Raw genomic sequence first — 115,343 nt, 5'->3', positions numbered from 1 at the left:
CCTGGACGCCGGGGCGACCCGCATCGCCGTTGAAGTGGAGCAGGGTGGGATACGGTTGATCCGGGTGCGCGACGACGGCGACGGCATCGCTCCCGACCAACTGGCGCTGGCGCTGGCCCGCCACGCCACCAGCAAGATCGCCAGCTTCGAGGATCTCCAACAGGTTGCCAGTCTGGGTTTTCGCGGCGAGGCGTTGCCCAGCATCGCTTCGGTATCGCGGCTGACCTTGACCTCCCGCGTCGCCGGTCAGGACAGCGGTTGGCGCATCGGTGGTGACGGCGGCGATACCTTCGGCGAGCCGGTTCCGGCGCCGCATCCGATTGGCGCCACCGTCGAGGTACGCGAGCTGTTTTTCAACGTTCCCGCCCGGCGTAAATTCCTGCGAGGCGAGCGCACCGAGTTCGGGCATATTGAAGAAGGTGTTCGCCGGCTGGCCCTGAGTCGGTTCGCGGTGGGATTCCATCTGTGGCACAACCAGCGCACGATATTGCGCCTGGAACCGGTACCCGACCGGGAAGCCGGCGCCCAGCGGCTGGCGGAGTTGTGCGGCCGGGAATTCGGCGCGGCCAGCGTGTGGGTCGACCGTGCCGAGACCGGTTTGCGGTTAACGGGTTGGTTGGGCTTGCCAGCCGTGTCGCGCGCTCAAGCGGACTTGCAGTATTTTTTCGTCAACGGCCGACCGGTGCGCGACCGGATCATGGCGCACGCGGTCCGGCAGTCCTATCGGGATATCCTCTATCAGGATCGTCAACCGGCGGTCGTGCTCTATCTGGATATCGATCCTGATCGGGTCGATATCAACGCTCACCCCGCCAAGCATGAAGTGCGTTTTCGGGAAAGCGCGCTCGTCCACGAATTCATCCGCCGCGCCGTGCAGGCGGCGCTGGCCGAGATCAGGCCCGGCACGGCGCCGCAACCGGTTGTCCAAGCCGGCGAGCGCTGGCGACCCATGGATGGACCCGGCGGCGGACCCGTTCCGGCGGGTCGCTGGGAGGCCCGCCAGCCGGGGTTGCCGTTGCGAGTGGGCGAACAGATGGCGGTTTACGGTCGGATGCACTCATCTTCGGCGCCCGAACCGACTCCGACCGATCCCCCTCCCGCCGCCGATGCCGAACGACCACCGCTGGGCTACGCGCTCGGCCAATTGCACGGTTGCTATGTGCTGGCGGAAAACGCCGCTGGGCTGGTGGTGGTGGACATGCACGCCGCGCACGAACGCATCCTGTACGAACGATTGAAGCGTTTGCAGGCGGAAGGCATGGTCAAAACCCAGGCGTTGCTGGTGCCGGTGACGCTTGCGGTGGGTCCCAGGGAGCGTCAGTTGGTCGAGGAGCACGGCACGCTGTTCGCCCAGTTCGGTCTGGACGTGGCGGTATTGGGACCGGAGACCCTGGCGGTGCGACAGGTGCCGGCGCTGCTGGCGGGTACCGACATCGCCGGGATGGTGCGCGACATGCTGGCCGATCTGGCGGTGCACGAAACCAGTGACCGGCCGGAAAGCGCCAACCAGGCGTTGCTGGCCAGTCTGGCCTGTCACGGTGCCATACGCGCCAACCGGCCGCTCAACCTGCTGGAAATGAATGCCCTGCTGCGCGACATGGAGCGCACCGAACACGGTGGTCAGTGCAATCATGGTCGGCCCACCTGGGTGCAACTGACGCTGGACGAGCTGGATCGGCTGTTTCGGCGTGGGCGCTGAGCGTGGGGCGTTACAAGGGCGGTGATGATGGGTGAGACGAGCCTGAAGGCCGATCGTGAACGTACCGATCCGCGCCCGCCGGTGCTGTTTCTGATGGGGCCGACCGCTTCCGGCAAAACCGCGCTGGCGGTGGCCTTGACCCAACGCTTGCCGTTCGAGATCGTCAGCGTGGATTCGGCCATGGTCTACCGGGGAATGGACATCGGCACGGCCAAGCCCGATATGGATACCCTGCATCTCGCCCCGCACCGGCTGGTGGATATTCTCGACCCCGCCGATTCCTACTCCGCCGGCCGGTTCCGGGCCGACGCTCTGGCCGAGATTGCCGCCATTCAGGCCAGTGGTCGTTTCCCGCTGTTGGTTGGTGGCACCATGCTGTACTTTCGAGCCCTGGAGCGAGGTCTGGCGGAATTGCCGGTCGCCGATCCAACGATTCGTGCCCGGCTGGTCGAGGAGATGGCCGAGAGTGGTAGCGCGGCGGCGCATGTCCGGTTGGCGCGGTGCGATCCGGTGGCTGCCGCGCGGATCCATCCTCACGACGCCCAGCGAATTCAGCGGGCACTGGAAGTATACGAACTGACCGGGCGTCCGCTCACGGAACTTTGCGCCCGACCGTGCGACGAAACATTACCGTTTCGAGTCGTCAAGCTGATTTTGGCCCCGGCGGAGCGGCGGGTTATACATGACCGCATTCAACATCGATTTCAGCTCATGCTGGAGCAGGGTTTCATTGCCGAAGTGGAACATCTGCGCGCGCGCGGCGACCTGGATTTGGCCAAACCCTCAATGCGGTCGGTCGGATATCGGCAGGTTTGGGAATACCTGGACGGCTTGTTGGATCGCGTGGAGATGATCGAGCGCGCCGTGGTGGCCACGCGCCAGTTCGCCAAGCGGCAGTTGACCTGGTTGCGCGCGGACGCGGCGGCGGCATGGCTGGACAGCGGTCAGCAGCGGTTGCTGGAGCAGGTCGTTGTCGAATTGCGTGCACGCGGGTTTTTCCCCAAGGACGTGCGACGCTTATGCTAGTATTCAGGCGTTTTAGACCGGCGGCTGTTTCACCGTCTTATGCTAGTATGCGAGCGTTTTAGACCGGCAGCTGTTTCACCACCGGCGCGAGCGCGGTATCTTGGGAACTGGGTTATTCCCGCGAAAATACATGCTGGGAACGTGGCGAGCCGGTCCAATGAGTATTTCTGAGGGGGTAGGCACGCATCGTGCATGACGCCTGCGGTTTAGGATGATTTCAAGAATCCTTGAGATTTTTTGTATGTTTCGTGCCCATAACAACAAGGGAGAATCGTAATGGCGAAAGGTCATTCCCTTCAGGAACCGTTCTTGAATGCATTGCGCAAGGAACGAATTCCGGTTTCGGTCTATTTGGTCAATGGGATCAAGCTGCAGGGCCAGATCGAGTCTTTCGATCAGTTTGTGGTGCTGCTCAAGAACAGCGTCAGTCAAATGATCTACAAACATGCCATTTCCACGGTCGTGCCGGTGCGCAACGTGCGCTTGAATCTGGCAACGGACGACGGCATCGCCGGCGATCCGTCCTGATAGGTCCGAGCGGAATTACGGGGGGCGTTTTGTTCGAGCGTCCGCGCGGCGGCGAACGTGCTGTTCTGGTGCATCTGTCGCTGGATAAGCCCGAAAGCAGTCAGGACTTCACCGAGTTTCAGGAACTGGCCGCATCGGCGGGCGCCGAGTGCGTGGCGCTGATTACCGGGCGACGGCGCGCGCCGGATCCCCGCCTGTTCGTCGGCGGCGGCAAGGCCGAGGAAATCCGGGATGCGGCACGGAGCGGCGGGGCGGAGCTGGTTATTTTCGATCACGCCCTGTCGCCCAGCCAGGAACGCAACCTGGAGACACTGCTACAATGCCGAGTTCTGGGTCGTACCGGCCTGATCCTGGATATCTTTGCCCAGCGGGCGCGCAGTTTCGAAGGCAAGCTGCAGGTGGAACTGGCGCAGTTGCGCCATCTATCCACTCGGTTGGTGCGTGGCTGGACGCACTTGGAGCGACAGCGCGGCGGCATCGGGCTGCGCGGTCCTGGTGAAACCCAGCTTGAAACCGACCGCCGCCTGTTGGCCGACCGAATACGGCAGATACGCCTGCGTTTGGATCGGGTCGAACGGCAACGTGAGCAAGGGCGACGAGCCAGACGCAAGGCCGATCTGCCGACGGTCTCGCTGGTCGGCTACACCAACGCGGGTAAATCCACCCTGTTCAATGCCCTGACGCAGGCCGGTGTCTATGTGGCGGATCAGTTGTTCGCCACCCTGGATCCGACGCTGCGGCGACTGAATCTACCAGGCGCCGAACCGGTCGTGTTGGCCGATACCGTGGGTTTCGTGAGCCGCCTGCCGCACGAATTGGTGGCGGCCTTCCGCGCGACTTTGCGGGAGACCTGTGAAGCCAGCCTGCTGCTGCATGTGATCGATGTTGGCCATCCGGATCGAGACGACATCATTGCCCAGGTGGATGCCGTACTGACGGAGATCGGCGCGGCGGAAGTACCCCGCTTGCAGGTGTTCAACAAGATCGATCTGATGGGTGAGTCGCCCCGGCTGGAGCGGGATGCTGAAGGACAACCACGGGCCGTCTGGCTGTCGGCGGCGTCCGGCACGGGAACCGATCTGCTGGTCGCGGCGCTGGCCGAGCGGCTGCGGGGCGAAACCGTGCATGGCTGGTTGTGTCTACCTCCGGCGGCCGCCCGGTTGCGAGCCCGCCTGTTCAATCTGGACGCCGTGGTGGATGAACGGATCGGACCGGAGGGAGAATGGTTGATCGAGGTGCGTACATCACGCGGTAATATGGATCTGCTCCGTCGCCGGGACGGCTTGCAAGCGGAATGGGTGCGTTCGGGTCTGGCAATCCCGGCGGTATGAAGAATATCGGAGATAACGAATTTTGAGGTACGACATGGCCTGGAATGAACCGGGAGGCGGTAATCGCGATCCCTGGAGTGGAGGCGGCCGCGATCAGGGGCCACCCGATCTGGATGAGGTAATCCGCAAGCTGTCGGATAAGTTTGGCGCCCTGCTGGGTGGTCGGCGAGGCGGCGGCGGCGGCGGCGGCAGTGGCGGCGGTGGATCCGCGGGCTCCGGATTTGCTGGGGTCGGTCTGGTGGTCGGGCTGATTGCTCTGATCGGTTGGTTGATCGCCAGTATTTACATCGTCAACGAGGGCGAGCGCGGCGTGGTGCTACGCTTCGGCCGCTATCTGGAGACCACGCTGCCGGGTCCGCACTTGCGATTGTTCCCCATCGACCGGGTGGAGATCGTGAATGTCGAGCAACGGCGCTTCCGGGAAATCGGTTATCGCTCCGGCGGTAACGGTGGCCGGCAAGCGGCGATCCGCTCGGTGCCGAAGGAGGCGTTGATGCTGACTCAGGATGAGAACATCGTGGATGTACGGCTGGCGGTGCAATACCAGGTCAAGGATCCCCGGGCCTACCTGTTCCACCTGATCGATCCGGAAAGCGTTCTGGTTCAGGTGGTGGAAAGCGCCGCACGGGAAACCATCGGCAAAAGCACCATGGATTTCGTGCTGACCGAAGGCCGCAGCGATATCGTGGCCGATATCAAGACCCTGAGCCAGCGTATCCTGGACAGCTACGGCCCGGACCAGCCAGTCGAGGCGCCGCCGACGGGGGAGGAAGCGGTGCAGGCGGGATTGAATAAACAGCAGGGTGGCGCCGGTCTGCAAATCGTGACCGTGGTGCTGCAGGATGCCCAGCCGCCGGAAGAAGTGCAGGATGCGTTCGCCGACGCCATCAAGGCGCGCGAGGACGAACAGCGGCTCAAGAACGAAGCCGAAGCCTACGCCAATGAAATCATCCCGAAGGCGCGCGGTCAGGCGGCCCGGCGGCTGCAGGAAGCCTCGGCTTATAAAGAACAAGTCGTTGCCCAGGCACAGGGCGAGGCCAGTCGCTTCGAGCAGTTGTTGTCGGCCTATCAGAAGGCGCCGGAAGTCACTCGCGAGCGCTTGTATCTGGAGACCTTGGAGTCGGTGTTGTCGCAGACGAGCAAGGTGTTGGTGGATGTCAAAGGTACCAACAATTTGTTGTACCTGCCGCTGGATCGCCTGCTCAACCCCGCGGCGGGATCGAGTGCGGCTGGCGCGGCGGCGGGAAGCTCCTTGTCGGAGACCTTGCCCGCCACCTCGTCGACATCGATCGACGGCAGCGCGGCGGCCACGCGCTTGCGCGATCTTAACCGCGGTCGGGAGGTGCGCTAATGGCTCTATCTCAATTGCCGGTATCCCGGAACGTGTTGCTGGGCGCGGTCTCCGCCGTCGTGCTGCTACTGTCGCTGTCGCTGTTTACGGTGGATGAAACCCAGACCGCGCTTCGCTTTCAGTTGGGTGAAATGGTCGAGGCGGACTACCAGCCGGGCCTGCACTGGAAATGGCCGTTGATCAACAATGTCCGCAAATTCGATCGGCGCTTGCAAACCCTGGATACCGAACCGGAGCGGTTTCTGACCGCCGAAAAGAAGAACGTCATCGTCGACTCCTTCGCGATGTGGCGAATCCAGGATGTGCGCCGGTTCTACACGGCGGTGGCCGGCGAACCGATTCAGGCCAACGTGCGGCTGGATCAGATCGTCAAGGACGGCCTGCGCAGCGAATTCAGCAAGCGTACCATCCAGGAAGTGGTATCGGGTGATCGCGACCAGATCATGGAAACCTTAAGTCGCCTCCTCAAGGAGCAGGCCAGGCAGTTGGGGATCGCCGCCGTGGATGTGCGGATCAAGCGGATCGATTTGCCGGCGGATGTCAGCAGCTCGGTGTTCAGCCGCATGAAGGCCGAGCGATTGCGGGTGGCCAAGGATTTTCGCTCGCGTGGCGCCGAGGCCGCCGAACGCATTCGCGCCGACGCCGATCGGCAAAGCACCGTGACTCTGGCGGAAGCTTACCGCGATGCCGAACGGCAGCGTGGCGAGGGTGACGCCCAAGCCACCGACATCTACGCTCAAGCTTATGGCAAGGACCAGGATTTTTATGGTTTCTCACGCAGCCTGACCGCTTATCGGCAAAGTTTCGGCGACAAGGGCGACGTGCTGGTGCTACAACCGGAAGATTTTCAGTTCTTTCGATATTTCAATAAGCTGCGATGATCGAAAGCGATGGCTGGGTCGGCAACGGTATCGCATCTCCCGGCGGCCGCCATGTGGAATGAACTGCTGGCGGCTTTCGGCCTGATGCTGGTGCTGGAAGGTGTCCTGCCGTTCCTCAGCCCAGGTCGTTTGCGCCAGACGTTGTTGCAGATGGCAAAATTGGAAGATCGCGCGCTACGCCTGGTCGGATTGGCCAGTATGTTGCTGGGGTTGTTGGCGTTGTATGTATTTCGCTGAGTTCACCTAATCCATTCTCCACCGGTTTTTCCGAATCTCATGACTTTTTTTTACCATGACTGCTGAAGATCGCTGGCTTTTGCCCGAAGGTATCGAAGAAATCCTGCCACCCGCCGCCGGCCGGATGGAGCGGTTGCGCCGCAAGTTGCTCGATTTGTACGAGGGCTGGGGTTACGAACTGGTCACTCCTCCATTGATCGAGTTTCTGGAGTCGCTGCTAACCGGTACCGGCAACGATCTGGAACTGCAAACCTTCAAACTGACCGATCAGTTGAGCGGGCGAATGATGGGGGTGCGGGCCGATATGACGCCACAGGTGGCCCGGATCGATGCTCACCTGCTCAAGCGCGCCGGCCCGGTCCGGCTATGCTACATGGGGACGGTGCTGCGCACCCGAGCCGATGGCTTTGGCGGTTCGCGCAGTCCGTATCAGGCCGGAGTGGAGCTGTATGGTCACCGTGGCCACGAAAGCGATCTGGAAGTATTGATGCTGATGCTGGAAACCCTGCAAGCGGCGGGTATCGGCGTGGTGCATCTGGATTTGGGGCATGTGGCGGTGTTCCGCGCGCTGGTCCGTCAAGCCGGACTGGATCGGGAACGCGAGGGGCTGCTGTTCGAGGCGTTGCAACGCAAGGCCTTGCCGGAAATACGTCAGCAACTGGCCGCCTGGGCGTTGCCGGCGCCGTGCGAACAAGCACTGCTGGCGCTGGCCGAGCTGAATGGGGGGCCGGAGGTGCTGGATGAGGTGGACTTGCGTTTGGCGGCGGCCGGCGAGGACGTGCGCGACGCGCTGGCGATGCTGCGGCGGCTGGTGGCGGCGCTGCGGCGGCGCTGGCCGGAACTGCCGGTTCACATCGATCTGGCCGAGCTACGGGGATATCGCTATCACACCGGCGTGCTGTTCGCGGCCTATGTGCCGGGACAGGGGCAGGCGGTGGCGCAGGGTGGGCGTTACGACGAGATCGGCCAGGTGTTCGGCCGGGCCCGCCCGGCGACCGGCTTTAGCACCGATCTGGCGACGTTGTTGTCGCTGGCGCCGCCAGTGGAGGCCACCGCTACCGGTATTTACGCCCCCTCGGTCGAGGATGCGGCGCTGGAGCGGCGGGTGGCGGCGTTGCGGAGCCGGGGAGAACGGGTGATTTGCGCCTTGCCGGGCGCGGCGGCGGCGCCCGAAACTTTGGGTTGCGATCGGCTGCTGGTCCAGCGGGATGGGGAATGGGATGTGATTCCCCCACCGATGCCCTCCGCCGCGAACGAATAGCCTTTAATCAGGAAACATCGGGATGTTGACATGGGCAAGAATGTAGTCGTTATCGGCGCGCAGTGGGGCGACGAAGGCAAGGGTAAGATCGTCGATCTGCTCACCGAGAGCGTCGCGGCGGTGGTGCGGTTTCAGGGTGGGCACAACGCCGGGCACACGTTGGTCATCAACGGTCGTAAGACCGTACTGCATCTGATTCCCTCCGGCATCCTGCGCGAAGGCGTGCATTGTCTGATCGGCAACGGCGTGGTGTTGTCGCCGACGGCATTGCTGGCCGAGATCGATCGACTGGAAGCGCAGGGCATCGCGGTGGCGGACCGGCTGCGGATCAGCGAGGCCTGCCCGCTGATCCTGCCCTATCACATCGCGCTGGATCAGGCGCGGGAAAAGGCGCGCGGCGAACGGGCGATCGGTACCACCGGCCGCGGCATCGGGCCGGCCTACGAGGACAAGGTGTCGCGGCGCGCGGTGCGCTTGGGCGATCTGTTCCAGCGCGAGCGTTTCGCCGCCAAGCTCGGTGAGGTGCTGGATTTCCACAACTTCGTGCTGCGGCATTATTTCCAGGCCGAAACGGTCGACTTTCAGCAGGTGCTGGAAGAGACGCTGGCCATGGCCGAACGACTGCGACCGTTGGCGGCGGATGTGACCGATCTGCTGGACGTGCATCGCCGGCGCGGCGACAATATGCTGTTCGAGGGCGCGCAGGGTGCGCTGCTGGATATCGATCACGGGACTTATCCCTATGTGACCTCGTCCAATACCACCGCCGGCGGCGCGGCCACCGGGACCGGATTGGGGCCGCGCTATCTGGATTATGTGCTGGGGATCACCAAGGCCTATGCGACCCGGGTCGGCGGTGGGCCGTTTCCGACTGAACTGTTTGACGAAACCGGCGAGTATCTGGCCGACCGAGGGCACGAATTCGGTTCGACCACCGGCCGACGACGGCGCTGCGGCTGGTTCGACGCCGTGGCGCTGCGCCGCTCGATCCTCAACAACAGCGTAACGGGTCTGTGCGTGACCAAGCTGGACGTGCTGGACGGGCTGGACAGCATTCGGATGTGCGTGGATTATCGTTGCGGGGTGGAACGGCTGGACCATGCACCCTTGGGCGCCGAGGCGTTGGCGGCCTGCGAACCGATCTACGAGGAGATGCCGGGCTGGCGGGATTCGACCTTCGGGGTACGGCGGTATGAGGACTTGCCGGCCACCGCCCGGGCTTATCTGCGGCGCATCGAGGAATTGGCCGATGCCCCGATCGACATCATTTCCACTGGTCCGGATCGGGCGGATACCATCGTGCTGCGAAATCCGTTCGCGGAGTGAGGGAACGGGAACGCAAAAGGCCCGGTTATCGACCGGGCCTTTTGCAATCTGGTGCCGAAGAGAGGACTTGAACCTCCACTGGGTTACCCCAACTAAGACCTGAACCTAGCGCGTCTACCAGTTCCGCCACTTCGGCTTGATCGTCGCGCCGGTTACGGCGGCAACGGGAGCGCACTATACGGATTGCTTCCCGGCCTGTCAATCGTTTCCGATTCATATTCTTGTAACCATTTCGAAGTGTTCTCATGACTCAAAAAAAACGTAGTTCCTGGCGACAGATGGACCCTTTCCTGGCCCGGGAACAGGAGCAGTACGGCCGTCCCTCTCCCAGCCGCGAGTTCATTTTGCAGTATCTGGAAGAGCGGGGGAAGTTGCTGACCTTGGAAGCCTTATGCGCCGAATGGGGGATAGAGGATGACTGGGAAGTCGAAGCCCTGTCCCGTCGGTTGCGGGCGATGGAGCGGGACGGGCAACTGATCCGTAATCGCCGCGAAGGCTACGGACTGATCGCCAAGATGAATCTGGTGACCGGACGGGTGATCGGTCATGCCGAGGGGCACGGTTTCCTGATCCCCGACGAAGGTGGCGATAACCTGTTCCTCTCCCCCCGGCAGATGCGCAAGCTGCTACATGGCGACCGGGCGGTGGTCCGGGTGATCGGGCTGGATTATCGAGGCCGGCGCGAGGGCGCGGTGGTCGAGGTGCTGGAACGCAACACCGAGACCGTGGTGGGCCGGTTTAGCGAGGAGCGCGGCGCCTGCTTCGTCATTCCCGACAACAAGCGCATCAATCAGGACATCATCGTGCCGCCCGATGGCCGTGGCGCGGCCCAGGCCGGTCAGATCGTCATCGTTGAGCTGATCGAGCAACCCAGCGGGCGAACCCGGCCGCTGGGCCGGATCAAGGAGGTGTTGGGCGAACACATGGCGCCGGGGATGGAAATACGGATCGCCATCGCCAGTCACGGCATCCCGGTGGAATGGCCGGAGATGGCGCTGGCCGAAGCGCGCGATTTTGGCGAGGCGGTGCCGGAAGCGGCCAAGCAGGGTCGCTGGGATTTGCGAGCGACGCCGCTGGTGACCATCGATGGCGTCACCGCCCGCGATTTCGACGATGCGGTGTACTGCGAGCGGCGCGGCGCCAACTGGCGATTGCTGGTGGCCATCGCCGACGTGTCCTGGTATGTGCGGCCGGGCACGGTGCTGGATCAGGAAGCGCGCAAGCGCGGCAATTCGGTGTATTTTCCGGACCGGGCCATTCCGATGCTGCCCGAAGCGCTGTCCAATGGCTTGTGCTCGCTGAACCCCGAAGTGGACCGATTGTGCATGGTCTGCGAGATGACCTTCAACACCGAGGGCCGCATCGTCCGCTCGCGTTTCGCCGAGGCGGTGATGCGCTCTCACGCCCGGCTGACCTACGATACCGTGGCAACCATCGTCGTCGACCGCGATCCGCGAGTCCGCGCCGAATTCGCCAATCTGGTGCCGCACCTGGATCGATTGCACGAACTGTATCAAGTGTTGCGGACAGGCCGGGAACAGCGCGGCGCCATGGACTTCGATACGCAGGAAACCATGATCGAATACGGGGCGGATCGCAAGATCGAGCGGATTTTAGCGACCGAGCGCAATGACGCGCATCGCCTGATCGAGGAATGCATGATCTCCGCCAACGTGGCGGCGGCGCGTTTCCTGCAGCGCCACAAGATGTTGGGCTTGTACCGGATTCACGAGGGACCGAGCACCGATCGCCTGAACAAGCTGCGCGCCTTTTTGGGCGAGATGGGTCTGGGGCTGGGTGGCGGCGACAAGCCCTCGCCGCTGGACTATACCCGGCTGCTGACTCAGGTCCGCGACCGGGCCGACGCCCATCTGATCCAGACGGTGATGCTGCGTTCCTTGGCGCAGGCGGTCTATAACCCGGGCAATGCCGGTCATTTCGGGTTGGCGCTGGAGGCCTATGCCCATTTCACCTCGCCGATCCGTCGCTATCCCGACTTGCAGGTGCATCGCGCCATCCGCCACGTACTCAACGGCGGCAAGCCGGCTGATTTCCCTTTTACCCATGCCGATCTGATCGGCTTGGGCGAACATTGCTCGATGACCGAGCGACGGGCCGACGAGGCGGTGCGCGATGCAGTGGAGTGGTTGAAGTGCGAGTTCATGCTGGACAAGATCGGGCAAGTGTTCGACGGCAATATCACTGGGGTCACGGGTTTCGGCCTGTTCGTGGAATTGCGCGGGGTGTTCGTGGAAGGCTTGGTGCATGTGACTTCCCTGCGCAATGATTACTATCAGTTCGATCCAGTGGGCCATCGCCTGCACGGCGAGCGGTCCGGGCAGGTTTATCGTTTGGGCGATAGCCTGCGGGTGCGGGTGGCGCGGGTCGATCTGGACGAGCGCAAAATCGATTTCGAGCCGATCGAAAGCGAGCGCGGCGAGAAGACCGAGCGTCGGAGTCCTCGCGGTCGTCGCCGGCGCAAGGAATGAAGGTCGTGGCCGAGGAACTGATTCATGGATTGCACGCGGTGGCGGCGGCGCTGAAATACGAGTCGGGGCAGTTGCGTGGGTTGTGGGTGGAGAGTCAGCGGCGGGATACGCGGATACAGGCGCTGCTGGACGAGGCAGCCCGTCGGGGTGTGCCGATTCGACCAGTCAGTCGGGCGGAACTGGATCGACTCAGCGGCGGTGCGCGCCATCAGGGCGTCGTCGCGCGGTTGGCGATCCCGCGGCGGGCTTGCGACGAGGCGGATTTGCCGACCTTGCTGGCAGCGGCTGGACCGGCGCTGGTACTGGTGCTGGACGGGGTGCAGGACCCGCACAATCTCGGCGCGTGCCTGCGCGGCGCGGCGGCGGCGGGTGCTCATGCCGTGATTGCGCCCGCTGACCGCGCCGCCGGTTTGAACGCGACGGTGCGCAAGGTGGCCTGCGGCGCGGCGGAGATCGTGCCGTTCGTCGCGGTGACCAATTTGGCGCGGACCTTGCGCGAGTTGCGGCAACAGGGACTGTGGATCGTCGGCGCGGCCGGCGAGGCGGACGCCAGTCTGTATGAGGTGGATTTCACCCTGCCGACGGCTATCGTGTTGGGCGCGGAGGAAAAGGGGTTGCGGCGGCTGACCCGCGAAGTCTGTGACCGGTTGACGCGAATTCCACTGGCCAAGGGCGGGGTCGAAAGTTTGAACGTGTCGGTGGCGGCGGGGGTTTTTCTGTTTGAGGCAAGGCGGCAGCGCGGCGTGAACGGTTGATGGGGGTGAATGATGGATGCGGCGGCATTGGCGGAAAAATGGCGGGAAGTGATCGATAACCCGTATCTGCGGGATTTTCCCTTCAAGCTGGAGTTGAACGAAGACGGCAAGGTGGAGTTTGCGATGAGTCCGGCGACCAATCGGCATTCCTATTGGCAATTCAGAATCGGGGTGATGTTGGAGCGGGCGCTGGGTGGTGAGGCGCTGGTGGAATGCTCGATCCTGACCGACAAGGGTGTGAAGGTTGCGGACGTGGTTTGGTGTTCGCCCGCTTTCCTGGCGCGACATGGCTATGAGACGCCTTATACTCAGGCTCCGGAATTGTGTATCGAAGTGGCCTCGCCATCCAACACTACCGATGAACTGACGAAGAAAATCCGATTGTATCTGGAAGCGGGCGCGGTCGAGGCGTGGATCGTGTGCGGGGATGGGGTGGTGGAAGTGTACGGCCCCGAGGGACGGCGGACGCAATCGTCGTTTGGAATCGCGGTGGCGCCGCTTGAGGTGTAGCTGAAATCAGCGCGTTGAGGCAGTCGATTCGTAGCGAGTCATTTCCAAATATCCCTGCCCCGCAATCGCCTGATCTCCAGCGTACCCGCCAACGGCCACCGCGCCTTCCCAGTAACGCACCGTTAGCCGCATTTCCTGATCGGCGATTTTGGGGGTGACGGTCAGATCCAGTTTCTCGGTTGGTACTCGCAGCCGCCAGCCGGCGGGATAACGGTCGCCGGTGTGCGGGCTGGTCCATGTGCCGAGTGGCTGCAAGTCCACCTCGTTCCAGCGCAGCACGCGGGGCAATCCATCGGCCGCGACCAGCACGCCCTTGCTGAACGGCTCGACGCCGCCATCCTTGCGGCGTAGCCGGTAGAACATCACCTCCCGCCCGTCGTCCAGTTGTAGCGCGAACCAGTCCCAGCCGCTCTGCTCCGATCCCAGTGCGCTGGTGCTCCATTCCCGGTCCAGCCAGCTCGCGCCGCTGACGGTGAACGTCTGTTCGTTGAGAGTGATCGTGCCTCGGGTCGGTAAGCGGGTCAGTGAGTAGTAGTAGGATGCGTTGCCGGGTTCAGCGCTTTTCTGACTCAAGCCCTGTTCTCCTTGCAGGACCAGCGGCTTGGCGGTATCCAGCATCAGGTCAACGGCGATTTGGTCTTGATGTGCCCGAACCCTTAGTGGAAACGTCTCGGGTCCGATGCTCGCTAGTTCCCAATCTTCCAGCCAGACGCGCAGCGGCGCTGCTTGCGCGCCAGCCAACCTCATTGCGCCCCGGCTGAAGCGTTCGAAGGCCCGATGTGTGTCATCGGCTACGTCAGTCAGCGCGAAATGGCCCATGTAGACCTGATTGGTGCGCCAAGCCGAATCCATGACTGGGGCGGTCGGGGCCAGCGCGATGCGGAACAGCGTCAACTGGTAACCGAACTCCCGGCCGTTGGCATCGGCCAGATTGCCGGTCGCGTACCACCATTCGTTGCGAAATGCCGGGTGCGGGCCGTGATCGGCGGGGAAGACGAACGGCCGTGGTTGGTAGGCCCGTTGGTAGCCGGCGCTGTCATCGCCACCCAGGGCGGAGCCGACGCTGACATCGCTGCTCATGTTGCTCTGCGGCTGAGGGCGGAGCCAGAGGTAATAGCGAGTCGCCGCCAGGGCCAGAACGGCTGACAGAATCGCTAATCTGATCCGCCAAAATCGCTGATTCATAAACCCGAACATCCGTTACTCGGTACGCAACGCATCGGCGGGCCGGGCACGGGCCATCCGCCAGATCGGATACAATCCGGCCAGCAACGCGGCGCCGATCGCCAGCGCCAGCGTTTCCAGCAATAGCAATGGGTCCACCTGAAACGGCAGGCTCCAGCCGAAGGCCCGGCGGTTGATCACGAAGATCAGCACCGCCGCCAGCAGCAGGCCGGTCGGTAGCGCCAGCAAGCCGGCGGCGGCGCCCATGAACCCGGTTTGCAACGAGACCAGCCCGCCGATTTCTCCCGCCGTCATACCAGTGGCGCGCAGCACCGCGAACTCCCGCGCCCGTTCCAGTTGCAGAGCCAGCAGCGCGCTCAACACGCCGACCACCGCCACCAGGATTGCCAGCAGCCGCAGCACGTTGGTGATGGTGAAAGTGCGCTCGAAGATTTCCATCGTGATGCCTTGGATATCACGGTTGGAGCGGATCAGCAGCGGCTGAATCGGCCCCAACCGTTCCCGCAGACGTGTCCGCAGGGCCGTTAGCTCCATGCCCGTCATCGCGAATACCGCCGCCGAACCGATTGCCGGATCGTGCCAATAGCGTTCGTAGCCGGAGCGGTGCAGTAGAATCCGGCCGTGCTCCGAACCATAGTCCAGGAATACTCCGGCGATGGCGAATGGGTGCGGCCCCTGTTCGGTCGATAGCGTTATCCGGTCACCGGCCGAGAGCTGGCGACGGTAGGCCAGCGGTTCGGAAATCAACACCGCCTCGCCGGTTTGGAACAGTCGCCAGGCGATATCCGTGTCGCCGGCGATCAGGTGGTAGCCAGTTTGGGAGGCGGGGGCAAGTTCCGCCGCAATCAGGGTTACCGGGCGGCGCTCCAGTTCGATCTTGAGGGCGCGATAGGTGGAAACCGCCGTCACGCCCGGTGTATCCCGCAACACCGCCAGCGCTGCGGGATCAAGCGTCTCCGAGCGGTCGCTGTCGTCTTCGACGGAAAGTGGCGCGATGTAGAGATCGGCGTTCAGCAGATCATCGATCCAGATCGTCACCCCGCCGCGGAAGCTATCCACCATTACTCCGACCCCGACCGTGGTGGAAAAGGCGACCATCAGCGCCGCGACCGCGATGCCGGTGCGGCTTAAATGGCGGGCGACGTCGCGATTGGCCATCCGTGCCAGCAAACCCAGCCGGGCGGTCAGCGGCCGGTTCAGCCGGACCAGCCCCACGATGATGGGCGGGGTCAGCAGCGCGCCGCCCAGAATCAGCAGAAACAGCCCAGCGAAACCCGCTACGAGCGAGTGGGAAACCGCGAGTATCAGGCCGCCGCCAGCCAGCAGTCCCAAACCGGTTAGCGCCAGCCGGGGCAGGGCGGCGCGCCAGCGGGTTTCGAGATGGGCGCGGCTCAGTACCGCGCCTGGCGGGGCGTCGGCGGCTTCCCGCGCCGGCAGCCAGGCCGCCGCCAAGGTTGCCAGCAGGCCGAGTGCCGCGCCCTTGGCCAGCGACCATGGCTCGATCGCCAGTTCACGGACGCTGAGCGTGAAGTACAAGTCGTTGATGGTGCGGGTCACCAGATGCACCAATCCCGATCCCAGCCATATGCCCAGCACGCCGCCGAGCAGGGTACCGGCCAAGCCCAGCAACAACGCTTCGCCCAGCACGCCGGTAAACAGTTCCCGGCGGCTGACGCCCAAGGCCCGCAATAGGCCCAGCAAGGCGCGGCGTTGCACCACCGAGAAAGTCATGGCGTTATAGATCAGGAACATCCCGACCACCAGCGCCAGCAGGCTCATGGCGGTCAGGTTGAGCGAGAAGGCGGCGCTCAAGTCGGCCGTGGCCTGGTTGCGCTCGGCCGCTCGCTCCAGGCGTAAATCCGGCGGTAGCCAAGCGCGGAGTTCGGTCGCCAGGCGCTCGCCGGTGGGACCGGTTGGTAGAATCAGGTCGATGTGGCTCAATCGACCGAGACGGCCCAGCAAGGTTTGCGCCGTGGCGATGTCGGTGATGATCAGACTTTCGAAAGCCGCCCCTCGCAGCGTGCCAGCACGGTGCAGGCTCAGACGCTGCCCGCCGCGTTGCAGTGTGACCTCCGCGCCCAGTGCCTCCGGCAATAGCGCGGCGTCTGGATTCAGCAGCAGGGCGCTTAAATCGAAGCTGTCGCTGCTCAGGTCGGCGGCGAGATCGCGAAAGGGCGCTTCCGCGAACGGATCGACGCCAAGGATTTGCAGCAATTGTCCCGGATGGTCGGCGCGGGGCAGGTAGCCGGTTACCACCGGAGCGGCCGGCCGGAAGCCGTGTTCGACCCGCAAGCGGGTATAAACCGTTTCGGCCACGCCTTGCGGTCCGCCGAGGATGCGGTGGGTGGCGTGACCGGTGATGCGGTTCATGGCCAGCTCGAAACCGCGGCGGGCGCTGGTGTTGGCCAGATCCACCGCCAGCACCACCGCCACCCCCAGCGCGATGCCGAGCACCGTCAACCCCAGTTGCCAGGGATGCCGCAGTGGGTGCCGCAGCAGCGCCCGCCACAATAATGGCGTCATTGGGCTTCCCGGATGTGCCCGTCGTCCAGCGTCAGAATCCGGTCGGCGCGGGCGGCGACTTCCCGGCTGTGCGTGACCATGACGATGGTGGTCGCCGCTTGCTGATGCAGGGTCAGCAGCAGATCCAGGATTCGTTCGCCGGTGGCGGTATCAAGGTTGCCGGTGGGTTCGTCGGCCAACAATAATAACGGATCGTGAACCAGTGCCCGCACGATGGCCAGCCGTTGCTGTTCGCCGCCGGACAGCCGTTCCGGGAAACTGTGGCGACGGTTGCCCAGCCCGACCTGATCCAGCAGTTCCAATGCCCGGTCGCGCCGATCCGCGCTCGCCAGCCCGTTCAGCTCCAGCGGCAGAAGCAGGTTTTCCCCGGCGGTCAACGTCGGAATCAGGTTGAAAAATTGGAAGACGAACCCGATGTGGCGGCGACGAAACCGGGTGCGTTCGACCTCGCTTAAATCGGTCAGCGGCCGGCCGTCGATGCGAATTTGCCCGGCATCCGGCAGATCGATGCCACCAAGCAGGTTGAGCAGGGTGGACTTGCCAGAACCGGATTGACCCAACAGGGCGACAAACTGACCACGAGGGATGTTTAGGGTCAAGTCGGCGAAGATAGTGCGCCGCAGGTCGCCTTCCGTGTAGTGTTTGACCAGATTGCGAATTGCGATGAAGGCGTCTGCGGGGTCCATTGAATCTGTCGGAGTTGTTGTAACTATGGACTGAATAATGTATCAACCACTACTATGATTGTTGAGGGCACAAAAGAGACTGTGGCGTGGTGTTTGAAGTTCCTCACCGACTGGCATTACGGGTTTGAGATTGGAGGCGGTGGTGGTTCCAGGTGGCCCATCCAACCACACAGTCAGGGCGGCGTCGCTGGTATATATTTCATAATCAAATGGTTGCATTGAATATGCGAAAGCTTGGAAAATTCAAAATTGAGGCGTGCATGGGGGTAATGGCGGTGGTGCTCGTGCTCGGTGCCTGCGCCAAGCAACCGGGTCTGCCACCTTCGACGCAATATGGTTCACAGACAACTTCGCCGGAGACCTACAATTACTTGATCGGTCCTGGCGACCAGTTGCAGATTTTCGTCTGGCGGAATCCGGAAGTTTCGCAAACCGTGACCGTTCGTCCGGATGGCAAGATCAGTACACCGTTGGTGGAAGATTTACAGGCCAGCGGCAAAACATCTGCCCAATTGGCGAAGGATTTGGAAAAAGCACTGGAGACTTACATCCGCCAGCCGATCGTCACTGTGATCGTGGCGGGCGGGATCGGACCGTACAGCGAACAGATTCGAGTCATCGGCCAGGTGACCGGATCGCAAGGCGGGCAAGCGACCGGGTCGCAAGGCGGGCAATCCAGCGCGCAAGCCATCGCCTACCGACGGCAAATGACTTTGCTGGACGTGATGATTACGGTCGGTGGTTTGAGCGAGTTCGCCGCCGGCAATAAAACCAAGTTGGTTCGCATGGTGGATGGAGAGCAAAAGGAATATGAGGTTCACGTGGACGATCTGCTCAACGGCGACATTTCCGCCAACGTGGATATGTTGCCGGGTGATATCCTGATCGTCCCGGAGTCCTGGTTCTGAGCCGGCGGCGACGGATTCCAAGGACGCGCTCATGAACGATATCATCGAACAGTTGCTAGGCTATCTGCGGGGGATCTGGCGTAATCGTTGGTATGCCATGGTTTGCGCGTGGCTGGTTTGCGTGCTCGGTTGGACGGTGGTCTGCATCCTGCCCGATCAATACCAAGCATCGGCGCGGGTGTTCGTGGATACTCAGACTGTCCTACGCCCCGTATTGCAGGGATTAACAGTGGATCTCAATCCTGATGCCCAGGTTGAATTGATCACGCGAACTCTGTTCAGCCGTCCGAATCTGGAGAATATCGCTCAGTTAACCGGATTGGATACCAAAAATAAAGAGCCCGAGGCAAGGGAGCGGTTGCTTATACGATTGCAGAAGCAGATTGATTTAACAAGATCTGGCCCAGATTTGTATACCATTTTTTACGAGGACCCCGATCCGCAACTGGCCAAGAAAATGGTGCAGACTGTAGTAAACGTTTTCGAAAAAAATCTGGTTGGAAATACCCAGCAGAGTACCGATACCGCTCAGCGGTTTCTGGATGAGCAGATCAGTGGATACGAATTACGGTTGGCGGAAGCAGAAAATCGCCTTAAGGACTTCAAGATCAGAAATGCAGGCCAGATGCCTTCGGAAGGCCGAACTTATTACGCGCGCATGCAGCAGGTGGCCGCCGATCTGGAAGCGGCCCGACTGGAGTTGGCGCAGGCGGAAAACCGCCGCAATGTTTTGCAACAAGAGCTTGACAAGTCGCTGCGGCAGCAGCTTAAGGGCGAAGGCGAACAAACGATAGTCCTGCCTATCGACGGGCGCATTCAGGAATTGGAACGAAAGCTGGGCGATCTGCTGGTTCAATACACCGACAGGCATCCAGACGTCAGTATCTTGCGACAAACGATTGCCGATCTTAAGAAACAACGCGAACAGGAACGCGCCCAATACACGGCCAGCCTTGCGGAAGGCAATAGCGGCGGCGCGCGTGGTCCAAAGACTTATTCCTTTCTCGACGAATTGAAAGTCAAGCTGGCCGAGGAAGAAGCAGGTATCGCTTCGCTGCGGGTTCGGGTCGATGAATATAAAAGGCGACATAGGGATCTGCAGGATCAAGTGAATGTCTTGCCTCAGGTCGAGGCCGAACTGTCAGCGCTGAACCGTGACTACGATATCAACCGTAAGAAACACGATGATCTGGTGTCTCGTCGGGAGGCGCTCAGGTTGTCCGAGCAAGCCGAGCAGTCCAAACAGGAAGTTAATTACAGGGTCGTGGATCCCCCCCGTGTGCCGTTGCGACCGACCAGCCCCAAGCGGTTGTTGCTAGCGACCCTGGTGCTGGGGGCTGGTTTAGGCGCCGGAGTAGGGCTGGCATTTCTACTCTCGCAGCTTTGGCCGACCTTCGATAGTCGCCGCAGCCTTATGGAGGGGACGAATATCCCGGTGCTTGGTAGCGTCAGCATGGCACTGTCGCCACCAGCCTTGCGCCACGAACGGCGGTTGACGGTCGCATATGCTTCTTTGGGCGGTATGCTGCTGGTGGTATATGCCGGTTTGATCGTCGCGGGACAGATCGGTTTGCTATGACCGCACAGATCGAGAGCTGGAGAACATAACAGTATGGACAGCATTGAAAAAGCCATGCTTGGCCGGTTGGGGCCGGTTTCACCGCCGCTGCCGGCAACTCCTCCTGATCTTCCCGCCAAGGTCGATATCATCGAAAGAGCTACTGTTGGTCTGATGGTGGCTCCACCAGGCGGCGGGGTTGCCGGTAAACCGACCGTCACGGTCAAGCGGACCGAGCGCTCGGTCGTGCTGGATTTCCAACAGATTCAGACGATGGGTCTGCTGGTGCCAGAGACCCACCGTAGCCGCACTAAGGAAGAGTATCGTTATATCAAGCGTCCCTTGCTCATGAATGTCGATGGTAAGGGAGCCGCCGCCGTTGAGCACGCCAATTTGATTGTGGTGACCAGCGCTCGTCCCGGCGAGGGCAAAACCTTCACGGCCTGCAATCTGGCCTTGAGCATTGCCACCGAGCGGAATCGGACAGTTTTGCTGGTGGATGCCGATGTGATTAAGCCCTCCGTAGCGAAAACATTGGGGTTCGAGGCCGATCTGGGGCTAGTGGATTTTCTCATCGACGATCAATTGGATCTGGCCGACGTGCTGGTGGATACCAACGTGCCGTCGTTGACCGTCCTGCCTGCTGGTGGTCAGCACCATCTGTCCACCGAACTGCTGGCGGGCGAGAACATGCGGCGGTTGGCGATAGAAATGAGTCAGCGTTATCCCGATCGTGTGGTCATTTTCGATTCTCCGCCGTTGCTGGCGACCACCGAGGCCAGCGTGCTGGCGCGCTTGATGGGTCAGGTGGTCATGGTGGTCGAGGCCGGGCGTACCCAGCAGTCTCAGGTCAAGGAAGCCTTGGCTTTGCTCGACCCCAATCAGATCGTCGGTTTCGTGCTGAACAAGACCCGTGGTTTTTCAGGCCCGGATTATTATGGGGGCAGCTACGGTGCAGGGGGCGGCGGGGGTGGAGTGAGTGCCTAGCTACAGTGAAGCTGAAGCAGGGACAGGTGAATGCACGGGCATAGAAAAAAACCCCGCGTGCCGTGGCTCAGCCCGCCGGTACCCAGGACCAATAAAACCACCCAAATTGTTGGCGGCGGCATCATTGCTGGTGGGATTCAGCCTCGGCTGTGACGCGCAAGAAGCAGATGGTTATTCGGTAGGAGGGTGGCGGGTGACTCCGCGAATTAGCGTGGGGACTACCTACTCCGACAATATCCGACTGGCGCCGTCCGGTGAGGAGGAAGGGGATACAGTCCTGCAGGTCGATCCCGGCATTTCCGTGCGCAAGCAGGGTGGACGCCTGAATCTTCGCCTGGATTATACCGCCCAAGGCTTGTTTTACGCCGATTATCGCGATGCCGATCAAATCAACAATAATCTATTGGCGTTTGGAACTGCGGAACTTTATCAAGGTAACCTGTTTCTGGATGCCTATGGTTCAGTCTATCAAGTTCCTATCGTCTCCAGTGGACGAGTTGATGCTGGCAGCTTGGGATCGAATGGAGGTTTACCGTCCAGCCTCGAATTCTTTAACAACGCGTTGGATATTTTGCCTAGGGCTTCGGATATATTTAATCCAATTGGTATTTTCAGCAACATCGCCCTGACCGACAACCAGACAACTCAGTCCACTTTCGGTATCAGTCCCTATTGGCGCCAGAATATAGGTGGCTGGGCGGAAGCGTTGCTGCGTTACCGCTATGAGAATATCAGCTACAGTGGTTCCGACAGCTCAATCGATGGGCAAGAGGAATTGTTAGATAGTCAAATTAATTCAGTTGATTTTAATTTAAGTAGTGGTCGCAATTTTGATGCGTTTAAATGGAATCTCAATTATTTTTATCTAAAGCAGGATGGCCAGCAGAATAATAATGACATTCAGGATAACGGAAATGATCAGCAGGAGAAGATAGCTGGGCAGTTAGATTATCGGCTGAACAGTACTTGGGCGTTGGTGGCCGAAGCAGGGTACGTTAATAATCAATCCACTACTTTCAGTGACAATACCAATGGTCCTTACTGGGGATTGGGTGCGACTTGGAAGCCAAGCCGTTATTATTCACTTACCGGCTTGTATGGACTGAATTATAATAATATAGCCATAGAATGGAACCCTGCCCAGCGGACTAGTCTAATCATCAGTCGCGCTTATCAAGGTGTCGGTTATAGTCCCGGCGTGTACTGGAATGGGTCCTTCAGACACCGGACTCGTTTCACCGTTTGGTCGGCTGATTACACTCAGGAAGTCACCACTGCCCAACAACTGGCAGGCAGTAATTTGACCGGGGTTGGTCCTGATGGTCGGCCTATTGTTCTCGATGACCCAAGTCAAATTATCCCTGATAGTTCGTTGGGGCTGACTAACGAGCAGTTTTTACGCAAGTCTTTCAATTTGGGTATGACGTATCTGCGTAGCCGCACTGGATTGACTTTTGCCGCTTTCAGCGATAATCGTGAATTTCAGGAGCCCACTCAAAACGAAGATACTTATGGTGTCGGTGCACTTTGGACTTGGCGGTTCGCGCCGCGTACCGCTTCCTTTCTAGGAGCAGGTTGGGGACATGATGACTTGGGTCTCGATCAGCAGAATGAATACTGGTTATCGGTCATCGGGTTGGCGCGGGTATTTTCGCCGGATACGGGTGGTCTGATCAGCTACCGCTACTATCGGAACGACGCCGATCCCGCCGACCAAGGCTTTCGAGAAAATCGACTCAATATTCGCTTCAGCATGAAATTCTGAAATGGCTCCTAATGTATATTGATTATTATGGCTTCAGTGCCAAGCCTTTCCAGCTTAGTCCCGATCCACGCTTTTTCTTTGGCAGCAGCGTGCACAGCCGGGCACTCGCCTACCTGCGCTATGGCTTGAGCCAGGGTGAGGGCTTTATCGTCGTCACCGGCGGAATCGGAACGGGTAAGACGACCCTGGTTAAAAACCTGTTCGCCGAATTGGATACCAGCCAAGTGGTCGCCGCCCAATTGGTGACGACTCAATTAGAGGCTGACGAGTTGCTACGCAGTGTGGCGGCCGCATTCGGCTTGCCTTATGAAGAGGTAGGCAAGGCTGCATTGCTGAGGCATTTCGAGGATTTTCTGCGCGGTCACGCCCGACAGGGGCGGCGAGTACTGCTGGTGGTGGACGAAGCTCAGAATCTGCCGGTTCGCTCCCTGGAGGAACTGCGGATGCTGTCGAATTTTCAGGTGGCCGCCACGCCGTTGTTGCAAAGTTTTCTGCTAGGACAAGAGGAGTTTCGTCAAACCTTGCAGGACCCCGGCATGGAGCAATTGCGGCAACGAGTCATTGCTTCCTGTCATCTGAATCCGCTGAGCGAGTTGGAAACCCGCGAGTACGTCGAGCATCGTCTGCATGTGGTGGGCTGGGTTGAGGGGCGGCCGGGTTTTAGCGACCACGCGTATGCGGCTGTTTACCGGCATACCCAGGGCATTCCCCGTCGGGTCAATATTTTTTGCGACCGCTTGTTGCTGTATGGATTTCTTGAAGGGTTGATGGAGCTTTCCGAAGGAGCGGTCGAAGAGGTGGCGCAAGAACTGGTTCAGAACGAGCAGGGCGGCGGCGTGCAGGCGCAAGCAAGAAGCAGCGGTAGCAGTTCGCTGCTGCGGATGGGTCACGCGATGGAGCAACGTCTATCCGAGTTGGAACAGACGGTGGAAACCTTATTGCATCATCCGGAATGGCAAGATATCCAGTTTGATCGACTCGAACGACGCCTCCAGCAACTGGAACCGGTAGTACGAGTTCTCCGGCGGCAGTTCGCCGAGATCTCCCAAGGCATGGGGGAAGAAACGCTGTCCGAAAAGACCGCAACCGCGGAAAAGCCGCCATCCTGAGCGTGTTTGGGCTTATCGCCAAGTAGCCGGAGCGATGACCGTCCGGTTTCCGGCCATCCAAAACCCATGGTTTCCCATAGCATGCGGGTCATTTTGCCGATATTGGCGTCGGGATCGGAACTGCCGCTGCCAACGACCAGCAGCCTTGGTCCGCAACTACCCTTCTCTGGTTCGGGAGATCCGCTTTTTCGCTAGCGTCGACAAAGGGTTTCGCTTTCATCCCGATGGCCCGACAGTCTGGTGCTTGGGCGGTCATTCCGTTGTCGGCTGGAAACGAAAAAGGGCGCGTTGTGGCGCGCCCTCGGTTTCGTCTTCGTCGTTAAGAAGTTAGGCAGGGTGATCGTTGGCCATCCAGCGGTGGAAGAAGCCGGCCAGCGCCGCGCCGACGATGGGCGCGAGCCAGAACAACCACAACTGTTGCAAGGCCCAGCCGCCGACGAAAATTGCCTGGCTGGTGCTGCGCGCCGGGTTGACCGAGGTGTTGGTGACCGGGATGCTGATCAGATGGATCAGGGTCAGGCACAAACCGATGGCGATGGGCGCGAAGCCGGCCGGGGTATTCTTGTGGGTGGAGCCCAGAATGACGATCAGGAAAAAGAAGGTCATGACTACTTCTGAAATCAGCGCGGCGTTCATGCTGTAGCCACCCGGTGAATGTTCGCCGAAGCCGTTGGCCGCGAAGCCGCCGAGTGTGGAAAAGTCGCTCTTGCCGGTGAAAATCAGGTAGATGATGCCCGCGCCGGCAATGCCGCCCAGCACTTGAGCGATGATGTAGGGGATCAGGTCGGAGGCCGGAAATCGGCCGCCGGCCCACATTCCCACCGATACCGCCGGGTTTAGATGGCAACCGGAGATGTGGCCGATAGCGTAGGCCATGGTCAGCACGGTCAAACCGAAGGCCAGCGCCACGCCGACCAGGGCAATGCCCAAAGGATATTGATCGGGGCCATAGAAGACGGCGGCGAGTACGGCGCTACCGCAGCCACCCAGCACCAGCCAGAGGGTGCCGATGAACTCGGCGGCCAGACGATTTGCAATTGGCATGTATGGATTCCTCCGAAATCAGGATGAGGTTGTGATCGTTGTTGAACCTGGACCACGGATGTGGGGCCGGCCCGCCGACTGGGGATGAGTCGGGATATATGATGCGCGGGCGGCACTGTAAAGGTAATCGGCGCCCTGTTACAAAGTCAATCGAGCATTAGGCACTTTCGCCCCGGCCGAGCAGTACGCGCAACTTCTGTCCCAACTCGTTCTTGCGATAGGGTTTGGCCAATATTTCCACGTCCTCGGCAAGCTGGCTGCCAACGATCAATGGGTGCTCGGTGTAGCCCGAGGTGAACAGCACGCGCAGACCGGGATGCCGGCGTTGCGCCTCGGCCGCCAGTTTGACGCCGTCCATCTCGCCCGGCAGCACGATATCGGTGAACAATAGAGCGATCTGGGGCGTCGTTCCCAGTAGTTCGAGCGCCGCCGCGGCATCGCCGGCCTGTCGGGTGTCGTAACCCAGGGCACGCAGAGCGTTGACGGCGAACAGCCGGACATCGGTGTCGTCTTCGACCACCAGGATGGTTTCGCCGTGGCCCTTGAAAACGGTATCCGCCGCTTTCACGCCCGTCGGCGGGCTGGGGGGGGCCTGCATTTGCGGCAGATAAAGCCGCACTGTGGTGCCTTGCCCGGGTTTGCTGTGAATCGCGATGTGGCCGCCGGACTGTTTAACCAGGCCGTAAACCATGCTGAGCCCCAAACCGCTGCCTTTGCTGGTTTCCTTGGTGGTGAAAAAGGGTTCGAAGGCATGTTCCAGCACCTCGGGTACCATGCCGCCGCCGTTATCGCGAACCGCCAGCATGACGTACGGGCCGGGTCGCAGGTCTTGCTGGGCCGCGGCGTAGTTCTCGTCGAGTTGAACGTTATCGGTTTCCAGCGCGAGCTTGCCCCCTTGTGGCATGGCGTCGCGGGCATTGATGACCAGATTGAGCAGGGCGCCTTCGAGCTGATCCGGGTCGACTAGAGTCTGCCGCAGGTTGGTGGCCAGCATCGTATCGATCTGGATGTTGGCGCCCAGGGTGCGCCGCATGAGATCGAGCATGCCGAGTATCAGCTTGTTCAGGTCGGTCGGTTGCGCCAGTAGCGGCTGGCGGCGCGCGAACGCCAGCAGCCGCCGGGTCAGATTGGCGCCCCGGTCCACCGCCCGCAGCGCCTGCTGGGCCAACTCGTGCAGCCGGGGCTGAGCGGTCAACTGTTCATGCAGGAGTTCGAGATTACCCATGATGACGGCGAGCAGGTTGTTGAAGTCGTGGGCGATGCCACCGGTGAGCTGACCGATGGCGTGCATCTTCTGCGCCTGGCGGAGCTGCACCTCCGCTTGCTTGCGCTTGGTGATGTCACGGGCGACCACGATGGCGGCGGACTTGGCGACGATCTGCACCTCCGGCGGCGGAAACAGATATTGCTGGGCGGTGTTGGCGGGGATAGTGGAGCGGTCGGTGAACTGAACGTCCAGTGGCGCGGTGCGCGATTCGAACCAGCGTGGTCCCGAGGAAGTTTCCAGTTCGTATTCGGCGATTTGAATTTGCTGGGTGCGCAGCGCTCGCAGGATGATGTCGAGGAAAAACGCCGCCATCTCTGGCGAGTGGACTTCGCTGAGCAGTTTGCCGCGGATGGGTGCGGGAACTTTGCTCCGCACGGGCGTGGCGCCGATGTCCCGTCCCGCGGCCAGCACTTCCCGGTAGCGCCCGTCCTCGTCGACCACAAAGACCAGATCCGGCATGGCGCGGGTCATGGCCCGAAGTCGGGCCTCGCTTTCCCGCAGGGCGGCTTCTGTCTGATTACGAACCGCAATTTCCTTGATGAGGGAAAAATTGCTGGTTTCCAATTGGGCGGTGCGTTCCATAACTCGCTGCTCCAGCAGGGCATAGGCTTCGCGCAGTACCGTTTGGGACCGTTGCATCGAAGCGCGCATGGTATTGAACGAACGGGTGAGTTCGCTGAGTTCGTCGTTGTCGCCGCTGGTGGTAATGTTTTCGCTGAGACCGCCCGCCGCCAGTTTTTGGGTTGCCACGGCCAAAGCGGTAATTGGCAGGGACAGATCCCGGGCGTGTTTTCTCGACATGCCGTAGGCAACGACCAGCATCGCCAGAATCATCACCACCAGATTCCACACGGTGATGGCGCTGGCGGCCCGCGTGGCGTCGGCTTCCTGTTCGAGACGGGTTTTGGCATCCGCCGCGATTGCGGTGACCAACGCGATCACCCGGTCCGCCAGCGGGTCCGTTTCCGACGCCAACCGGTGCAGCGCGATATTCCAGTCCACCGCCTGGCGCTGCCGGACAACCTCCTGGGCGAAGGTCAGGAAAGCGTGCAGTTCACGCTGAAAGAGTTGCAGCAACCGGCTCTGTTCGGGCGTGAGCAGAGGGTTGGCCACCGCTTGCGCGACCAGGTTTCGGGTGGCGTCCAGTTGCCGCCGGAGCTGCAAAGTATAGTGCGGGCCGTTCGCACCCAGGGTTTCCCGCAGCAGCAGTTGGCTGGTGGACAGCGCGGCCTGAATTTCCATCAGGCGCGAGAGCAGAGCTTTCCGACCCTTGCCATCTTCCTGTGCTTTCTCCTCAAGCAATAGCGCCACCATCACCGAATCCAACTCCTGTGCACCGGGTTCGATATTGAACAGGTAGGTGATCCGCGCCGGTTCGTTGCCGGGAGCGCGCACGATTTCCTGCACCCACCACTGCGACTCCTGAAGGTCGGCAAGCAGGGCTTGCAGTTCCCGTAACCGCTCCGGGATGCAGGTTTTTCCGTCCATAAGATGAGGGCATTGCTTGATCTGGGCGACCGCCGGTTGGATTTCCCGCCGCCAGGCCGCCCGCCACTCATCCAGGAAAAGGGGGTTACGCAGGCTGACCCAGCCGCGCAGGCTGGCCAGCGAATGCCGCACGCCGGACAGCATCTGGGCAGAGGCTTGCGCCAGCGGCACCCCTTCGGTGGCCAGCAGGATGACTCTGGCCCGTAGTTCGTAGGTCGAGATCAGAGCGACCACCAGCATGCCCACGCCGATCAGCGCCACCGACAGGTGGGAATACAGCAGACGGCGGTGAAGCGGATGTGGTTGCGCGGCGTGCTCAGCGCTTCGGGGTGCCTGAGTCATGTTTGATCCTGCCCAGGGCTGTCTGATCGGCTGCGATGAAACGCTCGAGCTGTTGCAGTTGCGCTTGCAGGAGTCCGGCCCGCTGGTAGCTGTGCGCCGGGAATTTCCGGCCGGGATAGAAGGCTTGTGGTGGAGGTTTATCGCCACCCAGTTGTTTATACAGATGGTCGAGTTGTGAAACGATCAGGGAAGCCACTACAAAAACGTCGCCGGGGGTAAGTTGAGTCAGGTCGGTTTGGCGGGTGTCGATGTCAAGCACGGCAAGACCCAGGGTTTGGTCGATGCGGCTGATGCTCCGCAGGCACGAGATCAGGCGTTGATAGACGTCGCCGGGTTGTTTGTCCGGTTCGAAGGGCGGTTCTTCCGGAATTCGGCTTGCTTCCGGGTAGCGGGCCAGCAGGCGGGCGGCATAGCCGACGGCCAGCGTGATTTCCATATAGGTATCGCTGGGCGCGAAGTGCCGTTCCAGCAACAGGTCCGCCTGGCGGTTCAGGTCGAGCAGGGCGGCGAACAGATCGATCCGGGCCGGAGTTTGCCCGGAGCTTGCCTCGGGTTCGGTGGCAATCCGCAACTCGCGCAAAATCTGCTGGAGGATCTCATGGGCGTTCTGGAGGTTTGCCAAAATATCCGCGGTTCCCAGTTCCCTCTTGGGCGTCGGCGGTGGAGTTGCGCGCACTCGACTGATTTCGAACAGCAGCCGGTCGGTTTTCCGCCACAGTGTCAACGTCTGGAAATACAGATCACGCGCCAGGTCGCTGTGGATACCGATATTGAATGCTCCGATCCTGGGTGCGCCCATGAAGCGGCGCAACCGTTCCAGGTCCTGGCCGTAGGCCGCGATTTGCGTGGGGATTGCGCCAGCATCGGTTCCGGCTGCTTCAGACGGGAAGGCATCTGGCTGGGCATCCCCGGCGCGGCCATTGCTTCCGGCGGCGAGCAGCAGGAGGAGCGCGGATAGCCCGCAAGCGCGCAACGGACCCCACGCCATGGCCAGCCATCGCGAGTGGCGCGTGGTCCGGCCGACCGGACCGGTTCGGTTGGAATAGCGATTGAATTCCGGTTTCCCGTCGGCGGTTGGCAGCCGCTGTTGTGTCATGGACAGTCCAGTTGAAGGGAGTTGTGGAGGGTTCCAGGATTTGAGAATGGGCTCATCCCGCGACAGGTGTCAACCCTTGTGCGATGCGTCGCCTGTTGGATCAACGAAGCCCTCGTGGCCGGGTGGTTGTCGGCGGGCACGTTGCGGCTCGGGCCTTCCCGCGCTGTTTTGCCGTCAAGTGTCGCCGTGGGCGGAGGCGGAACGCCGTTCCAGGGCAGCCTGATACCGCGGCGCATACATCGCCGCCAGCCGGATGGCTTCGAATAGGCTTAAGGGATTGGCGGTGCCCTTGCCCGCCTGGTCGAAGGCCGTGCCATGATCCACCGAGGTGCGGATGAAGGGCAGGCCGATGGTGATCGCGATGGTGCGCTGAAAATCCACCATCTTGGTGGCGATATGCCCCTGGTCGTGATACAGCGACAGCACGGCGTCGAAAGCGCCGTTCAGGGCGAGATGGAACACGGAGTCGGCGGCGATGGGGCCGACGGCGTCGATTCCCAGAACCCGCGCGGCGGCGATGGCCGGTTCCAGCTCCCGAACTTCCTCGTCGCCGAACAGGCCGTGCTCGCCGCAGTGGGGATTGAGCCCCGCCACCGCCAGCCGCGGCTGGGGGATGCCCAGGGCTGTCAGCGCCTCGGCGCAGCGCTGGAGATAGTCCAGCACCCGTTGCCGGGTGATCAGTTGAATGGCGCCCGCCAGCGAGACGTGGCGGCTGAGAAAAAACACTTTCAGGGCGAAGACCTGGAACAGGGTCAGCGGATCGGTGGTTCCGGTCAGCCGGCCCAGCAGCTCGGTATGGCCGATATCCTGAATGCCGGCGGCCCGAAAGGCTTCCTTGTTGATCGGGGTGGTGGCCACCGCGTCGATCTGGCCGCTTTGGCACAGCTCGACAGTTTTTTGGATGAACTCGAAGGCGGCGCGGCCGGCTTCCGCCTGTACTTGGCCGAACGCGATCCGTTCGGCATCCACATTGGCCAGATCCACCAGGTCGATCGCACCGGGTCGGTATTGGCCCTGGGCGGGGTCGTCCACGATCCGGACAGTCAAGTCCAGTCCCGCGACCCACAGCGCCCGACGCAGGGCACTGGCTTCGCCGATGACCAAAGGTCTGGCGATGTCGTACAGAGCGGGTTGCGCCAGCGCCATGGCCACGATTTCCGGGCCGATCCCGGCGATGTCGCCCAGGGGAATGCCGATGATGCCGTGGCGGATTGTCTGTTTGTCGCCCATGCCGTCACCTCGTCGCCGGGGTTTGAAAGGTTTCGCGCCTCAAGGGTGAAAACGGGGTCGGACCGTGGTCTCAGGGTGTGCGGTCCCCCAACATGATGGTGTTATACTCCACCGCTTTGCTGGAACCGGCCAGTCCGGACAAGCCATCCGATGCGGCATATCCGCTTCACAATTGTAGACGAGTAGCAGCATGGCAGAGAATCGATATCTCCTGAACACGCAATTGGCGCAGATGCTCAAGGGCGGGGTCATCATGGATGTGGTTGACGTGGAACAGGCCCAGATCGCCCAGGAAGCGGGCGCGGTGTCGGTCATGGCCCTGGAGCGGGTACCGGCCGACATCCGCAAACAGGGCGGAGTGGCGCGCATGTCCGACCCCGGTCTGATCAAGGCCATCAAGGAAGCCGTCACCATTCCGGTCATGGCCAAGGCGCGCATCGGCCATTTTGTGGAAGCGCAGATCCTGCAAGCTCTCAAGATCGATTATATCGACGAGAGCGAGGTGCTGACCCCGGCCGACGAAGAGTGTCATATCGACAAGACCCACTTCGAGATTCCCTTCGTCTGCGGCGCCCGCAATCTGGGCGAGGCGTTGCGGCGGATCGCCGAGGGCGCGGCCATGATCCGCACCAAGGGCGAGGCCGGCACCGGCAACGTGGTGGAGGCGGTGCGCCACATGCGGGCCATGAACCGGGAAATCCGCCAGTTGGTCGGCATTCCGGCCGAGGAAATCATGGGTTTTGCCAAGGCTAACGGTCTGCCCTACGAACTGGCGCTGGAGGTTAGGGCGCTGGGCCGGCTGCCGGTGGTCAACTTTGCGGCCGGTGGCATCGCCACGCCCGCCGACGCCGCTCTAATGATGCAATTGGGTTGCGACGGCGTATTCGTCGGCTCCGGCATTTTCAAGTCGGGCGATCCGGTGCGCCGTGCCCGCGCCATCGTCAAGGCCACCGCCTATTTCAACGATCCCGAAAAACTGCTGGAGGTTTCGATGGATTTGGGCGAGCCGATGCCGGGGCTGGATGTGACCAACATGCCAGGCGAGGAACGCTTGGCGGGGCGGGGCTGGTAATGACCGCGACCGTCGGCGCCGGCCCGGTCGGCGTGCTCGACCTGCAGGGTGGGGTGCAGGAGCACCTCGATCACCTGCGGCGGCTCGGCATCCCCGGCCGGTCGGTCAAGCGCGCCGCTGAACTGGACGGTTTGGCGGGCTTGATCATCCCTGGCGGCGAAAGCACCTGCCTGTCGCGCCTGCTGACGATTTTCGATTTGAGGGAACCGATCGAACAGGCTTATCGGGGCGGTTTGAAGCTGTGGGGTACCTGCGCCGGGGCGATCCTGCTGGCCCGGGAGAATCTTGGCGAAACGCCGTATTTCGGCCTGATCGACATCGCGGTCAGTCGCAACGCCTTCGGCAGTCAGCTCGATAGCTTCAACCGCGCGGCGCTGGTGCCGGCGGTGGCCCGCGAGCCGGTGCCGCTGACCTTTATCCGCGCACCGAAAATCGTGCGGGCCGGGTCCGGCGTGCGGGTGCTGCTGCAACTGGACGACTACATTGCGGCGGCGGAGGACGAGCGGATTCTGGTCACCGTATTTCACCCGGAACTGACTCCAAGCCTGGCATTTCACCGCTACTTCGCTCGCAAGTGCGGTCTGAACCCGGTCGGGACGGACGATGCCGGTCTCGATCCCGATTGGACGCCGCTGAGCTGGACCCACTTCAGCTCCCACGCCTGAAGGTCGTTCGAGGTCCCGGCACCGATCGAGGCGGGGCAGGCGTTTTTTCCTCCGGGCGGTGAGGTCAAGCTCGGCCGGAGCGTTATGGTCGGATTTCAATCGGCGTGCCGTCCGGAATCGTCTGCCAGAGTTCCTCGATTTCTTGGTTGGTGACGGCGATGCAGCCCGCTGTCCAGTCCCGCAGTCGATGCATCGGTCCCATCGATCCCATGCCGTTGGGTAAACCGTGAATCATGATGCTTCCGCCGGCCGAGCGCTTTTGTTTGGCGGCGAAGGCGGCTTCCTGGGGACGAGGATAGGAGATATGCAAGGCGCGGTGGTACGAACTCTCCCGTTTGCGGAAATCAATGACGTAGCGGCCTTCGGGCGTTTTGTTGTCGCCCTCGAACTGCTTGGCGCCCACCGGTTGGCGGCCCAGGGCGATTTCATAACTCTTGAGCGGCCGGTCGTTGCGAAACAGTGTCAGTCGGCGGGCATTTTTCTCCACCAGTACCCGGTCGGCGATACGGTTTGAGAGACGCGGTGGCGGCGGTGGCGACAGCATCGCGTGCTGTTCCACCGGCGTGGTCTGATCGGGGGCTGGCGTCGGAGTGGAGGGTTGCGCGACCGGCGGGGCGGTTTTGTCCATTGGCACCCGGTCGATCGGTGAGCCGGGCGGCGGCGGGCGCAAAAAACGGTAGGCCACGATCGCGCCGTTGATCGCGGTGAGAACCAGAGTGATGGATAACAGAATCCGAAATTTCATGATGGAAGCCGTCGATCTGGACAAGAGCGGATATTGGACGCCCGATGGCGTGAACAATAGGGTAACCAGTCAGCCCGGCTACGGGCAACGGGGATTTGAAGTGCGATTTATATCATCTTCATCCCGCACAACAATCTATCGATGATTTCCGGTTGAAATAGTCAGAAACTGGCTACACTGGGAAGCCCGATCAAGAAAATGGCAATTTCCGGCGGCGGACACACGACATGGCGGCGCGATCGAAAGACTTAAAACGGTCTTCAGTGGGCGAGGTCTATCTGGTGGGTGCTGGCCCCGGCGACCCCGAATTGCTGACGCTCAAGGCGCTGCGTTTGATGAAGCGAGCCGATGTCGTGGTGTACGATCGGCTGGTCGCCCCCGCCGTTCTGGATCTGCTGGAGCCGCGCGTCGAGCGGATTTTCGTCGGCAAGGAACCGGACCACCACACTTTGCCGCAGGATAATATCAATCAGTTGCTGGTGGATCTGGCCTTGCGAGGCCGGCGGGTACTGCGGCTGAAGGGTGGCGATCCATTCATCTTCGGGCGTGGCGGCGAAGAAATTCAGACCCTAATGGCGTTCGGCATCCCGTTTCAGGTGGTGCCGGGCGTGACGGCCGCCGCCGGGTGTGCCGCCTACGCTGGCATTCCGCTGACCCATCGTGATTATGCCCAGGCTTGTGTGTTCGTGACCGGCCATCTCAAGGACGGTACGCTGGATCTGAACTGGCCGGTGCTGGCGCAGCCGCGGCAGACGGTAGTGTTCTATATGGGTCTGAAAAGCGTCGGCCACATCTGTGGCCAGTTGCGCGAACACGGCATGACCGACGACATGCCGGCGGCACTGGTGGAACAGGGGACCACGCCGGAACAGCGGGTATTTTGCGCCACCTTGGCCACGTTACCCGCCATGATCCAGCAGGCTGACATTCACGCGCCAGCGCTGTTGATCGTCGGCGAGGTGGTGAAACTGCATTCGCAACTGATGTGGTTTCGGCCTACCCCGGTGTAGTGCGACCGGCGCGGCAACGCTGTTCAGCGTCCCCTGAATACCCCTCGCGATTGCGGTGCAAGGCCCGCCGGGGCCGGATTGAAAGGCGGGTTGGGCTTGGCCAGCGGTGGACGCGGGCGCGGCGACGGTTCGGGGGGCGGCTGGCGGCAGGCTGGCCACGGTTCGCAAGGCCGGCGCGGCGGCGGGCCAGGCGGGTAGGGTCGGTAGGTCGGCGGATAGGGATAAGAGGGATAAGTGGGGTAGTAGGGCGGTGGATAACCAATGATGGTGCTGTTGTCGTCACTTTGCTGCTGCTGTTCCAGTTGCTGCTTAAGCAAGTTGTTCTGTAGTTGCTGGTTTTTTAGCTCCAGGTTGCGGAGTGCCTGTTCCTGACGTGCTTTTTCCACCGCTTCGCGGTCACTGGCCATTTGTTCGGACAGCGCATTGATGCGTGCGATCTCGGCGGTGGAGTCGGCGTTAGCCGGTCCGGACGGCGGCGACGGCGCGATATCCAGAGCCTGCACCTGTTCGGCGTTCTCCGGTTTTCTTTCGCCGTAGTGAACCCGTCCGCTGGCGTCGGTCCACTTGTAAACCGGCTGTTGGGCGAGCGCGATGGCGGGTGAAGCCAGCCAAACGATCGTATTGAGCAGAAGGGCAAGCGGTCTGTGGTTCATAAGGCGGCTTTGATGGAGCGAGGCACCCATGTATTTATAGGCTAAGGTGCAGGCTCGACGGGTCTGAGGAGGGGTGATCGGGGCAGCGAGTTGCCCGCCCGCCCGCCCGCCCGCCCGCATGGTCGCATGGTCGCATGGTCGCATGGTGGGGTTGCGCGGGAGTTGCTAGAATCCTCAGCCCCATTCCAACCACGAACTAAGGGCATTCTTTTGGACATTCTGTTGATTCTCAAGGCACTGGTTCTGGGCTTGGTGGAAGCCGCCTCGGAATTCCTGCCGATTTCCAGTACGGGCCATCTAATCATTGTAGGAGATTTTCTGGGGTTTACCGGGCCGCGGGCCGAGACCTTCGAGATCTTCATCCAGCTTGGGGCCATTCTGGCGGTGGTATGGATTTACCGGGAACGTCTGCTCAACGTCGCCACCAACGCGCATCGAGATTCAGGGGCGCGGCGGTTGGTGTTGAATCTGCTCATTGCGTTCATGCCGGCGGCGGTGTTGGGCCTGCTACTGCACAAGACCATTACTCACTATTTATTCAACCCCGTCACCGTGGCGGCGGCGCTGGTGGTGGGCGGCGTCGCCATCCTGCTGGTCGAGCGCTATGCTCCGGCCGGTCGGGTGCGGGCGGTCGATGACATGAGCTGGAAGGATGCGTTGGTGGTGGGGGTCGCGCAAAGTCTGGCCCTGTTTCCGGGGGTTTCCCGCTCGGGGGCAACCATTATGGGCGGGATGTTGGGTGGACTGTCACGTTTCGCGGCGACCGAATTTTCATTTTTTCTGGCCGTTCCGACCATGTTCGCCGCAACCTTTTACAGCTTATATAAGGAGTGGGGTCATCTGACGGTGGCGGATGTGCCGATGTTTGCGGTCGGATTCGTGGCGGCGTTTCTGGGAGGGCTGGCGGTGGTGCGTTTTCTGCTGGCTTATGTGGGCAAGCACAGTTTCATCCCCTTCGCCTGGTACCGGATCGTATTCGGCGGCCTGTTACTGGCGTATTTCCACTATCGCCCCTGGGTGGGAAGTTGATCGATGCCGCGGGTGGCGGGCGCGAGTCGATAGCGCTTCTATCTGACGGGTGGGATCACCGGTTCGAACCACCCCGGCGCTGGTGCGCCACCCCTCCTTGTCCAAGGAGCAACTGTGTTGAAACCCCAGGACCTGCATTCCTCGGGAGGTAAGGGGTCTTGGCCTTGAGCATCGCGTTCAGGATCGTCAACAGTTTGCGCATGCAGGCGGTCAGCGCGATCTTGGCGGGTTTGCCGGCCGCCCGCAACCGCGGGTAGAACGCTTTGATCACGGGATTGCACCGGCTGGCGGAGACCGTGGCCATTACAGCACCGCCCGGACCCCGCTCCGCCCGCCGAAGATCATCCGGCGCCCCCGGCACCGGCCCAGCGATTCTTCTCGGCGGTCAATATTTCGACCCACGGCACCACCGCACCCCCCCGGTCGCTTCCCCCCGGAAGATCGGATCGTCGAGAATGAACAGCGCCCCAGCATGGCCGCCAGCGCCGTCAAGATGATCGGCTTGGCCCGCACCGCGCTGGCGCGGATCGAGACGGACCGCGAGCCGCGGTCGCCGTGGTGGATCAAGGGCGGCCGGGTCGTGTCGAAGGTTGGAGCCTCCTCGAAATCCGGGGCGGTTCAGTTTGGCCCCTGGAGCGGATTTGAGTGGCCTCGCATCCGCCGGAACCGCGTGCGACTCGACTCTTCCCCATCGTCGATGGAACGCCCCGACGCTGCGTGGTCTATGCTGGAAACCTTAACGAGAGAACCCATCGTGATACGCCAATTGTTACTGTTGACGCTGAGCATACTGCTGATGTCGCCGGTTTGGGCGACGCCATCGCCGGTGCAGCACTATTTCCAGGATCTCCAATCGCTGCGGGCCGATTTCATCCAGCGGGTATTCGACGAGCGGTCGCGGGTCGTGCAAAGCTCCAGCGGTCGGATGCTGATGCAGAAGCCCGGTAAGTTCCGTTGGGATTATCGAACACCCTCCGAACAGATCATCGTCGCCGACGGCAATCGGCTGTGGGCCTACGATGTCGATCTGGCGCAAGTGACGGTCCGCAAACTGGACAAAGCCCTGGGTTCGACCCCGCTGGCTCTGTTGAGCGGCGCGGCGCCGATCGAAGAGACCTTCACCGTCGGCAGCGCGCGCGGCCAGGATGGGCTGACCTGGTACGAGCTGGCGCCCAAGCAAGCGCAGCCCGAATTCCGCCTGCTGCGAGTCGCTTTCAAAGGCGACCTGCTGGTCAGTCTGGAACTGGAAGACAGTTTCGGGCAGCGCACCCGGCTGGATTTCCAGAAACTGGAGCGCAACCCAACACTCGATCCCGCGCTACTGAAATTCACCCCGCCACCCGGTGTGGACGTGGTCGGTGATGCCGGCTGAAACGCCCGACGCCGACGCACTCCGGCCGCTGGCCGACCGTTTGCGTCCGCGCGGTTTGGATGAGTTTGTCGGGCAGTCCCATCTGTTGGCGCCGGGCAAGCCGTTGCGGGCGGCCATCGAACGAGGCCAGCCGCACTCCATGGTGCTGTGGGGACCGCCCGGCACCGGCAAGACCACCTTGGCGGAACTGCTGGCCGGCGCCTGTCGGGCGGAATTCATCCGGCTATCGGCGGTGATGGCCGGGGTGCGCGAGGTGCGGGCGGCGGTGGAACGAGCGCAGGTGTTGTGGCGCGAACAACGGCGCCGCACCGTGCTGTTCGTGGACGAGGTTCACCGTTTCAACAAGGCTCAGCAGGATGCCTTTCTGCCTTATGTCGAGGACGGTACCCTGACGTTTATCGGCGCCACCACCGAAAACCCCGGCTTCGCCCTCAACAACGCCCTGTTGTCGCGAGTGCGGGTCTACGTGCTGAACAGTCTCGATCCCGCCGCCATCCGCCAGGTGCTGGATCGCGCCCTGAGCGATGTCGGGCGCGGTCTGGGTGGCCGCTGGCCGCTGTCCGAGGCGGAGCGGGACCGCTTGGCCCAGTCCACCGACGGTGACGCGCGTCGTGCCCTGATCTGGCTGGAACTGGCGGCGGAACTGGCGGCGGCGCAAGACACGACCTTGGAAGCCGCGTTGCCGGAGGTGATGAGCGAGGGAGCGGGGCGGCGCTTCGATCGGGGTGGCGATCTGTTCTACGATCAGATTTCCGCCCTGCACAAGGCCGTGCGCGGTAGCAGCCCGGACGCGGCCTTGTACTGGCTGGCCCGGATGCTGGACGGCGGTTGCGATCCCCTGTACCTCGCCCGGCGGGTGGCGCGAATGGCCAGCGAGGATATCGGCAACGCCGACCCGCGCGCCCTGCGACTGGCGCTGAACGCCTGGGAAGCGCAAGAGCGGATGGGCAGTCCCGAAGGCGAACTGGCCATCGCCCAGGCCGTGGTCTATCTGGCGGTCGCGCCCAAGAGCAACGCGGTCTATACCGCGCTGGCGGCGGCGCGGCGCGATGTCGAACATCACGGCACGCTGGAGGTGCCGCCGCATCTGCGCAATGCGCCCACCACGCTGGCGCGGGATCTGGGACACGGCGAGGGTTACCGCTATGCGCACGACGAAGCGAATAACTACGCCGCCGGCGAATGCTACTTTCCCGAAGTGCTGCAAGCCGCCCGCTATTACCAGCCAACCGCCAACGGTCTGGAAGGGCGGATCGGCGAAAAGCTGGAGCGGTTGCGGGAGCTGGATCGGCACAGCAACCGGCGGCGATACTCGTAGAAGCCGTAGAAGCCGTAAGAAAGCTCTTCCCTCCCTCTGGGAAAAAGATCGGGGATGAGGAGGCGTTGCAAACGAACCACTGGGAGCGTGTTTATGAGTCGATTAACGGGTAAAGTCGTGATCGCCCAAGGTGGCGGTCCGACGGCGGTGATCAATCAGAGCTTGGTCGGCGCGGCGCTGGAGGCGCGCAAGTTTCCAGAGGTCACCCGAGTCTGGGGTGCGCGCCACGGGGTGCGCGGTATCGTCGCCGAAACCTTCGTCGATCTGTCCGAGGCGACCACTCACAATCTCGAACGGGTTGCCCACACTCCTTCTTCGGCGTTGGGTTCCACCCGCGACAAGCCGGACGCGGCGTACTGCCAGCGTATTTTTCAGGTATTCAGAAAGCACGATGTCCGCTATTTTTTCTACATCGGCGGCAACGATTCGTCCGACACCGTGCGGATCGTCAACGAATACGCCAGCCGGGAAGGTCATGAACTACGGGCCATCCACATTCCGAAGACCATCGACAACGATCTGCCGGTTAACGACCACTGCCCCGGTTATCCTTCCGCCGCCCGCTTCGTCGCTGGTGCCTTCAGCGGGATCAACGCCGATATGATGGCGTTGCCAGGGGTCTATATCGGTGTGGTCATGGGCCGTCATGCCGGCTGGCTGACGGCGGCCGCGGCGCTGGCCGGTCGGCACGACGACGACGGTCCACACCTGATTTACCTGCCGGAGCGGCCATTTTCGATCGAGCGCTATCTCGCCGACATCGACCGCGCGCACCAGCAACAGGGCCGCTGCGTCGTGGCGATTTCGGAAGGGGTGTGGGCGAGCCGGGACGGGCAGGGCAGGGAAGTTCCGCTCGCGGCCGAGCTGATGCGCAAGGCGGGCCGCGAACCGCGGGCCGATGCCCACGGCAACATCCAGCTTTCCGGCGGCGCGCTGGCCGACGAACTGGCCGATATCGTGCAGAAGCGACTGGGCATCAAGCGGGTGCGCGCGGATACCTTCGGTTATTTGCAGCGCTCGTTTCCGGGCGTGGTATCCAGCGTGGACGCTCGCGAGGCGCGCGAGGTGGGCGAGAAGGCGGTCCATTACGCCTGCGGGCACAACATAAGCGGTTCGGTGGTGATCAAGCGCGTTGGGGATTACGTGGCAAGGTACGAACTGGCCGAGCTGAACGCGATCGCCGCCCAGACCCGGCACCTGCCCGACACGTTCATCAACGCCGAGGGCAACGGGGTGACCGAGGCATTCCGCGGCTATCTGCGGCCGCTGCTCGGCGACGATCTGCCCCGCCTGGAGCGGTTGTGGGCGCCAATGGTCAAGCTGGGCGACTGATCGGGTTCTCGCCGCCTGTTGGCCTAGCGGCGCAGGTAGGCCAGTTCCTTGGGCAGGGCGATGTTGTTACCGAAACAATCTTCGCCGTAGCCGGATTGGGCCAACAACAGCAGGTCGCTCAAGACCCGTTTGTCGCCGGTGAACGCAATGGTCAGGTCGGTCCTGATATCGATCTGGCCGGTGGCCAGCAAATGGGCGATTTCGGCGGTGATGTTTTCCAGCAGGATCCCGGTTCGATCGAATTCGTGCGAGAGTTGCAGTGGCTGTTGGTAGAGAAAGAGCTTACCCTGTTCGGCCAGTTTGAATACGACATCCCGGATGATGGTTTGGATTTGCCGGTCGTTCAAGTTGCCGGCCGGTAACGGAAAGTAACCGATTTCCAGAATCAACCAACGCCTTTTTCTGGCGTTGATCTTCTCGTTGGCCCTGAAAATATCCATGGGCAAACTGGCATCGTAGGATTGGCCGTCCAACTCCATGTGTATGTCGCTGCCGTAATGGCGCACGATTTTCGCGATCAGAGTGGCTGGTCGGACGTGTAATCCTCTGTAGCAAGGAACAGGTACCGTAACCCTTCCCACTTCGGCATACCGTCTGAGCATGGTATACGACAGGGATCGTCCCTGATTGAGGTAAAGCCCCGCAAAAGCGATTGCATAATTCATGAGCATGGCCAGCAGAGTTTGGGGCGCGATGACTGGCTTGCGCCGCAATGAAGAGTCGCCTGTGTCTATATTGAGGTGACGCTCGTAATAGTGGACCAGCTGGGTAGCGATTTCCAATAGGTGATAAACCACGCTGACATGACCACGCAAGATCGGTAAGCCTGCATCCATGCCTTCGACTTCGGTCTCGGAGACGTGGGTGTCGTAAAGAGATTGAAGGCTGTGAAAGCGGAATTTCAAAAAGCGCAGATTGTCCTCGCTGACGGGATCCGGAAAGCAGGCGGAATATTCCGCTGGATCGGTCTTCTCGACGATGTTCAGAAGCTCGCTCTCGGCGGCCAGATTCAGATAGGCGGTGGCGAGTTGGGTGACGGTTTCCGCGGCACTCTTGACCTTGCGCGTGGCTCGGTCTCGCGCCAGACGACCGGAGGGGAGGTGTTCGGTGAATTGCTCTATCGCGGTGTCGTCGACCGGGACCGGCAGGTTCAGACGAGCAGCCTGCACGATAATCCCATGGGTTGCCGTGGCCAGGATTTCGCGGATGAGTTCCAGCGACCGGGCGGTGCTTACGGCGAAGTCCCGGTCGATGGGCAACAGCTGGTAGGATGGCAGAGAGTGCTTGATGTGGAGCAGTTTGTAACAGACGTCGGCAAATAGCTTGATGGTGGCGGTCAGCGATCGAAACCGGGACCAACGGTGGTTGTTGCGCGCGCCATAAGCATCAAGAAATTCTTCCAGTTGAATGGATTGAGATAATAAATCACCTATAAAAATGCGGCTTACATAGCCGGAATTTGAGTTTTTCGTCGAAAATAGCCGTGCCAGTTGCAACAAACGGCGGGCGCGTTTGCCGGTTAGATAAGTGAATTCATGGTCGTTGATGGTGCCCGTCGCCACAAACGGCTTCGGGTCTTTTTCAAGGGTCATGACGGTATCTCTTTGGCTCCGCCAATCTGGCCAAGGCGTTGAACCGATGAATCCAGTCGGAAGAGTAGCTTACTCGCTACCGGTTATCATGATGGCCACTAGATAAAATGACAACCCGATTAGTAAAGGGTATTTAGAGTGCATTGGCGATGGATTCTCCATGCTGGTCATGGATGCGTTGCGTCAAGACCGAGCATGACGGCTTAATAACCAGACCAACAACATGGTTATTATTTACGCTCATAATAAATATAGCTAAACCAGAACCTTCTGTGAGGCGCGTTTTATATCATCATATTTTTTACCAGACAACAGGAAAAATTGACATACGCCAAAGTTAAGCTTTACTTTCCAACGTCCGTTCACGCGCTACCGCAAGTACGCGTGGACACACAAGGTAGGAGACTTCGGCAACAAGGTCGGGGACAGGACCGAGCCAACGCGCAACTACCGTCACTACACAAAATCCGAGGAGTAACTAATGGCTCTTAAAGAAGTCGTGATTGTCAGCGCCGCTCGCACGGCGATCGGTAAATTCATGGGCAGCCTCAAGGACGTATCGGCTCGCGATCTGGCGATAACCGCGGCCAAGGGTGCGATCGAACGGTCTGGCGTTCCAGCCGACAAGATCGACGAAATCTGCATGGGCCAACTGTACACCGGGATGCAGGGCTCCCTGCCGGCCCGCCAGGTGAGCATGCGGGTTGGCTTGCCCGCCCACAGCAGCGCCGTATCGGTCAACCAGAATTGCACGTCCGGCATGCGCGCGCTGGAGATCGCTTGCCATAACATCATGTTGGGCCAGACCGAAATCGGCTTGGCGGTCGGCGTTGAGAGCATGACCAATGCGCCCTACCTGCTGCCCAAGGGCCGCATGGGCTACCGGATGGGGCAGGGCAACATCGAAGACAGCATGATTCATGACGGCCTGTTCGACGAACTGGTGCCCGGTCACATGGCCATGACGGCGGAAAACGTCGCGACCAAGTACGGCATTACCCGCCAGGAATGCGATGAACTGGCGTTGATCAGCCACACTCGTTGCACCACCGCCACCAAGGAAGGCGTTTTCAAGCGCGAGATCGTGCCGGTCGAACTCAAGTCCAGAAAGGGTTCAACTTTCTTCGATACCGACGAAAACTTTATCCCCAACGCCAGCATGGAAAGTGTTGGCAAGCTGAAGCCGGCCTTCAAGAAAGATGGCGTGGTCACCGCCGCCAACGCCTCCAGCATCAATGATGGCGCCAGCGCGGTGGTCGTCATGTCTCTGGACAAGGCCAAGGAATTGGGTATCAAGCCCTTGATGAAGCTGGTCGGCATCTGCAACGCCGGCATCGAGGCGGAAGTCATGGGGCTGGGTCCGGCGGTGGCGATTCCGAAGTGCCTCAAGCAGGCCGGTTTGAAGTTTGAAGACATCGATTACTGGGAAGTTAACGAAGCCTTCGCCGCGCAGTGGTTGGGCGTTGGGCGGATGCTGAAAGAGCAGGGGATGAGCCTGACTCCGGATAACTGCAACTTCAACGGATCCGGCATTGCCCTGGGCCATCCGGTCGGTTCGACTGGCCTGCGTATCGTGGTCAGTCTGTACTATGAGCTGGAACGGCAAGGCAAGAGCATGGGTGGCGCTTCCTTGTGTGTCGGCACGGGTCCGTCGATGGCCTCGCTGTGGACCCGCGACGTCTAAATTGACCTGAGTTTTTGCGCCATAAGGCGGCCTGAAAGGGCCGCCTTATCAAAATCCCGTATTTATATCATCATCTAAAATCCATGCCTTCAACTCCGATATAATCCCGCCCCAGCCAAATAACCAAACACAGGATCATCACACCTCTATGCTGGACCCCAAACTCCTCAGAAGCGAACCGGAACAAACCGCCACTAAACTAGCCCGGCGCGGTTACACGCTGGACGTAGAGTTCATCAGCACCCTGGAAACCCAGCGCAAGAATCTGCAAATTCGAACACAGGAACTACAGAACGAGCGCAACATCCGCTCCAAGACCATCGGTCGCGCCAAGGCCAGCGGACAGGATATCCAGCCGTTACTCAACGAAATCGCCTCCCTCGGCGACGAACTCAAACAAGCCGAAAGTGAGCTGGACGCCATGCAGCTCCAGTTACTCGCTCTCCAACTGGAAATTCCCAACACGCCTCACGACAGCACCCCGAGCGGTAGTCGCGATTCCGACAATGTCGAAATCCGTCGTTGGGGAGAGCCACGCCAACTTCCATTCGAACCGCGCGATCATGTGGACTTGGGCGCGGACGGTGGTCTGAACTTCGAGGCGGCGGCCAAACTAACCGGAGCCCGATTCGTGGTCATCCAAGGCCAGCTGGCTCGATTGCAGCGGGCGTTGACCCAGTTCATGCTCGACCTGCACACGCAGGAACACGGCTATCGAGAAGTCTATGTACCCTACCTGGTCAACGCTGATAGCCTGCGCGGCACCGGACAACTACCAAAATTCGAATCCGACCTGTTTAAACTCAGTGGCGATCTAAGCTACTACCTCATCCCCACCGCGGAAGTCCCCGTCACTAACCTGGCGCGCGGCGATATCCTCGAAGCCGACCGCCTCCCGCTGCGCTACGTCGCACACACCCCCTGCTTTCGCAGCGAGGCCGGTTCCTACGGCAAGGACGTGCGCGGCATGATCCGCCAGCACCAGTTCGAAAAGGTGGAACTGGTACAAATGGTCTGTCCCGAAGACTCCTACGCAGCGCTGGAAGCGCTGACCAGCCACGCCGAGACCGTGTTGCAGCGGCTGGAACTCCCTTACCGGGTCATGGCCCTTTGCACAGGTGACATCGGCTTCGCCTCGGCTAAAACCTACGATCTGGAAGTCTGGCTACCCGGGCAACAAAAATATCGGGAAATCTCCTCATGCAGCAATTTCGAGGATTTTCAGGCCCGACGACTACAAGCCCGCTGGCGCAATCCCGCCACGGGAAAACCGGAATTGGTTCACACGCTGAACGGCTCCGGCCTGGCGGTGGGCAGAACCTTGGTGGCGGTGATCGAGAACTACCAAGACGAGCGAGGCCACATTCAAGTTCCCGAGGTGCTCAAACCTTACCTGAAAGGGCTGGAAACCATCATCCCCGACGGGCGCTAAGCCGCCAGAACCGCAGGTTCAGCAGCACGGCGGCCACAGTCAGACCCACGATCAAACCCAGCCACGGACCGGCTGGTCCCAAACCCTCGCGAACTCCCAGACAAGCCAGCGGAAAGGCCAGCAGCCAATAAGCAACCAATACAATCACCAAGGGCAGCCGGGTGTCCTTAAGACCACGCAGCGCGCCTAGCGCCCCCACCTGCAAGCCATCGGAAATCTGGAATAGCGCGGCCAATTGCAACAAATCCGCCGCCACCGCCACCACCGCGGCATCATCGGTATAGAAACGCGCTATCGTTCGATGGCCGATGAAGATCAGTACCGCCATGGCCGCCATGAACAAACCGGATAGGACGATACCGATCAAGCCGCTGAATCGGGCCGCGCGTGAATCGCCAGCACCCATGGCATGTCCCACCCGCACAGTGGTGGCCATACTCAAGCCCAGTGGGATCATGAAGGTCATGGCCGCTACATTCAAAGCCACCTGATGCGCGGCCGCCGCCACCGCGCCGAGCCGGCCCAGCAACAGGGCGACGGTGGCGAAAATGGCGGTTTCCAAAAACAGCCCGATCCCAATAGGTAATCCCAAGGCCATCAACGGTCGCAATTCCCGCCAACATGGCCAAGTCCATTGTCGAAACAAGCCATAGCGGTGATAGTGGGTATCCAAGCACATCACGACGATCATACCCGCCAGCATCGTCCACATGCCAAGAGCGGTTGCAATCCCGCAGCCCAGCGCACCCATGGGCGGAAAACCCCAATGACCGAAAATCAGTATGTAGTTGGCTGAAACATCGACCGCCAACCCCAGCAGACTGACCAGCAGAACCGGACGGGTTCGAGCGACCCCTTCACTAAACAAGCGCAGACCCATATAGACGAAGATTGGCGGCATCCCCCAAGACAGCGCCCGCAAGTAATCGCCGGCAATGGGCACGATAACCGATTCGATGCCCAACAAGGTCAATCCAGCCTCCATCTGACGCAACGTCACCCAGCAAAACAAACCCAAGGCTGCCCCCAGCCACAACGCCTGCCGAACCAGCGGTGCGATCGCGGCGATTCGACCAGCACCGTTGAGTTGGGCCACGGAGGGGCTAAGCGCCATCAGGATACCCAGCGCGAACAAGAACAGGGCGTGCCACAGTCCAGTCCCGATGGCCACCGCGGCGAGCTCAATCGGCCCAACCCGGCCCATCATGACCGTATCGAAAAACCCCATCGCCGTCTGTACCAACTGAGCGGCTACCAGCGGGCCGCCAATCCGAAGCAGGGCAGCAAGTTCGCCGCGCAAGCGGAGACTGAAAAGTGGCGATGGCCGGCGACTCATGGTGGCGCGATCCGACTAATGAAGACACTGGCGTTCCCATCGAGCGATGATAGTATGGCGTCCCCCCGGGAAAAGAGGCTCTGGCCACTCCATTCAGGTGCAAACAACGCCATGATCATCATTCTGGATCCAAACATTACGGAGATCTCCGAAGCGTATCGGATAACGCTCGACCATCTGTCCCGGATGCCAGGCATCACCATGCGTGTTCATAAGGTGCAGGGTGCACAACAGGCGCTCACCGAGATTTACCTGATCGGTGACACCAAAACCTTGTCGACCGAGGATCTTCATGCCTTGCCGGGGGTGGAACGGGTCATCCGGGTATCCGAAGAGTACCGTATTCTGGGCCGGCACCAGGACGAGAAACGCACCAACGGCTTCGAATACAACGGCATCCGATTCGGTCAGGACACCCTGAATATCTTCGCCGGGCTGTGTGCCGTGGATACTCCCGAACATGTGGAGCAGATGCTCGCGGCCCTGCGGGACCACGGACAGACCTGCACACGGATGGGCGCTTACAAACCTCGCACCAATCCCTATTCCTTTCAAGGACATGGTAAGGATTGTCTGCCATATGTATTCGATCTGGCGGGCCAATACGGCATCAAGGTCATCGCCATGGAGATCACCCACGAGGATCATCTAACGGAAATCCATGAAAGCCTGGAGCAGGCCGGACGACCCACGGGAGTCATGGTGCAAATCGGCACGCGCAACACGCAGAATTTCGAGTTACTGAAAGCGGTGGGGCGCCAGCAAGAATTTCCAGTGCTGTTCAAGCGGGGGTTCGGCATCACCCTGAACGAGTCGCTCAACGCCGCCGAGTATCTAGCCAGCGAGGGCAATTCACGGGTGGTATTTTGCCTGCGCGGGGTGAAAACCAACATGGGCGACCCACACCGCAACCTGGTGGATTTCAGTCAAGTACCGGTAATCAAGCGGCTGACCCGCATGCCGGTATGCGTCGATCCCTCGCATTCGGTCGGTTCGCGCGAGCATTCTCCGGACGGGATTCTGGATCTGATGCACGCCGCCGCACAGGGCGTGATAGCCGGTGCCAACATGGTGCTGGTGGATTTCCATCCGGAACCGACCAAGGCGTTGGTGGATGGCCCGCAAGCCCTATTATTGAGCGAACTGGGCTGGTTCCTGGATGATCTTGCTTTGGCGCGGGAATGTTACGAGAAGCGGCTGGCGCTCAGCCGCCAGCGGCACGGCCAACACTGAAGTTCCTACCGGCGAAGCAAGAGGTCCCGTGCCTGGTTGATCCGCGCGGCCAGATAACTGGAGCCGCCCTGATCAGGATGAACCCGCTGGATCAAACGACGGTAGGCAGCCTGGATTGCGTCGTGGCTGGCGCCGGGTTGCAGATCGAGGATCCGATAGGCTTCAGCCTGGTCCATATGATCGTTTTTCGTGGCTTGCGTCCAACCTTTCCGCCCAATGTCCGCCTGTTCGCGCCAACCCGCATCGACATGACGATCCAGATAGGCTTCCAGCACCGCCGCCGACTGCGGATCGGACTGACACTCCCGCCAGAGTTCCAACAGTTCCGGGAGGATCAGGTCTTGCAGGGAACGACCGACGAACCGGCCGGCGCGAACCGAGCCAGACATGACACCGGAGGCATGATCGAGCGTCATGACCAGGAAGCGGGTTGTAACGGCGGATTGGTCTGGACCGGTGCTCTGACCGGCTGAAGCCGGGGAGGGAAGCTTCAACCAGCGAACCAGAAATGGCGCCAGCACGGCGAGCAACGGCACGGCGATCTCAGCGCCGCCGCGCAGGGTCAACAGTAACAGGAAGCCGGCAATTCCAGCCGCCGCCAACATGCGCGGCAAGCGGGCGCCCGACCCCGACCGGCGTAGCCGGCGGACCAACAAGTACAGGCCGGTCAACACGGCCGCGACCAGCAGCATGCGAATCAGCATCAATCTTCTCAGATCTGGCGGGTTAACTGCCGGATTAGATCGCCACGGTGTCGGCTGAATTCTTCCAGCGCCGGACGCCCTCCCGCGGCATAGACCGCCACGGCGGCGAGCAACTCGCGCAATTGCCGGGCGCTGCCGCTATCGAAGACGCAGTAGGCGCCGTGTGCCAGCCGGGCGATTTCCCGGAAACCCAACGCGGCGTCGGAATCATTACCTTCCTGAAAGACAAAGGCCGGCACTCCCAACAACCCCAGTTGACCGGCCTGATGGCAAAGGGGATCAACCGGCTCTTCCAGGCAATCGCCAACCAGAACCAAGGCGTTAACCCGATGCAGCCGGGTTTCGCGAGTGGCGTGTTCCAGCACCCGACCGATCTGGGTCAAGCCACCCCGGCATTGCACCGAAGTCATGCGTCGCTTCAGGTCGGCGGAGTCGGTCAGCCACGGTTCGACCTGAAACTCACCATGGCCCCGGTACCAGACCAGCTGCAGGGCCAGCCCACCGATCTCCGCCGTCGCCGCGAACATATCCCCTTGCCACTGGCAGGCTCGATCCCAAGTTGGCTGGCGGCTGGCGGTGGCATCCAGGGCGAAAATCAGTCGGCCACGCGGTTGCGCGGCGACGGGAGTGCGGGCTGCCGCCCGCAGGAATCGGGCGACCTCGCTCTCCGTGGAGCGCGGCAGGGAGAGCGAGAAGGGTAAATCCTGATCCGTCATTTGCTACTTCTGCAACACGTAGGTGCCCGGTGCCTCGCAAATCGGGTACAGCCCTTTTCCCGGCATACCCATCGGTGGGGGCGAGACCTGATGCGCCGCCGAATGTTTGACCAGCCACGCCTCCCAAGCTGGCCACCATGAGCCTTCCTGCTTGGGTACGGTCGCCTGCCAGGTCTCCGGATCGATGTAGCGGTCTTGGTCGCTGCGGCAGGCGGCCTGGAAGCTGCGCCGCCGATGACCCGGTTCACTAACGATACCGGCGTTGTGGCCACCGCTAGTCAACAGGAAAGTCACTTCATCGGCATCCGCCAGCAGGTTGATCTTATAGACCGACCGCCAGGGCGCGACGTGATCCTGTTCGGTGGCAACCGTAAAGACCGGCGCGCGGATGTCCGTGATGGAGATGGTCCGGTCATCGACTTTATAATGGCCGGTGGCGAGCTCGTTGCCGAGGAAGATATGCCGCAGATATTCGGAGTGCATGCGGAATGGCATCCGGGTCTGATCGGCGTTCCAGGCCATCAGATCGTTGAGCGGCTGACGGCGGCCCAGCAAATAATCATGGACTATCCGCGACCAGATTAGATCGTTGGAGCGCAACATTTGGAAGGCGCCCACCATCTGGTCGGCATCCAAATAGCCCTGATCCCACATCATGTCTTCCAGGAAGGAGACCTGACTTTCGTTGATGAACAACAGCAGTTCACCCGCTTCGGTGAAATCGGTCTGAGCCGCGAACAGGGTCAGGGTCTTAAGTCGATGATCGCCGTCGCGGGCCATGGTGGCGGCGGTGAGCGTTAGCAAGGTGCCACCGAGGCAATAGCCAACTGTGTGGACCTTGCATCCGGGCAAAATCGTGGAAATGGCGTCCAGCGCCGCCATCACGCCATACTGCTGGTAATCGTCCATGCCGAGGTCGCGATCCGCGGCGGTCGGGTTTTTCCAGGAGATCATGAAGACCGTATGGCCTTGTTCCACCAGGTACTTGATCATGGAGTTATGCGGCGACAGGTCGAGAATGTAGTACTTCATGATCCAGGCCGGCACCACCAGGATCGGCTCAGCGTACACCTGAGCGGTAGTTGGCTGATATTGGATCAGTTCGATCAAGTGGTTACGGAAGATCACTTTACCCGGAGTGACGGCTACATCGCGGCCGACCACGAATTGCTCCGCCTCGGTGCCCAACTGCTTACCGGCCACTACCTTTTCCATATCGGCCATAAAGTTGGTCCAGCCACGGACCAGGTTTTGACCCCCTTCCTCCATGGTGGCCTTGAGGATCTCCGGGTTGGTGAGTGGCGAGTTGGAAGGCGAGAACATATCGAGGATCTGCCGCGTCACGAAGGAGATAATCGCTTCATTCTGTTTATCGACACCGCGGATATGGGTCGTGGCGTTGTGCCACCATTGCTGAGTCAGCAGAAACGACTGCGAAATGAGATTGTAGGGCCATTGCCGCCAGCTTTCGCTATCGAAACGGTGGTCCTGAGACAGAGGCTCGATGGAGGGTGGGATCTCCGGATTCTGGCTCGCCTTGAACGCGTACAGTGCCAGCCGCACCATCTTTCGAATCGCTTTTTCGTTCAGCAGCGCCTGTTTGCCCGGAGAAAGGCCCAAATGCATCAACCAGTCGAGGTAGGCCATGGCCAGCACCGCTGGTGAGGTGCCGGCCGTACCGCGAGCAAGGTTGGCGCTGACCATCCGGTCGATGGTTTCGGGAATGTGGTTGCCGAGGAACGAGCGCTCGATGCCATAGGCGCGGTGCGCCGAGGCCTTTTGGCCAGACGGACCGAGCCAGGAACGAATCGGTTTGGGGGCAGGCTTGATTTCAGGGGTGGCCGGCTGCTCGGGCGTCGCTGTTTGGACGGGGGAAACCGGGGTGGTTTGCTTGGAATCAGACATAATTGCACACCTCACGGATACGAGGATCACGCGGTGCCGGACAGCGATGGAAGCGGCAGGTCCGCCGTTGCTCGCACCGCCCTCACAGTGTAACGCAAACCGGGACCGGCTTGTATCCAGCGCTTTACTTGCGCTGCTTGCGGTGGTCCACCACCCGCACGGCCTTACCTTCGGAACGGGGAATTTCGCCGATGGTCTTAACCACGACCTTGGCGGTTACGCCGATGAAATCCTTGATGTCCTTCTGAGCCTTGAGCGCCACCCGATCCATCGCGTCCCGACCTTGGGCGACCAGCGGCGGGCTGCCTTCCACATTGACCGTCAGCAGGTCGAGATTATTCTCGCGGGATATTTCCAGTTGGTAAAACGGCGACAGCGTTTCGGTCTGCATGAGGATCGCCTCGACCTGTGAAGGGAACACGTTGACTCCGCGGATAATCAGCATGTCGTCGGTGCGCCCGGTAACGCGCTGCATGCGAACGTGGGTCCGGCCGCAGCGGCAGGGCGCGGGGTTGAGCACCGAGATGTCGCGGGTGCGATAGCGGATGACTGGAAAGGCTTCCTTGGTCAGCGAGGTGATGACGATCTCACCCGGTTCACCGTAGGGAATCGGCTGACCCGTATTGACATCGACCGCTTCGATCAGGAAGTGATCCTCGAACACATGCAGGCCATCCTTGGCTTCGAGGCACTCGATCCCCACGCCGGGGCCGATCACCTCGGACAGACCGTAAATGTCGATCGCATCGATGCCCAGCCGCGATTCCAGCTCGTAGCGCATTTCCTCGGTCCAGGGCTCGGCGCCGAACACGCCGACCTTGAGTGACAACTTGCGCAGATCCACGTTCATGTCCTCGGCGGTTTCGGCGAGGTTGAGGGCGTAGGACGGTGTGCAGGACAGGCCGGTAGGTTCGAAATCCCGCATCAGCATGATCTGGCGCTGGGTTTGGCCACCGGAAATCGGGGTGACCATAACGCCCAGTTCCTCGGCGCCATAGTGCAACCCCAATCCGCCGGTGAACAGCCCGTAGCCGTAAGCGTTGTGCAGGCGATCGCCGGGCCGCATCCCGGCGGCGGCCAGACTGCGGGCCATCACTCGCGCCCAAGTGCGAATGTCGCGGTGGGTGTAGCCAACCACCGTGGGCTTGCCGGTGGTACCGCTGGAGGCGTGGATGCGCACCACCTGATCGGTGGGGACGGCGAACATGCCGAAGGGGTAATTCTCGCGCAGGTTTTCCTTCTTGGTGAATGGCAACAGCCGGACGTCGGCCACGGACTGGATATGGCTCGGCCTGACGCCGAGTTCATCCATGGCTTCACGGTAGTAGGCGACCGTCTGATAACAGCGCTCAACGGTGGCGCGCAACCGGTGCAGTTGCAGGTTCTGGAGTTCTTCGCGCGGCAGGGTTTCCTGTTCGATATCAAGAATCATGGGGCTCGGTTCCATTGTTCCGTGTTAAGAAAGGGTTGGGGGGCAAAGGGCGGATTTCCCGACGCTTCAAGCCGCTGGCAGAGTTTCGGCGAGCAGTTCGTATCCCAGTTCTCTCAGCCTTCGGTTCAGGGCGCGCGGGTCGCCGGCGCGGTAGCGCACCACCGCCACGCGCAGACCGCTTTGATCGGGGTGTGGGGGCGAGACGACGGTGGCGATGTAGCCACCAGCGTCGTTGATCGCGGCCAGCAGCTTGCCCAATTGACCAATGGTATCGGGTAGATGCACGGCGATGCGGGCGGTGTCCCACATCAGGCATCCGGTGATGTCCAGGAAAAAATCCAGTAGATCTTCATGGGTGACGATACCCACCAATTCGCCGCTTTCCGTTACCACCGGCAGGCAACCGATCTTTTCCTGGCGAAGCAGGCGCGCGGCTTCCTCGACCAGGGTATCGGGCGCGCAGGTGATGATCCTGGTGCGCATGACCTTGGCGGCGCTGAGCTTGCCCAATAGATAGTTGGCCTCGCCGACCGACAGGGTGGTGACCGACGAGGGCGAAACCCGTTCGAGGTCGTGGGAGGTGATCAGTCCGACCAGATGGCTGTCGCGCACGACCGGTAGATGGCGGATGCGGTGGTCGCGCATCAGTGCCGCCAGTTGCGGCAGGCGGGTCTCCTCGGCGACCCACACCACTTCGCGGGTCATGATCCGGTCTACATACATGGTGCCTGTCCGGTAAGGGGAGGGCAATCGGCGATTATCCGCATCAATAACCCAGATAGGCCCGGCGCACCGCGTCATCGGCGAGCAGCTCCGCGGCTGGGGCGGTCTTGACGATGCGGCCGGTCTCCAAAATATAGCCCCGATTGGCGATGGCCAGGGCGGCGCGGGCGTTCTGTTCGACCAACAGAATGGTGACGCCCTGGCTGTTCAGTTCGACGATGACCCGGAAGATCTCTTCGACCAGCAACGGCGCCAATCCCATCGACGGTTCGTCCAGCAGCAACAGGCGCGGGCGGCCAAGCAGGGCGCGGCCGATGGCGAGCATCTGTTGCTGGCCGCCCGAGAGGGTACCGGCCAGTTGCCGGCGCCGTTCGGCCAGAATCGGAAACAGGGTGTAGACATGTTCCAGTTCCCGCCGCACCCAGCCATGGTCGCGAATCCGATAGGCGCCCAGTCGCAGATTGTCCTCGACGCTCAGCGGGGCGAAGACCTGACGCCCTTCGGGAACCTGACAGATGCCGGCGGCGACGATACGGTGCGCCGGCCAACGAGTGATGTCCCGGCCGGCAAAGCGGATGCGGCCACCACTGGAGAGTTGCAAACCCGAGAGGGTGTGGAGCAGGGTGGTCTTGCCGGCGCCGTTGCCACCGACGATGGCCACCAGTTCACCGGAGTGGACCTGCAAGTCGGTTTGATGGATGGCGTGAACTGGACCGTAGTCGCTGCTCAGGCCGGCGACTTCGAGCAGCAGATCCTCCTGCTTCGAAGGGAGAGAGGCGGTAGGAGAGAGAAGAGCGTTAGACGGCATATTGCACCGCGCCTCCCAGATAGGCGGCCACCACTCGCGGGTCGGCCTGAATTTCCGCCGGTGTGCCCTCGGCCAATACGCTGCCGTAATCCAGCACCAGCAGACGATCTGAAACACTCATCACCAGCGGCATGTGGTGCTCGACCAGCAATATGGTCACACCGGTGGCGCGGATGCGGGCAATCAACTCACGCAAGGCCCAGGTTTCGGTGTCGTTGAGACCGGCGGCCGGTTCGTCCAGCAGCAGCAGGCGCGGGCGGGCAGCCAGGGCGCGGGCGATCTCGACCCGCTTCATCAGGCCGTAAGGCAGGGAACCCACCGGTTGCGTGGATCGATCCGTCAGATCACACAATTCCAGTGCTTCGCTCGCCCATTCCCGCAGCCGTCGTTCCTCGCGTCGCACGCGGGGCAGGCGCAGGGCCGCGGTCAGCAGGCCGGTTTTGGCCCACAGGTGGCAGCCGACCATGACGTTTTCCAGCACCGTCATGTTGAAGAACAGTTGCAGGTTCTGAAAAGTACGGGCGATGCCCAGCGCGGCGATGCGGTGCGTCGGCAGGCCGCACAGTTCGTGATCGTTGAAGCGAATCGAACCAGCGGAGGGGCGATAAAAGCCGCAGAGGTTGTTGAACAGGGTGGTTTTACCAGCGCCGTTGGGGCCGATCACGGCGTAGATCAATCCTTCCGGCACCTGAAAGCCGACGCCGGCCAAAGCCATGACGCCGCCGAAGCTTTGTTCCAGATCGTTGACCACGATTAACGAGGCGGCGGGAGAAGAGCGATGAATAGCGCTCTCGGCAGTTGACAGACCGGGGGAGTGTAGCCTTGGCTCGCAAAGCTTCTGACTCATGGGCGAGTTATTCTTCTACCGCATAATGTTGAAGTTCATTATATGCAAACCGAGCCTTTCGCGCTTCAGTACAAGGACCCGCCAACCTCGTTGCCATCGCCGATCACCGAGAAACCATAGGCCGCATTCATGGCTTGGCCGTTGAAGCCAGCAGGGTCCATAGCCGCCGTCCGCCCTGACTCAAACCCACGAACAAGCCTTGTGGCAGAAAAATCATCACCACCATCAATAGCGCGCCGTGGATCAGCATCTCGTAGTCCTCGAACACCACCAGTCCTTCGTTCAGCAGGGTCAGGGCAATGGCACCGCAAGCCGCGCCAAAGGTGGAAGCCATGCCACCGAGCACCACCATGATGACCAGTTCGACCGAGACGAGCAGGCTGAAGGAATCCGGGCTAACGAACGCCTGTTGGTGAGCAAACAAGCTACCGGCGAAAGCGGCGAACAGGGCGGAAACCACAAACACCTGGGTCTTGGCGCGGGTCGTGTCGATTCCCATCATCCGCGCGGCGAACTCGGAACCGCGCACCGCTCGCAAGGCCCGGCCGATCCGTGAATCGACGATGTTAAGCGACAGCCAGATCGCCAGCAGCGCGGCGACGGCAACCACGCCGTACCAGCGCTGGTCACTATCAACCTCCCAGCCCAGCAGATTCAGTGATGGGATACCGGCCATGCCGTCTGGTCCGCCGGTCCAGTCGGTGGCTTGCACCATGACGACATGGACAATGATGCCAAAGCCCAGCGTCGCCATGGCCAGATAGTGACCACGCAGGCGCAGGATCGGTCGGGCCAGCAGCCAGGCGATCAGGCCAGCAACCAGCAACCCTGCCGCCATGGCCAACAGCGACGGCCAGGCGTAGCGGGTGGTCAGAATGGCGGAGGCGTAGGCGCCCATGCCGAAAAAGGCGGCGTGGCCAAGGGAAATCTGCCCGGCGTAGCCCATCAACAGGTTGAGGCCAACCACGAGAATGATGTGCAGACCGGCGGACACGCCGACCACGGTGACAAAGTAATTGTCCGGGAACAGCACGGGCAGCAGCGCAATCCCCGTCGCGAAGGTACTCAAGCCAGCCAATCGCATCACTCTAGACCCGTTCGGCCGTCTTGTGGCCGAACAATCCGGTCGGCTCGAAGAACAGCACCATCAATACGAACAGGAAGGCGATGGCATCCTTGTAGCCGGAGGAGATCAAGCCCGCGCCGAGGCTTTCCAATACCCCCAGCAGCAGACCGCCGGCCACCGCGCCCATCGGGTTGCCGATGCCACCGACGATGGCGGCGGAAAAGCCCTTCAGGCCGAGCATGACACCGGCCTCGTAGGAGGTGAAGGTGATCGGCGCAACCAGAATGCCGGCCAGCGCGCCCAAGGCGGCGGACAGGGCGTAAGCCAGACGCAGCATGACCCGCACGTCGATGCCGACCAACTGGGCGGCGTTGCGGTTAAACGAGCAGGCCAGCAGCGCCTTGCCCAGCAGGGTGCGGTTGAAAAAGGCGCGGACCAATGCCACCAGCAGCGCGGTGATGCCGAGCACCCACAGGCTCTGCGGCAGCAGGGTTGCGCCCCAGAACTGGATGGGTGTGTCACCGGTGAAGGGGGGCAGGACGTGAAATCCCTTGCCCCACAACAGCAGGACGACGCCGCGCAGGAAGATCGCGGCGCCGATGGTGATGATAATGGTGCTGACCACCGATGCGCCCGCCGCCGGTTCGATGGCCAAGCGCTCCAGCAGCAGGCCGACCAGCGCGGTTAGCAGCGTCGCGACAACCCCCGCCAGCGCCAGCGGCAAACCAGCGTTCAACAGGGCGACGGTGGTCATGGCGCCCAGCATCACGAATTCCCCCTGGGCGAAGTTCACCACATCGGAGGCGTTGTAGATCAGGGCGAATCCCAGCCCCACCAAGGCATAGATTGAACCGACCGTCACCCCGGTCGCCAGAAACTGGAGCAGTTGCTCGGGCATCGGCGGCGCTTATTCGACGATTTTCCAGGTACCGCCGCGAATCTCCACCATCTTGAAGGCATCGAGACTCAACCCCATGTGGTCCGTGGGCGTCATGTTGAACACGCCGGCCGTGCCGATGAAGCCATGGGTTTTCTCGATTTCATCGCGCACCTTGGCCTGATCGGGACCACCGGCCCGCTCGATGGCCGCCACGACGATCATTAGACCGTCGTAGGCGTGGCCGCCGAAGGTGGAAACCGGCCCGTATTTGGCCTCAAAACGCTTTTTGTAATCGAGCAAAATCGGTTTTTGGGGATCGGCGGCGGGCAATTGTTCGGCGACGACCAGGGCCGCCGCTGGCAGGCGCACGCCCTCGGCCGCCTCGCCAGCCAGGTCGATAAAGGTTTTGGAGGCGACGCCATGGGATTGGTAAAGCGGCAGATCGATGCCCAGTTGTTTCATGTTCCTGGTGACGATGGCCGGTGCCTGGCCAAAGCCGAAGTTGATGAGCGCCTGGGCGTCCGAGGCGCGGATCTTGGTCAACTGGGCGGTCATGTCGGTGTCCTTGTTGCCGTAGGACTCGTCGGCGACGATCGAGATGCCGTAATCAGGGGCCAGTTTGAGCAGTTGCTCGTGCCCGGACTTGTCGAAACCACCGTCGCCGCCGATCAGCGCGACCTGGGTCAAGCCGCGTTTGCGCAAATCCTCGAAGATTTTGGCGGCGGCCATGCGGTCGGTGTGGGCGGTCTTGAAGATCCATGGCTTGACCGGTTCGACAATATCGATCGCGCCCGCCAGCGATACCAGGGGAATGCCCGCCTTTTCCACTTCCGGGATCACGGCCAAGGTGTCGCCGGAGGTGGTGCCGCCGACGAGGATATCGACTTGATCGTTACGGATCAGGCGCTTGACGAAACCGACCGCATCCTGGGCCTTGCCGCCGGTGTCGTAGTGGATCCATTCGATCTTCCGGCCCTTGATCCCACCCTTGGCGTTGATCTCCTCGACCAGCATTTGCAAGGTCTTCAGTTCAGGATCGCCCAGAAACGAGGCCGGGCCGGTAACCGCCAGAAAAGAACCCAGCTTGATCGGATCGGCGGCTCCGGCGGGCTGGACGCCGGTCAACAGCAATGCCGACACCAGAATGGCTTTCCATACTTGATTTTTCATTATGATTTCTCCCCGAGGGTGGTTATTTGGAGTATCCGGCACGAAGCGCTCGATTGGTCAGGGTTCACCCATCGGCTTGGTTAACGACCGTTACGAGAGTGCCCGAGCCTGTCCGGCCTCCCGCCCGGTATCGAACGCCCGGGCATTGATCTCCGCCAGTTTGGGTTTATAGGCGCGAAAGCCCTCAACAATGCATTCCCTGAGCACGGCGGCGGGGAAGGGCAGGTAATCGCCGATCGCACCCAGCATGATGGTGTTCACCAACTTGGCGTTGCCCAGTTCTTCCGCGATGGCGCCGGCGTCGAAGGCATGAACCTCGATTCCGGCCAAGGTCAATTCGCCGATGGGATCGACGGGGTAATCATACAAACCGACCGACACCACCGGCGGCGCGAGACGCAGGGTGTTGACCATGGCGACCCCGGTGGGGCGCAGATAGGGCAGCCAGCGCAAGGCCTCGGCGGCTTCGAAGCCGATCAGCAGATCGGCCTCGCCGGGATCGATTTGTGGTGAATAGATCCTGGGACCGAAACGAACGTGGGAGGAGACCACCCCGCCGCGCTGGGCCATGCCGGCCACTTCGGTCTTTTTGACGTCGTACCCTTGGTTCAGGGCGGTGCGGGCCAGCATTTCGGCGGCGGTCATCACGCCCTGACCGCCGATGCCGACCACGAGGATGTTGGTGATGCCGTCAAGCATGGGGTTGAATCCGAATGACGCGGTTTTGCGGTTGTGGCTGGACGATGGCCTCGGGGGCGCAGGTCTCGACGCACATGTGGCAACCGGTGCAGGCGTTGGTGTCGATGCGGGCGAATACCAGTTCCTTGCTCTTGCCGCTCTTGGAAATGACCGTCTCGCGGCGGGACACGGAAATGGCCGGACAGCCCAGATCGATGCAGTTACCGCAACCCGTGCATTTGTCGTCGATGACCGCGTAGGGCCGTAAGCTCTCGAAGCGGTCGGTGAGCGAGCAGGGGCGGTTGGTGATGATGACCGATGGCTCCTGCATCTTGGTCTCTTCCCGCACCAGCTTGACCATGTTGGGTAGTTCGTAGGGATCGACCATGCGGATGCGCTCGGGGCGAACGCCCAGCGCCTCGACCAGCTTGGCGAAATCCACGCGCGGGGCAGGGAGACCGTGTAAGTCCTCGCCGGTACCGGGATTCTCCTGGCCACCGGTCATGCCGACCGACCGGTTGTCCAGCAGCAGCACGGTGACGTTGCCCCGGTTGTAGATCATGTTCAGCAGGCCCTGCATACCCATGTGCAGGAAGGTGGAATCGCCGATCACCGCGACGATGTGCTTCTTCTCGTCGGACTCGCCGCGCCCCTTGTCCATGCCGTGGGCCATGCTCAGCGAGGCGCCCATGCAGGTGCAGGTGTCGAGCGCGTTCCAGGGATGGCCGGCGCCGAGGGTGTAGCAACCAATGTCGCCGATGATGTTGAGGTTGCGGATGTGGGAGAGGGCGAAATAGGGGCCGAGATGCGGGCAGGAAGCGCACATGGTCGGCGGGCGCGGGAAGACGGTCGATTGCGGGCGGGTCGGAACCTGGTAGGGTTCGCCCAGCAAGGGCTTGATCGCCGGACGTAGCACACTGGGCGCCAGTTCGCCCCAACGCGGCAGGATATCCTTGCCGCGCACCTCCAGACCGGCGGCGCGGATCTCGATTTCCAGCAAGGGTTCGGTTTCCTCGACCACGACGAGGGTATCGACCTGACCGGCGAAGGCGCGGATCTTTTCCAGCGGCGGCGGATAACTGAACCCGAGCTTGAGCACGGGTGCGTTGGGGAAGGTCTCGCGGACGTGCATAAAGGCTGGTCCGGCGGTCACGAAACCGATTCGGCGATCACTGCCGGCGACCGGGAAGTTGAGATCGCTGATTTCGCTCAGTGCCTGTAGTTGCCGCTCGCGCTGGTGCATCACCGGCAGGCGCGGCCTGGCGTTGGCCGGCGTCATCACCCAGCGCTGGGGATTTTTCTGGAAGCCGGCGGCGCGATGCTCGATGCGGTCGCCTTCGACCACCACCATCGCCTTGACGTGGCAGACGCGGGTGGTCATGCGGACGATGACCGGGACCTCGTATTGCTCGGAAAGCGCGAAAGCCTGCTTGACCATGTCATAGGCTTCCTGGGAATCCGCCGGCTCCAGTATCGGCATGTGGCCGAAGCGGCCCCAGTAGCGGGAATCCTGTTCGTTCTGCGACGAGGACAGCCCGACATCGTCGGCCACCACGATCACCAGACCGCCGACCACGCCGGCCAGCGACTGGGTCATGAAGGCGTCCGAGGCGACGTTCATGCCGACGTGCTTCATGGCCGCCAGGGCGCGCGAGCCCGCCAGCGAGGCGCCGATGGCGACTTCCACCGCCACTTTTTCGTTAACCGACCACTCCGAATAGAGGTCTGGATACAGCGCGATGTTTTCCAGGATTTCGGTGGCGGGAGTACCCGGATAGGCGGCGGCGACGCGGACGCCAGCCTCCCAGGCGGCGCGCGCCACCGCTTCATTGCCCGAGAGCAGATGACGGCTCTCGGCCTTGGCGTGAACCACGGCATTCATGATGTTGGGGACCTCGTTATTCTGTCCGATACGGGGGTGGATGCAGCATCCATTGAAAATACAATGATTTTAGGAACTATTTCCAATGATAAACAAGACGTGCTCCGAGAAGGGTCACCCCGATTCGGGGAGACTCTTGGGGTCGGGTTGTGCTTGTCGGCTCATTTCAAAGGATTGCCGCAAGCGGTTTTGCGCGTCCAGCGCTGCTCTTAACTCGTTACGCAAGGCGTCGGTGGCACGCGCCATGTCACCGTAGCGGCCTTCGGCGGTGACCAACGCGGCGCGGGCTTGCCGCAGTTCGGTATCCCGCACCCGCAGGCGTTCCTCGGCGATGGCCAGCGCGGCGCGAGTCTCGATATTTTCCCGACGCTGGGTTTCCAACTGCACACGCCAGCCAGCTTCCCGGTTTTTCCACTCCTGACGTTCGGTCGCGAAGGCCTGACGCTCAGCCGTGTGTTCGGCGCGATCCTGATCGAGAAGATGCATTAACCGGGTCTCGTTGGCCTCGGCGCGCTGGCGTTCGTCGTCAATGCGTTGTTGGGCCTGCGTCTGCTGGCTGGTCATGTCGGCCCGCAATTGTTGCAACACGGCTTCCATTTGGGCGATCCGGGCTTCGGTCTCGGCCCGGATTTGCGCGGCGGTCTCCATCGCGGCCCGAGTGCGTTGTTCGGCGGCCTCGATCGCGATTTCCGCCGCCGCGCGGCGTTCCCGTGCCACCAGCAATTGATCGGCGAGCTGGCGCGCGGACAAGGTGGTGGCATCGAGTTGGCGGCTCAGATCATCGGCGATGGCCTGAGCTTGTCGCTCGCCGGCAACGGCAGCATCGCGAGTTTGTTCAGCGGCGGTCACGGCTTGCGCCGCCGCCGCGCGCTGTTCCTCGAAGGCGGCCTCGGCTTGTCGCACCGCGATTTTCCAAAACGGTTCCAGCGCCGTCATCACGGTTTCTGGAACGGTGGGAGGCAGAACCGCCTTGGGCGACTCGGCCAGTTGTTGTTGCCAATGTTTCAGGTGCTCGCTGATCGTGGTGTTGCTGCCGGTACCGAGCAGTTCGCGCACGCGCTGAATAGTGGGGTTGAGGCCGCGACCGAGCAGGGTTTCGGCGGCTTCCTGGACTTCTTCGTAGCGGATTCCGGAACGAGCCATAGGGGAGAAACTCCATGGAGTTATATTTATTGAATGATTACATAATACGTATTTTACAGCAATATATAGGGCCAAAATTCAAGATTATGCTTATTATCATGAATAACGAATGGAGCCTTGCAAGCGCCCAAACCGCCTTGGGTTCAACTCGGATATACTGCCGCAATCTTCCCAAGAGTCAGGCTTTGGAATCAGTCTCATGAACGACGCGATCACCGTGCTCATTCCATCCACCGCGCCCTTGCCTCTGGAACGCCTGCGGGTACCGGCAGCCTTCGACGGGCGCGCCGGCGGCAATCGTGCTGGCCCGGAGGTGGTCTGCCAATTGACCGCAAGCAACGATCTTGAGGCGATCCAGGCTTGGCTGGCCGAGTTTCACGATTCGCCGCAGACCTTGCGCAACTATCGCAAGGAAGCCGAGCGCCTGCTGTTGTGGGCCTTGCTGGAACGCGGCAAGCCCTTGTCGAGCTTGACCCGTGAGGATTGCCTTCAGTACGAACTTTTCCTGGCCGATCCACAGCCGCGCGAGCGCTGGTGCGGCACCAAGTCGCCACGCTTCAGCCCTCGCTGGCGGCCATTTCTGGGACCATTGAGTCCCACCAGCCGCAAGTTGGCGATGTTGATTGTCAATTCTCTGTTCAGCTATCTGGTCAAGGCTGGCTATCTGGCCGGCAACCCGCTGGCGCTGATCCGGCGTCGCTCGCGCGGTCTCCAACCCTTACGCCAAGTGGAACGGTTTCTCGAACACGATCAGTGGCAAGCCCTGCTGGCCGCCGTCGAAGATCTGCCCCGCGATACCGAACGCGACCGCCAGCACCACGCCCGAGCCAAGTATTTGGTGGCCTTGCTCTACCTGCTTGGGCCTCGGGTCGGCGAAGTCGCCGGTCATACCATGGGTAGCTTCACCCGGATTCGTGACCGCTGGTGGTGGCGCGTGATCGGCAAAGGCCGCAAGGAGGCCCAGGTACCCGTCAATCAGGACATGCTGGAGGCGCTGAGCGAATACCGTCGTTTCCATGGTCTACCACCATTACCCGCCCCTGCCGAGCCGACCTCGCTCGTGTTGAATTTAAAAGGCACCGCCGGTATCGGCGATAACATGATCTACCGTATCGTCAAGGACTTGGTGGCGCGGGCAGCGACTCGCTTGGAGACGGACGATCCCCATCAAGCCGAAAAACTGCGGCGGGCATCCACCCACTGGTTCCGTCATACCAGCATCACGCATCAAGCCGATGCCGGCATCGAACTCCGCCACTTGCAGCGCAACGCCCGCCACGCCCGACTCGATACCACCGGTCTTTATCTGCACGTCGAGGAAAAGGAATGGCACGAAGCGATGGAACAACACCGTCTTAAGGAGTGAGTGGGTCCGGGTCCAGTCGTGCCAGGAATACAGCATGAAGTAGAGGCGACAGGCCCCCATCTGCCCCGATACCCCGGCGTGGTAGTTGCGCGGCCAAAAATCCAATCATACTATTGCCCGCTGCTGCCAAACTTATCGGCTGGCGTGCTTATCCGCGCTTGACGCGTGGACTTTATTCTGCGGGGACGCCACCCTCCGACCGTGATCGAGGAACGCCTAATGCGTCATTTTGACCAAACCTCCACTCACCAGGGCCTTTATGACCCGCGTAACGAACACGACTCCTGCGGTATTGGTTTCGTCGTCGATATCAAAAACCGCAAGAGTCACCAGCCGATCAGCCAGGGTCTGGAAATTCTCGCCAACTTGAGCCATCGCGGCGCGGTGGGCGCCGACCCGCTATCCGGCGACGGCGCGGGCATCCTGTTACAGATCCCCGATGGTTTCCTTCGCGCTGAATGCGCCTCGCTGGGCTTCGAATTGCCCGCGCCCGGCGATTACGCGGTGGGCATGGTGTTTTTTCCCAGAGATACGAATGCCCGTGCCCAGAGCGAAGCCGCGCTACGCCGCGCGCTGGCCGCTGAAAATTTCCAACTGCTGGGTTGGCGAAACGTACCGGTCGACAACTCCTGTCTGGGTCACAGCGTGCGTCCCACCGAGCCGGTCATCCGCCAGGTGTTTGTCCACCGTGCCCCGGACTGCCCGGCGGGCGACGCGGTCGAACGCAAGCTGTTTATCATCCGCAAGCAAGCCCACAACGCGATTTGGAATCAGGAGCTGTTGGGCCGTCAGCAGTTCTACATCGCCTCGCTATCGTCGCGGACCATCATCTATAAGGGCATGATCCTGGCCCGCAATCTGGGCATTTACTACCCGGAATTGCGCGACCCGCGCATGGAGTCGGCGCTGGCGCTGGTCCACCAGCGCTTCTCCACCAACACCTTTCCGTCCTGGGCGCTGGCCCAGCCATTTCGCTACCTCTGCCACAATGGTGAGATCAACACTCTGCGCGGCAACATCAACTGGATGCTGGCCCGTCGCCACAGCATGACGTCGGACCTGCTCGGCGACGACCTGGAAAAGCTGTGGCCACTGATCGGTGATGGCGCCTCCGACTCCGCCACCTTTGACAACGCCGTGGAATTGCTGCTGTCTGGCGGCTATTCGCTGCCACACGCCATGATGCTGATGGTGCCGGAAGCCTGGGCCGACAACCCGCTGATGGACCCACAGCGCCGTGCGTTTTACGAATACCACGCCGCCTTGATGGAGCCATGGGACGGTCCGGCCGCCATCGCCTTCACCAACGGCCGCCAGATCGGCGCCACGCTGGATCGCAACGGCCTGCGCCCCGCCCGCTATCTGGTGACCAGTGACGACCAGGTGATCATGGCTTCGGAAATGGGCGTGCTGCCGGTTCCCGAGGAGAAAATCGTCAAGAAGTGGCGCTTGCAGCCGGGCAAGATGCTGCTGATCGACCTTGAACAGGGTCGCATCATCGATGACGATGAGATCAAAGCCGAATTGGCGTCCAGGCACCCCTACCAGACCTGGCTGGACGCCACCCAGATCCGGCTCAAGGATTTGCCGGCCGAAATCGGCCCGATGGCCCCCGACCCCCAGACCCTGCTGTGCCGCCAGCAGGCATTCGGTTACACCCAGGAAGACTTGCGGGCTTTCCTGATTCCGATGGCCGTCAACGGCGAGGACCCGATCGGCTCCATGGGCCGCGACATTCCGCCCGCCGTACTGTCCGACCGGCCCAAGCTGCTGTCCGACTACTTCAAACAGAAATTCGCGCAGGTCACCAACCCGCCGATTGATCCGATCCGCGAGGAACTGGTGATGTCGCTGGTCTCGTTGGTCGGCCCCCGGCCCAACCTGCTTGACCTGACCAGTGGCGGTACCCACAAACGACTGGAGGTCAAGCGGCCGATTCTCGGCAACACCGATCTGGAGCGAATCCGCCGCATCGAATATCACGTGGATAGAGCCTTCCGCACCCAGACTCTAAGCATCTGCTACCCGGTCGAGCGCGGCGCCGACGGCATGGCGAGAGCTTTGGGGGATCTCTGCCGCGAGGCGGCCGATGTGGTGCGTCGCGGCTACAACATTCTGATCCTCTCCGACCGCAAGTTGGACGCCGATCACATCGCCATCCCCGCCCTGCTCGCCACCGCCGCCGTGCATCACCATCTGATCCGTACCGGCCTGCGCACCGAGGTCGGTTTGGTGGTGGAAACCGGCGAGGCCAAGCGGGTGCACGATTTCTGTCTGCTGGCCGGTTACGGCGCCGAGGCCATCAATCCTTATCTGGCATTCGACACGCTGTCCGCCGCCTTTTCCCGCCTGCCCCAGCAGATATCGGAAGCCGAGGCGCACGAGCACTATACCAAGGCCATCTCCAAGGGCATCCTTAAGGTGATGTCCAAGATGGGCATTTCCACCTATCAATCCTACTGCGGCGCCCAGATTTTCGAAGCCGTGGGGCTGGCCGACGAGTTCGTTCACCGCTTCTTCACCGGCACCCAGGGCGTCATCGAAGGCGTGGGCCTGAACGAGATCGCGCATGAGGCGGTGCGCCGGCACCGACTGGCTTTTGGCGAGGCCCTGCTCTACCGCAATGCCTTGGATGTGGGCGGCGAGTTGGCTTATCGAATTCGCGGCGAACAACACGCCTGGACCCCGGAAACCATCTCCCTGCTCCAGCATGCGGTTCGCTCCGAAAGTTACGAGCAGTTCAAACAATACAGCCGGGTCATCAACGACCAAAGCAACCATCTACGCAACCTGCGCGGCCTGTTCGAACTCCGCTTCGCCAACCAGCCCCTGTCGCTCGATGAAGTGGAACCGGCCAGCGAGATTGCCAAGCGCATGGCCACCGGCGCGATGTCCTTCGGTTCGATTTCCTGGGAAGCGCACACCACTCTGGCGATCGCCATGAACCGGCTCGGCGCCAAATCCAATACCGGTGAGGGCGGCGAGGACCCCAAACGCTACCAGCCGCTGGACAACGGCGATTCCACCCGCTCGGCGATCAAACAGGTGGCCTCCGGCCGCTTCGGTGTCACCACCGAATATCTGGTCAACGCCGACGCCATCCAGATCAAGATGGCTCAGGGCGCCAAGCCCGGCGAGGGTGGCCAGTTGCCCGGTCATAAGGTCAACGACTGGATTGCCCGGGTCCGTCATTCCACCTCGGGCGTCGGCCTGATCTCGCCGCCGCCGCACCACGACATCTATTCCATCGAGGATCTGGCGCAACTGATTTTCGATCTCAAGAGCGTCAATCCCCAGGCGGCCATCAGCGTCAAGCTGGTCTCCGAAATCGGCGTCGGCACGGTGGCGGCGGGCGTGGCCAAGGCCCATGCCGATCACGTCACCATTTCCGGCGAGGACGGCGGCACCGGCGCCAGTCCGCTGACCTCGACCCAGAACGCCGGTTCGCCTTGGGAAATCGGCTTGGCCGAGACCCATCAGACCCTGGTGCGTAACCATTTACGTGGGCGTATCGCGGTACAGGTCGATGGTGGCTTGCGCACCGGGCGCGATATCGTGATCGGCGCGCTGCTGGGGGCCGACGAGTTCGGCTTCGGCACCGTTGCCCTGATCGCCGCCGGTTGCGTGATGATGCGCAAGTGTCATCTCAATACCTGCCCGGTGGGTGTCGCCACCCAGGATCCGGAATTGCGCAAGCGCTTTCCCGGACAACCGGCCCATGTCATCAACCTGTTCACTTTCCTGATCGAGGAAGTCCGTGAACTGATGGCCCAGCTCGGTTTCCGCACCTTCAACGAAATGATCGGGCGCTCCGACCGGCTCGACATGCGTCGAGCCATCCATCATTGGAAGGCGCGCGGGCTGGACTTCAGCCGTTTGCTGGCCACCCCGCCGGCTTCTCCAGGTGTGGCGGTCCACCACTGCGAGTCGCAGGATCATGGATTGGACAGCGTACTGGATCGTCAATTGATTGCCCAGGCGCGGCCGGCTCTGGAGGAGCAGCAACCGGTACGCATGGATCTGGGGGTGCGCAACACCGACCGCACGGTTGGCGCCATGCTGTCGGGTCAGGTGGCTCGGCGTCATGGCCATCAAGGGCTACCGGACGACACCATCCACATTCACCTCAAGGGCACCGCCGGCCAAAGTTTCGGCGCCTTCCTGGCGCGCGGCGTCACTCTCGAACTGGCGGGTGAAGCGAACGACTATGTCGGCAAGGGGATCTGCGGTGGGCGAATCGCCATCTATCCGCCCGCTGAAAGCACCTTGCGAGCCGAGGACAACATCATCATCGGCAATACCGTGTTGTACGGCGCCGTCGCCGGCGAGTGCTATTTCCGGGGTATGGCGGGCGAACGCTTCGCGGTGCGCAATTCCGGCGCGCTGACCGTGGTGGAAGGCGTTGGCGACCACGGTTGCGAGTACATGACCGGCGGCGTGGTGGTAGTGCTCGGTTCCACCGGTCGCAACTTCGCCGCCGGCATGAGTGGCGGTCTCGCCTACGTATTCGATGAATCCGGCGATTTCGCCCGCCGCGCCAATCCGGCCATGGTCGAGTTGGGGCCGTTGAACGATATCGAGGAAACCCTCAACGTCCGGGTGTTGCGCGACGACTGGCGTGGCTTGGCCGAAGCCGCGTTGCCGGAAGACATGCTGCGCCATGATGCCCACCGGCTGCGGATTCTGCTCGCCCGTCACCATCTGCATACCGGTAGTGAACCCGCGCACCACATCTTGGAACACTGGCGCGAGTCCTTGCCAAAATTCGTCAAGGTGATGCCCTTGGATTACCGCCGGGCTTTGCAGGACATGCAAGTCAAGGCGCGTGCCGCGCGCCGCGACGAAGCCACCGACCTGGCCGTGGGAGCTTGATATCATGGGTAAGCCAACTGGTTTTCTGGAAATCACCCGTCACGATCACGGCTATGTCCCGGTCGAAGAGCGGGTCCAGCATTTCCGCGACTTTGTGGTTCCCCTGCCGGAGCCGCAAGTGCGTGAACAGGCCGCGCGCTGCATGGACTGCGGTATTCCCTACTGCCACAACGGCTGTCCGGTCAACAACATCATCCCCGACTGGAACGATCTGGTGTATCGCGGCAACTGGCGCGAGGCCCTGGACGTGCTGCATTCCACCAACAACTTCCCGGAATTTACCGGGCGGATCTGCCCGGCGCCCTGCGAAGCATCCTGCACCCTGAACTTCAACGATCAGCCGGTGACGATCAAGGATATCGAGTGCGCCATCATCGATAAGGGTTGGGCCGAAGGCTGGGTGGTGCCGCAAATCCCCGCGCATCGCACCGGCAAGCGCGTGGCTGTGGTCGGTTCCGGTCCCGCTGGACTGGCCTGTGCCCAGCAACTGGCGCGGGCGGGCCACGGTGTAGTGGTGTTCGAGAAAAACGACCGCATTGGTGGCCTGCTGCGCTACGGCATTCCCGACTTCAAGCTGGAGGTCGACATGATCGACCGCCGTCTGGCGCAGATGCAGGCCGAAGGCGTCGAATTCCGTCCCAACAACCACGTAGGCACCGATATTTCCGCGCGCCGTGTACTGGCGGAATTCGATGCCCTGGTGCTGGCCGGCGGCGCGGAGCAACCACGCGATCTGAACGTACCGGGTCGCGAGCTGCGGAACATCCATTACGCCATGAATTTCCTCACCCAGCAAAACCGCCGGGTCGCGGGCCAGAAACTCGTCAATGAGGACATTCTCGCCGACGGTAAGGATGTGGTGGTCATCGGCGGCGGCGATACCGGTTCCGACTGCGTCGGCACCTCGATCCGGCAGGGTGCGCGTTCGGTGACCCAACTGGAGATCATGCCCAAACCGCCCCTGCACGAAAACAAGCTGCTGACTTGGCCGAACTGGCCGCTGAAGCTGCGCACCTCCAGCTCTCAGGAGGAAGGCTGTGGGCGGGACTGGTCGATAGCGACCCAAGCCTTCGTCGGTCAGGACGGACAGGTGAGCGCCATCAGGCTGGTTCGGCTGGAATGGCGGCAGGTCGATGGCCGGCAGACCATGACGGAAGTACCGGGTAGCGAGTTCGAAATCCCGGCCGGATTGGTGCTGCTGGCCATGGGTTTCGTTCACCCGATCCACGAGGGTATGTTGCGGGAGTTGAGCGTGGCTTTGGATCCGCGCGGCAATATCCGCGCCGATACCCAAGGCTACCAGACCTCGCTCAACAAGGTGTTCAGCGCTGGCGATATGCGGCGCGGCCAGTCTCTGGTGGTCTGGGCCATCCGCGAAGGCCGACAGTGCGCCCGGGCGGTGGACGAATATTTGATGGGCAAATCGGATTTGCCACGCTGAAAAACCAGAGGGGCGGTGTGCGGGGACGGAGACGAGAACCCGCACATTTGCCTCTTGTTCCCTGTTCTAAGCGCTAACCCGTGCCCGTGTGGTCAGGGTCGCCTCATCCAGCCCATACAGCGTATCCAGTAACGCCACCTGCAAGCTTCCCGGTCCCCTCGCCTGCTCCGCCGCTATCTCCCCGGCTACGCCGAACACCGTCAACGCCGCCACGGTTGCCGCCAACACATCGGCTTCCACGGCCAAAAATGCGCCAATGACCGCCGTCGCCGAACATCCCAGTCCGGTGACCCGCGTCATCAGCGGATGGCCGTTATGAATTTCCACGACCCGTGGACCATCGGTCACGTAATCCACCGCGCCGGTGATGGCGATCACCGCGCCGCTGTCTTCGGCCAGTTGCCGCGCCGCATTCAGCGCGGTGTCCGAACCGTGGAGACTGTCGACCCCCCGGCCCGGCCCGGCCCCTGCCTGTTGCGCCAAAGCCGGAATCTCCGACCCATTGCCCCGAATGACGCTCGGTCCCAACCGAGCCAGGGCAACCGCCGCAGCCTGTCGGTACGGAGTAGCCCCGGCCCCCACCGGATCGAACGCCCACGGTACGCCAGCCGCCTTTGCTCGGATCGCCGCTAACTTACTGGCGGCGATCTGCTCCGAATACAAGGTGCCGATGTTGACCACCAGCGCCTGGCTGAGCGCGACAAAATCCTCTACTTCGTCACTGGAATGCACCATGGCCGGCGAGGCGCCCAGTGCCAGCAGCGCATTCGCACTGTTGTTCATCACCACGAAGTTGGTGATGTTATGCACCAGAGGCCGCCGCTCGCGGATGGCGTTCAGTAATCTCCAAATCTGGTCAGCGGTCACGGCAGTCGACATCTACTCATTAAAAATTGGATTGTGCTGTTCCATCACCCGGACAAAGGTGGTGCGCTTGCTCAGTTCCTTGAGTTGGCTGGCTCCGACATAGCTACAAGCGGAACGCAGTCCGCCCAAAATATCCTTGATCGTTTCCTCCACGGGTCCCCGGTACGGTACGGTGACGGTCTTGCCTTCCGAGGTGCGGTAATCGGCCACCCCGCCGCTGTATTTCTCCATCGCCGTCTTGGAACTCATGCCGTAGAACCTGATTCGGCGCTGTCCGTCCCGCTCTTGCAGGATTTCCCCGCCACCTTCGTCGTGCCCCGCCAGCATTCCGCCCAGCATGACAAAATCCGCTCCCGCGCCAAACGCCTTGGCCACATCGCCGGAGCAGGTGCAGCCACCATCCGAAATAATGTGTCCGGATAGCCCATGCGCGGCGTCGGCGCACTCGATGATCGCCGACAATTGCGGGTAGCCCACGCCGGTCTTGACCCGTGTGGTGCAAACCGAGCCTGGCCCGATGCCGACTTTGACGATGTCGGCGCCGGACAGCAACAGTTGCTCCACCATCTCGCCGGTGACCACGTTGCCGGCGATGATGATTTTGTCCGGATGGCGTGTCCGCACCTCGCCGATCCGGGCCACGAAATCCTCGGAATAGCCATTCGCCACGTCCATGCAGATGAAGGCCAATGCCGGATGGCGCTCCATGATCCGGCTCAATTTATCGAGATCGTGGTCCGAGATGCCGGTGCTGATCGCTACATTGCCCAACAGCTGGCTTTCGTCCATGTTATTCAGTTGGGTGATGAACGCCGCCCATTCCGCCGGCGCATAGTGCTTGTGCACGGCCGCGCACAAGCCGCGGCGGGCCAGCGCCGTCGCCATGGCGAATGTGCCAACGGTATCCATGTTCGCGGCCATGATCGGGATCCCGCTCCAGCTTCGGCCCGTGTGCCGGAATTTGAAGCTGCGCTCCAGCCTGACGTGGCTGCGGCTGTTCAGCGTTGAACGCTTGGGTCGGATTAATACGTCCTTGAAACCCAACTTCAAACCGGCTTCGATACGCATTCAGAGACGTCCGTACAGGTGCATGAGATGTTGGTAATGATCGGCCACATGTGGTGCGATCTGCTCCCAGTGGAACCGCCAGCGCCAATTGCCATCCGGTACGCCCGGTCGGTTCATTCGGTCCTCGCTGCCCAACTCCAACAAATCCTGCATTGGTATCACCGCCAGTCGCGCCACGGAAGCGAAAACCGTTCGCACCAACAGATCCGGCATTCGCTCTGGACCACCGCCCAGGTAGTCGAACAGATGGGTCCGCGTCGGTTCGTCCAGTTGCTGAAACCAGCCCATGGTGGTGTCATTATCATGGGTTCCGGTATAGGCCACCGCATTGATAACGTGATTGTGTGGCAGGTAGGGATTGTCGGCCCCACCGCCAAAGGCGAAATGCAGGACCTTCATCCCCGGCAGGCCGTGGGTGTCGCGCAACGCTTCGACTTCCGGCGTGATGATGCCCAGATCCTCCGCAACCAGCGGCAATCGGCCAAACTCTTCCTGCAAGGCTTCGAGCAATTCATGGCCCGGTGCCTGCCGCCAACAGCCGTTGATGGCCGTCTCGGCCGCCGCCGGTATTTCCCAGTACGCCTCCAGGCCACGAAAATGGTCGATGCGCAACAGGTCGAATTGAGTGAATTGTGTGCGAATTCGCTCCTTCCACCATGTAAATCCGTCGGCACGCATCTTGTCCCAGGCGTAATGCGGATTGCCCCAGAGCTGGCCAGTGGCGGAAAAGTAATCAGGTGGTACGCCAGCGACGACTTTTCGCCGCCCTTCCTTGTCCAGTTGAAAGGCATCGCGGCGCGCCCACACATCGGCGCTATCGTAGCCGACAAACAGCGGAATATCGCCGAAGACCAGGATGCCGCGGTCATTGGCGAAACGTTTGAGGGATTCCCATTGCTGGTAGAACAGGAATTGTTCGAACTTGCACTGTTCGAAGGCGATCCCATACTGTTGCCGCGCCGTCGCCAACGCTTTTGCATGGCGGTCGCGCAGCTCGACGGGCCAATCGAACCACGCCCGCCGCTGGTGAGCCGCATGGATCGCCTGATAGAGCGCATAGTCGTCCAGCCAATATTTGTGCTGGCGCTGAAACACCGCGTAAGCCTCCTGCTCGGCGCCGCCGTGCCGCTGAAATCCCTGATAGGCCTCGCTCAGCCGCCGCTGGCGGTAGTTCCAACCCTCTTCTCCCGCCCGCGGTCCTTGATCCGCTGGTAGCCAGCCGGCTTCGATGAGTGGATCGAGCGCGATCAGTCGCGGGTTTCCAGCGTGAACCGACTGTGCCGAGTAGGGGGAAAGGTCGTCGTGGGGTGGTCCCAGTGGCAGCGTTTGCCAAACACTGAAGCCGCAAGCGGCCATGAATTCGACGAACCGATAAGCATCCGGTCCCAGATCGCCGTTGCCGTGACCTCCAGGCAGCGAAGTGGGATGCAACAATAAACCCGCGCGCCGTCGGTCAAGTGGCGAATCCTGATTCATAATTGATTAACTCCTTGGATTGTAAAAATTCTTGTTTTATTGGGCCGGAAAGGGTGAAGTAAAATGACTGCGGTGATTGCGGTGATCGGATCAGCGAACGGGGGGAGATTCCTGGCCCAGCATCTCGCGGGCAACCAGAACCACGCCTTGCTCGGTGCGGTAGAACCGACGGGCATCCTCTTCCGGATCTTCGCCGATGACGGTTCCTGGAGGAATGATGCAAGCGCGGTCAATGATAACCTTGCGCAGTCGGCAATAGCGGCCGATATCGACACCCGGCAGGATCACGGCATCTCGCAGCTGAACGTAGGAATGGACCTGGACTCCGGAAAACAGCAGGGAATGATTGACGTAACCGCCGGAAATGATGCAGCCATCCGCGATCATGGAATCCACCGCCATGCCCCGGCGGCCTTCGTCGTCGAAGACGAACTTGGCGGGTGGCGATTGATCCTGATGAGTCCAGATGGGCCAGTGCTCATCGTATAGGTTCAGTTCGGGGTCCACGCCGACCAGCTCCATGTTTGCCCCCCAGAACGCATCCACTGTCCCCACGTCGCGCCAGTAGCTCTGTTCCTTGGTTTGCACGTCGCGAAACGGATAGGCGATTACTCGATGTCGCCCGATCAGACGAGGTACCAGATCCCGGCCGAAGTCATGGTTGGAGTCTTCGATACCGGCATCTTCGATCAGTTTTTCGAACAGAAAACGCGTGTTGAATACATAAATGCCCATCGAGGCCAACGTGATGTCGTTCTGCCCTGGCAGGGTTTCCGGGTTCTGCGGTTTTTCCACGAAACGGAGGATTTCGTTGCGTTCGTTGACTGTCAGCACCCCGAATTCGCGAGCCCGTTCGCGGGGAACCTCGATGCTGCCGACTGTGACGTCGGCCTTGCTTTCCACATGCTGTGCCAGCATCGGACCGTAGTCCATCTTATAGATATGATCACCGGCCAGAACAAGAACGAATTCAGGAGCATGAGTGCGGATAATATCCAGATTTTGGTAAACCGCGTCGGTGGTGCCTTTGTACCACGAGGATTGGTCGATTCGCTGTTGAGCCGGTAGCAGTTCCACGAATTCGCCGAATTCGCCGCGCAAAAATCCCCAGCCACGTTGGATGTGTTGGATCAGGGAATGAGCCTTGTACTGGGTGAGCACGCAAACTCGCCGGATGCCGGAATTGATACAGTTGGATAAAGGAAAATCGATGATTCGATACTTGCCGCCAAAGGGGGTTGCCGGCTTGGCGCGCCACAGCGTCAGGTGCTTGAGCCGGCTGCCCCGGCCACCCGCCAGAATGAGTGCAAGAGATTCCCGAGTCAGTCGGCTGACGAAGCGTGAGGTGATGGCCGCGCTCATGCGTTAACTTTCTCTCTCTGTTATGCTTTCCCCTTGCGGGTTTGAAGTCCCGGCAAGGTGGCGGTCGCTTCCAGGTGGGTGGCCCGCGCACGGCGGGCAGGCACTGCGCAATTTCTCGATAAATTATAGTAGGTCCCGAATGCGGCTTTTTGCTACTTGCGGTGCTCTGGTCCGGGTTACTGGAAGGCGATTGAGAACAACAGCGATTAACTTCCCCCGATGACCCATTCTGACCACGAAAACAGCCAGCGGTATCCAGCTTCCCTGGCTGATATCCCCATGATTGACCATGCCGCTCTGCTGCGGGCAGGGCGACACCCGGATCCGGGCTCGATACTCGGATGTCACGGTTGTGGCGATCAGGCGCTGGTTCGAGTATTTCTGCCCGGCGCCCGCCAGACCAGTCTGCTCGGTATCGGCCAACCGCTGCTGCGGTTGGCCGATACCGACTTGTTCGAATGGCGGGGTCCGCTCGCTAGTCTGCCGACTCACTATCAATTGATCTGGCTGGATGCTGGCGGCGATCAACGTATCGCCTACGATCCTTATAGTTTCGCACCGCAGTTGAGTCTGTATGATTTGCACCTGTTCAACGAGGGCCGCCATATGCATGCTTACCGCGTGCTGGGGGCACACCCGCGCGTGGTGGATGGCATCGTTGGAGTCCTGTTCGCGGTCTGGGCACCGCATGCCGCTTGTGCCAGCGTGGCTGGCGACTTTAACGAATGGGACGGTCGGTTTCATCCCTTGCGCCGTCGTGGTGAGGTCTGGGAATTATTTGTGCCCGGTGTGTCGGCCGGTATGCGTTACCGTTTTGATATCCTCGGCCGTGAAACCGGCGAACTGCTGAATAAGATTGATCCTTATGGTTATGGGTTTGAGCGACGACCGGCCACCACCTCGATCGTTGTGGACAATACCGCCTATTCCTGGCGCGACGATCTCTGGATGCGACGACTGCGGCGGCGGGACTGGATGAAGTCTCCGCTGTCCGTCTACGAGGTACATCTTGGTTCCTGGCAGCGGGATGAGATCGGTGCCTACTTATCTTATGAAGAGTTGGCAAGACGCTTGGTGGCTTACGTGAGCTCCTTGGGTTTTACCCATATTGAATTGATGCCGGTGACCGAGCATCCGTTGGATGCATCTTGGGGTTATCAGCCGACTGGTTATTTCGCGCCGACCAGTCGTTACGGTACAGCGGATGATTTTCGCCGCTTGGTTGACTGCTGCCACCAGGCGGGCATTGGAGTGATCCTCGATTGGGTACCCGGCCATTTTCCCAAGGATGCTCATGCCTTGGCGCGATTCGATGGTACGCACCTCTATGAATATGAGGATCCGGCGCGTGGCGAGCACCGTACTTGGGGTACTTTGGTCTTTGATTACAACCGTAATCAGGTTAAGAATTTTCTGCTGGCTAGTGCCTGTTTCTGGTTGGAGGAATGTCATCTGGATGGCTTGCGGGTCGATGCCGTGGCCTCCATGCTCTATTTGGATTACGCTCGCGAATCGGGCGAGTGGGCTCCGAATCCATTTGGGGGCAATGATAATTTAGAGGCGATTGCTTTTTTGCGTGAACTGAATGAGGTCATCCATCGTCGTTATCCAGGCGTATTGATGATCGCTGAGGAGTCTACTGCTTGGCCCTTGGTTACTCGACCGACCTGGATGGGTGGTTTAGGCTTCGGTATGAAATGGAATATGGGTTGGATGCACGATATCTTGGAGTATCTTTCGTTTGATCCGGCTGTGCGTCGTCATCATCACGACTTGTTGACCTTCAGTTTATTGTACGCTTTCACCGAAAACTTCATGTTGCCTTTGTCTCACGATGAAGTTGTTCATGGTAAGGGCTCGTTACTTGCCAGAATGCCGGGGGATCGTCACCAGCGTTTTGCCAATTTACGGCTACTCTATGTTTATATGTGGATGTATCCGGGTAAAAAGTTTTTATTCATGGGCAACGAGCTCGCACAGGAGCGCGAATGGGATTACGATGGCGCGCTGGATTGGGAGTTGTTGCGCTTACCGGAGCATCGGGGTGTGCAGAAACTGCTTCGCGACCTTAATTTCCTATATTGTTCCACTGATAGTTTGTATGGCCAGGAATTTAGTCAGGAGGGTTTTGAGTGGCTGGACTGCCATGATGCCGCTCAGTCGATTGTGGTGTATCTGCGTCGCAATGGCAATAACGACCCACTGGTAGTGGTTGCGTTGAATTTTGCGGCGGTGGGGCGCTTTGGCTATCGGATTGGGGTGCCGGAACCTGGGGTTTACAAGGAGGTATTGAACTCCGATGCTCGTTGTTATGGAGGTAGTGGCCTGACTAATGCTACTAGGGGTGATATTCTTGCCGTCTCGGTTTTTCACATGGGACAAACTTATTCGTTGGTGGTGGATTTGCCTCCTTTGGCTGGAATGGTGTTTTTGTCTTGCCAGACGCATTCTGTGGTGGATTGATGGTTGTGCCTCATATTGATTGGTTCTCGAATGGAGTGGCTTTGTGAAATTGCAACAACTGCGATATTTGATCGCGATTGTGCGTAATAATCTGAATATTTCCGCTGCGGCCGAGAGTCTGTATACCTCGCAACCGGGTATCAGCAAGCAGCTACGATTATTGGAGGAAGAGTTGGGTGTTGAACTGTTTAGCCGCAATGGCAAACATTTGACCGAGGTAACTCCCATCGGTCGTCATATTATTGCCAAGGCTGAAAGCATCCTGTGCGAAGTTAACAATATACAGATTTTGTCGGAGGAGTACCGTGACGACCGTCGCGGTAGTTTGTCCATCGCGACCACTCATACTCAAGCGCGTTATGCGTTGCCGCCGGTCATTAAGATATTTCGGGAGCGTTATCCAGCGGTGACTTTACAGATCCATCAAGGTTCTCCTGGGCAGATTGCCGAGCTAGTGCAATTGGGTGAAGTCGACTTCGCCATTGCCACTGAAGCTTTGGAGTTGTTTGAGGATTTGATAATGATGCCTTGCTATGTTTGGCAGCGTTGTGTTTTGGTGCCGCATGGTCATCCATTGAGCGAGTTACCTTATTTGACCTTGTATGATGTCGCTCGATATCCCTTGGTGACTTATGTGTTTGGCTTTACGGGTCGTTCGCAGTTGGATGAGGCTTTTCGTAGTGTTCAGGTCAAACCGAATGTTGCGTTCACCGCGACTGATGCGGATGTAATTAAGACTTATGTGCGACTGGGCATGGGGGTTGGGATCGTTGCACGGATGGCATATGATCCATGTCAGGATCAGGATTTGGTGCAGTTGGATGCTGGTCATTTGTTTGCGACGAACACGACTAAGATTGGATTTAGGCGAGGAACCTTCTTGCGTAGTTACATGTACGATTTTATTGAGCTTTTTTCTTCGCACCTCACCCGGGAACGGGTGCGGGAGGCGGAACGGACCTCCTCTCCCGAGGAAGTTGCCACTATCTTTGATTCTTTAAAGTTGCCTTTGCGGTGAGTGGGTTTTTTTGAGGCATTCAGATGATGGTATAAAAGGAAGTGCGTATGACGACTCCCTCAGCGATTCCCTTACGCCTTGCTCTATTGGAACGATTTGAAACATTGCTCGGGTGCTTGAACGTATTTTGCGCGGCGGTCCGGCGGGACACGGCTTTGCCGTCCTGGGTATCGCGTACCGAGCCCGAACTCGCGGCCAACCTCGATATGCGACTCAAGGCGATCCAACTTTATCGAGCGCTTTGGTATGAAGATTGTAAGGATGGGAGAGAAACTCTGACCTGCCCTGGTATCGTCGGCGCAAGCTCCGAAACCTTGATCGCGGCGCATGCTTGCAATGTTGCCAAGGATGCGTTCAAGCAAGCCGTGTTGGCTTTGAAAGTGCTCGGTCGGCTCGAAGCAAATGCCATGATGGCTGATCTCCATCACCGTCAGGAACCGGTAGTGGCGGCGATGCGGCGCATGGGGGCCGCTCGTCTGAACCTCAAACAAGCGTATCGACACCTTCCTCTGCTCGAACAGTGGCCGTTGAAAATCGGCTTTACCTGGTCTAAACAAGGCCGTGTAATCCAGCGCACCAGCGTGGCCGTGGCCCGCCGGTTGTTGGAACAGCGAGTTGAGACCCCGCAGATTCGCCTGGAGCTGCAACGGCTGACCGAAGTGCCAGCCGATGAAATGCTGGCGCGCGTGCGTGGTGTTTGCCCTCACCTACGCGCCAATATTGTTTTTGCCGATCAGGAAGGCACTGGGGTTCGGCGACGGTTGATGCAAGTTCCCCTGCCGGTGTTGATACCGCTGCGGCGCGATGGATGTCTACCCGAGTTCGTGCCGGTTGCCCCAGAGCCCGTCGCCAATCCTCGTTTGCGACGGGCGGATGTGCGGATTGAAGACGAACCGTTTTTACCTTCGATTCGCGTCCATCGTTATCGTCGCGCTTATCGTTAAAAGTTTGAGAAAGATGCCGGCAATAAAAAGATGATATAAGATCACTTTATATAGCGCAAAGCGAGCACTTTGCGTGAAATGTCATAAACTATTTTCGAAGCGCCGCGGATGAACGTCCATCCGTGCATTTTCCTACCATCACAACACTTAACCCTCTCCAGGAGAACCGACCATGTCATCGCGCGCCCGTGTGTGGCCAGGCAAACCTTATCCGCTCGGCACAACTTGGGATGGCAAGGGCGTTAATTTCGCGCTCTTTTCCGCTCATGCCGAAAAGGTCGAACTGTGCTTGTTCGATTCTTCTGGCCAGCGCGAGATCGAAAGACTGGTGTTGCCGGAAAACACCGACCAGATCTGGCATGGTTACGTGCCTGGGCTGTGGCCGGGCACCTTGTATGGCTACCGGGTGTTTGGACCCTACGAACCGCAGATCGGTCACCGTTTCAACCACCACAAACTACTGCTCGACCCCTATGCCAAGCAGTTTTATGGTTCGCTGCACCTGCGCGACGAGCACTGTGGCTACCAGGTCGGCCACTCGAACGCCGATCTATCCTTCGATACCCGTGACAACGCCCACGACATGCTGAAGTGCGTGGTGGTGGACACCAGCTTTAACTGGGACGGAGACCGTCCTCCCGAAACCCCCTGGAATCGAACGGTTATCTACGAAACCCACATCCGCGGCTTCACCATCCGCCACGAAGGGGTACCCCACCATCTGCGCGGTACCTTCGCCGGGATGGCTCACCCCGAAATTATCAAACACCTGCAGGCTCTGGGTGTCACCGCCGTCGAATTGATGCCGGTCCATGCCTTTGTCGATGACCGGTTTCTCACTGATCGCGGCTTGCGCAATTATTGGGGCTACAACACATTATGCTTCTTTGCACCGGAATCGCGCTATCTGAGCGGCGGCGATCTGGCCGAGTTCAAGACCATGGTCAAACGCTTGCACGACGCCGGCATCGAAGTGCTGCTGGACGTGGTCTACAACCATACGGCCGAAGGCAACGAATTCGGCCCGACTCTCAGCTTTCGGGGCATCGACAATGCTTCCTACTACCGGCTTATGCCCGACGATCGCCGCTTCTACATCAACGACACCGGCTGCGGCAACACCCTCAACCTGATCCATCCACGAGTGCTGCAAATGGTCATGGACAGCCTGCGCTACTGGGTCAACGACATGCATGTGGACGGTTTCCGCTTCGATCTGGCGGTCACCCTGGGTCGGGAAGAATACGGCTACGACCGCTGGGGCGGCTTTTTCGACGCGATCCGCCAGGATCCGGCCTTATCACGGGTTAAAGTCATCGCCGAACCCTGGGATATCGGCCCCGGTGGTTACCAGCTCGGCGGCTTCCCGGCCGGCACCACCGAATGGAACGATCGCTTCCGCGATACCGCGCGCCGGTTCTGGTGCGGCGATGACGACATGCTGCCGCGACTGGCCTCCAACCTGCTGGCATCCAGCGACCTGTTCGATCACGACTGCCGGCGGCCTTGGGCTTCGGTCAATTACATCGCCAGCCACGACGGCTTCACCTTGGCTGACCTGGTCAGCTACAACGAACGCCACAACGAAGCCAACGGCGAAAACAACCGTGATGGTCACCCTTCGAATTTCAGCCACAACCAGGGCGTCGAAGGACCCACCGACGACCCGGCCGTCCGGCAATTGCGCCTGCGCCTGCGCCGCAACATGCTGGCCACCGTGTTATTGGCTCAGGGCACGCCCATGCTACTGGCCGGAGATGAATCCGGGCGCACTCAGGGCGGCAACAACAACGCCTACTGCCAGGATAACGAGATCAACTGGCTGAAATGGCACGACATCCCCGCCGAGGATTTGGAATTTCAGGATTTCGTGCGCCGGTTGATTCACCTGCGCTCCGAGCATCCGGTGCTGCGTCGGCCGCGGTTCCTGCACGGCTTGCAGATCTCGAAAACCACGGGCTTGCGCGACATCGAATGGATCAGCCCCGGCGGCGGCATTATGAGTGATTACCACTGGCAGGAGTCCAAGGCCCGTTGTTTCGGTATGTTGCTGGCCGGCGATACCAGCGAGTACTTCACACCGGACGGTTATCCGGAAACCGACGATACCCTGCTCGCCCTCTTCAATGCCGGGAAAGCCGTCGTTCCGTTTCGCATGCCCGACGTTCGCAACGCTCGTGGCTGGCGCTGCCTGCTCGACACCTCGCGACCTCAGCTTGCGGCGGGTGATCTCCTGATCGGTACCGGCGACGATTTTCAGATCGAGCCTCAGACCATCACCGTGTTCGCCTTGATGATGGATGAAGCGGCTTGAGCTGAATTCACCAGAGGCGGCATGAACCCCATCGACCAAATCGCCGAAGCCCGCATTCGCGAGGCCATCGAGCGCGGCGAGCTGAGCGGCCTACCCGGTGAGGGCAGGCCGCTGCAACTGGACGACGACTCGGCAATTCCAGAGGAGTTGCGCGCCGCCTACCGTATCCTGAAAAATGCTGGCTTCCTGCCACCGGAACTCCAGTTGCGCAAGGAACTACGCGAGGCTGAACATTTGCTGCAACAACTACCGGAGAGCGAACGTAGCCGGGCGCGGGTCCGCCTTGAATTATTGCAGCTACGGCTGGCCGCCAACCGCCACCAGCCGATCAACCTGCTGCTGGAAGATCGCTACCGACAACGACTGCTGGAGCGGCTTGAGCCGGGCTTGAACCGGTAGCGCCTGGCTGATCTGCTTGCGTGCGAAAGAGTTAGAAGATGATATAAAAACCATGCATAAGACAAACTCGCAACTACCTCGGCCGACCACGGATTGACTGGAAGACCGGGATCAGTTCCGCCGCCTCAACCCCAATCCCCCCACTCGTCCTCAGCTTCGTCGCCATCGCTTTCGGGGTACAGCAGCAGTACGCGTTCGGGCGTAAATTGCGCCAGCTTATCCGCGGTTTCCCGTGACACCAACGGAAAATCAAACTCGCCACGATCGCCACGGACGATGGCCAGACGGCCCGTGGCCAGCGCCTTGCGTTGGGCGGGCGTGACCCGGACGGCGCGGACAAAGCGGCCATCCTGAAAATTGTAGATCGCCTCCGCCGACGGCTCGTTCAAGCGGTGAGCATCGATCAACTGACGGGCGCGGGCAGCTTGCTCCCGTTGTTGCCTTTCCGCTTCGCGTTTCTGATTTAGCTGCCGGTCCTGCTCGCGCTTGCGGAAAGCCTCGGCCTCGGCGCGCTGGCGCGCTTCCTCGCGTCGCGTCGCCTCTTCGGCTGCCAGTGCCCTGTTTTTCTTGCGCTGGTGCTCCTGCCGGCGCGTGTCCGAATCCCGCTTTTTAGCCTGCTCAGGAGGAACCAGTCCCGCTTTTAATAACTCATCTCGCAACGACATCGCCTGTTGACCTCATGGCCGTGCCTGCATGGGCCTTGCCGGTTCAGTATAGAATCCGGCTTCGAATCGTACCGTCCACTTCCTCCAGCCGTTTCTTCAAATGCAACGTCTCGGCGCGTTCGTGGCTGTCCAGATCGATCACCACGTAACCGATCCTGGCGTTGGTTTGCAGGTACTGGCCGGCGATGTTGATACGCTGCTCGGAAAAAATGGCGTTGATCCGCGACAGCACGCCCGGCTGATTGCGGTGGATGTGCAGCAACCGGTGCTTGCCGGGGTGCTCGGGTAGCGATACCTCCGGGAAATTGACCGAACTGAGGGTCGAGCCGTTGTTGCTGTACTTGATCAACTTACTCGCCACTTCCAGACCGATATTCTGCTGGGCTTCCTCGGTGCTACCGCCCACATGCGGGGTCAGCAGCACGTTATCGAAACGGCGCAGTGGCGAGATAAATTCCTCGTCGTTGGCCTTCGGTTCCCTCGGAAACACGTCAACCGCCGCTCCAGCCAGATGTTTGGATTCCAATGTCGCCACCAGCGCATCGATATCCACCACCGTACCCCGGGCGGCGTTGATCAAGCGGGCGCCCGGCTTCATCCGCGCCAGTTGTTCGGCCCCGATCATCTGAAAAGTCTGCGGAGTTTCCGGCACATGCAGCGTCACGACATCGGCGAGTTCCAGCAGCGCGTTCAGCGAGGGCAGCGCTTGGGCGTTGCCCAGCGCCAGCTTGGTCTCGATGTCATGGAACACCACCCGCATGCCCAGCGCTTCGGCCAACAACCCAACCTGGATACCAATGTGGCCGTAGCCGACAATGCCCAGACACTTACCGCGCACCTCGTGGGAACCGGTGGCGGTCTTGATCCAGCCACCGCGATGCGCCATGGCGTTGCGCTGGGGAGTACCGCGCAGCAACAGGATGATTTCCGCCAACACCAGCTCGGCCACGCTGCGGGTATTGGAAAACGGGGCGTTGAACACCGGGATGCCGCGTTCCTGGGCGGTATCGAGACTCACCTGATTAGTGCCGATGCAAAAACAGCCGACGCCGATCAGGCGGGGGGCACGCTCGATGACGCTGGCGCTTAACTCAGTGGCCGAACGGATGCCGACGAAATAGGCGTCGCTGATCGATTCCAGCAACTGCGGTTCGGACAGCGCTTTCGGATGGATTTCGATATTGCTATAGCCGTCCGCCTGGAACGCCTCGACGGCGCTGGAATGGATGCCTTCCAGCAACAGAATTTTGATCTTGCTCTTGTCGAGTGAAGTTTTGCTCATGGCTGCACGGAGTTTCACCGGTGATAGAATGCGGTTGAACGAAGTCTGACCCATGATGGATAAGTAACCTTACCTTCTTTTTTCCCACGGCGACAACTGTTGACGACCATGCCTACCCTCAACGAACCGGCCGCGGCCCTACTCGATGGCATCCGCGCCTTCATCGAACCCGCCCAGGTCCGCGCCGACCCGGATAGTTGCTTGAACTACGGTCGGGACTGGACGCGTCTATACACGCCAAATCCGCTGGCGGTGGTGCTACCGGATAGCATCGAGCAGATTCAACGACTGGTGTGTTACGCCAACGAACATCGACTGGCGCTAGTGCCGTCGGGCGGTCGCACCGGTCTGAGCGGCGCGGCGGTCGCCCGCCGAGGCGAAATCGTGGTCTCCATGGAGCGGATGAACCAGATTCTCGAATTCGACCCGACCGACCGCAGCGTGACCTGTCAGGCCGGCGTGATCACCGAAGCGCTGCAAAATTTCGCCCGCGACCGTGGTTTGTACTACCCGGTGGATTTCGCCTCGCGCGGCTCCAGCCAGATCGGCGGCAACATCGCCACCAACGCCGGTGGTATCAAGGTGGTGCGCTATGGCCTGACTCGCGACTGGGTGACCGGTTTGAAGGTGGTCACCGGCCGTGGCGATCTGCTTGATCTCAACCGCGGTTTGATCAAAAACGCCAGCGGCTATGACCTGCGGCACCTGTTCGTCGGCAGCGAGGGCACGCTGGGGATCATCGTCGAGGCAACGCTGAAGCTGGCCCGGCCGCCGCGCGAACCGAGCGTCATGGTGCTGGGCGTACCGGATCTGGACAGCGTGATGTCGCTGTACCACGTCTTTCGCAACAAACTGGAACTGAGCGCCTTCGAATTCTTCTCGGAACTGGCGTTGCGTCACGTACTGAAAAAAGGCCCGCAGCGCCCATTCGACGCCGAAACCCCTTACTACGTGCTGGTCGAATTCGAGAACCCGGAAGGCTCGCACACCGACCAGGCGCTGGCGCTGTTCGAACACTGCGCCGAACAGGGTTGGCTGGCAGACGGTGCGATCAGCCAGAGCGAGAGTCAGGCCAGGGAACTGTGGCGGTTGCGCGAGGACATCAGCGAGTCGATTTCGGCGCATCAACCCTACAAAAACGACATCGCGGTACGGATTTCGCGGGTACCGGCGCTGCTGGCGGAAATCGATGCACTGCTGGCGCGGGAATACCCGGATTTCGAGATGCTGTGGTATGGCCACATCGGCGACGGTAACCTGCACGTCAACATCCTCAAGCCGGCGGACCTGGATTCGAGCGCTTTCGCGCAAAAATGCGGTGCGGTGAGCGAGCATCTATTTGAAGTACTGCGCCGTCATGGCGGCAGCATCTCGGCCGAACACGGCGTCGGCCTGACCAAGAAGCCGTACCTGCACTACACCCGGGATGAAACCGAGATCGGCTACCTGCGGGCGATCAAGCAGGCCTTCGATCCGAACGGCATCATGAATCCGGGAAAGATATTCGATTGATGAAGATGAAGCGGAGATTTCGATCCCCATGCTGACGCACGATCAGCTTTCCGTTCTGCTTTCCGATCTCGAACTGGATCATGTCGAGCGAACCAGTTCGACGAAGGATACCGATAAATTTGGTGAAGCCATCTGTGCTTTCGCCAATGATCTACCCGGCCATCGTCAACCGGGTTATCTGTTGATTGGCGTAAGAGATGACGGTCAGCGCTCTGGGCTTAAAGTCACCGACGAGCTACTGAAAAATCTTGGTGCCATCCGTTCCGACGGCAACGTACTGCCACAGCCGGTGATGAACGTCACCCCTTTCACCTTCGCCGATGGTGATGTGGCGGTGGTAGAGGTTTTGCCGTCCGATCTACCGCCCGTTCGCTATAAGGGGCGGGTGTGGATTCGAATTGGACCACGTAAAGGTATTGCCAACGAACAAGAAGAACGCATTCTGACCGAGCGGCGTGTCGCGCTGGCGCGCTCTTTCGACGCCCGTCCGTGCCCGGAAAGCACTATTGAAGATTTAGCACTGGGACAATTCGAAGCTTATCGCCATGAAGCGATTGATTCGGAAACCATTGCCGCCAATCAACGATCAATCGAGCAACAACTTGGCTCGCTGCATTTCTTCAACCCAGAGCGAAATTGCCCAACTCATGCCGGCATCCTGCTATTTGGTAAAAACCCCCGTTACTTTCTACCTGGCACCTACGTCCAATACCTGAAATTGCCAAACATCGATCTGACTGATGTCCCCGAAGATCAAGCGGAAATATCGGGTGACTTACAATCCGTGCTGCGTGAATTGGAGCTTCGGATCAAGGCGCTGATTCAAACCAGCCTCAGACCGGCTGCTGGATTTCGGGAAAAACTACTCCCCGATTATCCTGAATGGGCACTGCGCGAGCTATTGATGAATGCGGTCATGCACCGTAATTACGATAGCAATACATCTATCCGCTTTTACGTGTTCGACGATCATATCGAAATCATGAGTCCTGGCGGTCTTTATGGAGAAGCCACTCGCGAAAATTTTCCTACACGCAACAGCTATCGCAATCCTATCATTGCGGAAGCCATGAAAACACTGGGGTTTGTCAACCGCTTCGGTTACGGCGTGCAACGGGCACAATCACTGCTTAAAGCCAACGGCAATCCACCCGCACAATTTGAATTCGACGAGCACTCCGTTCTAGTCAAAATTTACCGGAGACTGGAATGAAAACCATCGCTTTCTTCAACAACAAGGGAGGGGTTGGAAAAACCTCGCTGGTTTATCATCTCGCTTGGATGTTCGCCGACCACGGCATTCCCACACTGGCCGTTGATCTTGACCCGCAAGCTAACTTAACCGCAATGTTTTTGGACGAGGAGCGTCTGGAAGAATTGTGGCCTGACGACGATGAGCATCCACAAACGGTGTATGGGGCCATACGCCCTATCCTTCGCGGCATTGGTGATATTGCCAAACCTCATGTGGAGAAAATCAATCCTTCCTTGGGAGTCGTACCGGGTGACCTGGGTCTCTCTCGCTTTGAGGATAAGCTGTCCGATGCCTGGCCTCGTTGCCATAATCGCGACGAGTCCGCTTTTCGGATCATGACGGCGTTTCATCGCCTTATCGAATCGGCCACAAAATGGGGAGCGGAAATAGCGTTGATCGACGTTGGCCCCAATCTCGGCGCGATCAACCGTTCGGCGCTGATTGCTTCCGATCAGGTTTGTCTTCCTCTCGCTCCCGATCTATTTTCCCTGCAAGGACTTAAAAACCTGGGTCCAACCTTGCGCGACTGGCGCGCCATCTGGGCCGAATTACTCGCTAAAGCACCTTCCGATCTGCCAATGCCTAAGGGAGCCATGCAACCAGCTGGATATATCGTCATGCAACATGGCATCCGCGATTCGAGACCGGTTAAAGCTTACCAACGCTGGATGGAGCGAATTCCATCGATCTATCGCACCGCCGTCCTGAATGAAAAACCGGCTTCCAGGACTCCTCAAGTCGACCAAGACCCCTACTCCCTGGCATTGCTCAAGCATTATCGCAGCCTGATGCCACTCGCCATGGAGGTTCGCAAGCCTATGTTTTTTCTCAAACCCGCCGACGGCGCCATCGGCGCTCACGTCGATGCCGTAAAGAAGTGCTACCAAGATTTCCAGAACCTTGCCCGGCGAATTGCGCGGAGTGCTGGCATCGCCATGAGCGGGTAACGTTCAATCGCTCGGCTCGAAAACACAGACCCATCCTCTTCAATCCCTACCCCGCCACCCCAAACACCCGCGCCCGCTCCAGCACCCCCATCGCCCAGCGCCGATGCGTGGCGGGCTCGCAGAATGAATCGTGCATCCTGAATACCGCCGCCACATCCGGCGCCACCAGCGCCGCCGCCGTCTCGTAGTCCTCGCGCGGCACTCGATAGCAACCCTCGATCACTGGAATCTGCGTGGGATGAATCGCGGTCTTGCCGATCAAGCCATGCTGCAAATCGGCTTCCACCTCGCGCACCAGCACCTCCGGCGTATCCAGATAATCGAACACCGGCGCGCTGAGCCGGTAGCTGGCCGGATGAAAGACGCACGCCAGATCGGCGATCACCCCGCGCAGCGGTGTGTCGTACACCGTCGCGCCGCGCGCCCGGCGGATGCCGAGCAGATTCAGCAGATCATTGCCACCGATGCGCAAACACGGGACATGATCGCGCAGGCCGTTCTCCTCCAACCGGTCACGCAGCAGTTCCATCCGGCGACGGTCGAAAACCGCGGCGGTCTCCAGAATCGGCATTAGATAATGACCAAGCCGGTCATCCCAAACCTTCAGCCAATCCCCCAGCGTATGCGGATCGAACTTGGGCAACGCGAAGCCTTGTACCCGCTCAATGCCCTCCATCCGCAACAGTCGCCGCAACACCGCCGGATTGCGTGGGCGGATAAACTTCAGCGGCGGCCCGGGGTCCAGTTGCGGCAGCAGCGCCGCCAATTGGGCCAGCGCCCGCTCCAAATCCCGTTCATGCACCGCATCCTCGGTGCAAAAAATCAGCGCCCGCGCCCCGGACCGCTGGCGGTCGCGGGCGATAGCCGCTAAATCCGGCCGGCTGGCGGGCACGTACAGCGTGGCGCCCAGCAGCGCCGCCGACAGCAAGGACACGGGCTCGACGTGAGCATGCCCTCCAGGTTGCAAGGCGCGAGCATCGAAGGGAATGACCCTCATGACAAATCCTCGATCAGAGCGGTGGCCTGGATGGGCATGGCCGGATCGATAACGACGGGCACCTGTTTCTCCTCCGCCAGCAATCGTAGATGCTCGACATCGGGATGATCGGTGGCACGCAACAGCAGCAGGCCCGGCAAGCGGCGCAGCAATACCCGAGTGGCCTCGGCCACGCCCGGCTTAACGAAGTTGCGATCTCTGACGCGGTAGCGGGCGTGCAATCGAGTCAGAAAACCCGTCATCGCTCGATGCCGCTCCCGCCGCTCTCCCGGATCGGGGCGTAATGGAAGCGGTTCGGCGGCGGCGAAATAGCCGGCCACCCGGTCGAGAAACCAGCCGGACCGGTCGTGCGGCTCGAACTCCTGGTAGAACACGCAGCCGTGAAAATCGTCCGGGCCGATGGCGGCATTGAGAATCGAACGGCTGGTCAACCCCGACACGGTGGCATTCAAGATCCCGCTGGGAATGGCGTAATCGTCGTAGGTCGCCGCCACGTCGGCGACGCCGCCGATATCGGACACGACATGCAATGCTTCCTCCAACGGTTCAGGCTGGTGGGCATTCCAGCGCTTCAGCGCCTGGCGCAACTCCTCGCCGATCACCCCCTTGGCGGTCCAGCCGTCCACAAACGCCAGTCCGGCCGACTCACGCCCGGCGTTTCGCAAGATGAACGCCAAGGCATTTTCGTCGATCCCCCGATCGCGGATGATCGAAATCGAGTAGTGGCGAACGTCCGTCCGCCCCAACCAGCGCAGGGCGCGCGCCAGCAATGCGCCCACCGGCGTACCGGCGCGGGCCAGCGACACTACCGTTACCTGCCGGGGCCGGGTCTCGGCCAGATAGCGCGCCAGCGTCAGGATCTCCGCCGCCAGTCGCGGCGCGTAGCGGTCGATCAATACTTCGAACAGCGCCAGATAGCGCGGGCTGGGCGCCCGCTCGGGGGACAGCATTTCGCTGTAGTGGCGCGCGCCGGACTGAATCAGCCGCTCCTTGGCTTTCACATCCACCATCTCCAATCGCAGCGGCTTCAGCAGAAACACGGTGTCTTCGGGCCGGTAGCTGCCGGAAAAGGGGATCATGGCGCGTACTCGCGCCAGGTCTCCATCTGAATCTGGCTGTCCCTGGGCACCAGCGCGAAATCGCAACCGCGCAGAAACGGAATGTCGGTGAGACTGTCGCCGGCGCCGATGGTGACGATGGGTCCATCCCGTTCCAGCTCCATCCCCACCCGCCGCACGGCATCGTGCTTCTGTGCGCCCCGGACGGTAACCGCCAGATTGTTGCCGTTGTGATGCAACGCCAGTTCCTCCGGCAAACCGGCGGCGACCAGTCGCGCCCGCACCCCGGCCAGCGCGGCGTCGTCGGCGTTGGCCTTGACGGAAATATAGCTCAGCCATTCATCGACCGAGTGGCCGCGCACTCGATAACCACCCGCCGTCGCACCCTGCTCCAAGCAGGCGGTACACTCCCGAAGTAGCGGTTGCGCCGCCACCAGCAACGGCCGAATCTCGGTGTACCACCAAGCCGGCAAGCGACCGTCGGGCTGACGGATCACGGCGCCATGATGAGTGATGCGCCAGGACTCGAACTTCAGCATCACCCGTGCCAGTGCCTCATCGGTGCGTCCCGTGACCGGAATTACCGTGCCCCGCTCCAGCCAAAACGCCAGCAGCCGTTGTTGGGCACGGGTCATGAACGACAGCACCTGTCCCGCCCGGTCCACCGCCGCCGGCTCCACCGGTTCGGTGGGCGGGCATTTCGGCGCGGTCTGCAAAATCGTGTCGTCGAGATCGAGAAAGATCACGATGCGCGGCATGACTCCTCCACGGCGAAAGCCAAACCACCCAGCAGGCCGGGCAGCACATGCGCGGCCGGCATGGCGGCATGTTCGTAGATGATGACCGGCAAGCGGTCCGCATCGAGGTTATAGAGATAGTTGGGGATACCGTCGCCATGGTGGTCGGGAAATTCGCGGCGGCTGGCGATGGCGTCGCCCACCATGATCGGCGAGCGGGTGGTGGACTGAAAGCGCACATCGTATCCCGCTTCTTCCAGCGCCAGCGCGAGGCGAAACGGCGTATAGGCATACTCGCCGGTGCCGATGACCGCCAGCGGACGCTCCGATGGATTCTCTCGGCTCACCACCTCGGGAAAAGCCGATTCAACCGCCGAGCGCCAGCGACCGGCGAGCACGCCGGTACACGCCGGGTCTGCCGCGATGCCGTCATGCGCGCGATCCGCGACTGCGTCGACCACCGGCAACGCCGGCGGGGGAAAGTCGGGGTCCGGTTCGAACCGGAAATCCCCCTCGACCAACGCTGGGAAGCACACCGGTCGCCCCAGCAACAGCGCCAACTCCCGTTGCCGACCCTCATCCAGCCAATTAGCGATGCTGACCAGCGCGATCTGTTCGAGTCGCGGGTTAAATCGCAGATAGGCGCGCGCCAGCTCCACCAAGGTGCGGCCCGTGGAAATTTCATCGTCCACCAGCACCAGGCTCCGCGCCGCCCGAAACAGCGGCTGCAACTCCGGATCGGGCAGATAGACCGCATGATCCGGGGCATGACTGTGGCATTCGTCGAAAGCGAACGCCAGCGGACGCGACAAGCGGCAACGGGTGGTTTGCAGATACAAGACATCGTCGCGCCCCGCCCGCGCCGCCGCTTCCTCCGCGACCCCACGCCCCAGGGCGGTCGCGGTTTCCGCCATCCCCATCACCAGCAACGGCCCCGGCAAAGCCGCGATCCTGGCCGCCAGCCGGACATGGGTGTCGCGCATGACGCTGGGCCGAACCGGCCAGTGCTTGCCCAGCACTTTGCTGACGAACAGATACAAGCGTCGGGGGTTCTGGCGGGTGGCGTAGGTCAGGCAGTGCTCCACGGGCCGCTCCTCGCGCCGGATGGTTAGGGTCAGCCGCCCGGCTTGAATCGGCGCCGTCAGGGTTCTGCCAGTCAAACCGTCGTCTCCACGCTCACAAGCCCAAATCGTTCAGTATGGTGGTAATCCGATGTACGTAGGTATGCTCGGCCAGCACCCGCCGCCGGCCCGCCGCCGCCACGCGATTGGCGAATGCCGGCTCGCGCCGCAACCGGGCGATCAGGGCGTTTAATTCATCGGCGTTACGATAAACCAGGATCTCCCGTCCGGGCTCGAAACAGCGCGGCAAATCGACCAGATCGTCGTTCAGCACCACCGCGCCGCAGGCCGGCGGCTCGAAGCTGCGCTGGTTGAGGCCGTGCTCGACATTGGCCTCGTTGCGCGCGTTCAATACCGCCACATGCCGCTGGTAAAGCCGCACCAAGCGGGTACGGCCGATCTTGCGGTTGCGCACTCGATGAAAGCCTTCCTGCGCCAGATCGCTCCAGTCGGTGCCGACGATCCGGGCGGGCGCCTCCAGACCGCGCACCACGGTCTCTCGGAACGCGGTGCGACTGGCCACGAACAACACCTCGGGCTGACGCGTGACGCGGGCCGGACGAAACAGTTCCGGGTCGGCCGCCAGCGGCAGGTAGCGGCCTCCGGTGGTAAAACCGGCGGCCTCGGCATCCCTGAAAAACCGGGTGTCGGTATAATACAATCGGTCGCAGTGATCGGCGCGCGCCCGGCTCCCGGTCGCGGGAAAGCGGTCACCCACCAGACCGGCAATCACGGGACGCCGTGCTTGGGCGTACAGCAGCCGGTAATAGTCCAGCGGTACCCCGAACACGCCGGCCACCAGCACCAGTTCAGGGCGGAAACGCGCCAGAACGCGCTCAAAACGGGCCAGCATCCAGTCCGAGTCCATCGCGGTATATTCCCGCCACTTGCTCCATAAACCCAGCAGCGGGGTATTACCGTTGATGGCGAAAACCTGCGCGGGATAATCCAGCCGGGCGCAGGCGTGATACAGGTTTTCCAACCACAACACCAGGCTACCGCGCTTGCCGAGCAACAGGATACGGGCGGGCGTTCCGGCGGTCCGCCGCCCCGCTGCTGTCACAGCGCCACCGCCGGTTCGACTGTCATTGCGCGCCGAGCACTGTCCCCGACCGGGCGACTGCCGAAGGGCCGGTGGCGGCATTGTTCACCGCGATGCCTGACCTCGATCCAGCAGAACGCCCACTTGCGCCGCCAAACCAGCGGCCGCCCGCGAACGGTGCAATTTTTCTCGAGCAGATGCGATTTTTTCACACCGCGCATGGCTCTCTATACCCTCTCACAATCAGCAATCCTCCGCTTCCGCGGCCTGGCGACGGAGCGCCACCCTCCAAAGCGTCGCAGCAGCTCTTTTCATGACTCTATAACAGCAAACAGTATCCCCGCCACCTCTTTGCAACGACAGAAACACGATAACGGCACGTATTCTGCAAAAACAGGCGTGATGCCTTCCTCCCCCACTACAGGATTCATCGTGGTTCTACTACCCTTGTCAATATCGGGTTAATACCCCAACAACGGTTTCCGTCCCACCCATACCCAGGAGGCATCCATGAACGGGCGAACTCTCAGCGCCAATCTCGTCATCACCGTACTGCTGCTGGCCGTCGCCAATGGCGCGCGGGCCGGTACGACCCTCAACGCCGTCAAGGAACGTGGCTATATCAAATGCGGCGTCAGCGATGGCCTGCCCGGCTTCTCCTACGCCGACGAAAAAGGCAAATTCAGCGGCATCGACGTAGACCTGTGCCACGCCGTCGCCGCCGCGGTATTCGGCGATTCCACCAAGGTCAAATTCACCCCGCTGACCGCCAAGGAACGATTTACCGCCTTGCAGACGGGCGAGATCGATGTGCTGTCACGCAATTCCACCTGGACCTCCAGCCGTGATTCCGCTTTGGGGCTGAATTTTACCGGCGTGACCTACTACGACGGTCAGGGCTTTCTGGTCAATAAAAAACTCGGCGTCAAAAGCGCCAAGGAATTGGACGGCGCCACCGTGTGCGTGCAGGCCGGCACCACCACGGAACTCAATCTGAGCGACTATTTCCGCACCAACAAAATGAAGTACACCCCGATCACCTACGACAAGTCCGACGAGAGCGCCAAGGCGCTGGAAGCCGGCCGCTGCGACGTACTCACCTCCGACCAGTCGCAACTCTACGCCCAGCGCATCAAACTGGCCAAGCCGGGCGATTATGTCGTGCTGCCGGAAGTTATCTCCAAGGAGCCGCTGGGTCCAGTGGTCCGCCACGGCGACGACGAGTGGTTCGATATCGTCAAGTGGACGCTGTTCATCATGGTCGACGCCGAGGAACTCGGCATCAACTCCAAGAACGTCGAGGACATGAAGAAATCCACCAACCCGGATGTGAAGCGGATGCTGGGTGTCGAGGGCGACAAGGGCAAGGACTTCGGCCTGGCCAACGACTGGATGGCGGTGGTGGTTAAACAGGTCGGCAACTACGGTGAAATCTTCGACCGCAACGTCGGCAAGGGCAGCGCTCTGGAGATCGAACGCGGCCTGAACGCGCTATGGACCCAGGGCGGCTTGCAGTACGCGCCGCCGGTCAGGTAAGCGGTCAACAGGAAGTCAAGGAGGCGCGGAGCACGACATCCGCCCCTCCTTCTCCCCGCCATCACGAGATCCGCATGGCCGAGCACACCTTTACGCCAGTCAAGCCGCCGTTCTGGAACAACCCGGAAATTCGGGCCATCGCTTTTCAGATCATCGCCCTCGCCGCCACCGTCGCCTTTGGGTATTACCTCTTCGAGAATACCCAAACCAACCTGCGGCGGCTGGGTATCGCCTCCGGTTTTGACTTCCTCTCCACATCCTCGGGCTTCGGCATCCTTCAAAGCCTGATTCCCTATTCCGAAACCTCAAGCTATGGCCGGGTGTTCTGGGTCGCCCTGCTGAACACTCTGCTGGTTTCCGCGCTGGGCATCGTGCTTGCTACTCTGATCGGCTTCATCGTCGGTATCGCCCGGTTGTCGAAAAACTGGCTGATCGCCAAGCTGGCTTTAGCCTACATCGAGACTTTCCGTAATATTCCGCTGCTGCTGCAAATTTTCTTCTGGTACTTCACGGTGCTGCGGGCGATGCCATCGCCGCGCCAGAGCCTGAGCCTGGGCGAAGCCGTATTTCTGAACATTCGCGGGCTCTACCTGCCCGCGCCGCGGTTTCAATCCGGATTCGGCTGGGTGCTGGCAACGTTCGCTCTGGCCCTCGTCCTGATCTTTATCCTGGTGCGCTGGTCCAAGCGGCGACAGGCAGCGACCGGTCAGCCATTCCCCACGATCTCGGCCTCGCTGGCGCTACTGCTCGGCCTGCCGCTGCTGGCGTTCTGGCTGACCGGCTCACCGCTGATCTGGCAATATCCGGAGCTGCGGGGCTTCAACTTTCAGGGCGGCCTGGTCATCATCCCGGAGATGGCCTCCCTGCTGCTGGCTCTGTCGATCTACACCGCCGCCTTCATCGCCGAAATCGTCCGCGCCGGTATCCAGGCGGTCAGCCACGGTCAGACCGAGGCCGCATTCTCCCTGGGTCTCAACTCCAGGCTGACGCTGCGGCTGATCATCCTGCCGCAGGCGCTGCGGGTGATCATCCCGCCGTTGACCAACCAGTACCTGAACCTCATCAAAAACTCCTCGCTGGCCGCCGCCATCGGCTACCCGGACCTGGTGGCCGCCTTCGCCGGCACCGTACTGAACCAGACGGGCCAGGCCATCGAGTGCATCGCCATCACCATGGCGGTCTATCTGACCATCAGTTTGCTGATTTCGCTGCTGATGAATGGGTACAACCGGCGGGTCGCCCTGGTGGAGCGTTGAACGATGGCCGAAGCGCATATCTCTCGTCCCGATCCGCCGCCGGCCAGCACCATCGGCGTGTTCGGCTGGCTGCGCCGCAATCTCTTCTCCTCGCCGTTCAACATCGCGCTGACCGTACTGGCATCGTACCTGCTCTACCTCACCGTCCCTCCCCTGCTGCGCTGGGCGCTGCTGGACGCCACCTGGAACGGCGACAGCCGCGAAGCCTGCCAAGCGAACGGCGGCGCCTGCTGGGTGTTTATCCGGGTTAATTTCGAGCAGTTTATGTATGGCTTCTACCCGGAAACGCAGCGCTGGCGGGTCAACGCCGCCCTGCTGTTACTGATCCTCGGCGCGGCGCCGCTATTCACGCGCACCGTGCCCAACAAGTTCAAGGTACGGTGGGGGCTGGGGTTGCTGGTGGTCTATCCGCTCGTCGCCTTCGTGCTGTTCAAGGGCGGCCTGTTCGGCTTGCGGGTGGTGGACACCAGCCGCTGGGGCGGACTGCTGCTGACCCTGGTCATCGCCGGGGTCGGCATGACCGCCGCCCTGCCGCTTGGGATATTGCTCGCCTTGGGCCGGCGCTCGCAAATGCCGGCCATCCAGACCTTGTGCGTGACCTTTATCGAGCTTTGGCGCGGCGTGCCGCTGATCACCGTATTGTTCATGTCCTCGGTGATGTTACCGCTGTTCCTGCCCGTGGGGGTGAATTTCGACAAGCTGCTGCGGGCGTTGATCGGCGTCACCCTGTTTCAGTCGGCCTATATGGCGGAGGTGGTGCGCGGCGGCCTGCAAGCCATTCCCAAGGGCCAGTTCGAAGCCGCGGCGGCGCTGGGGCTGGGCTACTGGAAGACCATGGCGCTGATCGTGCTGCCGCAGGCTCTGAAACTGGTCATCCCCGGCATCGTCAACACTTTTATCGCCCTGTTCAAGGACACTTCGCTGGTGCTGATCATCGGTCTGTTCGATCTGATGAACATCGTCCACAACGCCACCACCAACCCGGCCTGGCTGGGTTTCTCCACCGAGGGCTACGTCTTCGCCGCCGCCGTCTACTGGCTATTCTGCTTCGGCATGTCGCGCTACAGCCAGAACCTGGAAAAACGCCTGCACACCGGCCACAAGCGTTAGGAAACCGACCGATGAATGAACCTGAACCCTCTCCCGCGCCGCTGTCCGAGCAAGAGATGATCCGTATGGAAAAGGTGCATAAATGGTACGGCACTTTCCATGTGCTAAAGGATATCAATCTGACCATCCGCAAAGGCGAGCGCATCGTGGTCTGCGGCCCGTCCGGCTCCGGCAAGTCCACCGCCATCCGCTGCATCAACCGCCTGGAGGAATACCAGCGCGGCCGAATCGTGGTCGATGGCCAGGAACTCAGCAACGACGTGAAACAGATTGAGCAGGTCCGCCGCGAGGTGGGCATGGTGTTCCAGCACTTCAATCTGTTCCCGCACCTGAGCGTGCTGGAAAACTGCGCGCTGGCGCCGATCTGGGTGCGCAAGCTGCCACGCCGACAGGCGGAGGACATGGCCATGGAGTATTTGGAGCGGGTCAAGATCCCCGAGCAGGCCGACAAATACCCAGGTCAGTTGTCCGGCGGCCAGCAGCAGCGGGTTGCCATCGCCCGCAGCCTGTGCATGAACCCCAAAATCATGCTGTTCGACGAGCCGACCTCGGCGCTGGACCCGGAGATGATCAAGGAGGTGCTCGAAACCATGGTGACGCTGGCCGAGGACGGCATGACCATGATTTGCGTCACCCATGAAATGGGCTTCGCCAAGACCGTTGCCCATCGGGTGATTTTCATGGATGGCGGTGAGATCATCGAGGAGAACGAGCCGGAGGAATTTTTCACCCATCCCCAGTCGGATCGGACCAAACTATTCTTGAGCCAGATCCTGCATAACTGAAGCTCAGGCGATCCTTGCCACGATCGATACCGACAAGCTCCATGAAAACCTCACTCGGGCCAGGGATGGCGCCACGGTTCGCAGGCCGGCCTCGGTATCGAGTTACCCCAGCAGAAACGCCAACGGAATATGGACTCGCTCCCGCCAGGCCCGCTCGGAATGCTCCGCGCCCTCGAACTTCCGCGTTGACCAATCCTGACCTTCCCGATAGCCCGCCGTTCTCAACCACCCGTCCATGCGCCGTTGCCAGGGTTCGTAGTCCGCATCCAGGGTCTCGGTACCGTAATCGAAATACAGCCGATGCCGGCCCGCTGGCGCTAAACCCGCTCCCAGCGCATCCACCAGCGCCTCTTCCCCAATCGGCCAATGCGTGGACAAGCAACCCGCGCCGCCGAAGATATCGGGATATTCGATCACGGCATACAGGGAAATCAGCCCGCCCATGCTGGACCCCATGATCCAGGTATGCGCGGGGTCTGGCATGGTCGGATAATGGGTGTCGATGAACGGCTTGAGTTCCTCAACCAGAAACTTCAGATACCCGTCCGACAGCGGCTCTCCCCCCGTCTGTTCGATAAATCGGCTCAGGATGCGTTGCCCTTGGGAGGACGTCAGCGGCTGTTGCGGCATGTACTCCTGTAAGCGTAACGGACTGTTCCAAATCCCCACGATGATGGCGCCCGAATGGCGACCCTCACGAATCAGGCGCATCATCGCTTCGTCCATGCCCCAATCGACGCCGATAAAGGACAGGGCCGGATCGAACAGATTCTGGCCATCATGCATGTAGATGACAGGGTACCGGGTTGCCAAACCCGTTCCATCTTCTGGCGGACACCACACATCGACATGCCGGGACGCGATATGGCGGGATGGAAAATCGGCATGGCGGTTGATGGCGTTGGCGGGGGAGAGCTTGGGCATCAGTTCACGCTAGCGGGTCTTGCGGGATCGGGGCGGCGCCGGGCTGGATCGCCCCGCCGTCCGGCCCGATCACGCCGAACGCCACCGCATCCTTGCCCTGACTCTTGACCTGATACATCAGATGATCGGCCGCTTTGACGGCCTCGTCCGCGCTGGACGGGGCTTGCTGAAACGTCACCGCGCCAACGCTACAGGTGACCGGAAAGCCGGCGGCATCGAGCGACTCCCGCAGCAGATGCCGGGCCTTCCCAATCACTTCCACAGCCCCCCCAGCGTCGGTATCCGGCAGTAACAAGGCAAATTCGTCGCCGCCCAGGCGTGCCACCCGGTCCGTGCGGCGGGTGCCTCGCCTCAGGGTCTGCCCAACCACGCGCAATAAGCGGTCGCCTTCGCCATGGCCATGCCTGTCGTTGATACGTTTGAAATCGTCCAAATCGATATACGCCAGCGTCAATGTACTTCCATTACGCCGGGCCAGCCCGAGGTTGTACTCCAACTGCTCCGTAAACGCCCGAGAGTTGAATACTCCGGTTAGCGCATCCATTCTGGCAAGCCGTTGTTCGTTGGTTAGATGCTCGCGCAGTTCGGCCAGCAGGAAAACGTTGCTCAGAAAAAAACCGAGGCGGATCAGGGTATTCCAAAGTGGAATCGCCAGATGGCTGTACGAGTGTCCGGCTCCCCAGTCGGCGGCGAACCAGACGATGGCCGACAGCACCGCCATGCCAAAACCCGCCCGCCGCCCGACGTTCCAGGCCGCAACGTCAATCGGTACCAGGTACAGCAGCGAAACCCCCAGTTCGTACCCGGTCAGGTAGTCGACCAGCCCAATCAGTAAAACGCCGCCCAAAGCAAGAGCGAACACTTGCGCGCGCGACCAACGGGCTAATACTGTATTGATGGTGGTTAACATGCTTGCTATCGCGGCGAACCGCCGCTCGGTGGAGAATGAGAAAAGGATAGCCTGGCTTGACCGGAACGTGGGCGCCCGCCGGCTCGCCCAGTTATTCGGAATGTCATCGAACGGCAAACCTCACGGCAAGAAAGGCGACGAATGAGTTCCCAGTTTCTCCCCGACTATGGTTTGTACCTGCTCCGCGCCGGGGTCCAACCGGCAACGCGGCTGGTCTTTTTCGATCTCCCGATCAACCACCTGACCCGCCCGGAGCGGCGCATGGTCAGCATCACCCTCAGTACCGACGCAGGTGGACGGGAATATGCCATCTCCTTCGATTTCATCGGTCCCCGCATCGATGATCTGCTGGCTGCTTTCCCGGAATCCGTCGGAGACCGGGCCTGGGCCTGGCTGGAGAATCCCGCCACCGTTGGCGATCACCTCGAACTGTCGCCACCCCTCACCGTGTTCTGCATCGAAGCCACCCTGGGAACGCTGCAACAGGGCGTCCACGAAAAATTCGTCCCGCTGATCGTGCGCAAGGTCACGGCAAAACCGTCTCCGCCAAGCTCTTAAAGCTACTGCGGATGTTGGCCGTTCCCGATCAATAAAGGCATATCTCCCGCCGCACCGCCTCGAACGCCGCCCGCTCCAGCGCCCAGTCGGTAGTCAGTTCCGCCAGATCGCCGCCGGAACCCAGCGCCAGCCGCAGCCGTTCATCCCCCGCCAGCAGATCGATGGCGGGCATGTCGGTCACGAACTCATAGGGTTTTTCTCGCCAAGCGAATACCTCCGGGGCAACCCGCTTGACGCTTTGCAGAAAAGCGGCTCCGGTCGCGCAGGAATCGAAAAGCCGGCGGTCGGTGACGTGGATTTGCACACCCCCGCAGGTGTTCCCGGCGTGCTTCTGAAACTTGGGCCGGAAATAGAGCGGGCGAAACCGGCAACCGGGGAGATTCCGGCGGGACAGGTCGGCGGCGAGCGCCTCGGGATCGATACCCGGCGCGCCGGCTACTTCGAACGGCCGGCACGTCCCCCGCCCTTCCGACAGGTCGGTGGCTTCCACCAGGCACATGCCCGGATAGACCAGCGCGGTATCGACCGTGGGCATGTTGGGCGAGGGATAGACCCAAGGCAGCCCCGTCTCCTCAAAAAACATCTCGCGCCGCCAGCCGCGCATGGGCACGATATCCAACTCGCATTCGACACCGCGCCGCCGCTGGACAAAGCGGGCGACCTCGCCGGGCGTCAGCCCGTGGCGATTGGGAACAGGATGCAGGCCAACGAAGGACTCGAAGCCCGGCTTGATCAGATTGCCCTCGGTGCTCAGACCGTCGAGCGGATTGGGACGGTCGCAAATCAGCACTCGCACCCCTGCCTTGCCGGCCGCTTCCATGCACAAGGCCATGGTCCACACAAAGGTGTAATAGCGCGCGCCCACGTCCTGCAAGTCGATGACCAGGGCATCGAGCCCCCGAAGATGTTCGGGACGGGGCGTCAGACTCTCGAAAGTCGCGCCGTACAGACTATGGACGGGAACCCCCAGTCGAGGATCGAGGGAAACATCCTCAACATCCTCCATATCCTGCGCTTCGCCTCGGGCGCCGTGCTCCGGGCCGAAGATGGCGACGATCCGGGCGCCGGCCGCCGGCAACAGGTCCAGCGCATGACGCAATTCGGCGTCGATGCTGGCGGGATGGCATACCACTCCGATCCGGGCGCCACGAATTTTTTCGGGAAAGTCGCTGATCAGTACTTCCAGGCCAGTCTGAACGCGGGACATCAGGGCCATCGCTCCTTGGTGGTTTCGGAAGCGTCGATTCTAGCCCTGCTTGATGAGTTGTCGTAGTTCCGGCAAGCAGGAACCACAGTGAGTGCCGGCTTTGAAGGGATCGACCGCCGAATTGAGTGCCGTGTTGATCCGCCCGCGCCAGCGTGTTCTCGCTGACGCCGAAGGCCCGCGCATCCACCGGATATATAGCAACCCTCTTTAGATTTGTGGAAGCGTGGACCGCCGAGATCAATCCCCCGCCGCTGACACGGCGCCCCCTTTGAAAAAGGGGGGTTGGGGGGATTTCCGCTCCCGAATCGACCACAACTCATTGCGGAGAGCTATATCTCCACATAGGGCTCGGGGATATGCCCGGTCAGCCGCGCGGTCTTGTCGGTGTGGATCATGGATGTACCATTAATCGCGAATCCGCCCGCTGTTGAGCACCAGCGGGAAACAGTCATCGACCACATCGGCAGAACCGCTCGCCGATAGCGACGCGGCACGCCTTGTGGTCGGCGGCAAAGAATCCACCCGCGCCAAGCAGCCGCGCCGCACTCAACAACAACGGTGTTCGGCTACGCTCTTCCTCGACAACCCAATCTCAGCGACCCCATGGCGTGGTTGTCCTGTTGCGGTGGCGTCCGTGCCCACGACTGCGCCGAACCGCTGAACCAGCAGGCTGGCCTGATCGTTAGAATATGATTTATATCATTGAGTTGCATGGATAATTGACACGGTTTGCGCTATCATGTCTGTCAAATTCACCCATGAAGCCCGGAGCGTCGCATGAATTCCGTATCCCGCATCCCGAAACTGAGCGCGGTTTCGTTTGACGACGCATTGCAGTGGTTCTCCGAAATGCAGTGTCGGGGCCTGCTTTTTCACCCGGATGACGATCCGGCGGATATCGTGGTCATCCGGAATGGCGAAAAGATGTTCCGGAACCGGGAAACAGGGGAAGTCCGGTTCGTACTGGACGAACTGTTCGCCACTCTGGGCGATGGCGTTTATGAAGCAGCTTATCCCATCATGATGAACGCCTGTAGCATCCGGCTGGATGCATGAGCGCGGGGCGGCCCCAGCCTCCATACCGTTCCGTGACTAAGCCATCAACGCCTGTCCTGGGGCTATCGCTCGAGGCCACAGGAGCAGAACCCCGGTCCGAGTCGTTGCGCCAGACGACGGATCAGATCGACACGCAGATCCGGGTGATGGATTTGTTCGCCGGCCCCGGCGGTCTGGGCGAAGGGTTTTCAACTCTTGAGCCTCGTCCCGGTTACCGACCGTTTCGGATTATCGCGTCGGTCGAGAAGGATCCCGCCGCCTGTCGGACCCTGCGGCTGCGAGGTTTCTACCGCCGACTGATGCAGGTGAGTGACCAGTCCGCACTGGACACCTACTACGCCTATGTGCGGGGAGAGCGGGAATCACCGGTTGCACCTGACAGCGATGTAGCCCGAGTCGCTTGGCAGCAGGCGGGCGAAGAGACGCTGCAACGCACCTTGGGCGAACCAGACACTGGTCTAGAGCTACAAACCCTGATTCGTCGAGTGCGGACAAACGCTGATAAGCCGTTGGTGCTAATTGGTGGTCCTCCCTGTCAAGCCTATTCCTCAGTAGGACGGTCTCGCAATATCGGTATTGACAGCTACCAGCCCGCTTTGGATAGCCGACACTTTCTATACCGCGTTTATCTGGATCTGTTGAACAACCATCGGCCGGTGGCGTTCGTGATGGAAAACGTCAAAGGTATCCTGTCATCACAGATCGCCGGTCGACGTCTGTTCCCACGTATTCTTCAGGATTTGGCCAGCCCGGCCAGCGCCTATGGACAGGATAAGCGGCGACGACTTCCACGGTACCGGATTTATTCGCTGGTTGACGGCAGTTCGTTCCGGCATGGACAAGATCCCACATTGATCCAAGCCGAGCGGTTTATCGTTCAAGCAGAGCGCTATGGTATCCCTCAGAATCGGCACCGGGTAATTCTGTTTGGGCTGCGTGAAGATCTGGCCGACACCTTCGACCGTCTGGGTAATGCTTTTCCATGCCTCGGTCCGCTAACCGGGACGGAGCAACGACCCAGCGTCTTCACCCGGCACGCGCTGACCGATCTACCTCCACTGCGCAGTGGGCTGTCCTGGCTCAGGAGCGCGTGCAAGGCTGGCAGTTGGCAGGACACCCTGCTGCCGCTTTTCACCCATAGCGCGCGGACCATCGAGAATGCCGAGTTGCGCATCGCCTTTGAGGAATCTGCCCGACAGGTAGCAAACTCGAACCTGCCACGGGGCGGGCGTAGCGTCACCCCATCCAGTGAGGCTGGCTTTGCCGTCGGCTTACCGGAAAATTTGGCTGCCTGGTATCGCGGCCAAGATCCACCTCTGGTGCTGAATCACGAAACCCGCGCCCACATGCCGGAGGATTTAGCGCGCTACCTGTTCTGTTCCGTGTACGCCGGGCGGAAGGGAGTTTCGCCCAAGGCGAATCAGTTTCCAGCCGCGCTGGCGCCCCGCCATCGAAACTGGGCGTCGGGTCATTTCGACGACCGGTTCCGGGTGCAGGTGGCGGATCAGCCCGCCACGACGGTGATGAGTCATTTCGCCAAGGATGGTCATTACGCCATTCATTACGACCCGGCGCAATGTCAGCATTTTTCAAACGACGGAGTCGTTGTCGGTCAGTTCCGCTACAACAGCAGAAGGCAACGTATTTTCAAGCTCAAATGTAACCAGCATCGGCGCATCTCTTTCAGCAGAAACAAACCGTACTTTACCAAGATAAACAGCAGATTCGTGAGATCGCGGTTGAACGAATAAATGTAAGTTCAGTCCCCGCTGTTGATGCTCCATAATTCTTCGCCCTGCCTCATTATCTCGGCGCTGCCTGTTTTGACTAGACCATACAAAAGTTTTATTGTCCACAAGTCGATTGTAATACTGAAACTGGGAATGCGCTCCACTGGTGTCTATTTTGGTCATAATCATACATTCATTGCCAAACCAACAAACGCCAACATTATGACGTTGTGGATCATACTGTGTTCCAAAATAGTTTACTGCTTCGGCTCTTGAGTATTTTCGATGTAAAACTATATCTGATGGCGTCCTCAAAATCCCACCATGACGCATTTTCCAGTCTCTATCAAGAGTCCAAGCTAAACGTCCTTCAATCTGAAACAAAACTTCTTTGTTTGAAGGCATCACAAAAATATCTTGTCTTAAACATGCACCATCTAATAAGTCATTGTCTAAGCATTTTTGCACCCCTGCAAATCCAATGCTAAAAGACTCTTTCTCGACTTGCCAACGAGGATAATGAATAAAGAAATCATTAAAACCCACTTGCGGCTGTTCAGGGTTAGAACACATTGCCCATAGTGCAGCGTAGGCGGATATTCTAGAGCGTTGCCAATCCTTTTCAGCAGCAGCAAGTAATCTAAATAGTGCAGAATCTCTCGCTAATCCTGACGACCATTCTGTAGCATCTTCAACCGCAATCTGTAACTCCAACCAAGTCTTAAACGCTCGGCGATAGTGACCTAAATCGGCAACATCCTCGCGATGCAAAAAATCTACCGGCAGCAATGGATGCCCTAAATCTTGCCTGACCTGCTGATAAAGATTTATCCAGCGTTCCTTAATTGACATGGTTTGCTTGCGAATCTTGACTAATATTTCCTTGGTTCGATCTTGAAGCACTATTTCACATCCGGGGGGCGGGTCAATATCCAATTCTGGAATGCTGGACGGGTTGCGTCCCCTGCCGGGATCGTGGAGCGCACGCAATGCAAGCCAAGCATTCCGATGATGTCCAACAAAATCCAAAACGGTTAACATTTCCGTGCCGTCGAAAAGGCGCAAACCCCGCCCAAGCTGCTGAATGAAAATTGTCGGAGAATCGGTCGGTCGAAGAAATAGAAGGCTGTTGATTGCTGGAATATCGACACCTTCGTTTAAAACATCCGAGACGAATAGCCATTCCAGTACATGCGAAGAATCCCCTAGATTCGCGTAGATAGCCTTGCGAGATTCTAGGCTCATACTACCATCTACATAGGCGGACTCTAATCCTCTTCGTGTGAAGGCTTCTGCCATATATCGAGCGTGCCGAACCCCCGCACAGAAACCTACGGTAGCGCGTTTGACCCCATCGTAGCCGTGCTTGATCGCGTGTTCGAGAATGAGGTCAACACGCTTTTCAATCATCAACGCATTTTCCAACACATCTGGATCGAAACCGCCTTTTCTCCATAATCGCTCAAAGTCAACGGTGTCATCTGCAATCCCAAAATAGTGAAACGGCAAAAGCCATTGCCGACGTATTGCTTCCGGCAATCTGACTTCATACGCCACATTCCAATTACACCACTCCAGAACATCATGACCATCCTGGCGCTCAGGAGTCGCAGTCATACCTAACAGAAATCCTTGTGAAGCCGTGATTTTCAACGGCGCATAACTCGGCGCTGCGGCATGGTGAAATTCATCTATCACAATGTAATCAAAATGCCTATTTAGCACACTGGGGTTTCTTGATAGCGCCTGTATACTGGCAAACAGGATTTCAGCATCTATATCTTTGTAGGATTCGACCAAAAAGCCGAATTCCTTTGATGAACCGAGTACGTTAGCAAAGGTAGTCCATGCCTGATCTAAATGTTCTTTTCGGTGCGAAACATAAAGCAGTGTCCGAGAACTTGATGCTTTAAAGTCAAAAGCGGCAAGATAAGTTTTTCCCACACCTGTAGCGGCGATTACAGCCGCGCTTTTTTCCCCACATTGCCGGATTTCAGCAAGCTGCTTTAATGCTTCGATTTGAGCCTTGTTTGGCTGCGGAGCGATTACAAACTTTGGTATATCGGCAGATAGATTATGGTTTAATTCCCTCAATATCTGACGGTAAGAATGAATTAAATCGGAAGTAAGCGGTTGAACATCAGGCCGATTCCAAAGAGTATCAAAATTAAGCCTTGCGTCAGCAACTGCTATTTGATCTTGAGTAACTAGATTCCACTCGACATTGCTCGTTAATCCACCTCGCGTAAGGTTTGAAGAACCTACCCAAACTTGATGATTACCAAACATCCAAAATTTTGTGTGAAAGGCTGTATGTCCAGTTTGAACGCGGCACTCGATACCTTCCAGAGAAAGTATTGATTCCAGCGCATCAGGCTGAGTGATATTTAGATATGTGGATGTCAACAAGCGTAATTTTGCACGGCGACAACCAAATTTTACGAGATAATCAAGCAAAAGCGACAAACCACTGCAACGAGTAAATGATATTGCAAATGCAGCTTCGTCAGCCCAAGTAAGACCATCCCGAATAATGTCTAACATTCGGGCGTCATTTGGTAAATTAAGAACCGAAGATTTATTGTTTATAATGTTCATTATAATTACAATTTAGCCGAAATATAAATCAATTTTTCAGCGGCTGACTGGATTCCCATATCTGCGGGAATGACGGAATCCGGGAACCCTAAATGCGAAAAATTACCGGAAATTTGTATTACCAATCCACTGGCTGAAACGGCGGATCATTTCATCGATCACGGCGCTGCAATCAATATCCTTACCCCAGTCAGGTTGCTTGAGGCGGTACAGATTCACCATCTGGTCAATGTGTTCCTGGATGATCGCTGGCGTGATATGGCTGCGATCCTCAACTTCCAGCAACATCTCCTGCGTCATCTTGACGATTTTCTGCTCGTTCGCGTTCATGCGGATCTCTGGGGAAGTTATGCGAGGGTCGGAATGTCCGGCAGGTTGCGGACCAGATCGGGATACTGATGAAATGGTTCGGTGCGGAGCAGTTGCTCACGCGCCATCTGTGGCGAAAGGCCCTTTCTCTGGATCATGTTCCTGAACATCACCTCCAGAACAGCCACAACCTCGGCTGGCGCTTCGCCCACGAAGCCGGTACGTGGGACTTCCTTGCCCTCGGTGGTATCCAGCCAGATGCGTTGCACCGGCACGGTTTCCTCGATTACTCGTAACATGACGCGGATTTGTGGAAGCAGTGCCCCGGCACTTTCGAGAACGGCTTTGACGGCTGGGTGGTCTTCACTGATTCGGTAGCGCATACCCCCATTGCCCTGTTCGGCCTGCCAGGCTTCCACAAGTGATTCTTTCCCACCCACCTGGATTATCCGCCCACGGTGAGCAAAAACCCGTCGCGCACGCTGACGGATATCCTCGGCAAGGCTGAGCAACCTTCTACGCAGAGCGACCGGTGGCCGGGCCGTAGACTTGCGGATGTCGATTTTCCAGTCGGCATCAGCGCTGTTGGGGATGTCAATGCGGATCCGCGCCAGCCGATGGGCTTCCTCCCGTGTCCAACTGCGTCCCTGACCCAGTCCCAGCCAACCACCTGCGACCAGCAGCCGGGCATTACGATAGACGTAGAAGCCCTGTTGCGAGGTCCAGCCTTCCGGCCCACCGGCCGGTTCATAGGCTCCGGACTCCAGCCGATCATGGTGCGGAAGTACATGGCCTTGAACTTCAACCAGAGCTGCCCCGATCCGATAGGGTTGCACCGGGGAAGACCAGGTGGCGGGATGGTCGATCAGAAACGGATCCCACGGCTTGACCGGACGGTCGTTAATCAGAATCCGCAGCCGGGGATGCAGCCCGTCAAGATAACGGTGAAAGACCATGGACAGGTGTTGTTCGACCCGATCCATCAGGTCGAGAAAGTCCTGTTCGCTGAAACCCGGCGTGATGATCCGATCCAGAATTTCCCATAACACCAGGGTTCCCTGCGGCTGTTCATCCAGAATCCGAAGGTACTCGACCGAACCATCGGCGGCATCTTCCAGCAGATACCATCCATCGTCAGGACGCCGGGCAATCTCGTCCAGATCCCAGCGCAGGCAGTGGGTTTGCCCGTCCCGACGACTGGCGACGGTCAGCCGCCGACATTGCGACAGTGAAGCCGTTTTCAGGCCCAGTCCAAACCGGCCCAAATCGTCAGCAGCACGGGGGTCCAGTGGGTTGCGTTCGCCCAGCCGCATAGCCTGGTCCAGTTCGTCGGCGTCCATGCCATCGCCATCGTCAAGAATGTGTATGGCGCTACCCGATTCAGCCCACACAAACCGGAGATGGACGGTTGCAGCCCGGGCGGCGATGCTGTTGTCAATGACATCGGCCAAGGCGGTAGCGGTGGAGTAGCCCAGCCCACGCAGGGCTTCGAGCATCGCGCTGGCTTTGGGCGGCGCATGTCGGGATCGGGTCATGCTGGCTTGAGTCATGGCGACAGGAAATCACGCAACAGGTCTGAACGATTGGGATGAGCCAGCTTTTTTAGCGCTTTGGCTTCGATCTGGCGGATACGTTCGCGGGTCACATCAAACTGCTGGCCGATTTCTTCAAGGGTTTGTGCAAACGGTCTATCGATTCCAAAGCGCAGGCGGATGACTTCAGCATCCCGTGGCTTGAAATCATCCAGCAGTCGGCGAATGTTTTCTTCCAGGTTGTCGTTGATCGCTGCCTGTTCCGGCGATACGGCCTGCAAGTCTTCCAGCCGATCAGCAAAACTTTCATCGCCCTCGCCATCATCCATCAGCGCTTCCAGCGAAATCGGTTCCTCAACGACCTTCATCACCTTACGCACCCGGTCTTCGGGTATCTCCATCCGTATGGATAGCTCCTCTGGGGTAGGTTCTCGTCCAGCCTCCTGCCACATCTGCCGGGAAATCCAGTCCAGTTTGTTAATGGTCTCAATCATGTGGACCGGAATGCGGATGGTGCGGGCCTGATCAGCAATGGCGCGGGTAATGGCCTGCCGAATCCACCACGTCGCATAGGTCGAGAATTTATAGCCGCGCTGGTAATCGAATTTATCCACTGCCTTCATCAAGCCAATATTGCCTTCCTGAATCAGGTCGAGAAAGTCCAAGCCCCGATGGGTGTACTTCTTGGCGATGGAAATCACCAGTCGCAAATTGGCCGTAGTCATTTCATGCCGGGCGTGGCGGACTTTGGCATCGCTGCTTGACAGTCGATAATTGAGATCTTCGATGAATTCAATCGGAAGATGGGTTTCCCGTTCAATGGCCCCCCGTTCCTGCTGTAGGTGCGGGCCGTTCCGATCCGGGTTGCGCGTCTCCAAGGCATGAATGCGTTTAGCCATGCCATACACTTGGGCAATCAACCGATTCAGCGTCTTCGGCGCAATGCGGAATTGCAGGAAACACTCGCTTAATTGCTGGCGCAGTGCCTGTGCCCGAGGGTTCAGGAGACCGACTTTATCAATGCTGGAAAGGGTCTGCTGGTACAGGGAGCGCAATTCTGTGAAGTGACGGGCGATTTCCTCAGGATCGAGGGTGTTTTCAGCAGCAGATGATGTGCTGTCTTCGTCCTCATCCTCGTCTTCGTTATCGAAGGCTGCCGCCTTGTCACCAGCGACCACCGCATCCTGGTCATCAGCGGCCAGCAGCAATTCAACGTCCAGCAAGGGCGGCGCAACGTCTTCGACATCCTTGAAACCACTGATTACTTCGGTCAGCAGACTACCATTCTCACAGGCCAAATCATAAAGTCGCAGCAGTTCGCTAATGGTCAGCGGATAATCAGCCAGAACCAGCAGCACTTGGCTGACGCTTTCCTCAATGCACCGGGCAACCTGAATTTCTTCTTCAGCCGTCAGCAAATCAAAGTCACCAAGATCACGTAGATAGCAACCAACAGGCTCCATGCGCTGATCCAGCCATGATTCAATAAAGGACAGCGCTTCATCGATGATCGGCTCCTCTGGATTCTCCTGTTCAGGATCCAGAGGAGCGAAGTCAGGCGGCAAATCATCATCCACCCAGTCGTCAATTTGAATGCCCAGTTCTCCGAGAATACGATTCAGCAATAGCTCCTGCATTTCCAGATCGGGTTGGTCATGCTGTAGTGCGTATTCGATGTCAGCGCGGGAAACTCTCCCGACTTGGAGACCTTGAATCAAAACCGGGGTGATGCTTGCCCAGCGCTCGGCCCACACTCGATCACGCCGGCTCGTGGGCAGGTTCGGCAGGTCGATCTCAATATCCGACCAGTCCGCGTCAGTATCGACGGGAACGTGATGGGATATGATCTGGTGAAGGACACGGGTGCTGTCAAGGCAGTCGAGATCGCCTTCTGGCGGCGGCGTTTCGATCTCTGCTTCCCAGGCCATAGCGTCAAAATCCAGCGCATCGGCAAAGGAATCCGTCAGATCTTCAATCACAGTTTTATCATTGACAGCCTGACTATCGGGATCCGGTACGCGGGTAGCAGCAGCGGCCCGTAGTATGGCTTCCACTGTGCCATGGCCGGCAATGCCAGCCAGATCCAGTGCATCTTGGCCCTGACGGTTTTTCAGAACTGGATCGGCTCCAGCATCCACCAGAATCTGGCAGATTTCCGCACGGCCACGGACGGCAGCGAACATTAGCAGCGAAGTACCGCTGTCATCCTGCCGGTTGATATCGCCGCCGCGCTGGAGATGAAATCGAACCAAATCCAATGCACCAGCGCGAATAGCCATCTTGAGAAGTGGATTCATCGTGTCCGGCCTTGACAGGTTTCACCAAGGCATGCTCTGTATCTTCAGAATGTACCACAAAGATAGCATATGTCAGTGAAAAACATAAGGTTGCCGACGGCAGGCCATAACAGTCTCCCCCCATCCCCACTCGCCCGATTTGGCAATTCGCCGAAATCAACGATAATTAGGCCACGCCGCCCGCCACGGGCGCTCGCGATAAAAAAGCATAACCACCCTTGACATGAAACAGCTCATCCTCGGCGGCGCCCGGTCCGGCAAAAGCGCCTTCGCCCAGCGCCAGGCCGCCGCCGCTGGCCTGAACGTCGTTTACCTCGCCACCGCCCAGGCCGGCGACGCGGAAATGAGCGAGCGCATCGCCCACCACCGCGCCGACCGCCCCACCGATTGGGGTCTGGTGGAAGAACCGCTGGCCCTCGCCGCCGCCCTGCAAACCCACGCCGCTCCGAACCGCTGTCTGCTGGTGGACTGCCTGACGCTGTGGCTCAGCAACCTGCTGGCCACCGGCGACGACCGCCTGGACGCCGAAACGCGCGCCCTGTTGAACACGCTGCCGGGACTGCCGGGACAGGTACTGCTGGTCAGCAACGAAGTCGGCCAGGGCATCGTCCCCGCCAACCCCCTGGCCCGTCGCTTCCGCGACGAAGCCGGCCGATTGCATCAGGCGGTCGCCCGCCGCTGTGACCGCGTCACCCTCGTGGTGGCCGGCCTGCCCCTTACCCTCAAGGACTGCCCCGCATGAGCCATCACTGGTTTGACGACCCGATTCCCGGCCCCGACGCCGCCACGCTCGCCGCCGCCCATGAGCGGCAGGCGCAACTGACCAAGCCGCCCGGCTCGCTGGGCCGGCTGGAACAGCTCGGCGCGACCCTGGCCGCGATGCAGGGCACCCAGCAGCCGCGGTTGGATCAGGTCTGGATCAGCGTGTTCGCCGCCGACCATGGCGTCGTCGCCGAAGGCGTATCGGCCTTTCCGCAAATCGTCACCGCCGAAATGGTGCGCAACTTCGCCCGTGGCGGCGCCGCGATCAGCGTGCTGGCCCAGGAATGGAACGCCCGGCTGGAGGTGGTCAACGTCGGCACCGTGCAAGCGCTGGGCGATCTGCCGGGGGTGCTGGATGCCCGGATCGCCGCCGGCACCGCCAATTTCGTCCATGAACCGGCCATGAGCGTCGAGCAGTTGCACGACGCGCTGACGGCGGGCCGCGAAGCCGCCGAGCGCGCCTCGATCGGCGGGGCAAGGCTGTTTATCGGCGGCGAGATGGGCATCGGCAACACCACCAGCGCCGCCGCCGTCGCCTGCTCCCTGCTCGGTCTGCCGGCCGCGCAACTGGCCGGTCCCGGCACCGGCCTGGACGCCGCCGGCGTCGCCCGCAAGGCCCTGACCATCGAACGAGGGCTGGCCCGTCACCGCGCCGACCGGCCGCTCGCGGCCCTGCAACGACTGGGCGGCTTCGAAATCGCCGCGCTGGCGGGCGCCTACCTGCGCTGCGCCCAACTGGGGATTCCGGCGCTGGTGGACGGCTTCATCGCCACCGCCGCCGCGCTGGTGGCGGCTCGGCACCAGCCGGATCTGTCCGCCTGGCTGTTCCACGCCCACCGCTCCGCCGAACCCGGCCACCGCCGGCTGCTGGACGCGCTGGACGCGCAACCGCTGCTCGACCTGGACATGCGCCTGGGCGAGGGCAGCGGCGCGGCGATAGCGATGCCGATCCTGCGCGCCGCCGCCGCCCTGCACGCCCGCATGGCCACCTTCGCCGAAGCCGGAGTCTCGCGCACATGAACGATTTCACCACCGTCGATCTGCTACGACACGGCGAACCGGCGGGCGGCAAGAAATTTCGCGGCGCGCTGGACGATCCCCTCAGCCCGCTGGGATGGCAACAGATGCGCGCGGCGGTCGGGGACTTTCGCGGCTGGCAAACGATCGTCAGCTCGCCGCTGACCCGCTGCGCCGCGTTCGCCCGCGAGCTGACTCAACGCCTGGATCGACCCCTGGAAATCGTCGAAGGCTTCAGTGAACTGCGCTTCGGCGTCTGGGAAGGCCGCAGCGTCGCCGAGGTCCATGACAGCGACCCGCTGGCACTGGCGCAATTCTGGCGCGACCCCATCGCCCACCCGATCCCGGGAGGCGAGCCCGTCGCCGACTTCGACCGACGGATCGGCCAAGCCTGGGCGGCGCTGCTGGAACGCCATCGTGGCCAACATGTGCTGCTGGTTGCCCACGGCGGCACCATCCGCATGGTGCTGCGCCGGATTCTGGACATGCCCTTGCAACGCCTGTGGCGCTTCGAAGTACCCTTCGCGGCACTCAGCCGGGTGCACTGGTTCCACGATCCAGACGCCGAGCCTCGCCTGGTGTTTCACAATGGCCAGGTGGCATGATCCTCCGCGCCTTCGCCCTGGCCCTGCAATTGCTGACCCGATTGCCGGTCCCGTCGTCCACCACGCCGCCGCGCCCCGAAGAATTGGGGCTGTCGGTGCTGTTCTTCCCGGTGGTGGGGCTATTCATCGGCGCGCTGCTGGCCGGACTGCACACCACGCTCTGGCTGATCGACCCCGGCGTGCTGGCGGCCCTGGTGCTGGCGGTCTGGGTGCTACTGACCGGTGGCTTGCACCTGGACGGGCTGGCCGACACCGCCGATGCCTGGATCGGCGGCCACGGCGACCGCGACCGGACCCTGAGCATCATGAAGGACCCGCGCAGCGGCCCGATGGCGGTGGTCATCATCGTATTGGTGCTGCTGAGCAAGTTCGCCGCCCTGCAAGTGCTGCTGGCCGGAGATGCCCGCACCATACTGTTGCTGGCGCCGGTGCTGGGCCGCTCCGTCATCGTGCTACTCCTGGTCACCACGCCCTATGTGCGGACTGAAGGACTGGGTGCGCCTTACGCCGACTATCTGCCGCGACTGAACTGCGCCACGCTGGTTTTGCTGGTGGCCCTCGCCACGGTCGGGCTGCTCGACTGGCAGGGTGGCGTGCTGCTCGCTGTGCTGGCCGGCGGGTTTTTCGGCATGCGTCACTGGCTGCTGATCCGATTGGGCGGCACCACCGGCGACATCCTCGGAGCCGCCTGCGAGTTGACCGAAACCGTCGCGCTGCTGGTGCCGGCGCTGCTGGTGGAATAAGCCGCTCGGGGACATCGATCCATGGATTTTCTCCGATGCCTTTGTTTTTCGCCTTGAAACATTAGATATTGCTAATATATAAAGACCTTATACCCGCTCAGGTCAAAGGGAGAATTCCATGCCCATACCGACACGCCCGCTGCTGCTCTGCTGCCTGTTGACCGCCGCGCCGGCGCTCCTCGCCGCCGAACCACCGTTTCCGGTCGCCGAGGCCCAACGGCAAACCCTGCCCGACGAGCAAGTGCTCGACGGCGTGGTCGAGGCGGTCAACCAAAGCACCGTTTCCGCCCAGACCGCCGGTCAGATCGAGGACATCATGGTGGATGTCAACGATTTCGTCCCACGGGGTACCCCGATCGTCCGCATCCGCAACATCGAGCAGCGCGCCGGACTGGAGCAGGCCCAGGCCAGCCTGCGCGAAGCCCAGGCCCGCCATATCGAAGCCCAGGCCGAATACAACCGAATCAAGAATATCTACGAGCGGCGACTGGTGTCCCGGGCGCAAATGGATTCCGCCACCGCCGGCTTCAATGCCGCCAAGGCCCGGCTCGACGCCGCTCAGGCTGGCGTCGCCCAAGCGAAGGAATCACTGGGTTACACCATCATCAACGCCCCCTACAGCGGCATCGTCCTGGAGCGCCACATACAGCGAGGCGAAGCCGTCCAGCCCGGCAAGCCACTGATCACCGGCTTCTCGCTCGATGAACTGCGGGTAGTGGCCGACATCCCCCAACGATTGATCGTGCCGGTGCGCAAGCACGGCCAGGCGCGGGTCTTGCTGCCGCCGGACGGCAAAAACAGCATCGCCGCCAAAAAGCTGACCTTCTTCCCCTACGCCGACCCGCGGAGCAACGTATTCAAGGTGCGGGTCTACCTGCCGCCCAAGACCAAAGACCTCTATCCGGGCATGTTCGTCAAGGTTGCTTTCCGAATCGGCGAGGACAGCCGCTTGACCGTGCCGAAGCAGGCCTTGGCGCAACGTGGCGAAGTCAGCGGCGTCTACGTAGTCAAGGACGGTCGCGTCACCCTGCGGCAGGTCCGACCCGGCCGGACCGAGGGTGACCTGGTCGAAATCCTGGCCGGACTGGAACCGGGCGAGCCGGTGGCGCTGGACCCGATCCGGGCCGGCGTCTACCTGAAGGAACAACTACAGCGGACGGTGGAGAACTAGCATGAGCGCCGCCACCGAACCGCGCCTCGGCCTGTCCGGGGCGATTGCGAAAAAATTTCTGCTCAGCGAAATCACCCCGTTGCTGGCGCTGGTGGGACTGTTGATGGGCGTGTTCGCGGTGCTGGTCACCCCGCGCGAGGAAGAGCCGCAGATCAACGTGACCTTCGCCAACGTGTTCATCCCCTTCCCTGGCGCCACCGCCCGCGAGGTGGAGCGGCTGGTCAGCAGTCCGGCCGAGCAGATGCTTGCCGAGATCGAGGGCGTCGAACACGTCTATTCGGTGTCGCGGCCCGGCATGGCGGTGCTGACCGTGCAATTCCTGGTCGGTCAGCCCCGCACCGACGCCATCGTCCGGCTGTACAACAAGCTGTATTCCAACCTCGACTGGCTGCCGGCCAATCTCGGGGTCGGTCAGCCCATCGTTAAGCCCAAGGGCATCGACGACGTGCCGATCGTCGCCCTGACACTGTGGACCGAGGACCCGCAACGCGGCGCCGACGATCTGAGCCGGGTAGCCCACACCCTGGAAAGCGAGTTGAAGCGCGTCTCCGGCACCCGCGACCTGTACACCATCGGCGCGCCGGATCGGGTGGCGCGGGTGCTGTTCGACCCGGCCCGGCTGTCCGGCTACGGACTGGCGCTGGCCGATTTGCGCCGCTCGCTGCAAGCCGCCAACGCCTCGACCGACGCTGGTTTCCTGGTCGGCGACAACCGCGAAATTCCGGTACAGGCCGGCAGCTTCCTGGTGGACCCGCGGGAAATCGGCAGTCTGGTGGTGGGGCTGCACCAGGGCACGCCCGTTTATCTGGCCGATGTCGCCACGGTTGAACTGGGTCCGGATTCGCCGGAGCGCTACGTCTGGCTGGGTACGGGTCCGGCGGCGGCGGCGAACGGCATCCACAGCCGGGGCGAGTTCCCGGCCGTCACCCTGGCCATCGCCAAAAAACCCGGTGAGAACGCGGTCCAGGTTGCCGATCAACTGCTGGAACGCGTCGAGCAACTCAAGGGCACCTTCATTCCCGAGGGTATCAACCTCACTGTCACCCGCAACTACGGTGTCACCGCCAACGACAAGGCGATGACCCTGATTCACAAACTGATCTTCGCCACCAGTCTGGTCATCATGCTGGTGCTGGTGGCGCTGGGCTGGCGCGAGGCCATCATCGTGGGTACGGCGGTGATTCTGACCCTGACGATCACGCTGTTCGCTTCCTGGGCCTGGGGTTTCACCCTCAACCGGGTGTCTTTGTTCGCCCTGATCTTTTCCATCGGCATTCTGGTGGACGACGCCATCGTGGTGGTGGAAAACATTCACCGTCATATCCACTTGGGCGGGCGCAAGCTGGTCGAGGCAATTCCGCTGGCGGTGGACGAAGTGGGCGGGCCAACCATCCTGGCGACCTTTACCGTGATCGCCGCCCTGCTGCCAATGGCTTTCGTCTCCGGGTTGATGGGACCGTACATGAGTCCGATCCCCATCAATTCCAGCATGGGTATGCTGATTTCGCTGGCGGTGGCCTTCGTATTCACCCCGTGGCTGACCTACAAAGTGCTGCGGCGAGTGGTGGAGAAGCGCGCGGCCTCGGCCTCGCCGCCGCACGCAGACGAGGGCCATGAAGCCACCGTTGGGACAGGTCGAGAAGATTTTGCGCATCGCCTGTTCCGCCGCGTGGTCGGCCCCTTCCTGCGGGGGCGACGGGGTAAACCGCTGCGCTGGGTGCTGGGCGTGGGCGTGCTGCTGCTGATCGGCGCTTCGGTCAGCCTGGCTTATTTCCAACTGGTCGTGCTCAAGATGCTGCCCTTCGACAACAAATCGGAGTTTCAGGTGGTCGTGGACATGCCGGAAGGGACGACGCTGGAACAGACCGCCCGGGTGCTGGGCGAGCTGGGCCGCTATCTCGGCACGGTCGAGGAAGTCACCGACTATCAGATCTACGCCGGCACCGCCGCGCCGATCAATTTCAACGGCCTGGTGCGACAGTATTACCTGCGCGCCGGCGCCAATGTCGGCGACATCCAGGT

General features: G+C 60.6%; 94 protein-coding genes, 1 tRNA gene and 1 pseudogene (2 of these 96 cut by a window edge). 51 read left to right on the top strand and 45 right to left on the bottom strand.

Going from position 1 to position 115,343, the window contains the following annotated elements; genetic code table 11:
• The 9 genes from mutL to IPM89_05910 all read left to right on the top strand — a co-directional run.
• Positions 1-1,699, top strand: partial view of a DNA mismatch repair endonuclease MutL gene (gene mutL / locus IPM89_05950; protein QQS55344.1) — the 3' portion only. Its footprint begins 119 nt before the window's first position; the window shows 1,699 of its 1,818 coding nt (coding positions 120-1,818); its start codon lies beyond the left edge, outside the window; the stop codon is at positions 1,697-1,699.
• Positions 1,700-1,726: 27 nt separating this feature from the next.
• Positions 1,727-2,725, top strand: coding sequence for a tRNA (adenosine(37)-N6)-dimethylallyltransferase MiaA (miaA, locus tag IPM89_05945; protein QQS55812.1), 999 nt, complete (start codon positions 1,727-1,729; stop codon positions 2,723-2,725).
• A gap of 276 nt (positions 2,726-3,001) precedes the next feature.
• Positions 3,002-3,253, top strand: coding sequence for an RNA chaperone Hfq (hfq, locus tag IPM89_05940; protein QQS55343.1), 252 nt, complete (start codon positions 3,002-3,004; stop codon positions 3,251-3,253).
• A 29-nt stretch (positions 3,254-3,282) separates the two neighbouring features.
• Positions 3,283-4,584: a GTPase HflX gene (gene hflX / locus IPM89_05935; GenBank protein QQS55342.1), complete on the top strand. Its 1,302-nt coding sequence runs from the start codon at positions 3,283-3,285 to the stop codon at positions 4,582-4,584.
• 34 nt (positions 4,585-4,618) lie between these two features.
• Entirely contained in the window at positions 4,619-5,935 is a 1,317-nt protein-coding gene (gene hflK, locus IPM89_05930) for an FtsH protease activity modulator HflK (GenBank protein ID QQS55341.1), read from the top strand.
• On the top strand, positions 5,935-6,816 hold the full coding sequence (gene hflC / locus IPM89_05925; protein ID QQS55340.1) for a protease modulator HflC: 882 nt from the start codon (positions 5,935-5,937) through the stop codon (positions 6,814-6,816). The genes hflK and hflC overlap by 1 nt, the downstream gene beginning before the upstream one ends.
• 51 nt (positions 6,817-6,867) lie before the next feature.
• Positions 6,868-7,053, top strand: a complete 186-nt coding sequence (locus IPM89_05920) for a DUF2065 domain-containing protein (GenBank protein QQS55339.1) — start codon at positions 6,868-6,870, stop codon at positions 7,051-7,053.
• 55 nt (positions 7,054-7,108) lie between these two features.
• Entirely contained in the window at positions 7,109-8,314 is a 1,206-nt protein-coding gene (locus IPM89_05915; GenBank protein QQS55338.1) for an ATP phosphoribosyltransferase regulatory subunit, read from the top strand.
• Positions 8,315-8,344: 30 nt separating this feature from the next.
• Positions 8,345-9,640, top strand: a complete 1,296-nt coding sequence (locus IPM89_05910; GenBank protein ID QQS55337.1) for an adenylosuccinate synthase — start codon at positions 8,345-8,347, stop codon at positions 9,638-9,640.
• A gap of 49 nt (positions 9,641-9,689) precedes the next feature.
• On the opposite strand, the gene IPM89_05905 is transcribed toward IPM89_05910, so the two are convergent.
• Positions 9,690-9,776, bottom strand: a tRNA-Leu gene (locus tag IPM89_05905).
• 109 nt (positions 9,777-9,885) lie between these two features.
• Here IPM89_05905 and rnr point away from each other — a divergent pair.
• From rnr to IPM89_05890, 3 genes are read left to right on the top strand one after another with little or no spacing between them, the layout of a single operon-like run.
• On the top strand, positions 9,886-12,129 hold the full coding sequence (gene rnr, locus IPM89_05900) for a ribonuclease R (GenBank protein QQS55336.1): 2,244 nt from the start codon (positions 9,886-9,888) through the stop codon (positions 12,127-12,129).
• Complete coding sequence (gene rlmB, locus IPM89_05895) at positions 12,126-12,884, top strand: 23S rRNA (guanosine(2251)-2'-O)-methyltransferase RlmB (GenBank protein QQS55335.1); 759 nt, start codon at positions 12,126-12,128, stop codon at positions 12,882-12,884. The genes rnr and rlmB overlap by 4 nt, the downstream gene beginning before the upstream one ends.
• A gap of 12 nt (positions 12,885-12,896) precedes the next feature.
• Complete coding sequence (locus IPM89_05890) at positions 12,897-13,394, top strand: Uma2 family endonuclease (protein QQS55811.1); 498 nt, start codon at positions 12,897-12,899, stop codon at positions 13,392-13,394.
• 6 nt (positions 13,395-13,400) lie between these two features.
• Here IPM89_05890 and IPM89_05885 read toward each other — a convergent pair whose 3' ends face one another.
• Genes IPM89_05885 through IPM89_05875 form a run of 3 tightly spaced genes read right to left on the bottom strand, consistent with a single transcriptional unit; the run spans position 13,401 to position 17,788 of the window.
• Positions 13,401-14,579, bottom strand: coding sequence for a carotenoid 1,2-hydratase (locus IPM89_05885; GenBank protein ID QQS55334.1), 1,179 nt, complete (start codon positions 14,577-14,579; stop codon positions 13,401-13,403).
• 15 nt (positions 14,580-14,594) lie between these two features.
• Positions 14,595-17,102: an ABC transporter permease gene (locus IPM89_05880; GenBank protein ID QQS55333.1), complete on the bottom strand. Its 2,508-nt coding sequence runs from the start codon at positions 17,100-17,102 to the stop codon at positions 14,595-14,597.
• Positions 17,099-17,788 carry an ABC transporter ATP-binding protein gene (locus IPM89_05875; GenBank protein QQS55332.1) on the bottom strand — a complete coding sequence of 230 codons (690 nt, stop codon included), beginning with the start codon at positions 17,786-17,788 and terminating at the stop codon, positions 17,099-17,101. The genes IPM89_05880 and IPM89_05875 overlap by 4 nt, the downstream gene beginning before the upstream one ends.
• A gap of 260 nt (positions 17,789-18,048) precedes the next feature.
• Between IPM89_05875 and IPM89_05870 the strand changes: the two genes are divergently transcribed.
• The 5 genes from IPM89_05870 to IPM89_05850 are packed head-to-tail and all read left to right on the top strand — an operon-like array spanning position 18,049 to position 24,115.
• Positions 18,049-18,696 (top strand): polysaccharide export protein, encoded by a 648-nt coding sequence (locus IPM89_05870; protein ID QQS55810.1) that lies wholly within the window; start codon positions 18,049-18,051, stop codon positions 18,694-18,696.
• Between the two features lie 31 nt (positions 18,697-18,727).
• Positions 18,728-20,275, top strand: coding sequence for a chain length-determining protein (locus IPM89_05865; GenBank protein ID QQS55331.1), 1,548 nt, complete (start codon positions 18,728-18,730; stop codon positions 20,273-20,275).
• Between the two features lie 33 nt (positions 20,276-20,308).
• Positions 20,309-21,241, top strand: coding sequence for a tyrosine-protein kinase family protein (locus IPM89_05860; GenBank protein ID QQS55330.1), 933 nt, complete (start codon positions 20,309-20,311; stop codon positions 21,239-21,241).
• Positions 21,234-23,006 (top strand): outer membrane beta-barrel protein, encoded by a 1,773-nt coding sequence (locus IPM89_05855; protein QQS55329.1) that lies wholly within the window; start codon positions 21,234-21,236, stop codon positions 23,004-23,006. Before IPM89_05860 ends, IPM89_05855 begins: the two co-directional genes overlap by 8 nt.
• An 11-nt stretch (positions 23,007-23,017) precedes the next feature.
• Positions 23,018-24,115, top strand: coding sequence for an AAA family ATPase (locus IPM89_05850; protein QQS55328.1), 1,098 nt, complete (start codon positions 23,018-23,020; stop codon positions 24,113-24,115).
• A gap of 327 nt (positions 24,116-24,442) precedes the next feature.
• Here the strand turns inward: IPM89_05850 and aqpZ are convergent, their stop codons facing one another.
• From aqpZ to pdxA, 4 genes are all read right to left on the bottom strand, one after another.
• Complete coding sequence (aqpZ, locus tag IPM89_05845) at positions 24,443-25,159, bottom strand: aquaporin Z (GenBank protein QQS55327.1); 717 nt, start codon at positions 25,157-25,159, stop codon at positions 24,443-24,445.
• 157 nt (positions 25,160-25,316) lie between these two features.
• Positions 25,317-28,256 carry a response regulator gene (locus tag IPM89_05840; GenBank protein QQS55326.1) on the bottom strand — a complete coding sequence of 980 codons (2,940 nt, stop codon included), beginning with the start codon at positions 28,254-28,256 and terminating at the stop codon, positions 25,317-25,319.
• Complete coding sequence (locus IPM89_05835; GenBank protein ID QQS55325.1) at positions 28,231-29,352, bottom strand: hypothetical protein; 1,122 nt, start codon at positions 29,350-29,352, stop codon at positions 28,231-28,233. The genes IPM89_05840 and IPM89_05835 overlap by 26 nt, the downstream gene beginning before the upstream one ends.
• Positions 29,353-29,526: 174 nt before the next feature.
• Positions 29,527-30,564: a 4-hydroxythreonine-4-phosphate dehydrogenase PdxA gene (gene pdxA / locus IPM89_05830; GenBank protein QQS55809.1), complete on the bottom strand. Its 1,038-nt coding sequence runs from the start codon at positions 30,562-30,564 to the stop codon at positions 29,527-29,529.
• A 208-nt stretch (positions 30,565-30,772) separates the two neighbouring features.
• Between pdxA and pdxS the strand changes: the two genes are divergently transcribed.
• Complete coding sequence (pdxS, locus tag IPM89_05825; GenBank protein QQS55324.1) at positions 30,773-31,654, top strand: pyridoxal 5'-phosphate synthase lyase subunit PdxS; 882 nt, start codon at positions 30,773-30,775, stop codon at positions 31,652-31,654.
• On the top strand, positions 31,654-32,319 hold the full coding sequence (pdxT, locus tag IPM89_05820; protein QQS55323.1) for a pyridoxal 5'-phosphate synthase glutaminase subunit PdxT: 666 nt from the start codon (positions 31,654-31,656) through the stop codon (positions 32,317-32,319). Before pdxS ends, pdxT begins: the two co-directional genes overlap by 1 nt.
• 82 nt (positions 32,320-32,401) lie before the next feature.
• On the opposite strand, the gene IPM89_05815 is transcribed toward pdxT, so the two are convergent.
• On the bottom strand, positions 32,402-33,064 hold the full coding sequence (locus tag IPM89_05815) for a L,D-transpeptidase family protein (protein ID QQS55322.1): 663 nt from the start codon (positions 33,062-33,064) through the stop codon (positions 32,402-32,404).
• Positions 33,065-33,291: 227 nt separating this feature from the next.
• Between IPM89_05815 and cobA the strand changes: the two genes are divergently transcribed.
• Positions 33,292-34,074, top strand: coding sequence for a uroporphyrinogen-III C-methyltransferase (gene cobA, locus IPM89_05810; GenBank protein QQS55321.1), 783 nt, complete (start codon positions 33,292-33,294; stop codon positions 34,072-34,074).
• Between the two features lie 23 nt (positions 34,075-34,097).
• On the opposite strand, the gene IPM89_05805 is transcribed toward cobA, so the two are convergent.
• Complete coding sequence (locus IPM89_05805; protein QQS55320.1) at positions 34,098-34,727, bottom strand: DUF4124 domain-containing protein; 630 nt, start codon at positions 34,725-34,727, stop codon at positions 34,098-34,100.
• Positions 34,728-34,937: 210 nt separating this feature from the next.
• Here IPM89_05805 and IPM89_05800 point away from each other — a divergent pair, with 210 nt between their 5' ends.
• Complete coding sequence (locus IPM89_05800) at positions 34,938-35,756, top strand: undecaprenyl-diphosphate phosphatase (GenBank protein ID QQS55319.1); 819 nt, start codon at positions 34,938-34,940, stop codon at positions 35,754-35,756.
• Positions 35,757-35,919: 163 nt separating this feature from the next.
• Here IPM89_05800 and IPM89_05795 read toward each other — a convergent pair.
• Positions 35,920-36,113 (bottom strand): annotated as a pseudogene (locus IPM89_05795) (transposase).
• Between the two features lie 115 nt (positions 36,114-36,228).
• Here IPM89_05795 and lolA point away from each other — a divergent pair.
• The 3 genes from lolA to IPM89_05780 all read left to right on the top strand — a co-directional run bounded on the left by lolA (position 36,229) and on the right by IPM89_05780 (position 39,778).
• Positions 36,229-37,128 (top strand): outer membrane lipoprotein chaperone LolA, encoded by a 900-nt coding sequence (gene lolA / locus IPM89_05790; protein ID QQS55318.1) that lies wholly within the window; start codon positions 36,229-36,231, stop codon positions 37,126-37,128.
• Complete coding sequence (locus IPM89_05785) at positions 37,118-38,446, top strand: replication-associated recombination protein A (protein QQS55317.1); 1,329 nt, start codon at positions 37,118-37,120, stop codon at positions 38,444-38,446. The genes lolA and IPM89_05785 overlap by 11 nt, the downstream gene beginning before the upstream one ends.
• A 93-nt stretch (positions 38,447-38,539) precedes the next feature.
• Positions 38,540-39,778 carry a 6-phosphofructokinase gene (locus IPM89_05780; protein QQS55316.1) on the top strand — a complete coding sequence of 413 codons (1,239 nt, stop codon included), beginning with the start codon at positions 38,540-38,542 and terminating at the stop codon, positions 39,776-39,778.
• Between the two features lie 23 nt (positions 39,779-39,801).
• On the opposite strand, the gene IPM89_05775 is transcribed toward IPM89_05780, so the two are convergent.
• Positions 39,802-41,370, bottom strand: coding sequence for a hypothetical protein (locus IPM89_05775; GenBank protein QQS55315.1), 1,569 nt, complete (start codon positions 41,368-41,370; stop codon positions 39,802-39,804).
• Positions 41,371-41,851: 481 nt separating this feature from the next.
• Here IPM89_05775 and IPM89_05770 point away from each other — a divergent pair, with 481 nt between their 5' ends.
• Positions 41,852-43,054: an acetyl-CoA C-acyltransferase gene (locus IPM89_05770; protein QQS55314.1), complete on the top strand. Its 1,203-nt coding sequence runs from the start codon at positions 41,852-41,854 to the stop codon at positions 43,052-43,054.
• 148 nt (positions 43,055-43,202) lie between these two features.
• On the top strand, positions 43,203-44,486 hold the full coding sequence (gene serS / locus IPM89_05765) for a serine--tRNA ligase (protein QQS55313.1): 1,284 nt from the start codon (positions 43,203-43,205) through the stop codon (positions 44,484-44,486).
• Here serS and IPM89_05760 read toward each other — a convergent pair.
• Positions 44,467-45,822 carry an MATE family efflux transporter gene (locus IPM89_05760; protein ID QQS55312.1) on the bottom strand — a complete coding sequence of 452 codons (1,356 nt, stop codon included), beginning with the start codon at positions 45,820-45,822 and terminating at the stop codon, positions 44,467-44,469. The two genes, serS and IPM89_05760, sit on opposite strands and share 20 nt — an antisense overlap.
• 111 nt (positions 45,823-45,933) lie before the next feature.
• Between IPM89_05760 and IPM89_05755 the strand changes: the two genes are divergently transcribed.
• On the top strand, positions 45,934-47,055 hold the full coding sequence (locus IPM89_05755; protein QQS55311.1) for a 3-deoxy-7-phosphoheptulonate synthase: 1,122 nt from the start codon (positions 45,934-45,936) through the stop codon (positions 47,053-47,055).
• Between the two features lie 5 nt (positions 47,056-47,060).
• On the opposite strand, the gene IPM89_05750 is transcribed toward IPM89_05755, so the two are convergent.
• The 13 genes from IPM89_05750 to IPM89_05690 form a co-directional block, all read right to left on the bottom strand.
• Positions 47,061-47,759 carry a DnaJ domain-containing protein gene (locus IPM89_05750; GenBank protein ID QQS55310.1) on the bottom strand — a complete coding sequence of 233 codons (699 nt, stop codon included), beginning with the start codon at positions 47,757-47,759 and terminating at the stop codon, positions 47,061-47,063.
• An 8-nt stretch (positions 47,760-47,767) separates the two neighbouring features.
• Positions 47,768-48,475 (bottom strand): VWA domain-containing protein, encoded by a 708-nt coding sequence (locus tag IPM89_05745; GenBank protein ID QQS55309.1) that lies wholly within the window; start codon positions 48,473-48,475, stop codon positions 47,768-47,770.
• A gap of 3 nt (positions 48,476-48,478) precedes the next feature.
• Positions 48,479-50,380: a polyhydroxyalkanoic acid synthase gene (locus tag IPM89_05740; GenBank protein QQS55308.1), complete on the bottom strand. Its 1,902-nt coding sequence runs from the start codon at positions 50,378-50,380 to the stop codon at positions 48,479-48,481.
• 124 nt (positions 50,381-50,504) lie between these two features.
• Complete coding sequence (locus IPM89_05735) at positions 50,505-51,812, bottom strand: phenylacetate--CoA ligase (protein ID QQS55307.1); 1,308 nt, start codon at positions 51,810-51,812, stop codon at positions 50,505-50,507.
• Positions 51,813-51,878: 66 nt separating this feature from the next.
• Complete coding sequence (locus IPM89_05730; protein ID QQS55306.1) at positions 51,879-52,535, bottom strand: CBS domain-containing protein; 657 nt, start codon at positions 52,533-52,535, stop codon at positions 51,879-51,881.
• Between the two features lie 43 nt (positions 52,536-52,578).
• A complete protein-coding gene (locus tag IPM89_05725; GenBank protein ID QQS55305.1) occupies positions 52,579-53,343 on the bottom strand; it encodes an ABC transporter ATP-binding protein in 765 nt (254 codons plus the stop codon).
• Positions 53,333-54,190, bottom strand: coding sequence for an ABC transporter ATP-binding protein (locus IPM89_05720; GenBank protein ID QQS55304.1), 858 nt, complete (start codon positions 54,188-54,190; stop codon positions 53,333-53,335). Before IPM89_05720 ends, IPM89_05725 begins: the two co-directional genes overlap by 11 nt.
• A gap of 127 nt (positions 54,191-54,317) precedes the next feature.
• On the bottom strand, positions 54,318-55,274 hold the full coding sequence (locus IPM89_05715; protein QQS55808.1) for a branched-chain amino acid ABC transporter permease: 957 nt from the start codon (positions 55,272-55,274) through the stop codon (positions 54,318-54,320).
• A 4-nt stretch (positions 55,275-55,278) separates the two neighbouring features.
• Positions 55,279-56,154, bottom strand: a complete 876-nt coding sequence (locus IPM89_05710) for a branched-chain amino acid ABC transporter permease (GenBank protein QQS55303.1) — start codon at positions 56,152-56,154, stop codon at positions 55,279-55,281.
• Positions 56,155-56,163: 9 nt separating this feature from the next.
• Positions 56,164-57,306 (bottom strand): ABC transporter substrate-binding protein, encoded by a 1,143-nt coding sequence (locus IPM89_05705; protein ID QQS55302.1) that lies wholly within the window; start codon positions 57,304-57,306, stop codon positions 56,164-56,166.
• A gap of 90 nt (positions 57,307-57,396) precedes the next feature.
• On the bottom strand, positions 57,397-58,005 hold the full coding sequence (locus tag IPM89_05700) for an indolepyruvate oxidoreductase subunit beta (GenBank protein QQS55301.1): 609 nt from the start codon (positions 58,003-58,005) through the stop codon (positions 57,397-57,399).
• Positions 57,998-59,866, bottom strand: coding sequence for a 4Fe-4S dicluster domain-containing protein (locus IPM89_05695; protein QQS55300.1), 1,869 nt, complete (start codon positions 59,864-59,866; stop codon positions 57,998-58,000). The genes IPM89_05700 and IPM89_05695 overlap by 8 nt, the downstream gene beginning before the upstream one ends.
• A gap of 114 nt (positions 59,867-59,980) precedes the next feature.
• The gene (locus tag IPM89_05690) at positions 59,981-61,009 is read right to left on the bottom strand and encodes a DNA-binding protein (protein ID QQS55299.1); all 1,029 of its coding nucleotides are present in this window, start codon (positions 61,007-61,009) and stop codon (positions 59,981-59,983) included.
• A 199-nt stretch (positions 61,010-61,208) separates the two neighbouring features.
• Here IPM89_05690 and IPM89_05685 point away from each other — a divergent pair, with 199 nt between their 5' ends.
• The 3 genes from IPM89_05685 (at position 61,209) to IPM89_05675 (ending at position 68,688) form a co-directional block, all read left to right on the top strand.
• The gene (locus tag IPM89_05685) at positions 61,209-62,375 is read left to right on the top strand and encodes a tyrosine-type recombinase/integrase (protein ID QQS55298.1); all 1,167 of its coding nucleotides are present in this window, start codon (positions 61,209-61,211) and stop codon (positions 62,373-62,375) included.
• 219 nt (positions 62,376-62,594) lie between these two features.
• Positions 62,595-67,247, top strand: coding sequence for a glutamate synthase large subunit (gene gltB / locus IPM89_05680; GenBank protein QQS55297.1), 4,653 nt, complete (start codon positions 62,595-62,597; stop codon positions 67,245-67,247).
• 4 nt (positions 67,248-67,251) lie between these two features.
• A complete protein-coding gene (locus IPM89_05675) occupies positions 67,252-68,688 on the top strand; it encodes a glutamate synthase subunit beta (GenBank protein QQS55296.1) in 1,437 nt (478 codons plus the stop codon).
• Positions 68,689-68,754: 66 nt separating this feature from the next.
• Here IPM89_05675 and thiM read toward each other — a convergent pair whose 3' ends face one another.
• The 4 genes from thiM to glgC all read right to left on the bottom strand — a co-directional run bounded on the left by thiM (position 68,755) and on the right by glgC (position 73,461).
• Complete coding sequence (thiM, locus tag IPM89_05670) at positions 68,755-69,567, bottom strand: hydroxyethylthiazole kinase (GenBank protein QQS55295.1); 813 nt, start codon at positions 69,565-69,567, stop codon at positions 68,755-68,757.
• A complete protein-coding gene (locus tag IPM89_05665) occupies positions 69,568-70,623 on the bottom strand; it encodes a GMP reductase (protein QQS55294.1) in 1,056 nt (351 codons plus the stop codon). It abuts the gene before it with no gap.
• A complete protein-coding gene (gene malQ / locus IPM89_05660) occupies positions 70,624-72,099 on the bottom strand; it encodes a 4-alpha-glucanotransferase (protein QQS55293.1) in 1,476 nt (491 codons plus the stop codon).
• Between the two features lie 90 nt (positions 72,100-72,189).
• Positions 72,190-73,461, bottom strand: coding sequence for a glucose-1-phosphate adenylyltransferase (gene glgC / locus IPM89_05655; GenBank protein ID QQS55292.1), 1,272 nt, complete (start codon positions 73,459-73,461; stop codon positions 72,190-72,192).
• Between the two features lie 279 nt (positions 73,462-73,740).
• Here glgC and glgB point away from each other — a divergent pair, with 279 nt between their 5' ends.
• The 5 genes from glgB (at position 73,741) to IPM89_05630 (ending at position 80,599) form a co-directional block, all read left to right on the top strand.
• Positions 73,741-75,924 carry a 1,4-alpha-glucan branching protein GlgB gene (gene glgB / locus IPM89_05650; GenBank protein ID QQS55807.1) on the top strand — a complete coding sequence of 728 codons (2,184 nt, stop codon included), beginning with the start codon at positions 73,741-73,743 and terminating at the stop codon, positions 75,922-75,924.
• A 43-nt stretch (positions 75,925-75,967) separates the two neighbouring features.
• Positions 75,968-76,942: an HTH-type transcriptional regulator CysB gene (gene cysB, locus IPM89_05645; GenBank protein ID QQS55291.1), complete on the top strand. Its 975-nt coding sequence runs from the start codon at positions 75,968-75,970 to the stop codon at positions 76,940-76,942.
• A 41-nt stretch (positions 76,943-76,983) separates the two neighbouring features.
• Positions 76,984-77,886, top strand: a complete 903-nt coding sequence (locus IPM89_05640; protein ID QQS55290.1) for a hypothetical protein — start codon at positions 76,984-76,986, stop codon at positions 77,884-77,886.
• Positions 77,887-78,058: 172 nt separating this feature from the next.
• Entirely contained in the window at positions 78,059-80,200 is a 2,142-nt protein-coding gene (gene glgX / locus IPM89_05635; GenBank protein ID QQS55289.1) for a glycogen debranching protein GlgX, read from the top strand.
• Between the two features lie 21 nt (positions 80,201-80,221).
• Complete coding sequence (locus IPM89_05630) at positions 80,222-80,599, top strand: DUF1992 domain-containing protein (GenBank protein ID QQS55288.1); 378 nt, start codon at positions 80,222-80,224, stop codon at positions 80,597-80,599.
• Positions 80,600-80,724: 125 nt separating this feature from the next.
• On the opposite strand, the gene IPM89_05625 is transcribed toward IPM89_05630, so the two are convergent.
• Together IPM89_05625 and serA are read right to left on the bottom strand one after the other, a co-directional pair.
• On the bottom strand, positions 80,725-81,264 hold the full coding sequence (locus tag IPM89_05625) for a DUF2058 family protein (protein ID QQS55287.1): 540 nt from the start codon (positions 81,262-81,264) through the stop codon (positions 80,725-80,727).
• A gap of 43 nt (positions 81,265-81,307) precedes the next feature.
• Positions 81,308-82,546 (bottom strand): phosphoglycerate dehydrogenase, encoded by a 1,239-nt coding sequence (gene serA, locus IPM89_05620; protein ID QQS55286.1) that lies wholly within the window; start codon positions 82,544-82,546, stop codon positions 81,308-81,310.
• A gap of 108 nt (positions 82,547-82,654) precedes the next feature.
• Between serA and IPM89_05615 the strand changes: the two genes are divergently transcribed.
• From IPM89_05615 to IPM89_05605, 3 genes are read left to right on the top strand one after another with little or no spacing between them, the layout of a single operon-like run.
• The gene (locus tag IPM89_05615; protein QQS55285.1) at positions 82,655-84,058 is read left to right on the top strand and encodes an FAD-binding oxidoreductase; all 1,404 of its coding nucleotides are present in this window, start codon (positions 82,655-82,657) and stop codon (positions 84,056-84,058) included.
• Between the two features lie 28 nt (positions 84,059-84,086).
• Positions 84,087-85,271, top strand: a complete 1,185-nt coding sequence (locus tag IPM89_05610) for a putative DNA binding domain-containing protein (protein QQS55284.1) — start codon at positions 84,087-84,089, stop codon at positions 85,269-85,271.
• The gene (locus IPM89_05605; protein QQS55283.1) at positions 85,268-86,260 is read left to right on the top strand and encodes a ParA family protein; all 993 of its coding nucleotides are present in this window, start codon (positions 85,268-85,270) and stop codon (positions 86,258-86,260) included. The genes IPM89_05610 and IPM89_05605 overlap by 4 nt, the downstream gene beginning before the upstream one ends.
• 46 nt (positions 86,261-86,306) lie before the next feature.
• On the opposite strand, the gene IPM89_05600 is transcribed toward IPM89_05605, so the two are convergent.
• The 6 genes from IPM89_05600 to IPM89_05575 are packed head-to-tail and all read right to left on the bottom strand — an operon-like array spanning position 86,307 to position 91,436.
• Complete coding sequence (locus IPM89_05600) at positions 86,307-87,257, bottom strand: HpcH/HpaI aldolase/citrate lyase family protein (protein QQS55282.1); 951 nt, start codon at positions 87,255-87,257, stop codon at positions 86,307-86,309.
• Positions 87,254-88,336, bottom strand: coding sequence for a hypothetical protein (locus tag IPM89_05595; protein QQS55281.1), 1,083 nt, complete (start codon positions 88,334-88,336; stop codon positions 87,254-87,256). The genes IPM89_05600 and IPM89_05595 overlap by 4 nt, the downstream gene beginning before the upstream one ends.
• Positions 88,333-89,073 (bottom strand): hypothetical protein, encoded by a 741-nt coding sequence (locus tag IPM89_05590; protein QQS55280.1) that lies wholly within the window; start codon positions 89,071-89,073, stop codon positions 88,333-88,335. Before IPM89_05590 ends, IPM89_05595 begins: the two co-directional genes overlap by 4 nt.
• Entirely contained in the window at positions 89,058-90,212 is a 1,155-nt protein-coding gene (locus IPM89_05585; protein ID QQS55279.1) for a phosphoribosyltransferase domain-containing protein, read from the bottom strand. The genes IPM89_05590 and IPM89_05585 overlap by 16 nt, the downstream gene beginning before the upstream one ends.
• Before the next feature lie 16 nt (positions 90,213-90,228).
• Complete coding sequence (locus tag IPM89_05580) at positions 90,229-91,236, bottom strand: glycosyltransferase (GenBank protein QQS55278.1); 1,008 nt, start codon at positions 91,234-91,236, stop codon at positions 90,229-90,231.
• Entirely contained in the window at positions 91,233-91,436 is a 204-nt protein-coding gene (locus IPM89_05575; protein ID QQS55277.1) for a DUF2256 domain-containing protein, read from the bottom strand. The genes IPM89_05580 and IPM89_05575 overlap by 4 nt, the downstream gene beginning before the upstream one ends.
• A gap of 289 nt (positions 91,437-91,725) precedes the next feature.
• Between IPM89_05575 and IPM89_05570 the strand changes: the two genes are divergently transcribed.
• The 4 genes from IPM89_05570 to IPM89_05555 all read left to right on the top strand — a co-directional run bounded on the left by IPM89_05570 (position 91,726) and on the right by IPM89_05555 (position 95,902).
• Positions 91,726-92,751, top strand: coding sequence for an amino acid ABC transporter substrate-binding protein (locus tag IPM89_05570; protein ID QQS55276.1), 1,026 nt, complete (start codon positions 91,726-91,728; stop codon positions 92,749-92,751).
• A 74-nt stretch (positions 92,752-92,825) separates the two neighbouring features.
• Entirely contained in the window at positions 92,826-94,007 is a 1,182-nt protein-coding gene (locus IPM89_05565; protein QQS55275.1) for an amino acid ABC transporter permease, read from the top strand.
• A 3-nt stretch (positions 94,008-94,010) separates the two neighbouring features.
• The gene (locus IPM89_05560; protein ID QQS55274.1) at positions 94,011-95,117 is read left to right on the top strand and encodes an amino acid ABC transporter permease; all 1,107 of its coding nucleotides are present in this window, start codon (positions 94,011-94,013) and stop codon (positions 95,115-95,117) included.
• A 56-nt stretch (positions 95,118-95,173) separates the two neighbouring features.
• Positions 95,174-95,902: an amino acid ABC transporter ATP-binding protein gene (locus tag IPM89_05555; protein ID QQS55806.1), complete on the top strand. Its 729-nt coding sequence runs from the start codon at positions 95,174-95,176 to the stop codon at positions 95,900-95,902.
• 102 nt (positions 95,903-96,004) lie between these two features.
• On the opposite strand, the gene IPM89_05550 is transcribed toward IPM89_05555, so the two are convergent.
• Positions 96,005-96,826 carry an alpha/beta hydrolase gene (locus IPM89_05550; GenBank protein QQS55273.1) on the bottom strand — a complete coding sequence of 274 codons (822 nt, stop codon included), beginning with the start codon at positions 96,824-96,826 and terminating at the stop codon, positions 96,005-96,007.
• Positions 96,827-96,830: 4 nt separating this feature from the next.
• Positions 96,831-97,736 carry a GGDEF domain-containing protein gene (locus IPM89_05545; GenBank protein ID QQS55272.1) on the bottom strand — a complete coding sequence of 302 codons (906 nt, stop codon included), beginning with the start codon at positions 97,734-97,736 and terminating at the stop codon, positions 96,831-96,833.
• On the opposite strand from IPM89_05545, the gene IPM89_05540 reads away from it, so the two are divergent.
• On the top strand, positions 97,735-97,881 hold the full coding sequence (locus tag IPM89_05540) for a hypothetical protein (protein ID QQS55271.1): 147 nt from the start codon (positions 97,735-97,737) through the stop codon (positions 97,879-97,881). The genes IPM89_05545 and IPM89_05540 overlap by 2 nt on opposite strands.
• Positions 97,878-98,294, top strand: coding sequence for a hypothetical protein (locus IPM89_05535; protein ID QQS55270.1), 417 nt, complete (start codon positions 97,878-97,880; stop codon positions 98,292-98,294). Before IPM89_05540 ends, IPM89_05535 begins: the two co-directional genes overlap by 4 nt.
• A gap of 28 nt (positions 98,295-98,322) precedes the next feature.
• Here the strand turns inward: IPM89_05535 and IPM89_05530 are convergent, their stop codons facing one another.
• A complete protein-coding gene (locus IPM89_05530; GenBank protein ID QQS55269.1) occupies positions 98,323-99,501 on the bottom strand; it encodes a DUF1343 domain-containing protein in 1,179 nt (392 codons plus the stop codon).
• A 777-nt stretch (positions 99,502-100,278) separates the two neighbouring features.
• Here IPM89_05530 and IPM89_05525 point away from each other — a divergent pair.
• A complete protein-coding gene (locus tag IPM89_05525; GenBank protein QQS55268.1) occupies positions 100,279-100,557 on the top strand; it encodes a hypothetical protein in 279 nt (92 codons plus the stop codon).
• Between the two features lie 1,589 nt (positions 100,558-102,146).
• Here the strand turns inward: IPM89_05525 and IPM89_05520 are convergent.
• The 4 genes from IPM89_05520 to IPM89_05505 all read right to left on the bottom strand — a co-directional run bounded on the left by IPM89_05520 (position 102,147) and on the right by IPM89_05505 (position 109,023).
• Positions 102,147-104,885, bottom strand: coding sequence for a DUF3427 domain-containing protein (locus IPM89_05520; GenBank protein QQS55267.1), 2,739 nt, complete (start codon positions 104,883-104,885; stop codon positions 102,147-102,149).
• 102 nt (positions 104,886-104,987) lie between these two features.
• The gene (locus tag IPM89_05515) at positions 104,988-105,215 is read right to left on the bottom strand and encodes a hypothetical protein (protein QQS55266.1); all 228 of its coding nucleotides are present in this window, start codon (positions 105,213-105,215) and stop codon (positions 104,988-104,990) included.
• Positions 105,216-105,232: 17 nt separating this feature from the next.
• Complete coding sequence (locus IPM89_05510; protein ID QQS55805.1) at positions 105,233-106,690, bottom strand: ATP-binding protein; 1,458 nt, start codon at positions 106,688-106,690, stop codon at positions 105,233-105,235.
• 50 nt (positions 106,691-106,740) lie between these two features.
• Positions 106,741-109,023 carry a sigma-70 family RNA polymerase sigma factor gene (locus IPM89_05505; protein ID QQS55265.1) on the bottom strand — a complete coding sequence of 761 codons (2,283 nt, stop codon included), beginning with the start codon at positions 109,021-109,023 and terminating at the stop codon, positions 106,741-106,743.
• 223 nt (positions 109,024-109,246) lie between these two features.
• Between IPM89_05505 and cobU the strand changes: the two genes are divergently transcribed.
• The 6 genes from cobU to IPM89_05475 all read left to right on the top strand — a co-directional run.
• Positions 109,247-109,765, top strand: coding sequence for a bifunctional adenosylcobinamide kinase/adenosylcobinamide-phosphate guanylyltransferase (gene cobU / locus IPM89_05500; protein ID QQS55264.1), 519 nt, complete (start codon positions 109,247-109,249; stop codon positions 109,763-109,765).
• Positions 109,762-110,805, top strand: coding sequence for a nicotinate-nucleotide--dimethylbenzimidazole phosphoribosyltransferase (cobT, locus tag IPM89_05495; protein QQS55263.1), 1,044 nt, complete (start codon positions 109,762-109,764; stop codon positions 110,803-110,805). Before cobU ends, cobT begins: the two co-directional genes overlap by 4 nt.
• Positions 110,802-111,407 carry a histidine phosphatase family protein gene (locus IPM89_05490; GenBank protein ID QQS55262.1) on the top strand — a complete coding sequence of 202 codons (606 nt, stop codon included), beginning with the start codon at positions 110,802-110,804 and terminating at the stop codon, positions 111,405-111,407. The genes cobT and IPM89_05490 overlap by 4 nt, the downstream gene beginning before the upstream one ends.
• Complete coding sequence (locus IPM89_05485; GenBank protein ID QQS55261.1) at positions 111,404-112,150, top strand: adenosylcobinamide-GDP ribazoletransferase; 747 nt, start codon at positions 111,404-111,406, stop codon at positions 112,148-112,150. The genes IPM89_05490 and IPM89_05485 overlap by 4 nt, the downstream gene beginning before the upstream one ends.
• A 118-nt stretch (positions 112,151-112,268) precedes the next feature.
• Positions 112,269-113,321 (top strand): efflux RND transporter periplasmic adaptor subunit, encoded by a 1,053-nt coding sequence (locus IPM89_05480; GenBank protein ID QQS55260.1) that lies wholly within the window; start codon positions 112,269-112,271, stop codon positions 113,319-113,321.
• Position 113,322: 1 nt separating this feature from the next.
• A protein-coding gene (locus IPM89_05475; protein ID QQS55259.1) for an efflux RND transporter permease subunit crosses the window boundary here: on the top strand, positions 113,323-115,343 show its 5' portion. Its footprint extends 1,258 nt past the window's final position; only the first 2,021 of its 3,279 coding nucleotides appear in the window; its start codon is at positions 113,323-113,325; its stop codon lies off the right edge, out of view.

It is taken from the genome of Candidatus Competibacteraceae bacterium, from assembly GCA_016699715.1.
Taxonomy (GTDB): Bacteria; Pseudomonadota; Gammaproteobacteria; order Competibacterales; family Competibacteraceae; genus Competibacter.
The sequence above is the reverse complement of the archived record's forward strand: the minus strand, read 5'-3'. Positions and strand labels throughout refer to the sequence as shown.

Excerpts from the sequence above, each read along its gene's own strand:
- IPM89_05730 (QQS55306.1), bottom strand. The coding sequence starts at position 52,535 with ATGTATGTAGACCGGATCATGACCCGCGAAGTGGTGTGGGTCGCCGAG.
- IPM89_05715 (QQS55808.1), bottom strand. The coding sequence starts at position 55,274 with ATGCGATTGGCTGGCTTGAGTACCTTCGCGACGGGGATTGCGCTGCTG.
- pdxT (QQS55323.1), top strand. The coding sequence starts at position 31,654 with ATGACCGCGACCGTCGGCGCCGGCCCGGTCGGCGTGCTCGACCTGCAG.
- IPM89_05770 (QQS55314.1), top strand. The coding sequence starts at position 41,852 with ATGGCTCTTAAAGAAGTCGTGATTGTCAGCGCCGCTCGCACGGCGATC.
- IPM89_05835 (QQS55325.1), bottom strand. The coding sequence starts at position 29,352 with ATGACACAACAGCGGCTGCCAACCGCCGACGGGAAACCGGAATTCAAT.
- IPM89_05775 (QQS55315.1), bottom strand. The coding sequence starts at position 41,370 with ATGACCCTTGAAAAAGACCCGAAGCCGTTTGTGGCGACGGGCACCATC.
- hfq (QQS55343.1), top strand. The coding sequence starts at position 3,002 with ATGGCGAAAGGTCATTCCCTTCAGGAACCGTTCTTGAATGCATTGCGC.
- IPM89_05595 (QQS55281.1), bottom strand. The coding sequence starts at position 88,336 with ATGATCCCCTTTTCCGGCAGCTACCGGCCCGAAGACACCGTGTTTCTG.
- IPM89_05735 (QQS55307.1), bottom strand. The coding sequence starts at position 51,812 with ATGATTCTTGATATCGAACAGGAAACCCTGCCGCGCGAAGAACTCCAG.
- IPM89_05725 (QQS55305.1), bottom strand. The coding sequence starts at position 53,343 with ATGCCGTCTAACGCTCTTCTCTCTCCTACCGCCTCTCTCCCTTCGAAG.
- IPM89_05695 (QQS55300.1), bottom strand. The coding sequence starts at position 59,866 with ATGAATGCCGTGGTTCACGCCAAGGCCGAGAGCCGTCATCTGCTCTCG.
- IPM89_05745 (QQS55309.1), bottom strand. The coding sequence starts at position 48,475 with ATGACGGATCAGGATTTACCCTTCTCGCTCTCCCTGCCGCGCTCCACG.
- IPM89_05685 (QQS55298.1), top strand. The coding sequence starts at position 61,209 with ATGAACGACGCGATCACCGTGCTCATTCCATCCACCGCGCCCTTGCCT.
- glgB (QQS55807.1), top strand. The coding sequence starts at position 73,741 with ATGATTGACCATGCCGCTCTGCTGCGGGCAGGGCGACACCCGGATCCG.
- IPM89_05850 (QQS55328.1), top strand. The coding sequence starts at position 23,018 with ATGTATATTGATTATTATGGCTTCAGTGCCAAGCCTTTCCAGCTTAGT.
- IPM89_05545 (QQS55272.1), bottom strand. The coding sequence starts at position 97,736 with ATGTTAACCACCATCAATACAGTATTAGCCCGTTGGTCGCGCGCGCAA.
- rlmB (QQS55335.1), top strand. The coding sequence starts at position 12,126 with ATGAAGGTCGTGGCCGAGGAACTGATTCATGGATTGCACGCGGTGGCG.
- IPM89_05525 (QQS55268.1), top strand. The coding sequence starts at position 100,279 with ATGAATTCCGTATCCCGCATCCCGAAACTGAGCGCGGTTTCGTTTGAC.
- IPM89_05485 (QQS55261.1), top strand. The coding sequence starts at position 111,404 with ATGATCCTCCGCGCCTTCGCCCTGGCCCTGCAATTGCTGACCCGATTG.
- aqpZ (QQS55327.1), bottom strand. The coding sequence starts at position 25,159 with ATGCCAATTGCAAATCGTCTGGCCGCCGAGTTCATCGGCACCCTCTGG.
- IPM89_05720 (QQS55304.1), bottom strand. The coding sequence starts at position 54,190 with ATGAGTCAGAAGCTTTGCGAGCCAAGGCTACACTCCCCCGGTCTGTCA.
- IPM89_05785 (QQS55317.1), top strand. The coding sequence starts at position 37,118 with ATGCCGGCTGAAACGCCCGACGCCGACGCACTCCGGCCGCTGGCCGAC.
- IPM89_05890 (QQS55811.1), top strand. The coding sequence starts at position 12,897 with ATGGATGCGGCGGCATTGGCGGAAAAATGGCGGGAAGTGATCGATAAC.
- miaA (QQS55812.1), top strand. The coding sequence starts at position 1,727 with ATGGGTGAGACGAGCCTGAAGGCCGATCGTGAACGTACCGATCCGCGC.
- IPM89_05780 (QQS55316.1), top strand. The coding sequence starts at position 38,540 with ATGAGTCGATTAACGGGTAAAGTCGTGATCGCCCAAGGTGGCGGTCCG.
- IPM89_05805 (QQS55320.1), bottom strand. The coding sequence starts at position 34,727 with ATGAACCACAGACCGCTTGCCCTTCTGCTCAATACGATCGTTTGGCTG.
- IPM89_05560 (QQS55274.1), top strand. The coding sequence starts at position 94,011 with ATGGCCGAAGCGCATATCTCTCGTCCCGATCCGCCGCCGGCCAGCACC.
- IPM89_05690 (QQS55299.1), bottom strand. The coding sequence starts at position 61,009 with ATGGCTCGTTCCGGAATCCGCTACGAAGAAGTCCAGGAAGCCGCCGAA.
- IPM89_05815 (QQS55322.1), bottom strand. The coding sequence starts at position 33,064 with ATGAAATTTCGGATTCTGTTATCCATCACTCTGGTTCTCACCGCGATC.
- IPM89_05610 (QQS55284.1), top strand. The coding sequence starts at position 84,087 with ATGCTGACGCACGATCAGCTTTCCGTTCTGCTTTCCGATCTCGAACTG.
- IPM89_05865 (QQS55331.1), top strand. The coding sequence starts at position 18,728 with ATGAACGATATCATCGAACAGTTGCTAGGCTATCTGCGGGGGATCTGG.
- IPM89_05915 (QQS55338.1), top strand. The coding sequence starts at position 7,109 with ATGACTGCTGAAGATCGCTGGCTTTTGCCCGAAGGTATCGAAGAAATC.
- IPM89_05710 (QQS55303.1), bottom strand. The coding sequence starts at position 56,154 with ATGCCCGAGCAACTGCTCCAGTTTCTGGCGACCGGGGTGACGGTCGGT.
- IPM89_05590 (QQS55280.1), bottom strand. The coding sequence starts at position 89,073 with ATGCCGCGCATCGTGATCTTTCTCGATCTCGACGACACGATTTTGCAG.
- IPM89_05910 (QQS55337.1), top strand. The coding sequence starts at position 8,345 with ATGGGCAAGAATGTAGTCGTTATCGGCGCGCAGTGGGGCGACGAAGGC.
- cobU (QQS55264.1), top strand. The coding sequence starts at position 109,247 with ATGAAACAGCTCATCCTCGGCGGCGCCCGGTCCGGCAAAAGCGCCTTC.
- rnr (QQS55336.1), top strand. The coding sequence starts at position 9,886 with ATGACTCAAAAAAAACGTAGTTCCTGGCGACAGATGGACCCTTTCCTG.
- lolA (QQS55318.1), top strand. The coding sequence starts at position 36,229 with ATGGCCGCCAGCGCCGTCAAGATGATCGGCTTGGCCCGCACCGCGCTG.
- IPM89_05540 (QQS55271.1), top strand. The coding sequence starts at position 97,735 with ATGCTTGCTATCGCGGCGAACCGCCGCTCGGTGGAGAATGAGAAAAGG.
- IPM89_05575 (QQS55277.1), bottom strand. The coding sequence starts at position 91,436 with ATGCGCGGTGTGAAAAAATCGCATCTGCTCGAGAAAAATTGCACCGTT.
- IPM89_05600 (QQS55282.1), bottom strand. The coding sequence starts at position 87,257 with ATGAGGGTCATTCCCTTCGATGCTCGCGCCTTGCAACCTGGAGGGCAT.
- IPM89_05510 (QQS55805.1), bottom strand. The coding sequence starts at position 106,690 with ATGCTCGAAGCCCTGCGTGGGCTGGGCTACTCCACCGCTACCGCCTTG.
- IPM89_05885 (QQS55334.1), bottom strand. The coding sequence starts at position 14,579 with ATGAATCAGCGATTTTGGCGGATCAGATTAGCGATTCTGTCAGCCGTT.
- IPM89_05615 (QQS55285.1), top strand. The coding sequence starts at position 82,655 with ATGCCTACCCTCAACGAACCGGCCGCGGCCCTACTCGATGGCATCCGC.
- IPM89_05760 (QQS55312.1), bottom strand. The coding sequence starts at position 45,822 with ATGAGTCGCCGGCCATCGCCACTTTTCAGTCTCCGCTTGCGCGGCGAA.
- IPM89_05870 (QQS55810.1), top strand. The coding sequence starts at position 18,049 with ATGGGGGTAATGGCGGTGGTGCTCGTGCTCGGTGCCTGCGCCAAGCAA.
- glgX (QQS55289.1), top strand. The coding sequence starts at position 78,059 with ATGTCATCGCGCGCCCGTGTGTGGCCAGGCAAACCTTATCCGCTCGGC.
- IPM89_05755 (QQS55311.1), top strand. The coding sequence starts at position 45,934 with ATGATCATCATTCTGGATCCAAACATTACGGAGATCTCCGAAGCGTAT.
- IPM89_05705 (QQS55302.1), bottom strand. The coding sequence starts at position 57,306 with ATGAAAAATCAAGTATGGAAAGCCATTCTGGTGTCGGCATTGCTGTTG.
- IPM89_05880 (QQS55333.1), bottom strand. The coding sequence starts at position 17,102 with ATGACGCCATTATTGTGGCGGGCGCTGCTGCGGCACCCACTGCGGCAT.
- cobA (QQS55321.1), top strand. The coding sequence starts at position 33,292 with ATGGCGGCGCGATCGAAAGACTTAAAACGGTCTTCAGTGGGCGAGGTC.
- IPM89_05550 (QQS55273.1), bottom strand. The coding sequence starts at position 96,826 with ATGCCCAAGCTCTCCCCCGCCAACGCCATCAACCGCCATGCCGATTTT.
- thiM (QQS55295.1), bottom strand. The coding sequence starts at position 69,567 with ATGTCGACTGCCGTGACCGCTGACCAGATTTGGAGATTACTGAACGCC.
- malQ (QQS55293.1), bottom strand. The coding sequence starts at position 72,099 with ATGAATCAGGATTCGCCACTTGACCGACGGCGCGCGGGTTTATTGTTG.
- hflK (QQS55341.1), top strand. The coding sequence starts at position 4,619 with ATGGCCTGGAATGAACCGGGAGGCGGTAATCGCGATCCCTGGAGTGGA.
- IPM89_05530 (QQS55269.1), bottom strand. The coding sequence starts at position 99,501 with ATGTCCCGCGTTCAGACTGGCCTGGAAGTACTGATCAGCGACTTTCCC.
- IPM89_05505 (QQS55265.1), bottom strand. The coding sequence starts at position 109,023 with ATGAATCCACTTCTCAAGATGGCTATTCGCGCTGGTGCATTGGATTTG.
- IPM89_05515 (QQS55266.1), bottom strand. The coding sequence starts at position 105,215 with ATGAACGCGAACGAGCAGAAAATCGTCAAGATGACGCAGGAGATGTTG.
- serA (QQS55286.1), bottom strand. The coding sequence starts at position 82,546 with ATGAGCAAAACTTCACTCGACAAGAGCAAGATCAAAATTCTGTTGCTG.
- cobT (QQS55263.1), top strand. The coding sequence starts at position 109,762 with ATGAGCCATCACTGGTTTGACGACCCGATTCCCGGCCCCGACGCCGCC.
- IPM89_05630 (QQS55288.1), top strand. The coding sequence starts at position 80,222 with ATGAACCCCATCGACCAAATCGCCGAAGCCCGCATTCGCGAGGCCATC.
- gltB (QQS55297.1), top strand. The coding sequence starts at position 62,595 with ATGCGTCATTTTGACCAAACCTCCACTCACCAGGGCCTTTATGACCCG.
- IPM89_05605 (QQS55283.1), top strand. The coding sequence starts at position 85,268 with ATGAAAACCATCGCTTTCTTCAACAACAAGGGAGGGGTTGGAAAAACC.
- IPM89_05750 (QQS55310.1), bottom strand. The coding sequence starts at position 47,759 with ATGCTGATTCGCATGCTGCTGGTCGCGGCCGTGTTGACCGGCCTGTAC.
- IPM89_05565 (QQS55275.1), top strand. The coding sequence starts at position 92,826 with ATGGCCGAGCACACCTTTACGCCAGTCAAGCCGCCGTTCTGGAACAAC.
- IPM89_05665 (QQS55294.1), bottom strand. The coding sequence starts at position 70,623 with ATGCGTATCGAAGCCGGTTTGAAGTTGGGTTTCAAGGACGTATTAATC.
- IPM89_05535 (QQS55270.1), top strand. The coding sequence starts at position 97,878 with ATGAGTTCCCAGTTTCTCCCCGACTATGGTTTGTACCTGCTCCGCGCC.
- IPM89_05920 (QQS55339.1), top strand. The coding sequence starts at position 6,868 with ATGTGGAATGAACTGCTGGCGGCTTTCGGCCTGATGCTGGTGCTGGAA.
- IPM89_05520 (QQS55267.1), bottom strand. The coding sequence starts at position 104,885 with ATGAACATTATAAACAATAAATCTTCGGTTCTTAATTTACCAAATGAC.
- IPM89_05700 (QQS55301.1), bottom strand. The coding sequence starts at position 58,005 with ATGCTTGACGGCATCACCAACATCCTCGTGGTCGGCATCGGCGGTCAG.
- serS (QQS55313.1), top strand. The coding sequence starts at position 43,203 with ATGCTGGACCCCAAACTCCTCAGAAGCGAACCGGAACAAACCGCCACT.
- IPM89_05740 (QQS55308.1), bottom strand. The coding sequence starts at position 50,380 with ATGTCTGATTCCAAGCAAACCACCCCGGTTTCCCCCGTCCAAACAGCG.
- IPM89_05840 (QQS55326.1), bottom strand. The coding sequence starts at position 28,256 with ATGACTCAGGCACCCCGAAGCGCTGAGCACGCCGCGCAACCACATCCG.
- glgC (QQS55292.1), bottom strand. The coding sequence starts at position 73,461 with ATGAGCGCGGCCATCACCTCACGCTTCGTCAGCCGACTGACTCGGGAA.
- IPM89_05860 (QQS55330.1), top strand. The coding sequence starts at position 20,309 with ATGGACAGCATTGAAAAAGCCATGCTTGGCCGGTTGGGGCCGGTTTCA.
- IPM89_05555 (QQS55806.1), top strand. The coding sequence starts at position 95,174 with ATGATCCGTATGGAAAAGGTGCATAAATGGTACGGCACTTTCCATGTG.
- IPM89_05625 (QQS55287.1), bottom strand. The coding sequence starts at position 81,264 with ATGTCGTTGCGAGATGAGTTATTAAAAGCGGGACTGGTTCCTCCTGAG.
- IPM89_05675 (QQS55296.1), top strand. The coding sequence starts at position 67,252 with ATGGGTAAGCCAACTGGTTTTCTGGAAATCACCCGTCACGATCACGGC.
- IPM89_05570 (QQS55276.1), top strand. The coding sequence starts at position 91,726 with ATGAACGGGCGAACTCTCAGCGCCAATCTCGTCATCACCGTACTGCTG.
- hflC (QQS55340.1), top strand. The coding sequence starts at position 5,935 with ATGGCTCTATCTCAATTGCCGGTATCCCGGAACGTGTTGCTGGGCGCG.
- pdxS (QQS55324.1), top strand. The coding sequence starts at position 30,773 with ATGGCAGAGAATCGATATCTCCTGAACACGCAATTGGCGCAGATGCTC.
- IPM89_05490 (QQS55262.1), top strand. The coding sequence starts at position 110,802 with ATGAACGATTTCACCACCGTCGATCTGCTACGACACGGCGAACCGGCG.
- IPM89_05480 (QQS55260.1), top strand. The coding sequence starts at position 112,269 with ATGCCCATACCGACACGCCCGCTGCTGCTCTGCTGCCTGTTGACCGCC.
- IPM89_05875 (QQS55332.1), bottom strand. The coding sequence starts at position 17,788 with ATGGACCCCGCAGACGCCTTCATCGCAATTCGCAATCTGGTCAAACAC.